This window comes from Clostridium disporicum (genome assembly GCF_001405015.1).
Taxonomy (GTDB): Bacteria; Bacillota; Clostridia; order Clostridiales; family Clostridiaceae; genus Clostridium; species Clostridium disporicum_B.
Map to the genome: position 1 here is coordinate 1 of NZ_CYZX01000006.1, position 115343 is coordinate 115343.

Here is a 115343-nt window from a genome sequence, read left to right on the forward strand (position 1 = left end):
GAATCATCTTCACTTGGTATAAAAGGAACCTGTAATGCAAATCCTATTTGTTGCATAGGAATCACATTTTTTGTGAAGTTTTTCATATTATTACTATGCGCAAAAAAGGAAGTTCAAATTCGAACTTCCTTTTCTTTATCGGCAAATATCAATTTTTTTTTGATACAGCCCCTTTTTTGATTATATAAAGTTATTAAAGCATAAGAAAAATGACATGAATTAGAAATTATTATATAATTTCTTTAAGAATAAGGTTGATAAATAGAAGCCTAAAAAGGAGTATTATATGAAAAGTTATTCACAAGAAGAGCTAGAGAATGCATTAAAAATTATATCTTCAACAATCAGTACATGTGAAAAGATACAACCAAAATTTAGAGAAGGTACGTCGCAGTTCTCCCTTTTGAGAAATAGAATTAAAGCATTGAAAATCTCTAAATGCTTAATAGAAAATGACGGAAGCATAAAGGAATATATCGTAGATGATTTAGAAAAAGCATTACCACCGGTGATTTCAATTATTAATAAAACAGAGAAGGCTCAAAGTAAGTATGATGAAGGAAGTACCCAGTTTAAGAAATTTTCACCACTTATAGAAGCAATGTATATTGCAAGAGCATTAATAACAAATGAAATTATTAAAAGAGAGTAATTTCAGTTTAAAGATGAGATTAAGAGTTTAACTAAGTTAAATAAAGTATAAGTTATAGAGCAGAGTTAAATACAAAAGTATATAAAAAAAGGAGTTATTATGAGTAAAGTACGAAAAATGTTAGGCAAAGCTGATTCACCATATATTATTTCTCTTATGAGATTAATAGAAACACAAAGCAAAAATACAATTGTAAAATGGTGTAATAAATATGCAAGGGAGCATATTTTACCTATTTATGAAAAGGATTATCCTGAAGATTATAGGTTGAAAAATGCATTGAATGCAGTTGATGAATGGTTAGAAAGAAATATAAAATTAGCAGAAGCAAAGAAAATTATCAAAGAAGTTCAAATAGCTGCTAGAGAGGTAGAGGGGAATCCAGCTGCACAGGCTGCGGCAAGAGCAATTGGAGCAACAACGACAACAATTAATACTATAACAAGTTCATTAGGACTTGCGTTTTATGGTTCTGCGGCCATAGCATATTCATCTATTGGAACAAGTGAGAATATAGAAGTTTATGATGAAATTGCAGCAAGAGAGTGCAAAAAGATGGAAGAGGATTTGCGTAAAATTTCTATAAAGGATGAGCCTAATCCAGCTAAGATAAATTGGAAATGCTAAATTATAGAAGAATTACATGATACAATAAATATAATGATAATTATCTTAAATAATAGGAAAACTAGGCATTTACAGGGTGTCAAATACTTTTGACATGCGAAAAATAGGTAATATCAAACACTTTTGATGGTGAAAATTCATTTAAGGTTATAGATTAATAGTGCAGGAGGACATTGTATGGAGATTGGAAAACAAATAAAAAAATATAGATCAGAAATGAAGCTTTCACAGGATGAGTTAGCTGAAAAGATATTTGTATCTCGTCAAACTATATCAAATTGGGAAAATAATAAGAGCTATCCTGATGTGAAAAGTTTATTATTACTAAGCTCTCTTTTTAATGTCTCTCTTGACATATTAATTAAAGGAGACCTTGAAGAAATGAAAGAAAAAATTAAAACAGAAGACATTGATGGATTTAAACATGATAGTAATATATTTAGTATATTGTTATTGAGTACTATTTTATTACCTGTTCCACTTCTACGATTCATGGGATATGTTGGAGCTGGAATTTGGGGGTTGATTGCAATAGGTGCAATATATTATGCAATCCGAGTTGAAAAGTATAAAAAGAATTTTAATATCCAAACATATCGAGAAATTCTTGCCTTTTTTGAAGGAAAGGATATGAATGAGCTTGAAAAGAATCAGGAGTATGGGAAAAGACCATATCAGAAATTTTTATTAGCAATAGGTGCAGGTTTATTGACGATATTAGTAGCAGTTATCATGAGATATATATTATTTATATAATAAATAAAGAAACATATAATTATATGTATAAATTACCAATTAGTTTAGGTAAATGAAAGTTTAATCGGTGATGATACTAGCAATTAAATGAGAATTTATTGGGGGATTATAAATGCGTAATGAAAAAGAGATGTATGAGCTACTATTAAGTGTTGCTGAAAAAGATGAGAGAATACACGCTGTATATATGAATGGTTCTAGAACTAATAAAAATGTTCCAAGAGATATTTTTCAAGATTATGATATTGTATATGTAGTAGATGAAACTAGGGGTTTTATTGAAGATAAAAATTGGATTAAAAATTTTGGGGAAATACTGTATATGCAATACCCAGATGAATCTCCGTATTATCCTAGTGATAAGGAAAAATCCTATGGCTGGCTTATGCAGTTTGATGATGGAAATAGAATTGATTTACACGTGGAAACCATCGAAAGTGCTAGAGAAAATATTTTAAGTGATAAGCTATGTAAGATATTGTTGGATAAGGATAATATTTTGCCACAAATTCCTGAAGCTACTGATGAAGACTATTATGTAAAAAAGCCAACTGAAGAAGAATACATTGCTACATGTAATGAATTTTGGTGGTGTTCAAATAATATTGCTAAAGGATTATGGAGGCAAGAGATTCCATATGTACAGGACATGGCTAATCTTATTGTAAGAAAAGAATTAGAGAAGATGCTTTCTTGGAAGGTTGGTATTATTACAGATTTTTCAGTTAGTGTTGGAAAATCAGCAAAGTATATGTATAAGTGGTTGGATAAAAGTGACTGGGAATCATATCTTGCAACGTATTTTGGTGGAAATATTGAAGAGGCTTGGGACAGTGTAATGAGAATGTGCGATTTATTTAAAGAGACTGCAATTTTTGTAGGTAAGGAATTAGGATATGAATATAATTCTTTAGAAGGAAGAAATGCTAGAGCGTTTTTAGAGCATGTACGACAATTACCAAAGGATGCTATTGAAATAAACTTATTTTAACTTTAATCAATACTTATAGTGAATTTTAAATCTTTATAATTTCTACATATTTTTTAGAATGAAGCACATCATACGTAGGAAAGTTCAATTAAACTTATAAAATAAATTTGAAAATCTTAAGTTGTATTACTTGGGGGCTATTTTTTATGTGAGTATTTTTGTTATGTTGAACATAAACAATGCAGGTTTATTTAAGAAACTATAAGAATAAAGTAAATAAGTTATTGAACTTATACCTTCAAAGAAAATGTTAAATGAAGTTGAGGGTATGAAGGATAAATTACGTAGATTAATTATTTTATTAAATTAAGCCAATATAGGAAATGATAGTAAATAAATATAGAAAAATAAACGCAAATGCACTATTTTATGGAAAATATTGTTTGAATTTAAAATATTTATAAAAAATAAATAAAAAAGGTTGCAACTGAATGAGTACTATGTTATTATAAATGAGTAGCAAAGTTGCTAACAAAAAAGTTTCATTTAGGTAAATAGTTTCTCGGAGATTAGAGATTATTATATCAATTTAGAATCTTTAATTTTAGGAGGAATATTTATGACAGATAAAACATTAAAATGTAGAGATTGTGGAAGTGAATTCGTATTTTCAGTAGGAGAACAAGAATTCTACAAAGAAAAAGGATTTACAAATGAGCCAACAAGATGTATATCTTGTAGAAGAGCTAAAAAAGAACAAAATAGAAGATAATTTTAGATTATTATAGGTTGTAGTTTAAACTACAACCTTTTTTATTTATATAAAGTGATTAAAAGTATAAGAAAAATGACATGAATTAGAAATTATTATATAATTCCTTTAAGAATCAGGTTGATAAATGGAATTAAACATAAATGAAATTAATGAAATAAGTTCAGAAGAGCTTTACAAGAGTTTTTATGAACATAAACAATATAACTGATGAACAGATATGGACTACTATAACTTATATTAATAAAGCTTATATAAAAAGAGCGTTATTTTTAACTGGAGAAGATAAAATAGCTATAAAAGAGATGGTAGGGAAGTTAGTAGCTAAGAATAATATCAAATATGTAAATCAAGTAAAGAGCATGGAAAAGTTAATGAGTGCTTTAGGCGTAAGAGTAATAAACGTAGATGGAAAGTTTAAAATAAAGTAAGATATGAAATACCTCAGTGGATTATATTTTAAAACCACTGAGGTATTATTTGTTTTTTATTTAAGAAATCTATCTATTGCAGTATTTAATTTTTCAATAGCTTCTTCATCATCATTTTTAGCAGCATCAATTATACAATGATTTATATGGTCTTGTAATAATATCTTTCCTACATTATTTAATGCGGATTTAACTGCTGCTATTTGAATTAATATTTCAGTGCAATCTTTTTCTTCAATACACATTCTTTTTATAGCTTCAGTATGACCTATTATTCTGGACATTCTATTTATTATTTGTTTTTGATTTGGATGCTTGTGGTCATGAGTATTCATATTGCAACTCCTTTCATTTTAGGAAATTTTAATTTCATCCCACTTTCCTTTTAAAAATCTACTTAATAGTATTATACTTCGAACTACTATATCAAGGGAATATGCTAACCATATACCAACTAATCCTAAATTAAATTTAACGGCAAATATATATCCAAATAATACTCTTATTCCCCATATACCTATTAATGTTGAGTACATAGGTAATTTAGTGTCACCAGCTCCTTGAAGTGCACTGCTAATTACTAATGTAATAGATAAAAATGGTTGAAATATGGCGATTATTCTTAATACTGTTACAACTAAGTTTTGAACTTCCAAATCGTCAGTAAACATTTTTGCTAATGAAGGAGCTGCTATAAAAAATATACTGCCTATTATGATCATTACTATAGTTGAAAGAAGGTTACATAAAAGACCATATCTCTTAGCAAATTTAGGATTATCAGCACCTAATTGACTTCCTATTAAAGTAGTTGCAGCAACTCCAAACCCCATAGCTGGAAGGTATGAATAACTTTCAATAGTTCCAGCTATATTATGTGCTACATATGAAGAAGTTCCTAGTGATATAATTAATGAACCATAGGCAAGTTGTCCAAATCTCATTATTAGTTTTTCAATTCCTGCAGGAACACCAATTTTACTTATTGATAGTATTAAACCTTTATCAATGATCCATTTATCAAATAGCTTTAATTTTAAAGTCGTTTTACCTTTACAAAGACTAAATAGAAGTATACTAACTGTTATCACACGAGATATAGTTGTTGCTAATCCAGCTCCAATTATTCCTAGTCCTTTAAAATCAAATATCCCAAAAATTAAAATATAATTCAAAATAATATTTATAACATTGGCTACTATTGATGCTATCATAGGTGTTTTAGTATTACCAGCTGCCCTTAGTGAACTTGATAATATTAATGATAGACTTAAAAATATACATGGAACTGCCACAACTATAAAATATGGCAATGCATATTCAAGGATATCGGAAGTTGCTCCTAAGGTTATTAAAATAGGTTTAGCAAATAAGAAGCTTATAAGCCCTATAATTAAACTAATTCCTGTAGTAAGGATAATAGCTTGTTTAACAGTTTCAATTGCTTTTTCTTTATTTTTTAATCCTATATTTCTTGAAACTATTGCGGTAGTTCCAACACCTATAGCTGTAAAGAAGGCAATATAAATATTATTTATCAGGTTAGTAGCTCCTATTCCAGCTATAGCATTAGGATGAAGCTTACCGGCAAACAAGGTATCAGTAGTACCAAGGAGCACTTGAAGTATATTTTCTATTATAACTGGTATAGCTAGAATTAATATGGATTTTATTTCATTCAGATATGATGGTTTATATAATATTTTCCTTGGATTTAATTCAATCATAGTATAGCCTCTCTTTTTAAAATCCCTTATAGGGGGATATTGAAATTGAAAAATAACCCCCTAGGGGGGATAATTTGATTTTATAATACAACTTATGGAATATCAAGGAAAATGATACAAATTGGAAGAAGAGAATAACTTTTGATTTACACTTTTTTATTTGGATATACTTACAATAGAGGAGCTGATATTATGGAGACAAAATCACAGAGGTTTTTATATGAACTCTTTATGATGATTTTAGCTTTAGTAGTTGTAACTATAACTATAATACAATTAACTATGACGTTATCTAGTGAGATGGATAGGATTATAACAATCATAGACAACGGAATATATATACTTTTTCTTTTAGATTATTTTACAAGATTAATAAAAAGTGAAAATAAGTGGAGTTTTATTAAAAATAATAAGATAGATTTGATAACCATAATACCTTTTAATTCATTATTTATGGCTCTTAGAATATTTAGATTTTTAAGAGTTACTGAATTTTTAAAGGCGCTTAAGGCTTTAAAGGCAACGGTCTTTATAAATAATATTGTCAAAAAAGTAAGAGTTGTTCTTAGGACTAATTATTTTAATTATGTACTTTTAATAACTATTACTTTGATTTTTTCTTGTGCAGCATTTATATCTATCTTTGAAAATATAAGATTTAAGGATGCTCTTTGGTGGAGCTTTGTAACTACAACTACTGTAGGATATGGGGATATTGCCCCTACTTCAGATTTAGGAAGGATAGTAGCAGTTATTCTTATGATTACAGGAGTAACTTTTATGGGTGTATTGACAGGAACTATATCTACATATTTTTTAAGAAAAGATAGAGAGAGAAATAAAGGCGATTACAAATATGAAGCTATTGAAGAGATTAAAGAAAGATTAGATGATTTTGATAATCTTTCTAGGGGAGAGCTTGAAATTATTACAAAGGTATTATTGTCCTTGAAGGAAGAGAATGATGGTGATAAAGTGTGAGATATGCTCACACTTTATTTAAATTGGAAGTACGACTTTTATTATTGTACCTTTGTTTGGATGACTTTTTACATCTATATTACCATTATGAAGCTCTACTATTTTCTTTACCATAGTCAAACCTAAGCCGTTGCCTTCAGTTGTATGGGATGTATCACCTTGATAAAATTTATCGAAAATATGAGCTTTTACATCTTGAGTCATGCCTATACCTGTGTCTTTAACTTTAAAGATAACACTATCTTCAAAAGACATTAATTCAATTTTTACATCGCCATTGTTTGGAGTAAATTTTATAGCATTATCAATTAAGTTAACCCATACCTGCTTTAGAAGTTCTTCATTTCCATAGTAACTAGTTTCATCTAAATCTATATTCATATTAATATTTTTATCTGACCATTTTGATTCAAGCATAAGTATTGAATGTCTTATTTGTTCAGCTAGGTCAAAGTCATGCTGATCAGATATTATATTTGTATTTTCAATATTTGATAGGTTTAATATATTAGTAGCAAGAGTTGCAAGCCTATCTGATTCACTTATTATTATATCTAAATATTCATCACGAACTTCTTTTGGAAGATTATCGTTTTTAAGAAGCTTTGCAAAGCCTCTAAGAGATACTATTGGTGTTTTAAATTCATGAGAAAAATTATTTACAAAGTCATTTCTTAATATTTTAGCACTTCCAAGCTCCGAGGCCATATTATTAAAGCTTATAGAGAGATTATTCAAAACTTTAGGATAATCAAAGTTAATTCTTACATCAAAGTTTCCATTAGATAATTCTTCAGTGGCATCAATCAATTTATTTATTGGCTTTAATGGAATTTCTCCAAATATTAATGTTAATGTACACCCTATTATTGTACTTAAAAGCGCTATAAATAATAAAATACGAAGAAATGGTGGATGTTGAGGTTCTCTAAATAGTTGATTATTATATAAAAAGCTTCCAATCAACGCAACTATACACATAGTGCTTACTATTATTATAAAAACTACGCCTGTCAGCAGGATAGTAAGCCCGTTAAATCTCTTATTACAGTGTTTTTTATTTCTCTTCATGCTTTACCGCCTTATATCCTAATCCTCTTACAGCAACAAGCTCAAATTCAGGATAGTCTTCAAATTTTTTACGAAGTCTATTTATATGTACATTTAATGTATTTGCACAGGTTTCTGATTCTAAGCCCCATATTTCATCCATAAGCTGAAGTCTAGTGAAAATTTTATTTGGATAAGAAAGCAGCTTATATAATAATTGAAATTCCTTTTTAGGCAATATTTTAATATCATCATTACGGCTTACTGTAAGGGTATCATAATCTAAAACTACATTGCCAACTCTAAGCTTTCTCTCATTTATTATCATTGAACGTCTTAAGAGAGCTTTAATTCTAAGTAGCATTTCTTCTTCATCAATAGGCTTGGTCATATAATCATCAGTTCCAACTAAGAAGCCTTTCTTTTTATCTTCAGGAAGCTGTTTAGCTGATACCATAAGTATCGGAATATTATTGTTACATGAACGTAATGTATCAGTAAGTTCGTATCCATCCATCTCTGGCATCATAATGTCTAAAACTACTAAATCGATATGTTCTTTATCAAAAACCTCAAGAGCTTCTCTGCCATTTTCAGCAGTATAAGTTTTATAACCATCATTGGAAATAATAGCATCCATAAGCTTTCTTGTATTTTTATCATCTTCAACAATTAATATATGAAACATAAAATCCTCCTAAGAATATTTCTCAATTTTATAATAACTATAAAATTATACCATAAAAAAATAAATCGAGGATAAACAGAATAAGAGTATAAAAAAGTGGTAAATAATACTTAAGAATAACAAAAAAAGTTAAATTAGTTTATTTTCAGTTTATTTTGGAGGCTTAATATAAGCTTATTGAAAGAACAATAGCAGGAGGAGTAGTAATATATGTTGCAGTTAAAGAACATTTATAAGGTTTATAAAACTGGAGATTTAACGCAGACCGCCTTAGATGGTGTAAGCTTAAATTTCAGAAAAAGTGAATTTGTTGCTATCTTAGGACAAAGTGGTTCAGGTAAAACAACTATGCTTAATATTATTGGTGGTCTTGATCAATATGATAAAGGTGATTTAATAATTAATGGAAAGTCTACAAAGAAATTTAATGATAGGGATTGGGATACTTATAGAAATCACTCAATAGGTTTTGTATTTCAAAGCTATAACTTAATTCCACACCAAACTGTATTATCTAATGTTGAATTAGCACTTACTTTATCAGGTGTTTCTAAAACAGAAAGAAGACAGAGAGCAAAGGAAGCTCTTGAAAAAGTAGGACTTGGAAAGCAGTTACACAAGAAGCCAAGCCAAATGTCTGGTGGACAGATGCAGAGAGTTGCTATAGCAAGAGCACTTATAAATGACCCAGATATATTATTAGCAGACGAGCCTACAGGAGCATTAGACTCTGAAACAAGCGTTCAAATTATGGAACTGTTAAAGGAGATATCTAAGGACAGGCTTATAATAATGGTTACTCATAACCCTGAGCTTGCTGAAGAATATGCAAACAGAATAGTAAGAGTTAGAGATGGTAATATAATTGATGACACAAACCCATGCAGTGATGAAGAAATTAAAATTTCTACAGAAAAAAGTGAAAGAGAAGCAAAGAAAACTTCAATGTCATTTGGAACTGCATTATCTTTAAGTTTAAATAACTTGAAGACTAAAAAAGGAAGAACTATTTTAACTGCTTTTGCAGGAAGTATTGGTATTATAGGTATAGCTTTAATATTATCACTATCAAGCGGAGTTAAGGACTATATAAATAAGGTTCAGGAAGATACACTTTCATCTTACCCAATATCTATAGAAAGTCAGACTGTAGATATGAGTAGCATGATGGAAAGTATGATGAATAAGAATAAAGCTGATGAAGAGCGTGAAGAAGGCAAGGTTTATTCCAATAATATAATGAGTGGAATGATGGAGTCTATGAGTGCTCAAGTTACTAAAAATGATTTAAAATCATTTAGAGAGTATTTAGAGAATGGAAATTCTAATATAGACGAGTATGCTAATGTCATTCAGTATGGATATGATTTAGACCTTCATATTTATAAATCTGATACATCTAATGGTATTGTTGAGGTTAGTCCAACAACTGTTTATGATAAGCTTGGCTTTGGTGGTGGAGCATCTCAAATGCCTATGGCATCAAGCTTTAATGTATGGACAGAACTTTTAGGAAATCAGACTCTTTTAGAATCACAATATGATGTGGTTGCAGGAAAATGGCCAGAAAATTATGATGAAATAATATTAGTAGTAGATAAAAATAATGAAATCAGTGACGTAAATCTTTATTCTATAGGCTTATTAGATTCTTCTGAATTAGAAGCTAAGATGAAAAAGATACAGGCTGGTGAAGAGGTTGAAGAAAATCAAGAAGTAGTAAGCTATACTTTTGATGAGTTATTAAATTTAACTTATAAGCTTGTTTTAAATACAGATTACTATGAAAAAGAGGGTAACACTTGGGTAGATAAAAGTGAAAATGCAGTTTATATGAAAAAGCTTGTTGAAGATGCCCTCGAGTTAAAGGTTGTTGGTATAGTAAGACCATCAGAAGAGGCAGTAGCAACTTCTATAAGCTCAGCAGTAGGTTATACAAGTGACTTAACTGAATATGTTATTAATAGTATAAATGACAGCGAGATAGTAAAAGAGCAAAAAGAAAATCCAGATACAGATGTATTTACAGGAAAAGCTTTTGTAGTAGAAGATGGCGAAGATAATGATATGACAGCTATAGATATGTCTACCTTAACTGATGAAGAGAAGGCTTATTTAGCATCACTTTCACAAGAAGAACTACAAGCTCTTATGAAACAGCAAGCAGAAGCAACTGATGCAACATATGAAGGAAACCTATCTTTATTAGGATGTGTTGATTTAGATAATCCTTCAACTATAAATATTTATGCTAAAGACTTTGAAGCAAAAGAATCTATTGAAGATATAATTACAGCATATAATAATGAAAAAACAGATGCAGGTGAAGAAGAGTACGTTGTTACTTATAATGATATGGTAGGACTTATGATGTCTTCAGTAACTTCAATAATAGATATAATAAGCTATGTACTTATTGCATTCGTAGCAATTTCTTTAGTTGTATCATCAATTATGATAGGTATTATTACTTATATCTCAGTTCTTGAAAGAACTAAGGAAATAGGTATTCTTAGAAGTATCGGTGCATCTAAGAAGGATATTTCAAGAGTATTTAATGCAGAAACAGTAATAGTTGGATTTGGAGCAGGTGCAATAGGAATAATAGTAACGATATTATTAAATATTCCTATAAATGCTATAATAAAGGCAGTATCAGGCATTTCAGGAGTATCAAAACTTCCAGTAGCAGGTGCTATTATATTAATTGCTATAAGCATGTTATTAACTGTTATAGCAGGATTAATACCAGCAAAAGTGGCATCTAAGAAAGATCCGGTAGAAGCTTTAAGAACAGAGTAGAAGAAAGCCTACGGCAGATATAAGATTCATGTCGTAGGCTTTTATTTATTTTGTATAGGCAAATGTTTTTTCGGTTTACTAAAAATTTATTTTGTCTACAGAAGCTCTTTTTTTATGAGGTGGTAGAATAACTTATTCCCTTATGTAAATTAATTTTGAAATTTTAAAAAACTTATTGTTTATTTATATGAAGTTAGTATAAAATGGAAGGTATATGAAGTATGGAGGTGTGGGGTAAGTTGGATTCACAAGAAACAAAGGATAGTAATAGAAGAAAGAAAAGAAAGTTAAGTAAGAAAAAGAAGATTATAATAAGCGCTTTTTCAGTACTATTATTATTAATAGTATTTATAGCTTCGGGATATTTTTACGTGAGAAGTAAGATATATAGGCCTACTAAGCAGATTGAAAAACCTACTGTTACTCAAAATACTGAAAGCGAGGAAACAGTTGAATATAGGACAGTTGAAGGTATTACCAATGTTTTATTATTAGGTGTTGATGGAATAGATTTTGATGCAGCGGATCAAAGATCTGATTCAATGATAATAGCAACATTGGATAGTAATAATAAAAAGATTAAGTTAACCTCACTGTATAGAGATGCGTTAGTATATATACCAGGTTATGGAGAAAATAAGATGAATGCATCATTTTCTTTAGGTGGACCTGAATTAGTAATGGAGACTATAAAATATAATTATGATATTAATATAGAAAAATATGTAATGATAAATTTTGTAGGATTTGAGGCTATTATAGATCAAATAGGTGGAATAGAAATTGATGTTCAGGAATATCAATTGAATGAATTAAATAAGTATATTGGTGAAGCAACAGGAGGAAATGATTGTCCTGTAGAAGAGCCTGGACTTCAAACGCTCAATGGTAAACAAGCTTTATCTTATGCAAGAATAAGAAAAGGTGTTGGAGATGACTACGAAAGAACAGAAAGACAAAGAGAAGTCCTTTTTAAAGTTGCTGAAAAATTACAGAAGACTAAGCCTATTAAGTATCTTGGTATAGCAACTAAGATGCTAGATTATCTTAGAACAAATATAGATCTTTATGAGTGTCTTGACTTAGCATATACTGTATTTAAATTCCCTAGTCTAGTTACAGAACAGTTAAGTATACCAGTTCCTGAACTCTCAGAAGATGTTAAGATTGATGGTATAGGTTGGGTTATAAGTATGGACAGATATGAGAATGCAGAAATATTAAATGATTTTATATTTAATGATTATTTGCCAGATTTTATACTTAATAGATCTACAGAAAAAGATCCAAGTATTTATTTTGAATATGATGGATTTGGAAGTAGTTATGATGAAAGTTATTATTACGAAGAATATTACTATGAGGAAGATTATTATACACCAGAGATATATGAACCTATTGAAGAAGAGGTAATACATCCTGAAGAACCTTCTGAAGATATTGTACCTCCAGTTAATGAAAGTAATACAGGAGATGGAACAATAACTGATGATGGAAGTAATCAAGGAGAAGATTTAGGCAATAGTGACAATTTTGATAATAATCAAATGTCACCTGAAGGGGAAGCTCCATAAGAAAAATAATATGATAGATAATATAGAGACAGATTAGCTGATGTAGAAAAGCTAATCTGTTTTTTTATTATTCGTCATTATCTGTGATTATAGAAAAAGTATGAAAAAAATTATACTTTTCACTTTTGACGAAGTCAAACTTTTCACCAAAGTGATTCGCACTTTTATTCTGTAATTTCCTAATATATTAACAATAAAACCTAATATTATGCAATTTTAAAAATAGTAAATATATTAAAATATAATTGGATGAGTTTGAATTGAGAATTTATTAGTAGAAGAGAGGAGGGATAAAATGTTAAAGAGGTTAATAAGTATTTTTACATCTTTTTTTAAGATTGGTGTAATTGGTTTTGGTGGTGGAAGTGCTTTAATACCGATAGTTGAAAAAGAGATAGTTGAAGATAAGGAATGGTTTAATGAAGATGATTATTTAAAACATACAGTAATAGCTAATATCACGCCAGGAGCACTTCCAGTAAAGCTTGGTGCAGTTGCTGGATATGAAAGAGGTGGGGGACTAGGAAGTATATTAGGAGCATATGCAGTTACACTTCCAGGAGTAATATTAACTTTAGTACTTCTAACACTTTTTTCAATTGCAGGTGAAAAGATTGCTCATTATATAGAATTTGCATCAGTTGGAATATCTGTATTTATAATTAACTTACTTCTAAGTTACATATTAAAAGTAATTGAATCAGGTGAAAAAGAAGGTATAAAGAAGTACTATATAATGATTTGCATAGTAGCATTTGCTTTAACTGGTGGGAAAGAGATAAGACATTTAATCTCATCATTTTTAGAACGAGATTTAGGTGTATTAAGTTTTATAGTATTTGATATATCAACTATAAATTTGATGATAATATCATTTTTTATGATACTTTTTATAGGGTTAATAAGAACTAAAGAATCGATGATAATTGGAACTAGCATTTCTTTAATTTTTGCCTTTATAAATGGGAAAAATGAACTTGTTACTAGTGGTGGAATAATATCAAAGATACTTATGGTAGCTATTGCTATTTTAGCTTGTTATGCCATAGTAAGAGATAATAAGAAAAGACTAAAAAAAGAAAAGTCAAGGTTTAAAATAAGCAAACAAGCATATATTTCAATTGGGTTATTTATAGCAATACCAGTTGTATTATTTATTTTATTGATGATTTTAGCTCCAGAAGGTGGTAATATGGGAACTTTTGCAGGAGATGTTGCTATATCAACAGTTACATCTTTTGGTGGTGGTGAAGCTTACGTTTCAGTAGCAGATGGAATCTTTGTACAAAGTGGAATGGTGAATGCAGGAGATTTTTATAATAAGATTGTAGCCATAGCAAATGCACTTCCAGGACCAATATTAGTTAAGATAGCAGCAGGTGTAGGTTTTATTTTAGGTGGAAGCTTAAGTGGAGTATTATATGGATGGCTTTTAGCAATATTTGCAATGTCAGTAGCTGTAGGAGCTTGCTGCATAGTAGCAATAGTAGTGTTACTTGGTTATGATGCATTAAAAGATTCAAGGGCATTAATTATGGTAAAACAATTTATATTACCTGTAGTATGTGGAATGCTTATATCAACATCGTTAAGCATGATGATAGAAGGTATGAAGGTAACTGCAGGATTAGGAATAGCAGGATTTACAGCATTACCTCTTATGATTTTAGCTATAGCAATGCTTTATTTTGTTCATAAGAGATATCATTTAAGTGATATTATATTACTTTGTGGAAGTGCTGTAATAAGTCTTTCTATGCTACAAATGATTTAGTTAACTTTATTGATTAAAAATTAAAGAAGATTAGTATTGACATATGGTAATATCAGGTTTAAAATTAATATGTAAGCATAATGCTTGCAAGATAGAAAGTTAATAGAAGTAGGTAAATGTCTTAACCACGAAGGTTTAGCGATATAAATCGTTTAAAGCTTTGTGGTTTTTAAATTTTTATTATTAATAATAATTTTACTGCAAATGTTTAAGAATAGTATTATATAAGAAAGATATTAAAAAGAAGTTGTCAGAAAAAGACAACTTCTAATTTTTTATGCAATTGTAATTTGAACTTTATCAATTCTCTTATTATCTAGGGATAAAATTTTAAATATTATAGAGTTTATGGTTATTTCTTTATTTATATAACCATTAGGAATTACACCTAGATTCTCAAGAACTAGTCCACCAACTGTGTCTATAATTTCAGATTCTAAATTAAGAGATAAATATTTATTTACATCAGATATGGTAACAAGTCCGTCAACTATATAATTTTTATCATCAAGCTTCTTAATTTTTGAAGAGTTATCATCATATTCGTCTGAAATTTCACCTATAACTTCTTCTATTAAGTCTTCTAAAGTAACAATTCCAGAAAAACCACCATATTCATCAATTAATATAGCCATATGATTTTTTGTTGATTTTAATTCTTTAAGCAAATCATCTATATTTTTTGTTTCAGGCACCATATAAGGTTTTCTCATTATAGATTCTATAGATAAATTTTCAATTCCCTTATTAACTACATTAGAAAAGATATCTTTCATATATAATATACCAACTATATTGTCAATATCATCGTCATATATAGGAATTCTAGAGTAGCTTTCTTCTAAAATAGTATTTATATTATCTTTAATACTTGACTTAACTTCAAGACAGAATGTTTCTGTTCTTGGTGTCATAACTTCTTTTGCTAATATATCATCAAATTGAATTATTCCATCAATCATATTTCTTTCAGTTTCATTTAAAGCCCCTTGCTCCTCGCCAAGCTCAATTAAACTCTTGATTTCTTCTCTTGATACATTTTCTTCAATGCCATCAGTTTTAATACCTAAAATTTTTAAAAGTAAATTAGTTGATGCAGATAAGAACCATACGAATGGTTTCGTAAGCTTTGAAATAAAGATAATAGGTTTTACCGTAAACATAGCAACTTTTTCAGCATTTTGCAGAGCTATTCGTTTAGGTAACAATTCACCGAGAACTAATGTTATATAAGAAATCAATAGAGTAATTAATAATACTGCTATATTTGAGCTATAAGGCACACCTAGACTAGATAAAAAATAAGCAAGTCCAGATGATATTGAAGTTGCAGCAGATGCAGATGCGAAGAAACCTGCAAAAGTAATACCAACTTGAATTGTAGCTAAAAAATTACTAGGTTCTTTTAATAAACCCAATAAAAGCTTGGCTTTTTTATCGCCATCTTCAGCTAATAAAGTTATTTTGGTTTTGTTGATAGATACGATTGCCATTTCAGCAGATGCGAAAAATGCATTAACCATAACTAAGATAAAAATAAGAATAAAGTTCCCACTCGGGCTACCGTCCATTTAATAATATTCCCCCTCAAAAATAAATTAACTTATTATAACATAGTAAAATTTCACTTACAAACAGCAAAAGGAACATTAAAAACATAATAGATGGAGATACATGAAACTATAAATCCATAATTAAATAAAATACTTTTTATTAATAAAATATACTCAAAAACAAAGAAATTTGTTAACAAATAAATTGTAATAATTCTGTAACGTTAAAAGCGGTTATTTTAATATATAATAGTAAATAAGGATAATTATAGTAAATGGAGGTGGAGAATATGGGATTTAATTTAAAGATAAAAAGTATTATAAAATATTTTATAATTATAATTGTATTTATCATACTTGTCGGGATAGTAGTTGCATTAGATTTTTTTAATTTATTACCACAACAAAGTTATACAGCGGATGATTTTGATATAGAAACTATATTAAGTGATACTGATTATAACGGAAATGGAATAGATGATTATACAGATATAGTTATTGGTGCTAGAATTGATGCTAAAAATAAGCCTAAATATCATAGTGCTTATTATGATGGAGGATATCCACCTAATGAAGAAGGTGTATGTACTGATGTTATATGGAGAGCATTTAGAAATGCAGGTTATTCTTTAAAAGATATGGTAGATAAAGATATTGAAGAGAATGTTGACTTGTATCCAAGAGTTGAAGTTACACCTGACAAGAATATAGATTTTAGAAGAGTACCTAACTTAAAGGTGTTTTTTGATAGGTATGCAGAAGCTTTAACTTTAGATCCTTATGACATAGAGGAATGGCAACCAGGAGATATAGTTATTTTTGGAGAACAATATGTTCATATAGCTATAATTTCTGATAAGAGAAACAAAGATGGGGTACCATACATAATTCATAATGGAGGACAACCAGTTAGAGAAGAAAATATGCTTGTAAAATACACAATTTGGCAACCAATAACAGGACATTATAGATTTAAAGGGAAAGTTGATTAGAATCAAATAGTACAATATTCTTAAATATTTAATGAAACAATAAATCAGGGATAGAGTGAAAATATTAGGTACATTATTTTAGTATTAAAGTCAAAAAATATTCTAATAATATTTAGTATAAATAATTTTATTTACTTCTTTTATAGTATTTAATTTTAAAGGAGTTTTGGAGGAAAAAAATGAAATTAAATGATAATATTTATGTACTAAAATTAAAAGCTACAATGAATCCTAATGAATATATATATCCAGCATTAATAGCTAAGGAGAATAGATTACTTTTAATAGATACTGGAAATCCAGGACAGATTGATGATATAAAAAAAGCTATTGAAGAGGAAGGGCTTTGCTTTCAAGATTTATCAGCAGTAGTTATAACTCATCAAGATATAGATCATGTAGGATGTGTTAAGGATATTTTAAAGGAGTTACCAAATGTAAAGGTATTTGCATCTGAAAATGAAGCTAGATATATAAATGGAACTAAAATGCCTACTAAAGTAGCAAATTTAGAAAGAAATCTTAACTATTTACCCAATGAAGCTAAAGTTTTATATGAAAAAATGAAAAATTTTTATTCTTGTAATAAAGTTGAGATAGATGAGATTTTAAATGATGGCGATTTGATTCCAGGATTTAATGAGGTGAGTGTTATTTATACACCAGGCCATACACCAGGTCATTTAAGCTTATATATAGAGGAGGAAAAAGTATTAATTGCTGGAGATGCATTTATAATTAAGGATGGGAATATAAGAACTACGGATAGTGATTTAAACTTTAATGATGAAGAATATTATAGCTCTTTAAGGAAATTACATAATTATGATATAAGAGAAGCTATCTGTTATCATGGAGGAATATACAAGAAAAATATAAATAAAGCTATTGAAGATATAATGAATATATAGTTAAGGGAAAGAAAAGGGTTAGAGATTTATATAAAAAAAGCTCTAACTTTTTTTAGTTTAAGCATTATTTATAGATACTTTGTATAGAATTAAGTAAAAGTGGACAATAATTAAACTGAAGAAAAAAATGTTATATATAAGGAGAAGTATTTATGGATAAGGTTATATGCCCAAAATGTAATGAAATAGTAACTGAGGGAGCTGGAGTTAAGTCAGAAGGAATAATAACTTGTGAAAAGTGTAAATATCAACTACATTGGGAATGTGATGGAGAAAAGACTATTAGCAAATAATATTTTATATAAAAATATGCCTTTAGCATGGAGCAAATTATCTATGCTAAAGGCATATTTATTTTATTAATAAAAAACCTTTGTAGTGAAGAGATAATTAATATATTAAATTAAGTTTTTTAATTTAATAATAGGAAATATTTGGAACTATACTGAATAATAATACTAAAAAGGGGGCTTGTTAATGGAATATGCGGATGTTTATAACAAAGATAGAAGAAAGTTAGGAAAAACCGTACTAAAAGGAGATAAGCTTACCCCAGGAGAATATTATTTAGCAGTACATGTATGGATTATGAATAGTAAAGAACAGTTTTTGATTCAAAAAAGAGCTAGTACAGTCTTATATAATCCTAATAAGTGGTCTTTAACTAGCGGAGCAGCAATAGTAGGTGAAGATAGTTACGGAACATGCATAAGAGAAGTTAATGAAGAGCTTGGGATAGAACCTAATATGGATTGTGCTAAAGTTATGTTCACTCTAGAGAGAGGTGATAATTTTTGTGATATTTGGTTAGTTCAACAAGATATAAATTTGAATGAATGTGTACTTCAAGTTGAAGAAGTTAGCGAAATTAGATGGGCTACCAAAAAAGAAATTTTTAAAATGATAGCAAATGGAGAGTTTGTACCATATCCATATATAAAAAGGTTTTTTGAAAAGATTAGTTAGTGCTTATAGCAAGAGAAATATTTACTGATATAAGAAATACTTATCTGGTTATAGAAAGTATTTTCATCTCATTCAAAGCTAAATATTTCTCTTGTGAAAAAGCAAATTTAAATTATACATATTAAAAACTCTTAATTAATAAGGAGGAAAATCTAATGCGAAAAACTAAGGTATATTATAGAGGATGTTTAGTTGGAGGGGCTATAGGCGATGCTTTAGGCTGGCCAGTTGAATTTATGTCCTTGGAAGAAATAAAAAGTAAGTATGGAAAAAATGGAATAAATAACATTATTATAGGGAGACGAGGAAGAGCAGAAATAACAGACGATACACAAATGACGTTATTCACTGCAGAAGGATTATTAAGAGGAGAGACTAGAGGATATAACAAGGGAGTAAGCGATAGTAATAAATGTATATATAATGCTTATTTAAGATGGCTATATACACAAGGTGATCCAGCAGATGATGATTTAAATATATATGATGGGTATTTAATTAAGCAAAAAGAATTATATGTAAAAAGAGCGCCAGGAATGACTTGTTTGACATCGTTAAGAAATAGAGAGTTAGGAACTATTGATAATCCTGTGAATGATAGCAAAGGGTGTGGATGTGTGATGAGAGTAGCTCCAGTGGGACTATTTTATAGACCTAACTTTGCTTTTAATAAAGGCATGGAATGTGCCGCTATAACACATGGTCATATTACAGGACATCTATCAGCAGGAGCTTTTGCCTATATTATTTCTAGTATAATATCTGGAATGGATATAGTTCACTCTGTGGAAGATGCTTTAATTGAACTTTCTAAATATTATAATAGTGAAGATGTTATAGATATATTAAAAAAGGCTATTAATTTATCTATAAGTAAAAAGAGTAATGAGATATGTATAAAAGAAATAGGACAAGGATGGATTGCGGAAGAAGCACTTGCTATAGCAGTTTTTTGCGCGTTGAGATATAAGGATGATTTTGAAGGAGCAATAATAGCTGCGGTTAATCATAGTGGAGATAGCGACAGTACAGGAGCTATGACAGGAAATATTTTAGGTGCACATCTAGGTTTAAATAAAATTCCTAGAAAATGGACTAGTAAGTTAGAGTTATATGATGTAATAACTAAAGTTGCAGATGATTTATTAACAGGCTATTCTGATGAGGGAGATTGGTGGATGAAATATCCGGGATATTAAAGGATTATAGTTAAATCAAATGTAAATGTTATCATCGAAAGAATAAATAGAATAAGGTAGTAAGTGTGATATAATTATGTTAACAAATGAAAGAAGTATAAGGAGAGCGTATGGGAAAATCAAATGTTAATATAATTAAGAAAGAAAAAAGTATTATAAAAAACTTAGCAAAATGTGCTTGGATAATATATTCAAGTATTGCAGCTATATGTATAGCTGCAGTAACAATTATAAATTCTACATGGATATATAAGTTAGTAGTTAAAAAGTATGATTTAACAACTATAACAGGATTAAGTGAACAAGCTTTGATGATGGAATATGGAGGATTGATTAATTATCTTCAAAACCCATTTATAGACAAGCTTGAATTTGATAATTTTGTTATGAGTACTTATGGAGAAGTTCATTTTTACGAGGTTAAGAAGATATTTATAGCCTTGATGGTAATTATTGCTGTTTTTATAATGGCATTAGCTGGATGGTTCATTTTTAATAAATATAAAAAGGGTTCGATAAATATTAGAGGATTACTAAGAAATTTTAATAATAGTGCAAACCTATTAATAATATTCTTTATAGGAATAGTAGTTCTTTATTTTATAGATTTTTCGTGGGCATTTACAATGTTTCACAAGTTATTTTTTAGAAATGACTATTGGATTTTTGATCCAAGGATAGACCCAATTATAATTGCTCTTCCAGAGGAATTATTTATGATATGTGGGGGAGCAATTTTAATTTTATTAGTTATTATGATTATAGCTGTTAAATGGGGATATTATAGAAACAGAAATAATATTAAGTCATACTCAGAAAACAGTGCTATAGAGGTATAAATAGCATAATACGATTATGAGAGAAAATGGGAATAAAACAATTTATGCAAATTGTAAAAATTATAGTGAGATAATGTTCATGTTAAGAACATATTGTTTAGTACCAATAAAAGAGGAGTTAAGTAGCGATAAGATAGAGATTTAAATAAGGGGATTTATTTATTATAGGAATAAATGTATCAATAGTATTTTATAAGAATATGATGTAATGACAATAAATTTTAATTAGGATTTAAAATGAGTAAAACTAAGTCTGAAGTAAAAAAGATTAGAAAAAAGATATCATATACCTTAAAGCATGAAAGAGAATCTAAGAATCAACCATCATTTACTAAGGAGGATGCATTACTTATAGCTAGAGCCTTGAAAATTGATTTCGCTAAAGAAAAGTTTGATTTAGACGAGTTTACGGCTGGGGTTAATGTTGAACTTGAACATGGAACAAAGTGTCCCGAATGTAATGTAACTAAAAATGATCCAATACTTACAGGAAAAATAGCTTTAGCGCATTTGAAGGAGTTCCCGGATTATTACACAAGGTTAAAGAAGTTGGAGGAAGAAGCTACAAAATATTGGAGTGAAAATGTTTAGTTAATTTCCATGATTTTAGAGGCATAACTAGTAGAGATAAGATTAGTTGAGAAACTACTAGATGAATTTGATAATATAAGACAATTGCCTTCGGAATAGAGTTATGACACTCTGCCGAAGGCACATTTTTTTAAAATTAAGTTTTTATTAGTTATGCAGTAACGCTAACTATCCAGTCTTTACATTGTGGAATTGTGCAAGCTACGTCTTGAGGATCTACCTTTGTTACAAATATTATATCTCTAGTATCTACAGTTGGTCTAAGTTTTTCTAATATTTCATCAGAATTTAAATCAGATACTACTAAGAAACCGGTAGGGGTAAATTGTGCCCATTTTCCTAGTGTTTCTATTGTACAAACTAAATCATAATCTGGATCCCCTCCGCATCCACAATCTTCACCGTGTTCGTGGTCTTCTCCACAACCACAGCTATCACTATGTTCGTGATGATGATCTTCTCCACATCCACAGTTATCATTATGCTCGTGGTGATGCTCATCTCCACATCCACAACTTTCACTATGAGCATGTGTTCTTTGTTGCATAAAATATGTAATTAAATGTACTGCCATAATAACACTCCCTTTTTATTTATTTTTTACTTAAGTTCATTTAAGAAATTAGAACTTTAAAGATTTACTTAACTGTATACTATACTACTTGGGATTAAAAAGCAAATAATCAAAAATAACGTATATAAGATATATTTATAAATTTTAAATGTAAAGCGATTATAAAGTTGAAAAATAACTATATATGAATTAAATTCGAGATTTTATTTGCAATTAGATTAAAATTAAATATTTATACAAAAATTAATGGAAGAGACTTAAAGAAGATTCTAGATTGATTTAAAAGTTAAATAATATTTATAAAAGTCAGCATAGGAATAGTCTATGTTAACTTTTATATTAACGAATAATTAATAAAAATATAGAAAAAAAATCAATAAAAAGTGGTAAAATTTTACAGTAAAGGGTATAATAATTATATATAGATATTAAAAGTTACTAAGGGATAAATAAAAATAATCTTGAGAATATATTTATCTCTTGTTAACGTTTAAATGGGTGGTAAAAGGGAGATGTAGCTATGAAAGAAAGAGTAAAAATAATTTTTCAACGTATACTATGGAACCACAAAAAAAGAGTGATGTATAGAAAGCGTAATAAGATAAAGAATGAAAAAATAAAAAAAGCTATATAGTAAAAGAATTATTTAAGATACAATATATAAATTTCATATAAACTTTAGTATATTAAAAAATATTATATACATTAGAGATAGTTAGATAATATAAAAAGTAGAGCTTCGGCTCTATTTTTTATTGTAGTTATATATATGGTGAAATCCTTAGACCCGTGGAATCACAAATATATCAGCATAGTAATAGTATAGTAGTGAAAATTTTTATTAATGGAGAAATATAAAGTGGGATATTATGTTGGAGTTAGTGGCAATACAAAAATTTATGTAGAGGACATTAATATAGAATGTAAGGACGTTATAGTATTTCTACATGGATGGCCAGGAAACCATAACTTATTTGAATATCAATTTGATTACTTTTCACAAAAGGGATATAGATGTATAGGGTTAGACCAAAGGGGATTTGGAAAATCTGATAAACCATCATATGGGTATGATTATAATACATTGGCTGATGATGTAAAATCCGTTGTTGATCAGCTTAAGTTGAAAGATTTCACATTAGTGGGACATTCTACTGGGGGAGCTATTGCGATAAGATATATGGCAAGACATAATGGCTGTGGAGTATCAAAACTTGTATTATGTGCAGCTGCAGCACCTAGTCTTATAAAACGACCTGACTTTCCTTATGGGTTAGATAAATCAGCGGTTGATAATATAATAATGGGAACTTATATGGATAGGCCTAAGATGTTAGAAGACTTTGGGAAAAGTTTTTTCTATAGGAAGGTAAGCAGACCGTTTTCAGAATGGTTTTTACAATTAGGTTTCCAAGCAGCAGGATGGGCTACAGCAGCAGTTGCTCGTACATGGATTAATGAGTGTCTTTTTGAAGATATGAAAGAAATAAATGTTCCTACACTAATCATGCATGGAATCCACGATAAAGTAATTTTACCTCCACTTGGAGAGGTGCAAAATAAACTTATTAAGAACTCTAAACTAGTAAAGTTTAAGAAAAGTGGACATGGACTATTTTATGATGAGAAAGATAAATTTAATGAAGAACTGATGGGCTTTGTTGAGAAGGATAATTAAATTTAATAATTTATTATAATGCAAAATTAAAAGGACACGGTATTGTGTCCTTTTTTACTCTATGCATTTAGATTATGAAGTTTGCATTAGATGAAATTAAATCATAAGATATTTCTTGAAGCTAGTAGGGGATTTTTCAGTAGTTTCAAAACTAAAGGCACATTTACAGGAATTTAATTAATTATTCCAGTCTTTACATATGATTTGCTAATTTGAAATAATACAGATATTAACTTATGTTATAACTGTAAATAAAACTATGATATAATATGAAATAACAGTAATAGAAAAAGAGGCGATAATAATGCAACTATCAAAATTTACAGATTATGCTTTTAGAGTATTAATATATTTAGCAAATAATAGAGATAAACTTTCTACTGTAGAAGAGCTGGCAGTAGAGTTAAATGCATCAGAGCATCATATAAAAAAAGTAGTTCATAAGCTTGCAAAAACAGATTTTATAATATCTATAAAGGGAAGAACTGGTGGACTTAAGCTGGGACTAGAGCCTGAAGAGATAAATTTAGGAGATGTTCTTAAGTTAACAGAGGATAATCTTAATCTAATTGAATGTTTCAATAAGCCAGATAGTTGTCCATTTATGGCTCCTGGCTGTAAGCTTAAAGGCATATCAGCAGGTGCACTTAATCGATTTATTGATGAATTTTCAAAATATACACTAAAAGATATTTTATAAAAAATAGTATTAATGGGAATTATAATGATAGATATAGCAAAAGGTGAGTGTTTAGTATGTTATATAATGCATTATTATTTCCATTATTTTTTTCTATGTCATTATTTATGAACAGGGGACAGGTAGAGAGTAGTCCTGATATTAAGAGAGCAGTAGAGGAGTGTATAGATAATTATAGTGAAAATGTAGCTGTATATTATTATAGATTAGATGGAAAAAAAGAATATTATTTAAATGAAGACAAGGTATTTAGAGCAGCTAGTTTAAGTAAGGTTCCTCAGGCAATGGAGGTGTTAGATAAAGTAAGTAATGGTGAGTTATCTTTGGATACAATAATAGAATATAGTGAAGAGGATTATGAAGAAGGCACAGGAATACTTAAATTAAAAGAAAACATAGGAAGTGTGACTGTAAAAGAAGCTTTAGAATTATCACTACTTTACTCAGATAATATTGCCAATAATATGTTGAACAGGATATGTGGCTATGATTTAAATTATTATATATCAAAATTAAGTGGTGAAGATATAACAGTGGGAAATATTACAACAGCAAAAGAGCAGGTTGAAATTTATCGGAAGCTTTATTCAGATGAGAAATATTCTTTAATATTAGACTTGCTAAAAAAGACATGCTGTCATGATAGATTAGACAAGTATATTGAAAATGATAAAGTAGCCCATAAATTTGGGAACTATTATCGATATTATCATGATGCAGGTATTATATATGACGAAAATCCATATATATTGGTGGTTCTAACTAAGGATATAGGAGCATTATCAGAAGTTCTTGAAGATGGAGCAATAGAAGATGAAAGAAGGTTAATTGATGATGGAGAAAAATCCTGTGAACTTATAGCTGAAATATCTATTAAAATATATCAATGCAATTAAAATAATGAGCTTCTTAATATACAATATATTAAAGTATTAGTAATAACTTTAATATAAAATAATTGTTATATTTTCACATATTATTAGAAATATGATAAAATATATGTGAAATTATATTGATTAATTGGGGGGATTATATGAAGAAGTTTTTTATTGGACTAATTGGACTAATATTGTCGATAGCTATTATATCCGTTGCTATGATTGCAGCTTCAGGACATACCAAGTATAAGGAAGCCATAGATACTATTAGTTTAAGTGACAAGATTAATGAGATAAGAAGCTCTGATACTTATGTTGAGATTGATGATATTAGTGAAACATTTAGAGATGCTATAGTAGCAATAGAGGATATGAGATTTTATGATCATGGAGCTATTGAGCTTAAGTCATTATTAAGAGCTATTTTAGTAAATCTTAGGGAAAAAGAAGTGCTTCAAGGTGGAAGTACCATAACTCAGCAGGTTGCAAAGAACCTATACTTTGATAATGATCAGAATTTTATAAAAAAGATAGCTGAGATGTTTGTAGCATTCGATTTAGAGAAAAATTATAGTAAAGATGACATATTAGAGCTTTATGTAAATATAATTTATTACGGAGATAATAATTATGGAATAAAGGAAGCTAGTAATAACTATTTTGGGGTAGAACCTATAGATTTAGATTATGACCAAAGTACATTACTTGCAGGTCTTCCTCAAGCACCAAGTGCATATTCTTTAGGGGAAAACTATGAGCTTGCTAAAGAAAGACAAGAAGAAGTAATAGAAGCACTTGAAAAGTTTAAAAAATTAAAAAATAAATAATAGTTAAAGTTAGGAAAATCTTAACTGAGCAAAACACAATAAATAAGTTAGGTATACAAAAAATATGCCTAACTTATTTTTAAATTGTAAAAAATATTGCAAAAGAATATAATGATAAAATGTTAATTTATTATGAGTAAAGAAAAAGGAGATTTTAATGAAATTCAAAGAAATTACATTGTCTGATATAGATATCATTTCTAATATTTATACAGAAACATTTAGTTCTGAGCCATGGAATGAACCATGGACAAAGGAAATATCAAATAAAAGATTAAAACAAATGATTAATTGTGAAGGCTTTTTTGGCCTTATTGCTTATGAAGGAGATTCTCCTGTAGGTATGATACTTGGAAATGAAGAATATTCTTTCAGAGGTTTAGAATTTTATATAAAAGAATTTTGTACTAGTAATACCGTTAGGGGGAAAGGTGTAGGAACCTTTATTTTAAATGAATTTCAAGAACGTCTAAAATCTAGAGGAGTATCAGAAGTTTGGCTGTTAACATCTAAAGAGGAAACAACAGAAGGATTTTATAACAGAAGAGGGTATACGTCTTGCAATGATTGGGTTCTTATGAGAAAAAAACTTTAGAATATTACTAAAAAAGGTTGTACATGAAAATAAATAGATGTTTTCGTGTACAACTTTTTAGTTATCATAACATATCAGCAGCATAGATATTCCTTAATTTATGGAGGTTAATCAAATTTATACAGTCTATTAAAACAAAGCCATTATATTATTCAAAATTTCGAATTTGAAAAAATAATAACCCCAGGGGGAGGATTGTTAAGCAAAACTTCTGTTGATATACTTTATTGAAGAATAATGTTTTAAGAGGTGGAAAATGTCAAATTTATTAAACGATATAGAAAAATACTGGACAAATAGAGCTGATGGATATTCTAGTGTTAATAAAGGCGAGTTAGCTACAGTACAAAAGGATAAATGGCTAGATGAAATTGAGAAAAATTTAAATGAGCTATCTAATAAGCCTAAAGAGAATATAAAAGTTTTAGATATTGGGTGTGGACCTGGCTTTTTTTCAATAATTTTGGCAAGGGCAGGATATAAAGTTACTGCAGTTGATTATACTAGCAAAATGATTGAAAAAGCAAAAGAGAATTGTGGAGATATTGCAGATAAAATAACTTTTATAAAGATGGATGCGCAAAACCTAAAGTTTGATGATGAAAGTTTTGATGTTGTAATTTCTAGAAATTTAACATGGAATTTAGAAAAGCCTGATATGGCATATAAAGAATGGATACGAGTATTGAAGAAGAATGGAATTCTATTAAATTTTGATGCTAATTGGTATCATCATTTATTTGATGATGAGAAGAGAAAAGAATATGAGGAAGATAGAAATAGAGTTGCTAATAGCAATTTAGAAGATCATTATACTTGTACTGATATCGAGTCTATGGAGGAAATAGCTAAAAAGGTTCCGTTAAGTAGAATAATACGTCCACAATGGGATATTTTAACCTTAAATAAGCTTGGAGTAACATCGGTTAATGTAGATTTAGATATTTGGAAAAGCTTATGGTCTGAAGAGGAAAAAGCTAATTATGCATCTACTCCAATGTTTTTAGTTAAAACTATTAAGTAATTAATTTAGTTATTATTAAATTATATTATTTTCTTTAAAGATAAATAAAACTAAGAAGGGAGAAAGCTTGTGATAAAGTACATATGCAAAAGGTTTCTTCAGCTTATACCGATTTTATTTGGAATAACATTCATTACCTTTGCAATGATGAATACTACAAATGTAGATACAGTAGATAAACTACTAGAGAATACTGGGGGAGTAGTTTCGCAGCAGGTAGAAGATGATATGAGAAGTGAGTTGGGATTGGACAAACCTTTTTTAGTTCAGTATGGAAATTGGATGCTAGGAATATTTAAAGGGGACATGGGTGAATCTTATGTTTCTGGAAAGTCAGTATTTAGCACAATAATATCAAAGTTGCCAAATACATTTCTTTTAATGGCTTCATCTATACTATTAACTATTTTAATAGCAATTCCTTTAGGTATTATTGCAGCTGTTTTTCAAAATAGGTTTATTGATTATATTATAAGATTTTTAAGTTTTATAGGTAATTCACTGCCGGGATTCTTTTTAGCATTACTATTAATTCTTTTATTTTCTGTAAAATTAAAGTGGTTACCTATTATAGGTTCATCAAGTGGTACTAATTTGAAGAGCTTAATTATGCCAACACTTACACTTTCTGTGGCAATGATATGTAAATATATTAGACAAGTAAGAGCTGTAGTATTAGAGGAATTAAATAAAGATTATGTTAAAGCTGCTTATGCGAGGGGAATAGGAGTAAAAAGTGTTTTACTTAAAAGTGTACTTAGATGTTCATTAATGACTATTATTACACTATTAACGCTATCAATTGCATCTCTACTTGGTGGAACAGCTATAGTTGAAACTATTTTTATGTGGGACGGAGTAGGAAAATTAGCAGTTGATTCAATTAATATGTATGATTACCCTATGATACAGGCATATGTAATTTGGATGGCATTTATATATGTAGCTATAAATCTTATATCTGATATAGTACATCATTATTTAGATCCGCGTATAAGATTAGGAAAGGAATAGGGAGTAATGGTTATGAGTAAAAAGAAAAAAACAAAGATAAAATTAATTATCTTTGCTAGTATATGTGCGATTATATGTTTAATAGCATTAATGTCAGAACACATTGCTCCATATGATCCTTATGCTCAAAATTTAAGTGAAGCACTTAAAGCACCGTCTTTAGCACATGTTTTTGGTACAGATAGATATGGAAGAGATGTATTTTCAAGAGTATTAGTAGGTGGAAGAAGTAGTATTTTTTCTACTCTAGCATTGATATTAATAATTACGATAGTAGGAACAGTAGTTGGATTATATTGTGGTGTATATGGAGGAGCTAGAGACATTATACTTATGAGAATAGCAGATATGTTTTTAGCGTTTCCAGGTATGGTATTTGCTATTGCAGTAGCAGCTGTTTTAGGCGGAGGAATGCAAAATGCTGTAATTGCATTAGCTGTAATTAGTTGGCCAAAGTATGCAAGAATAGCTAGAACTCAGGCAATGACTCTAAAAAACCAGCCATTTGTTGATGCAGCAAGGCTTAATGGATTGAGTAATGGCAAAATAATAATTAAGCATATATTACCTAATGCTATAGGGACAATAATTGTAATGTCGGCGGTAGATATAGGAACAATGATGATGGAGCTTGCAGGGCTTTCTTTTTTAGGGTTAGGAGCTATAGCTCCAGCAGCAGAATGGGGAAGTATGATGAATGATGGAAGAAGTATGATTCAAACTTCACCATGGATGATTTTAGCACCTGGAATAGCTATTTTTATAACTATAATGTGTTTTAATTTATTAGGAGATACAATTAGAGATTATTTTGATACTAAATAATTCATGAGGAGTAGGGAAAGTGAACAGGAGAAAAAATAAGTTAATAAGTTTATTAATGGTAGGATGTATATTTACATCAATATTAACTGGATGTGGAAGCAGTACGGAAAAAGATGCTAGTGATAAAGTAGAAGGAAATAATACTATAACAAGTTCAAATGAAAAAGTATTTACTTATGGAACAACAGCATATGGTCCAGAGATGGGTAATGCAGGCTTAAATCCACATGATAATTATTCAGGGTGGTCAGCAGTGCGTTATGGCGTTGGGGAAACTTTATTTAAGTTTAATGAGAATATGGAGTTAGAACCATGGTTAGCAACTGGTTATGAACAAATTGATGATAATACTATGAAAATTTCTTTACGGGATGATGTTTATTTCAGTAGTGGAAGAAAAATGGATGGGGAAGCTGTTAAAGAGTGCTTAGAAGACCTTATTAATGTCCATGATAGAGCTCCTGGTGATTTAGATATAAATAAGATAGAAGCAGATGGACAAAGTATAACAATAACTTGTAATAAGAAGGTTGTAGATTTATTAAATTATTTAAGTGACCCATATGGAGCAATAATTGATATGGAGTATGGTGTTACTGAAGATAGAAACGTAGCAGGAACAGGACCATTTATAGCTGAAAAAATATCAGATTCAGAAATAGAGTTAGTTAAAAATGATAATTATTGGAATGGAGAAGTGAAGACTGACCGTGTAATAGTTAAGAGAATTACAGATGGAGACACTCTTACTATGGCACTTCAAAGTGGAGAAATAGATGCAACGCAAGGGCTTCCATATGCAAGTTTACAATTATTCGAAAATAATGATGATTTTAAGATAAGCTCTACAGATACATCTCGTACATTTTTTGCAGCTATGAATTATGATAATGAAAACTTACAAGATATAAATGTTAGAAAGGCAATAGCATCTGCCATAGATAAAGAAGGTTTTACAAGTGTATTGTTAAATGGCAATGGAACTCCAGCAGTAGGACCATTTCCAGAAAACTTTGCATTTGGTGATAAGACTGTAACGGCATCTGAATATAATCTTGATACAGCAAAGGAATTATTAAAGAAATCAGGCTGGGAAGATACAAATGGTGATGGATATGTAGATAAAAATGGAGAAAATTTAACCATAAGATGGTTAACATATCCAGGTAGACAAGAGTTACCTCTTCTTGCAGAGTCTGTTCAGTCAACATTAAAAGAAATAGGAATTGATGTGAAAGTTAACTCTACAGCAAATCATTCAGATGTTTTAAAAAGTGGAGACTGGGATATTTATGCTAGTGCATTTGTAACAGCACCTACAGGAGACCCAGCATATTTCTTTACAACACATGCATTAAAAGATTCCACTAAAAATAGAGGAAAATATTATAATGAAGAATTAGAAAATTTATATGCTGAAATGAGTAATACATTTGATATTGAAGAAAGAGGAAAATTAGCAACAAGAATGCAACAAATTATTTTAGATGATGCTTCATTTATTTTTGCTTCTCATTTAAAAATGTCCTTTGTAATGAAGTCAAATATTTCAGGCTTTGAAGCTCATCCTTCAGATTATTATGAGATTACAGCTGAACTTTCAGTAGAATAGATAGGAGGATATATGAAAAAGCCTTTACTACAACTTAAAAATATATCTATAAAATATGATGATAAACTTGTAGTTAATAATATTTCTATGTCTGTATATGAAGGAGAAATACTTGGAATAGTAGGAGAGTCGGGAAGTGGAAAAAGTACTCTTATAAAATCTATAATTGGTATTTTAGGCGATGGAGGCCGTATTGTAGAGGGAAGCATAATATATGAAGGAAAAGATATTACTAATTTAAATAAAAAAGAGTTAATGGCAATTAGAGGACAAGCTATAGGAATGATATTTCAAGACTGTAAGTCTTCTTTTTGTCCAATTAGAACAATAGGAAATCAATTGTATGACTCAATGAGAGCTCATATGAAAATTACGAAAAAAGAAGCATTAATTAGGGGAGAGGAAATATTAAGAGAACTTAATATTAAAGATCCTAAAAAATTTCTTAATAGCTATCCTTTTGAATTATCAGGCGGTATGAATCAAAGAGCTGGAATTATGATGGCGATGGCATCTAATCCTAAAATATTATTAGCAGATGAACCTACTAGTGCATTAGATGTGACAGTTCAGCGTAAGGTTATTGATGAGCTTATGAATTTAAGAAATAAGTTTGGAACTACTATAATTATTGTAAGTCATAATATGGGAGTAATTTCTTTGATTTCAGATAATGCTTTAGTAATGAAGAATGGAGAATGCATAGAGTATGATTCAACAGAGAAGATATTTAATCATCCAACAAAAAGATATACTAAAGAGTTAATTAATGCAATGCCTAAATTAAGAAATGAAGTAGTTTAAAGTGAGGTGATATGTAGTGCAAGAAGTACTAAGAGTTTCATCTATAAAAAAGACATTTTCAAAAGGTGGCAAAAGTAATACTGTAATTAATGAAGTTAGTTTTACAGTTAATAAGGGGCAATGTGTTGGAATTGTTGGAGAAAGTGGATGTGGGAAAAGTACAACAGCCAGAATTATATCAGGGCTACTTGATTGTGATGAAGGTGAAATTAGTTTAAGTGGAAATATATTAAGTAAAAATAGTAAGGTTAGACTTAAAGAAGTACAAGGAAAGATTCAAATGGTATTTCAAATGCCTACAGAATCTTTTAATCCAAGAATTAAATTAGGAAAATCTATTAAAGAAGCCATGAGTAAAACCTTAACTTCTGTAGAAAAAGAAGAAAAGTTAAAAAATCTCTTTGATGAGTGCTTATTACAATATGAATTAGCTGATAGATATCCTAAGGAAGTAAGTGGAGGACAATGTCAAAGAGCTGCAATAGCAAGGGCGTTAGCAAGTGATCCAGAATTACTTATTTGTGATGAAGCAACAAGTGCATTAGATGTAACAGTTCAACTTAACATAATAAAGCTATTAAAGAATATACAAAAAAATAGAGATATGGCAATACTTTTTATTTGTCATGATATAGCATTAGTACAACAATTTTGTGATTACATATTGGTTATGGATGAAGGAAAAATTATTGAAGAAGGTACTGCAAATGAGATAATTCTTAATCCTAAGGAAGTTTTTACGAAAAAGCTTATTAGTTCTGTTATTTAGATTTGATATTATAATATAGTAGGGAATTAAACGGAGGAAAAAATGAGTTATTTAGAGGATATAAAATCTTATTGGAATAAAAGGGCAGAGGGTTATTCAATAAGTAATAGAGAAAGTTTAAATAGTGATGAAAAGGAAGAATACGAAGAAGTTTTAAAAAAGTACATAAATAAAGATGAAAAGTGTAAAGCCATAGATATGGGATGTGGACCAGGATTTTTAGCAATATTATTAGCAAATCTAGGTTGTGAATCATATGGCTTTGATTGTACTGAAAATATGTTATTAGAGGCAGAGGAAAACTCAAAGCAAGTAGGCGTTAAAATACATACGATTAAAGGTGATGCACAAAATCCTCATATCGAAGACAACACTTTTGATTTATTAGTAAGTAGAAACCTTATTTGGAATTTAGAAAATCCAGAAAAAGCATATAAAGAATGGATTAGAATATTAAAACCAGGTGGGAAAATTATAATTTTTGATGGAAATCATTATTGCTATATGTTTGATGAAAGATATATGGAAGAAAGAGAAAGTGTTACTCATGTAAATGATCATAAAAATATGATGGGAGTAAGTACAGAGGCAATTGATAAAATAGCTTACAATTTACCATTAAGTAGAGAAATACGACCACAGTGGGATAAAGAAGTATTAGAATCTTTAGGTGCTAGAATTATTGATATAGAGATAAATGAGGTATCATATAAAAATAAGCAAAATGAAGATATAAAATTAATTAAAAGTTTTAAAATTGTATGTGAAGTACAAAAATAAAATGTTTAATAGTTAAAAATCAAATGATGTTTGGAAAAGTTACTATGGCTATTGCAGTATTGCAATAGCCATTTTAGTATTTATAGCTTTTTTAAATTTTCACTATATACTTTATTAAATTACTAACTTAGAGTACTTTCATTTTCTATTATTGTATGTACCCATTTCCAGCTCCAGTCATAGCTTTTATTTGATGAAGATTAAGTTTCATACCAGCAGTATTTAATAGTTCATTAATTTTTTTACTTTTGTGATTATAGCTATTTGTAATACAAGTATTATTAATATCTGATGATTTTATTGTATTTTGAGCTGCATATCCGTTTCCAACCCCAGTCATAGATTTGATTTCATGTAGGTTTAATGCTCTTCCGTTTGCCTTAATCACTTCATAAATTTTTTCTATCTTATTGTTTCTCATTTTAAATTCCTCCTAAAGTTTAAAAATATTTTTATTAATTCGATTTTTATATCGTTGATTTCTTTATTATATTAACTATCCTATTGTATATATCCATTTCCAGCTCCAGTCATAGCTTTTATTTGATGAAGATTAAGTTTCATACCAGCAGTATTTAATAGTTCATTAATCTTTTTGCTTTTGTGGTTACAGCTCTCTGTAATATAACTATTATTAATATCTGATGATTTTATTGTATTTTGAGCTGCATATCCATTTCCAGCACCAGTCATAGCTTTGATTTCATGTAGGTTTAATGCTCTTCCGTTTGTCTTAATCACTTCATAAATTTTTTCTATCTTATTGTTTCTCATTTTAAATTCCTCCTAAAGTTTAAAAATTTCTATTAATTCGATTTTTTATATCGTTGATTTCCTTGTTACATTATTAAATACAAGATTCAAATTTTATTTAGGGACCTTTTTAGGTGAAAGTCCAAATTTTATATTTGGTTACTTGAACCTACTCCTACGAATGTATATGAGTAGTGAGTTTCCCATAAAGTTCAAATTTTATATTTGGTTACTTGAACTTTACTCTTAATTGCTTTGTCATTATTAAATACAAAGGTTAATTTTGTTTTAGGGACTATTTATAAAAAATATAAAAATTTTTTTAATTAGTAGTAAATGTGTTTGTTGTTTGCTGCTATTTGATAGCATGTATATAAATAGGAATTTGTAGATATATTAAGAAAGTGGAAATTATAAGGTGAAAGATTTATGTTATACAATTTTTATAATATAAAGCTTTTGCTACGATACGTTGCATTAAGGAAAACAACAGTTTCTTGTACTTTTGAGATCCATAGGCTACTGTGAAATTACTACAATAAGTTTATGTAGAAATTAGAATATGGAGGTAAGAATTATGACCTTAGGAGAAAAATTAAAAGAAGCAAGAAAAAGGGGAGGATTGTCCCAAGAACAATTAGCAGAAAAATTATCTGTATCTAGACAAGCAGTTAGTAAGTGGGAATCTGATAAGGGTATGCCCGATATAGGAAATCTAAAAGCAATAGCAACCTTACTTAATATAAGTATTGATTATTTGCTAGATAATGATAGTAATATAGATAAGCTAGTAATAAAAGAGTCAATCAATTTAGATGACTTTGTAAAAAGTGGACGCTGTAGATGTAAACAAGATGCAGTGGTATTAAAGAAATTTAATGACGCAGACTTTATTTATCCACTTATGCGTAAAAAGAAGTTAACTCCTATTGAGAACGTCTTGGACTTTATTACTCAACCTGGAATTTTTAATATAGCGTATCAGCTTAAAGACAGAAATGAGTATTATTTAATTGAAAAAGAAAATCAGCAATATTTTGTATCTGTATCAAAAGAATTTATTGAGACAAGGCAGTTAAGTAATAGGGTGAATCCAAAGAAATTTGTTATTGGAGATATTGAATATAAAAAAGCACCATACAAATTTTAAAGGAATAGTAGTGTATGAATTCCAATTTGTATAGTGGATTTAATAAATAATGAACTAAAAGGACCAACAATTATCGGCCCTTTTTAAATACTTTATTTTCAACATTATTCTTGAACATAGTGTTTTATTTAAATATGGAGTGAATTGTAATCTAATATTGTGTTTAAAAATTTATTAGAATTTGTTGCATTATTAAATTAATACAATTAAAACTTAATAACTACATTTAAAGAGTTTTTAGTGTCGCCGGCAGTTTGGATTGCTTGTTCTATTTTATCTAATGAAAATTCATGGGTAATCATTGATTCAATATTCCATTGACCACTTTTCATTATCTGCATAACATCTTTTACATCTTCAGGCATATATCCGCCAGAACCGATAATACTTTTTTGTGAAAATGTTAAATGCAATAAATCAATGCTTTGTAAAGCGTTATTAACAGCTACTGATACAAATTTACTTTCAATTTTTCCATATTCCATAAAAAGATTTAGGATATCTTCTGATCCCGCTGCATCAATAAAACAGTCGATATCAGCTACAGTTCCATTAAGAGAGCTTGCTTCACCAAAATATTTTTTAGCCGTTTCATTAAAATTTTCATTTTGGGTATTACATGTGTAAAAGCCCATATTCTTAGCAATTTTCAACCTAAAATCAGATACATCACAAACCATAACCTTATCAATGCCAAAATATTTAAGGGCTATTGCAGCTGATAGTCCTATTGTTCCACAACCAAAAACTACAGCTTTTTGACCTTGTTTTAGCTGACCTCGTCTTGCTGCTCTACAACCAACAGTAAATGGCTCAATTAAACAAGCTATTTTATCAGAAATAGTATCATCTACTGGATATAAAGAAATATTTCTTTTGGCATTAGGAATCAGGATATATTCTGAAAAACCACCGATAGTACCTGCACGTTTTGTATTACCTTTAGCATATCTAGGATATGGATAAACACGCTCACCAACTTTAAAGTCAGAAACTTTTTCTCCAATAGCTACAATACGAGAGATAGTTTCATGCCCAAATTCTTCTCCAACTGTAATACGATGTCCTGTGTTTGGTCCGTGATTATAGACTGCAACATCTGTACCACAAATGCTAGAGTAAATATTTTGTATTAATACATCATAATCACCAGGTTTCTCCAAAGGTAAATCTTGAATTTCTATATTGCCTTTGCCCATATAAATTGCTGCTTTCATATTATTTTCCATTACTTTATTCCTTTACATATTGGGATTAAACAAAGTAGTATAATAATTCCTATAAGCCCAACGATTATTCCCTGAACCATGAGCCCCTGCCAAACCATAGTCATGCACATTCCAACACCTAATAGCAATGCCCCCACAATTCCTAATAGCACTATTCCAATAGCTTTTTTATTTAATTCGATTGCAGGCTTTCCCTCCATTTTTCTACGAACAATAAGCATAATAATCAATATAATAAATCCAATTGTACCTACTACAATATCTTGATTAAAAGTATTCCATTCAGTAATCATTGCCATGCACATTCCTAATGCAAATAGAACTAAACCAACTGTACCTATAATAAGTGAAACAAAATTTTCTTTTTTCATAAATTTATCCTCCTACTCTAAATTTGATTTTTATATATTTTTTATATTTTCTTTAATTCTATCTTTTGCCTGTGATGTAGTTTCACCATCTTCTGCCAAGAAAGTATCAATAAACTTATCTTCAATTTTTTGATATTTAGAAACAACGGCATTTTCAATTTTCTTGTACTTCGTTACAACAGTATTTTCAATTTTTTTATTCACATTTGTAAGCTTTGACATATCTACACCTCCCTTTATTCCAACACTTATTTGTTTTTTCACTTTATAGTATAATGACTACCAAATACTGTAACAGCCATCAATATTCCAATTTGTGTTGGAATAATGAAAATTGGAGGTTTTATGAATACAAAAAATAATAAAAGATTTCATGACACAGAGATTCGTATGGAAGCTGCTATGTTAGAGATTATGAAAAATACAGAGTTTGAAAAAATTACAGTAAAAAAGATATGTGAGAAGGCTGAGGTAAATCGTTCTACGTTTTATGCTCATTTTATAGATATATATGATATGATTGATAAAATGGAAAAGGAGCTTAGTAAAGAGTTATTAAATCAATATTCAGCATATAGTGAATTGCAAGTTTTCTCTGAAGAGTCTTTTATTCCATTTCTAAGACATATCAAAAAGCATAAATATTTTTATAAAATCAATCTACAAACAAGAAAAGATTTCCCTCTAAAACAAGGCTTTGAGCGATTATGGGAAGTTATAAAAAATATTTGTATTCAAAATGGAATAACATCTGATGAAGAAATTATGTATTATTTAATTTACTTTCAAGCAGGATTTACAATGACATTAAAGCATTGGGTAGATACATACTGTAAAGAAGATGAAGCTAAATTAGCAAAAATTATAAGAAAGTGTATACCGAGTACGTTAAGCTCATAAAAATAATAAGAACAAAGAAAAAATGGAACGTCAATATTGACGTTCCATTTCTAGCATTCAAATAAATTGTGCTAATTATCCTATTGTCTATATCCATTACCTGCACCAGTCATAGCTTTTATTGTGTGAAGGTTAATTTTACCTGATATATTTGTTACTACATCATATATTTTTTGACTTTTGTGTGAAGGAACAGCTACTGCACAAGTAGTATTATTGTTTGAGTAGTTATATCCGTTTCCAACTTCTGTCATAGATTTGATTTCATCTAGATTTAATGTTCTTCCATTTTCCTTAATTACTTCGTAAATTTTTTCTATCTTATTGTTTCTCATTTTAAATTCCTCCTAAAGTTTAAAAATTTTTATTAATTCGATTTTTTATATCGTTGATTTTCTTGTTACATTTTTCGATAAAAAATAAAAAAATTATCCACTAGTAAATGTTATCATTGGCTTAGTTTGGAAGTGTTCAAAAATAGTTAACATTTTAGTTGTAACATTACTAATTGACTTTAATAATATAGAGATTATAATATACATAGTATGCTATGTATTTAGGGAGGGTACTATGAAGAAGTGCAAGAGAAGAAATGACATAGGTCTTCTTATTAAATTAGTTGATAATAGGATCAAAAAGGCTATTAATAAAAATTTGATTAGATTTAATTTAACTGCAACTCAAGAAAAAGTGATGTGGAGTATATTTAGGATGCAGGAACATTCAAAGGATGTTTTTCAAAAAGATATTGAGAGAGAACTAGATTTAAGTAATCCCACAGTTACAGGTATACTTAAGAGATTGGAAGAGAAGGAAATGATAAAGAGGATTCCAAGTTCTGAGGATGCTAGATATAAGTGTCTTACATTAACTGATAAAGGTCTGGATGTAATTCATGAATGTATGGATTTTGGAGTTAATTATATTGAAAAGAAATTAACTAAGGATATGACTGAAGAGGAATTGAATACTTTAAGAACCTTATTAAATAAAGTTATTGATAATATGGATGAATAGTTCTTTTATAAGCTTATATATAGCTTGCTATATAAGAAATTTTAGTGTTAATTTATTGTTATAAAGGTTTTATATGAATATATAGAACTTACTATAAAAGGGCTTCACTGTTAGAGAAATTTAGTGAGAAATAGAAAAAGTTTAAAAGTAGCATTATTATAATCAGCAAATATATTTAAAAGTGAAGTTCAAAATTAGTTAAAAAGAGGTGAATTAGATGGTTAAGAAATTACTTCCGTATATGAAGAAGTACAAAACTCCTTTAATTTTAGGGGTAATGTGTGCAGCATTAGAAGCTATATTTGAATTATTAATCCCATTAGTAATGGCAAATATAGTTGATATCGGTATAACTACTGGTAATAGCTGGTACACGATTAAGATGGGATTACTTATGGTAGGGATGGCATTAATATCACTATCATTCGGGCTTGGATTATCTAAGTTTGCAGCAGAAGCTGGACAAGGCTTCGGAGCTGAGTTAAGAGAAGCTGAGTATGTAAAGATTCAAGGATATTCATTTAAGAATATTGAAAAGTTTAGTACAGCATCACTTATTACTCGTTTAACAACTGATGTAACTACTATACAAAACTCAGTTACAATGGGAATTAAGTTACTTGTAAGAGCACCTATGATGCTTATATGTGCTTGTATATTATCAGTTACAATAAGTCCACAGCTTGCAATGATATTCTTAGTATCTATGCCGATTTTAGTTATTTCAATCGGACTTATTATAAAAGCAGTTAGACCAAGATTTGAAGCTATGCAAAAGAAGATTGATAACATGAATACTATAGTTCAAGAAAACTTAATTGGTATCAGAGTTGTTAAATCATTTGTTAGAGCTAAGAAGGAAAAAGAAAAGTTTAAGACTGCTAATGATGATTTAGTTAAGTCAGCTGAAGGAGCATTTGGACTTGTAGTTTTAAATATGCCAATAATGCAAGGTGTTGTATTTGCTAGTATTATAGGTATACTTTGGTTTGGTGGTCATATGGTTAATGCAGGTACATTAACAGTAGGTAAGCTTACAAGCTTTATGACATATTCATTCCAAATATTAATGTCTCTTATGATGATTGCAATGGTTCTTATGATGATTTCTAGATCAGTTGCATCAGCAGAGCGTATAATAGAAGTTTTAGAAGAAGAATCAGATATTAAGAATCCAGAAAATCCAGTAATGGAAGTTAAAAATGGAGATATCGAATTTAGAAATGTAAACTTCAAGTATGAAGATGATAGTGAAGAAAACAACTTAGATAATATAAACATCACTATTAAGTCAGGTGAAACTGTTGGTATCATTGGTTCTACAGGTTCAGGTAAGACAAGCTTAGTTCAACTTATACCAAGACTTTATGATGTTACAGAAGGTGAAGTTTATTTAGGTGGAGTTAATGTTAAGGATTATGACATAGAAACTTTAAGAAATGAAGTTGCTATGGTTCTTCAAAAGAACACTTTATTCTCTGGAAGTATAAATGAAAACTTAAGATGGGGTAATGCAGAAGCTACAGAAGCTGAAATTGAAGCAGCAGCTACAGCATCTTGTGTAAGTGAGTTTATAGATAGATTACCAGGAAGATATGATATGCATATCGAACAAGGTGGAGTTAACGTATCTGGTGGACAAAAGCAAAGACTTTGTATTGCTAGAGCACTTCTTAAAAATCCTAAGGTTATTATATTAGATGATAGTACAAGTGCAGTAGATACAGCAACAGATGCTAAGATTAGAAAAGCATTTGCTGAAGATTTAAAGGATACTACAAAGATTATAATTGCTCAAAGAGTTGTATCTGTATGTGAAGCAGATAAGATTATAGTTTTAGATGATGGTAAGATAAGTGCTATCGGAACTCATGATGAGTTAATGGAAAGTAGTGAAATTTATAAAGATGTATACAAATCCCAACAGGAAGGGGTGGGTTTACGTGAGTAAGGAAAAAATGCCTAAAGGCGGTCCAGGAATGATGGGACCAGGTGGTAAAAGAGGACCAGGTGGTCCAAAGCCAAAGAATATGAAAAAGACCATAAAAACTTTATTAAAATATGTAGGTAAGCATAAGGGATTATTATTTTTAGTAATGGTTCTTGTAGTTCTAAACTCTGTTGCTATGGTATCAGGTTCATATTTCTTAAAGCCATTAGTTAATAATTATATATTACCAGGTGATTTTACAGGACTTGCTAAGATGCTTGTATTACTAGGAAGTATTTTCTTACTTGGTGCATGTGCAGCTTATGGATATGCAAGAATTATGGTTCATATATCACAAAAGACTGTAAGTGAAATAAGAAGAGACTTATTTAATAAGATGCAAGATCTTCCACTTAAATATTTCGATAGAAATACTCATGGAGACTTAATGAGTCTTTATACTAACGATATTGATAGTGTAAATGAAGCTTTAAATAACAGTTTTACTAATATTTTAGCTTCAGGACTTACTTTTATAGGAACTATTATAATGATGATAGTTTTAAGTCCTGTAATGTGCATAATAACAGTTTCATTCTTAGCTTTAATGATGTTCTTAGTTAAGAAGGTTGGGTCAAAGAGTGGATATTACTTTGGATTACAACAAAAGAATATAGGTAAATTAAATGGTTATGTTGAAGAAATGATAGAAGGACAAAAGGTTATTAAGGTATTCTGTCATGAAGACAAAGCTATTGAAGACTTTAAGAAGCATAATGAAGAGTTAAGAAAAGCTTCAACAGGAGCTCAAACTTTTGCTGGATTTATGATGCCTATGCTTGGTAACCTTTCTCATATAAATTATGCGGTTACTTGCTGTGCAGGTGGATTACTTACTATTGCAGGAATGTTTGATATAGGTTCACTTGTATCTTATCTTCAATATACAAAGCAGGTATCTAACCCAATAGCTCAAGTTTCACAACAAGTAAATATGATTTTAGCAGCTCTTGCTGGTGCTGAAAGAATATTTGCAGCTTTAGATGAAGAAGTTGAAGTTGATAATGGGCAAGTTACTTTAGCTAGAGTAAGAATTGATGCTAATGGAAACTTAGAAGAAACTGAAGAATATACAGGTCACTGGGCATGGAAGATTCCAGTTAATGAAGTTGCAGCTGATATTGATGGAAACTTAGCAGGAATTTATAGAACTACTATAGTTGACGGATTTGAGCTTAGAGAACTTACTGGAGATGTTAGATTTAAGGACGTAGTCTTTGGATACAATGAAGAAAAGACAGTATTAAAGAACATCAGCCTATTTGCAAAACCAGGTCAAAAGATTGCCTTCGTAGGATCAACTGGTGCTGGTAAGACAACAATAACTAACTTAATAAATAGATTCTATGAAATTAATTCAGGAACTATTACTTATGATGGAATAGACGTTAAGGACATCAAGAAGGATGATTTAAGAAGATCTCTTGGAATAGTTCTTCAAGATACACATCTATTCACAGGAACTATTGCAGACAATATAAGATACGGTAACTTAAAGGCTACAGATGAAGAAGTTAAGGCTGCAGCTAAGCTTGCAAATGCTCATACTTTCATCAAGCATTTACCACACGGATATGACACAGTTATAACTGGTGACGGAGAAGGTTTATCTCAAGGTCAAAGACAATTACTTGCAATAGCTAGAGCAGCGGTTGCAAACCCACCAGTTCTTATAATGGACGAAGCTACAAGTTCAATAGATACAAGAACAGAAAAGCTTATTGCAGAAGGTATGGATAAGTTAATGGAAGGAAGAACTGTATTTGTTATAGCACACAGACTTTCAACTATTAGGAACTCTAAGGCAATAATGGTTCTTGAACAAGGTGAAATAATTGAAAGAGGAAACCACGACTCTTTATTAGAAGAAAAGGGTAGATACTATCAATTATATACTGGTAAAGCAGAACTTGATGTTGATACAGATGAATCAGTTGTAGAAAAAACTTCTGATAAAGAAGAGAAATATGCTTAATGCCTTTAATAGGTGAAAAGCTAATATAAAGTAAAGTTTAGTGCAATCTCTTTATGAGGTTGCACTTTTTCTATGTATTTATTAAAGGATAAATTTTAATATGATGGCATTTAATTTTATAATAAAAATAGACATTTTTTAATAGTCCAAATTTATTAAAAGCTTTCTAGATATCATAAGTAGATTCATAAAAGCATTATTCTAAAGTATCATACTCAAAAACTACTTCTCCATTACCAATAACAATAATAACATCATCTTTACCTATTAGTTTAGTAGATGTTACAGCATTAGTCCTTAAGTCAGTATATAATCTTAAATATTCGCCTGGGACGAGTACTATTACAGTCATAGTAGTTGAAGAAATGTTTCTAAAATCAGCATTAATACTCTTGAAAGTTTCCTGTTTATAGATACCTTCTTTAAGTATTTTAGTTTTAGGCTCTGCATATGCAGTTGTTGTAAAAATGGAAAGTGCAACTAACAAAGTAAATATAAATTTTTTGATTTTAATCAACTCCTTTCCATAATTAGTATACTTAAAATTTATAAAAATACACTGAAAGATAATAGTTAGATGTTAAAAAATTTTTTAAAAGTCTTAGTTAAAAAAGATAACCACTGAGGAGAGTGTTATAATATAAATTGATAGAGAAATAAGAATAATTATAAAATATTGAAGTAAGTATATTAAACTATTATATAAGGAGAAGTTATGTCAGAATTAAAGGTGTTTACTAAAGAGATGGTAACAGGTGGAGATACTTATGAAATAGCATATGCTCATTCTTATCCTGAAAGGCATTGGTCAGAGGATTCATTGTATTTTAATGATGATGAAGATGGAATTAAGATACTAAGTCCATATTTTGATAAGGTATTTCCTGAATATGCGTATTATGGACCTCAAAAGGTTAGAATATATCAGTGGAATGAAATTGAGAGGCTTTGCAGGGAAGAGAATAATGAAAATATTTCTATAGAAGAATTTTTTGAAAAGGTAAGAAGCTGGATTAATAAAGGGAACAAAGGTGAGGACTATTTCTGGATTTTAGGATTATAAAGTAGTGAAAATTGAGAAACATTAAATTATTATATAGATGAAACAAAGGAGAATAAAAATGATATTAAGAAAATCAGATATAAATGATATAAATAGTATAATGAATATTATCAAACAAGCACAAGAATACTTTAAATTAGAGGGAATTGATCAATGGCAGAATAATTATCCTAACGCTGATACAATACATAATGATATAGAGAATGGTGAGAGTTATGTTTTAGTAAAGGATAATAATATCATTGCTACAACAGCACTTTCTTTTAATGGTGAACCTACATATAATTCTATTTATGAAGGAAGCTGGATTAACAATGGTAAATATGCAACTATTCATAGAATAGCAGTTGATAATAATTATAAAGGATTAGGAGTAGCACGTGAAATTATAAAGCAAGTTGAGGAGCTTTCTGCTAAGGAAGATGTACACAGTATAAAGGCTGATACACATGAAGATAATCTTTCTATGCAGAAGATGCTTAAGAAAAATGGTTTTCAGTATTGTGGAGTGATTTATTTAGAAGATGGAAGCAAGAGAGTAGCTTTTGAGAAAATTTTATAGTTAATAAAAGGTTTGTTTTTATACCATAGAAACAAGCCTTTTCTATTTAATATAATAAATTGAAAATAAAGATTATTTAACAAAAATATAGAAGAATTGGAAAGGAATTGTTAACTAATAATTATTCTTGACTAGGAAGAATTACAAACTTATAATTAACATGTAGATATAAAATATAATTTAATTTATTTTAGGGGGTTTACAGATGAAAGCAAAAAAGATAATTGGATTATGTTTAGCTGCTGCTTTAGTAGTTGGAATGGTAGGATGTCAAAGTGCTACTTCTAATGGAGGAAACAATACTCAACAAGAAGCATCAGCAGAAAAAGTAACATTAAAAATTGGACAAACTAACTTTGCTGCTCACGGAACAAAAGCATTTGCTATGGTTACTGCAGTAGTTAACGGAGATGAAATTGTTGATGCATACATCGATGAATTCCAATACATGAGTGCTGATTCAGCAACTGGAATTGTAAACAGCGAAGGTATGGCTGACAACATAGCTGAAGGTAAAGTTTTAGCTTCAAAGCGTGAAAACAATGAAACATACTCAGCATCTCTAGCTGAAAAAGCAGGGTCAACTGTTAAGTACACAGACAACCTTGTAGCTATCCAAGACTTCGTAAAAGGTAAGAAGATTTCTGAATTAGAAGACTTAGTTAACAATAAGTCAGCAGAAGAAGTTACAGATGCTGTAACAGGAGCAACTCTTGCAGATACTGCAGGATACATCAAAGCTGTATTAGAAGCTGCTAAGCAAGCAGAAGGAACTACAGGTGTAGAATTTGCTGGAAACCTTGAAGATTTAAAATTATCTCAAGTTTACGCAGCAGCTCACGGAACAAAAGCTTTTGCAGTAGTTTCAGCATTAACTGACAATGATAAGGTTGTTTTATCATACATAGATGAATACCAATTCATGGCTGCTGATGGAACTACAGGTGTTGCAAACAGCACTGAAGGATTAGCAGATAACGTAGTTGAAGGAAAAGTTTTAGCTTCAAAACGTCAAAACAGTGATGCATACTCAGCAACTATGGCTGAAAAAGCAGGATCAACTGTTAAGTTTGCTGATAACTTAAATGCTATCCAAGAATTCGTTGATGGAAAGACAGTATCAGAATTAGAAGAAGTTACTGCTAAAACAAACGAAGAAGTTACAGATGCTGTAACAGGAGCAACTCTTGCAGATACTGCTGGATACATCAATGGAGTAATCCAAGCTGCAAAATCAGCTCAATAGCAATTAAAAATGTATTTAAAAAATGAGGATGTTAAAATTACATCCTCATTTTTGTATTTATTGAATGAATCTATTTTTTTAGAACTAATCCTTTACTTCTAATACAAGTACATTCTTTTGCCTCTTCTGTATGTAGGCATTGGTATTTAATTTTTTGAGGTGCTTGAATCTCAACAGTTTCTTTTTTATCTTTTAATTCTTTTGTTTCCATATATATAAATCCTTTCAGTAAAAATATTTAATAATATTATATATTTAATAATAACTATTATCAAATAGAATATTATTGAAATAATAAATAATTTTAAAAAAGAGTAATATAAAAATTTATTAAAAGGAAATTATTTACAAATAATAGTAATTGAATTACAATATCATTAGATGAAAAAAAGGAGCATAATAGGTATGGGAGTAATATTTGCTTTTGGTTTGACTTTACTTGCAGGATTGTCTACTGGTATAGGAAGTTTAATTGCTTTACTTACGAAGAAAACTAATAATAAATTTTTAGCAATTTCATTAGGATTCTCTGGAGGAGTAATGATTTATGTATCGTTGGTTGAGATATATCAAGATGCTAGAATTTCATTAGTAAGTTTTTATGGAGATACACTAGGAAAATGGATTACCGTATTAGCTTTTTTTGGAGGAATGTTACTTATAGGTATAATAGATAAGATAATACCTTCACCAGAAAATCCTCATGAAATAAAGAAAGTTGAAGATATGGATAAAAATTCTGAAAGTTGTAATACAAGCAGGTCAAACTTAATGAGAATGGGATTATTTACAGCAGTTGCATTAGCACTGCATAATTTTCCAGAGGGAATTGCAAATTTTATGTCTGCAATGCAAGATACTACAATAGCTATTCCTATAGCATTTGCAATAGCCATTCATAATATTCCAGAAGGAATTGCAGTATCAGTACCAATATTTTATGCTACAGGAAGTAGAAAAAAAGCTTTTGTATATTCTTTTGCTTCTGGATTAACTGAGCCTTTAGGAGCAATTATTGGATATACACTTTTACGACCATTTATGAGTGAGGGAGTTCTTGGAATTGTATTTTCAATGGTTGCAGGAATAATGATATTTATATCTTTAGATGAATTATTACCAGCAGCTAGAGAGTATGGGGAACATCATTTATCTATATATGGAATGGTAGCTGGTATGGCAGTTATGGCAATAAGCTTATTGCTTTTTTAATTATATATTGAGTTAGTGTAATTGCCATATTATTTTTGATTGAGTCATAATAAAATAGTTAATGGTAAAAATTACATTTAAAATAGGTATTGACCATTTGGCTAAAATAATATATTATACTATTTGTGCTTAGGAAAAGTACAAATAGTTATGATGCGTGTTTAGCTCAGCTGGATAGAGCAACGCCCTTCTAAGGCGTGGGCCAGGAGTTCGAATCTCTTAACACGCACCACTGTGATTCACTAGCTCAGTCGGTAGAGCACTTGACTTTTAATCAAGGTGTCCGGGGTTCGATTCCCCGGTGAGTCACCAACTGGGAAGCATAGCTCAGCTGGGAGAGCATCTGCCTTACAAGCAGAGGGTCACAGGTTCGATCCCTGTTGTTTCCACCATAATTTGCGGGTATCGTATATCGGTAATACTCCAGCCTTCCAAGCTGGAAAGGTGGGTTCGATTCCCACTACCCGCTCCAAATAAAAGGTAACTGTGAATTCAGTTATCTTTTTTTATTTTAAATATTATTTGTATAAACGAAGAAAAAACCTTAGGCACAAGTTTTATAACTCAATGCCTAAGGCTTTTTTTATCCTAATAAGGACAGATTAATTTAGTTAAGTTATTATTAAATTTTTTATAGAGCTAAATATTTATTTTATAGAAAGAAGCATTTCTATAAAAAGCTAAGCATTATATTACCAGAACCCAAATAAAAGTATTAGTGGGATTAAACCCCAACCGCCACCGAAACCGCAACCGAAGCCGTTACCCCAGCCACCACAGCCGTAGCAGTTATTACCCCAGCCACCACATCTATTGCCACAACCACCGCAACAGTTATTACGTCCATAATTACAACAACCTCTGTTATACATAACGTCATCTCCTATCATTTGTTTTTACAATATATACTATTCAAGAGATCAACTTATGTTGTCTAATAAAGTAAAATTATTATTTATTATGTATGATTAAAGAATAATAAAACTGATATTTAACATTTGGTGTTGGTATAAACTTAATATTGTAATAAACAGTTCTTAATTTAAAGCTAGTCCACAATTTATACAGCTTTACTTAAGCTTATTATAGGTAGCTTTAAGCCAAGGTTTAGTAATTTTTGAACAACTTTATTAAATAAATAGATAATCTTAGTAGGGATTATTGATACTTTTATGATAGGCATCAATATCCATATAGGTATAAGTAAAAGTATTAATAATAAAATAAAGTGAGAAGATACAGCTAACATATCTTTTAATAGAGTTCTTACTTTTGAGCTTAAATCTCTACATAATTCAAAGCTATACAGAATCATTCCAATTAACATAGGTATCAAATAATAGCTTATTCTATATAGAAGTATTAATAAAAGTACTTGTTCTGAAGGAACACCATAATTACCAAGTCCAAGTAATAAAGCTAAATCAAATGTTCCTATACCGCCAGGAGTCATACTAATCACAGCAACTATAATTGCTGATACATAAACTGATAAGAAATCTAAAGGATTGATAGATATATTAAGTATAAACATTAACCCGTATATAAGTATAATGGTAGTTATCCATTCAGAGACAGATATTAAACATATATTAATTGAAAATAAGAATTCGCCAGAATCCTTTGTTTTTAAGTATTTACGAATTAATATAGTTAAAACAACTGGAATATAAAGCGATATTATAAAAGCCGCAATATTTGTAAAACCTGAAAAGTTACCTTTTAATATATTTGAAATAGAAAAAACAAAACATACCATAGCAAAGCCGCTAAGGTTAAATAGTACTATCTTTGATAATATTTTTGTAAGCTTCTTTTTATCATCAGTATATTTTGAGTAAAAATGACTCTTAAGTATTAAAGCTGTACTACCACCAAGACCAACGACATTGGCTATAGAGCTGGCAATCCACGAGTATTTGTATAGTTGAGTTAACTTAAGATTTATATTCACTCGTTTTCTTAATAATAAATCATAAAAAGATAATGGTAGGTAGGAAATTAAGCCTAGAACTAAAACTATTAATAATTTACTAAGAGTTAACTCGTCTGCATAAATATAAAATAAGTTCATATCAATTGTTGTTAACATTGAATAGAATTCTTTTAAAGCTATAAATAAAATTATAGATATTAGTAAAATTTGAAATATCTTTTTGTAAGATGATTTTATTTTCACAATATCCCCTCCTTGTAAATAACATAAAATTATGTTTTTATTCATAATAATACCATACCATTAAAGAAAAGTTAACAAAAAATTTAAAATTAGTAGTTAAATGTAATAGCAAAATTGATTACAATATGAGCAATAAAAGATAAATATAATTCTATATTTCTTTATATTCACATTTTTGTTACACTTAGTAATATAAAAGTTTTTAGAGATATGTGATAAGGAGATATATATGAAAATAGTTAATAAATTAAGAACCATTATGAAAAATAATAATATAGATCATTATATTATAACTAGTAATGATCCACATCAAAGTGAGTATGTAGCAGATTATTATAAGGGAAGAGCTTATATTTCAGGATTTACAGGTTCAGCTGGAACTCTTTTAGTATCTTCTGATAAGGCTAAATTATGGACAGATGGTAGATACTTTATTCAAGCTGAAAATGAACTTAAAGGTTCAGGAATAGAATTAATGAAGATTGCCACAGCGGGATATCCTACTTTAGAAGAATATATCAAGGAAAATGTTAAAGAAAATGAAACTTTAGGTATTTGCGGAAATTGTTATGCAGCAAGTGCATATAAGAAGTTATTAGAGATAGCAGAAGAGAATAATTTTAAAATAAACTTAGAACATGATTTATTAAATCATGTATGGAATGACAGACCAGAATTACCTAAGGAGAAGATATTTTTACATAATGTAATGTTCAGTGGGGAAAGTGCAAGAGAAAAAATATTAAGAATAAGAAAGAGGATGTCTGAGTTAAAAGCTGATAACTTTATTTTATCATCTCTTGATGATATAGCATGGACTTTTAACATAAGAGGAAATGATGTGAAGTTTAATCCTGTTGCTCTAGCTTATGCTTTAATATCTCAAGATGCAGCTACATTATATATTGATAAGAAAAAGGTTACAGATGAAATAATCCGTAATTTAAATTATGAAGGTGTGAAGATTAAGAATTATGACGATATATTCGAAGATGTTAGAAATATAAAAACATCAGTATTTATTGACTTATTAAAGACAAATGCAGAGATATATAATGCTATTTCTAAAGAGGTTAAAGTAATAGAAGGAACAAATATAACTACAGAATTAAAAGCTATAAAAAATTACGTAGAGCTAGCAAGCTTAGATAACTGTCAGGTTAGAGATGGTGTTGCTATGGTTAGATTCATAAAATGGCTAAAAGAGAGTGTAGGTAAAATAGAGGTTACAGAACTAAGTGCTACTGAAAAATTATCTAACCTTAGAGCAGAAGGAATAAATGCAAAAGGAGACAGCTTTGGAACTATAGCTGGATATAAAGACCATGCAGCTATGATGCATTACTCAGCCAATGAGGAAAGTGATTATGAAATAAAAGAAGAAGGATTATTCCTTGTAGATTCAGGTGGACAATACTTAGATGGAACTACAGATATAACAAGAACTTTTGTTATGGGAGACTTAACAGAAGAGGAAAAGATAGATTATACATTAGTGCTAAAAGGTCATATAGACTTAAGTATGGCTAAATTCTTAAAAGGCACAACAGGGATGCATTTAGATATTTTAGCTAGGGCAGCACTATGGAAACATGGAATAGATTATAAGTGCGGAACAGGCCATGGGGTAGGATTCTTCCTTAGTGTACACGAAGGACCACAAGGAATCAGACCTTCAGGAAATACAGTAGTCCTTGAACCAGGAATGATATTAACTAATGAACCTGGAGTTTACAAGGAAGGGAAGCATGGAATAAGAATTGAAAATACATTAGTAGTAATTAAAGATGAAGCCAATGAGTTTGGAGATTTTTATAGCTTTAAAACAATATCATACTGTCCAATAGATTTAGGAGCTGTTATCAAAGATATGCTTACTAAGGATGAGATAAATTGGCTTAATAATTATCACGAAACAGTTTATATAAAATTAGCACCATTTTTAAATGATGAAGAAAAAGCATTCTTAAAGGAAATAACTAGAGAGATATAATAAAAAGTAATACTAATTATAAAAAAGTTCTACCATTGAAGGTAGAACTTTTTCTTTCCCTTGGCTCAATAAATTGATTATTGATAATTAAATTAAGAATTTTTCTTAATATAAATTTTAAAAGCTTTTATTATAAGTATTAAAATGTATATGCCTAAACCTGCAATAGCTAAATACAAAGCAATATTAAAATACCCCAAAAAGATTACTGGTACTAATGGCTCCATAAAATCTCCCCCTTTTAGTTTATAAATTTAATGAACTTAAGTTTAACATTGCTTATTAAATTGCTTATTGATTTTATAATTTGACTTTATAATAAACCAAAGTACTCCTGTTGGTATTATATTTACTAATAAAGTTAACCATGTATTAAATGGAGAGTTGGTTATTAAATTATATAGGTATGGTAAAATTGCTAATAAAAAATATAAACTAGCTATTACTATGATGTCTTTAAATTTACTCTTCATTTTAGGATAATATTTTGAAATAAAAAATGTAGATATTACGGCTATAAACATAACTCCGAAAGCACCTATATCACCTATTGAAGACTCAATACTTATCCCTCTAATTAATGCTAATACTATCCCAGATAATGAGAATAACACCATACAAACTATTGTAGAAACAAATTCATGTTTGTTCTCTTCTATTAATTTTATCTTTTTCTTTTTAGATGGTTTTGCTAATAGATATGAAAATAATAATGTTTGAATAAGGATTTCTGGTGCTCCTTTTAAATGAAACTCTAATGGCAACTTAGTATACACTATACCTTCTATTGAAAATGGCGCAGGCCCCGGTGTGTTTATTATTCCTATTATACTTAATATAGCCCATAATTTTAACCAACCATATTTTTTACCAATAAAGGTATCTTTAAATAATAGTAATACTGCTCCAAATAATATTCCTCGAATAACTTGCACTAAAGGTCCTAATAAGGTACTTAAACCTCCAACCTCTCTCATAAATCCATTTACTCCATCCATAGTAAATAAACTATTATAATTAAATACTACAGAAAATATTATTCCGCATAAAATATAAGTTAGAATATGTATACCTGTTGCTTTTAGGATAAACTTTAGATTGTTGTTCATACATTCTCCCCCTTTTTTGATGTTATATTTTAATACATAAAATAATACAAATATGAACTTAGTAGTTAATATTATATTAACATAATTATCCAATATGTTGCACTGTAAATTCTATATTTTGGGTATTGGATATAAAAATAGCGCTATAATGAGTAAAAATCATTATAACGCTATAATTAAGCTAGTCTTTAGATAATATTATTTCTTCTTTAGCCACTTTAAGGCATTCTTTAATTTGATTGGGTTTCCGTATCTTAAAGTTGCAAGTCTGTAGATTTTAATTGCTCCCCATGCAACTGTTATAGTAGATAATACTAATATAACAAATGAAATTATTATTTCTATAGTAGATACAGTACCCATAGCTATACGTATAAGCATAGTCATAGATGAACTAAATGGAACGAAGGAAGCTATTTTTACGATTAAGCTGTCAGCATTACCCATCATTCCGAACATACTTATAAAGAATACTATAACAAATATCATAGTAATAGATCCGATACTTGAGCTTATATCTTCTGTTTTAGAAACTAAAGCACCTAAAGCACCAAAGATAAAGCAGTAGAATAGGTAACCAACTCCGCCGAAGAATGCAAATGCAAGTAGGATATCGCTAGGCATCTTAAGCACGCCATCTAGCATACCGTTCCAAGCATCTCTATTTATAGCATAAGTTACAACCCCTGCTGATAACATTACTCCAACTTGTATAACACTAGCAAGTGTTGCTGCAATTACTTTACCTAATATAAGGCTAGTAGTACTTGTGCTTGTAACTAATACTTCAATAGCTCTAGAGCTTTTTTCTGATGTAACAGAAACTGCTACAAGCTGACCATAAAGAATTGTCATCATATAAATTACAAATACAAGGATATAAACATATCCAAAGTTTCCTGCACCATCTTTACCTAAAACAGTAGTTTCTGATGTTATTGGCAGATTAACTATTGTTTCAAGTTCAAGGTAATCTATACCTTCCTTTTCTGCATACTCTTTACGATTTATAGCAGCAAGAGCAGAGTGGAAAGTCATTTGGCTCATGTCAGCAAAGTTTGAGTTTTCAACTAAGTAATAATATTTAACTGCGCTTTCTACAACGAAACCAGCTTTTGCAGAACCATCTTTAACAAGTTTTTCAGCATCCTCTTCACTAGTTACTTTTTCAAAATTTGCATTAGGGAAGTAGCTTTTAATAAGCTCAAAGTTATCATCAGCTATAAGTCCGCTTTTATCAAATATTACGTAATTAACATTTTCCTCATCACTATCTGAGTCAATAACACCTGAATCTCCACCTTGGTTTTCTTCTACAGTAGCATTATTTTTAGAAAGTCCAGGTATAAGGCCTGATAAATCAAATAAAGAAGGCAGTGATAATCCAATAATTAATATTGCAGAAATAAGTATAGTTGTTATCATATAACCTTTATTTTTAAAGTAGTTAGTTAATTCAAAGCTTAAAACATTAAGAAATTTTTTCATTATTCATCACCTGCCTTTAATACGAATATGTCTGTTAATGTAGGCTCATATTCTGCAAATTTTTCAATATCTATATCAGTAGTTAGTATTTTTTCAAGTAGGTCATTTTTACTCTTGCCATCACATAATTCAAGTACTATAAAGCTTTTCTTAGTTTCATATACTTTAACTATGTCAGCAAAGTTTTCAGCAGCAAAATTGCTAAGCTCTTCTAAAGACATATTATTAGCACTTAATATAAGTCTGTTTTTACCAAAATCCTTTTTAATATTTTTTAGATTACCACTTAAAACAATTTCTCCTTTATTGATAATAGCAATCTCATCACAGAATTCTTCAACATAGCTCATTTGGTGGCTTGAGAATATTACAAGTTTATTTTCTGCAATAAGCTCATTTACAACATCCTTAAGAATTTGAGAATTAACAGGGTCAAGACCGCTAAATGGCTCGTCTAATATTACTATGTCTGGATTACATACAAGAGTCTGAGCAAGTTGAACCTTTTGCTGATTACCTTTAGATAAGGTTTCAAGCTTTCTATTTTCATATTCAGAAACCCCAAGTCTATTAAGCCATTTTCGAGTACTTTCCTTTGCTTCCTTCTTAGTCATGCCACGTAAAGTAGCAAGGTACACTATTTGTTCCATAACTTTTTTCTTTGGATATAGGCCTCTTTCTTCTGGCAGATAACCAATTTGAAAATCTTTTGGGTTGAAGTTTCTACCATCCATAAGTATTTCACCAGAGTTTGCTTTAAATACATCCATTAAAATACGTATAGTGGTAGTTTTACCTGCTCCATTTCTTCCTAAGAGTCCTAGTGCTTTTCCACTTTCTACTGAAAATGAAATTCCGTGAAGAACTTCATTCTCTTCAAAAGTTTTTCGTAGTTCTTTTACTTCTAGTTTCATTATTAACCCCCTGAAACATTTTATAATGTTTTAATTTAAAATATAATATAGTAAATTATAACCTATTATAATGGTATTAAATACTATTTGCAATATATTTTAGAAAATTTTGTTACAATTATTTTACCAAATAAATACAAAAAATTAAATTAAGAAAAGATTAAGTTTGATAAATGAACAAAAAAAATCAAATAAATGCATATAAAAATTCTTTATAATACGAAATTTATCAACATAATGTTATAATTAATAAAAGTATAAGCAATAATTATAAGTAGTCGGATATTGGAGGAACTAATGATGGATAAGAAAAAAGTTATTGTAGTGGGAGCAGGGCCTGCAGGAATAATGGCAGCGTTAAATGCAGCTAAGAATAATGATGTTATATTAATAGAAAGAAATAATGAAATAGGTAAAAAGCTTAAGTTAACTGGTGGAGGAAGATGTAATATCACAAATAAAAGAGATATTGAAGAGTTCTTTAATAGAGTAGTAAATAACAGTAAGTTTTTATATAGTTCATTTTATAACTTTACTAATGAAGATCTTTTAGCTTATCTTGATGAATGTAACTTTGAATATAAGGTAGAGTACGATAATCATAATAAAGTATATACAAGTAGTGATAAGGCAGAGGATTTTATAGAATTATTAAAAAATAACTTAGCTAAAGCTAAAGTAAAGATTTTATACAATAAACAGGTTACCGATTTAATAGTAGAGGACAGCATTATTAAAGGTGTAGTAACTGATGATAATAATAAAATATATGGAGATAAAGTAATAATAACTACAGGTGGAAAGAGCTTTCCAGTGACAGGGTCAGATGGAAGCATGTTTGAGGTTTTAGAAAGACATGGACATAAGATTAATCAATTATATCCAGCTTTAGTTCCTCTTGTAATAAAAGAGGAATTTGTAAAAAGACTTCAAGGTATTTCAATGAAAGATGTAGTATTTAGAGCTAAGGTTAAGAAGAAAAAGATTGAAGTAACAGGGGATATGATATTTACTCATTTTGGTATATCAGGACCAGGAGTATTAATACTTTCATCATATATAAATAAAGCTTTAGAAAATGGAGAAATAGAAGTTACATTAGATTTCTTAAGAGATAAGAGTAAGGAAGAGATATCAGCCTTAATAAGAAGTAACCCTAATAAGACAGTATTAAATAATATGAAAGGTTTATTAACTCAAAGCTTCTTAAAGGAGATTATAGAAAACTTAGGCTTAACTACTACTAAAGCAGCAGAGCTTAAAAAAGCAGATGAAATGAAACTTATAGAATTTATAAAAGAAATGAAGCTTACAGTGAGAGAAACTTTATCAATAAAGGCTGCACAAGTAACTTCAGGAGGGGTAGCAGTTAAGGAAATAGATGCTTCAACTATGGAATCTAAGCTTATTCAAGGCTTATACTTTGCAGGAGAAGTAATAGACGTTGATGCAGAAACAGGTGGATTTAATCTTCAGATTGCATTTTCAACTGGAACTTTAGCAGGAAGTGATTATTAAGAGTTAATCGGTAGAGGAGGGAGCTGAAATAAACAGCCCCCTTATTTTTTTGAGCTATCTGTCTTTATATAATTTAATTTATAATTTTATAGATATAAAATACGGATATTTATTAGAGAAAATTATAACCTATTAAAACTAACAAATTATAGGTTATTTATATTAACATATATCATTTTTAGGGTAATATACTTTAGAACCGTTTTGTGTTATATGGTCTTGAACATTCATTAAAGCCTCCCCAAATCTTTGGAAGTGAACAATTTCCCTTTGTCTTAGAAATCTTAAAATTTCTTTAATTTCTTCTTCATCAGTTAAATTAATTAACCATTCATAAGTTGCTCTTGCTTTTTGCTCAGCAGCCATATCTTCATGAAGGTCTGCTACTACATCATCCTTGGCTTGAATATAAGTTGCAGTCCAAGGGTTACCTTGAGCATCAGCATAATATAAAGCTCTTCCATGGTCTACATAGTGTCCACCAAGTCCAGCATCTTCTAGTTCAGCTAGTGTAGCATTAGACATTAATTGATAAATCATAGTAGCAATCATTTCAACGTGAGCCATTTCTTCAGTACCTATATCAGTTAGTAGTGCTTTAGATTTATTAGTAGGCATTGTATAACGTTGATTTAAATATCTAAGGGCTGCACTTAACTCTCCATCAGGACCACCGTATTGAGACATAAGATATTTAGCCATTTTTAAGTCTTTAGACTGTAGGTTTATTGGATATTCTAAAGTTTTTACATAATACCACATTCAATTATTCCTCCTTTGTTAATTTTCCCATGGCCATTGGCAGTTTACCCAAGCTTTAGGATTTTCATATGAAGCTGAGCCAAAGTTGGTTAATGGACCGTATTGTTTCTCATATTTGCGAACTAGTTCATCTAATTTTGCAGATATATTTCTATAGTCTTCTGTAGCTTCTGTGTTATTTGGAAAATTATCTAAATATAAATTTAGTTCAACAGCATAAAAGATATATTTCATAATTTCAACTAATAATGGATTTTCACTCATAATTAATCACCTCACTTTTTATTCAGTTTCAGTATATGGACGGATAAGGTCCCTGAAAATTGTTCCTGATTTTATAGCAGCAGTAAGTGAAAGTAGATTTTCATATTTTTGAGGCACGATATAAGCTCTTCCATATTCAAGTCTCTTTAGTGGATTGGCTTTTTTTTCTTCAGTATTCATAAAAATCAATCTCCTTTTGTAAAATTTATAATATATAATATGAAAAAAGAAAAAATGTGTTACATAAGGATATAAAAAGGAGCTGACTTAGCAGCTCCTTTTTGCATATATTAACAATTATCTTATATAGTCGTCTGCAGTTACTATAGTTCTTTTTTCGCAGCAGTAATTTGGATTTGATGAGAAGTGATCTTGTACATTCATTAAGGCTTCACCAAATCTTTGGAAGTGCACAACTTCCCTTTCTCTTAAAAATCTTAATATCTCTTTAATCTCTTGGTCATCAGTTAAGTTAATCAGCCACTCATATGTTGCTCTTGCCTTTTGTTCAGCAGCCATATCCTCGTATAAATCAGCAACTACATCATCTTTAGCTTGAATATAAGTTGCAGTCCAAGGGTTACCAGTTGCATCAGTATAGAATAAAGCTCTTCCATGGTCTGTATAATGACCACCAAGACCAGCCTCTACTAATTCATCTAGTGTAGCATTTGACATTAATTGATATACCATAGTTCCTATCATTTCAACGTGAGCCATTTCTTCTGTACCAATGTCAGTTAATAAGGCTTTTGCTTTACAAGTTGGCATTGTAAAACGTTGATTTAAATATCTAAGGGCAGCGCTTAATTCACCATCAGGTCCACCATATTGAGAAACAAGAAATTTAGCCATTTTAAGATCTTTTGATTTTAAATTTATTGGATATTCCAATGTTTTAACGTAATACCACATTAATATATTCTCCTCCTATTTATTTTCCCAAGGCCAAGGACATGATGTCCATTTTTCAGGGTCTTCTATAGAAGAAGAACCAAAGTTAGTCAATGGCCCATAAGTTTCTTCGTATTGACGAATTAAACAATCAAGTTTTTCAGAAATCATTTTATAATCTTTTGTGGCTTTTGAGTTTTCAGGGAAGTTATCTAAATATAAATTAAGATCTACAGCATAAAACATGTATTTCATAATATCTATTACTAATGGATTGTCGTACATAATATTCACCTCTCTATTTCTTTACTGTTTCAGTTTCTTCATATGAGCTACGAAGATCTCTAAATATTGTACCTAGCTTAAAAGCTTCAGTAGTTGAGAGTAAATTTTCATATTTTTGAAGTGCTATACATGCTTTTGCATATTCATTATTAGTTAAATTTGGGTCTTTAATTTTCATTTTTTTACTAAACCTTCCTTAATGAATTTATATATACTATATCTTATACAAAATATGAGAAAGTGTGGCATAAATGGAGGAAAAATATCGAAAATATATAATTTTTTAGAGTTTTTTAGTAAAAGCAATATATATTCTTGTAACTGAATGAAAATAAATAGAGATACTTGCTAATAATAGTTAATATAAAATGTTTTAAATTATATCAAGTTAACTTATGAGGAGAAAAAGATATGTTTAAAGGGATTAATACGTATAGTATGTTGAAAAATGGAACAATAGCAGTACTTACTATGTTTGGAGTTGGAATTCTTTTTGGTGAAAAGAATATAATGCTTGCTTTTCCTATAGCTTTAACATCAGCGGTACTTGGGAGACAAAATTTTAAGGTAAAGACTTTTAATAAAACAATTAGGATAATATTAATGGATTTAATTATTGTAACATTAGCTTATATTTCAAGATTAAATATATTTATAGGAATTTTTATAAATTTTATAAGTATATTTTTAATTATGTACACTATAACAAGTCCATATGACCCAACATTTTATAAGCCTTTTATTATGTTGTATGCATTTACACAATATGCATGGGTACCTCTAAATAAAATGCCAGCAAGATATTTATCAGTAATATTTGGAGTTTTGGTTATAGTAATATGTAATAAAATAGTTAATGAAATAAATGAAAAAAGCCTTTTAGGAAAGAGCATATATAAGGCGCTAAGCTTAATATCAGAAGGCTTAAAAGATATATTAGAAGGTAACTATACTAAAAAGAAAGAGCTAGAGTGTACAAATATTATGAGAGCTTTAGCGTATAAAGTTTATGTATCTAGATATAAAGATTATCTTACAACTAATTTAGGGCAAATTCAGTTTAAGATATTTATGGATATAGAACATCTTAATCTTTTTCTAAGAAAGATTGAAGAAGGTTATTCACATAAGGATATAACTAAGAGAGAGATTGAAGAGTTAATTAGCTTGTTAGAACAAATCAAGAAATTTTCTAATGGAAATATAAACGTAGAACAAGTAGTTAACGAAACAAATAGATATGTAAATAAATATATTAAAGAAGCAAAGTATGGATATGAAATATCAGTTATTTTAATTAATTTAAGCAAAAATATTAATTCATTAAATGCAGTAGATAGAAGAGAAATAAATAAGGTATATGAAAAATGGCAAAGAAGTTATCTAGATAAAACTAGATATACTTTTAAAGAATACTTTAGAAAGGATAGTATAAGATTTAAGTTTGCCATGAGAATGGCTATAACATTAACTTTATCACTTTTCATAGGAGAAATTTTAGGATTTTATAAAATAATATGGGCAATAATCACTATTATGTCAGTGATACAACCGTATTACGAGGATACATTAAAGAAGACAAAAGATAGAGTAGTAGGAAATACAATAGCTATAATATTTACAGGTGTAGCTATAAATCTGATAGATAATAAATTTGTAACAATAGCAATTTTAATAGCATCATTATATTTACTTTATGCCTTTAAGGAATATCATAAGATATCACTTTTTGCTGCCATTGCATCTATATCGGTTTCTTCATTAAGTAATAATATAAATGAACTTTTACTTTATAGAATTGCATATGTAATAGTTGGAGTTTTAATAGTAATAATAGCAAATAAATATATATTTCCTTATAAATTACAAGATGGTATCAGACAACTTGAAGAAAAGGTAAAAAGGTATAATGAGATGTTACTCAAAGAAGGAAAATTATATTTGCAAGATGAAGGAGATATACATATTGTAAGAGATATAATTATTCATTTAACACTTATGAATCAAAAGCTATATCTTAGAAATATACAATATGGAGATGAAAATGTAGATATATTTATTGATGATAATACATATTTTGCTATTGAAGTAGGATATTCCATTCTTATGTCTTATGGAAAAAGTAAAGAATTTAAGGAAAAAAAGCTTGAAGAGATAAGTAAATTGAAGTTAAACTAACAATGTACTTGTTCAATTTAGGAAAAGTAGCATTACTTTAAAGAGTGGGAGATACACATATTATGGAAAGAAAAAACAAAGCGTTTAGGGCTGCTATGATGATAAAGGAATTATACTCGAAAACTACTAATATAATTAGTGATAATCTTAGGGAGAGCGGCTTAACTCATCAACAATGTATGGTTATTCAATTAATTGCTCACAAAAAAGAAATGACTATTACAGAGCTTTGTAAAGAAATGTCTTTAGCGAAAGGTACTGTTTCGGGAATAGTACAAAGACTAGAAAAACTAGGTTACTTAGAAAAAGAAAAAAGAGAAGATGATAAGAGAAATACTTATATAAAATTCTCTAAAAATGGATTAGATTTTGCTAATACATTTAAGAGTAATATGAGTAGTAGCTTTGAAAATATATTTAGTAATTGTAGTGAAGAAGATATGGATGAAATGATAGTAGATTTAAGAAAGATATTAAACAAAATTGAAGGAAAATAGAAATAAATTGTTCGCGAAGCTCACAGGTGAAAGGTCGACTTCATCGAAGTGAAAAGGCTACTAACGTAGCGGGGAAAAGTTAACTTAAGTTAAAGTGAAAGGTACTAATGTAGACACTTTTCACTATTGCTATAGGCATTATTTTCACTGTCACGCCAGTGACATTTTCCCCTTTGACGAAGTCAAACTTTTCACCAAAGTGCTTTAAACTTTATTTAAAATGTTCTATGAAGTATTGATATTTTATCATCGTCTTCAAAGTCTTTTAGAGAGTTTATGCCTAATTCTCCTAATACATCATCTAGAGTTGAGCTATGAGCAGCAATCTTTATAGGGGAATAAAAAGCAAAGTTATTTGTTGCCATTGTACCTTCTTCTTTAGGAATAAGTACTTTAGGTCCACCAACACAACCGCCGATACAACCCATGCCTTCTATAAAGTTACCATCTATTTCACCCTTCATAGCTTTATCCAATAGCTCTTTGCAAGCTTTTACACCATCAGCTTTAACAGCTTTAAGGTGCTCACTTTTATTAGGATATAATTCTTCAACCATTTCGTTTATAGCAACTGAAACTCCCCCAGCTCTTCCGTATAATCGGCCTCCTTTAGATGCGTACTCAACACTTGGAATACCTTGGAGTTCTTCAGGATGTATATCTAAAATTTGAAATATTGAATCTAGTTCTTGATATGTTAATACAAAATCTATAGCACCGGCTATATCTTTTTCTTTAGCTTCAGCTTTTTTAGCTATGCAAGGGCCAATAAAGACTACCTTTGCATCTTTGTTTAGTTTTTTTATGACTCTTCCTGCAGCAACCATAGGTGATACTGAAGGAGAAAGGTCAGGAACTAATTCTTTATAAACTTTCTTTAGCATTCCAACCCACATTGGACAACAACATGAAGTAATCATTAAGTCATTAGGGCCATTAACATGCTTATTAAATTCAACAGCTTCTTTTATTGTAAGCATATCAGCTGCAAAAGCGACCTCAAGCATATCTGTAAAACCAACTTTCATTAAAGCTGCTCTTAATTGATCCATTGTTACGTTAGGACCAAATTGACCAATTATTGATGGTGCTACGGCAGCTACTACTGTTTTATTATGATTTATAAGATCTTTAATAGGTATAAATTCAACTCTATCTAATATTTTACCATCCTTACATGCATCTACACATAATCCACATTCAACGCAAGTATTTTGATCTATATAAGTGGTGTGTTTTTTATCATCATATTTAATAGCGTCAAAAGGGCAAGTAGCTTGACATCTAAATTTATGATTTTCATCTTGAGTACAGTTAGTAGTACATTCTTCAAGCTTAGATACGATACGTTTATTTACTGCATAGTTAGTTATAGCTTTTTTTAAGTTATATACAAAGTTATTATCAAAAGGAATATCTACACCACAAAGAGAAGTGATAATTTTAAATGTCTCTTGTGGAGATTTATCATGACAAGTCATTATCATATTAAGTGTCTCATCAAAATTTCCTGTATAATATGATTTAACTAAATCATCAAATAAATCACTATATTTACTATTCATATTTTCCTCCTATAAATAAAGATTTAAAAGTGAGAGCTCGTTCAAACTAACAGTAGATATTGTTAGTATATATTTTAGGAAAAGATTTTATGTACTTATAAGAAAAAACTTTAACAAAGGTTTCCCAATGTTAAAGTTTTTTAAGTAATGGAATAATTTAATTTTCAATATTTAATATAGAATCATCACTATTAAATGTATTAGAATTATATAAGAACAAGACATCTGTTATTTCTTTATTTTCAATTAATTTGTCTAAGTCATCATAATAATATCTTAAATCAACTACATTAATTTCTCCGTAGTGAGATGTTAAAAAAGGTAGAAAGCAATTTGCATAGGAATCTTTAATGATTAACAATTTCTTATTTGGATCACCTAAGGTTTTTATATTTATTAATGCATGATTTCCACCACTAAACACACAATACTTATCTTTTTTATCTAAGTATTCACTATCAAAGAGGCTTGTACTTTTGATTTGTTCACTTACATAATTAACAACAAAATCAGATTCTTTAGGAATATATACATCAATACTATCTGACACTTTGCCTTTTGTACCTATTTTAGAGGATAGGCTACCATAAAATGAATTAGTAACATTAACAATATCAAAATCATCAATAGACTTTGGTGTTAAGCCTAATTTTTCACACATTACTGTGTAAGCGATATATGCTCCTTTACTTGTCCAGTGATGATCTGTTTTATAGAAGAGGTAGTCATCTTTATTTTGATTTAAAGCTTCATATGGGTTTATGGTAATAATATTATCATTTAATCCAGAAAAACCTTATTTATATAATCTAGCTCATCATCATTAGGAGCATATTTAGGTAGTTTTTCTTCAAGAACTTTAGTTGCTGTAGGTGTCAGAATAAAGCTCATATTCAAATTGCTATATCTTTCATAAAAGGAGTTTATTGCAGCTATTTTGGCATCAGTTTCTTCCTGTGATGCCTCTATAAATTTTTCAAATAGCTGTCCATCCTTACCAATAAAAATAGAGTTACTTTCATCTTTACCTTCTAGTTTTTCTAAATTAGACTTAATGCTGACAAAGCCTTTCTTTCCAGCAAAATTATCTTCTACATAGTTTGTATATTCTTTTGTGAAATCACCACTTAAGAAGCTTTTTATTGTAAATTTAGGCATTGTAGCAAGGGTTCTATTTTCTTCTTCAGAGAAGGTTTCATCTACTTTAAGGATATTAAAAATAATTACAATAGAAATAAAACCTATGAACATTAAAGAAGTAAGTATATTTAGTGCTCTGTTATTACGCTTTACTTTTCTTTTCTTTTTTTCTTTTACTTTTAGTTTATAGTCAATTTTTTGATTTTCCATAAAAACACCTTCTTTTTAGAACCTAAAATATAAGAAAGGATTATAGCTTGCCCCTACTAAATATGCAGTAGAGATTATTAGAATTATTAAATTCATTGATGCTATTAAAAATACATCCTTTTCTTTTAAGGTATATTTAATTTTATTAATATAATTGCGGATTAATTTTGTACTACAGATTAATCCTAAAGTTAGAATAATAAAATTATTACTTAATATGTATTTAGCCATTGTATCAATAAATATGTTGTTACCAAAACCAAACATTATTTTAATATAATGAATTGCAGATGGAAGTGTATTCATATCAAAAATAACCCATCCTATAATTACAATTAGTAAAGTATATATATGTGAAAATATAGAAGGGATTCTTTTTAATAAATTCTTTAAGTATAGCTTTTCTATAAACAAAATTGTTCAGAAATATAATCCCCATACTATAAAATTAACGCTTGCCCCATGCCATAATCATGTTGAAAACCATACAATAAATAAATTTCTAACTTGAATAAGGGCACCTTTTTTATTTCCACCTAATGGGATATAAATATATTCTCTGAACCATCCACCTAAGGACATATGCCAGCGTCTCCAAAATTCAGTTATACTTTTTGAGATATATGGATAATCAAAGTTTTCTAGAAAATCAAAGCCAAACATTTTAGCAAGACCTATTGCCATATCTGAATACCCACTAAAGTCAAAGTATATTTGAAGGGTAAAAGCAATTATACCTATCCAAGATAAGACAACAGATAAATCATTTAAGGGAATCTCCTTAACTTGTGACCAAATTAGTCCTATATTATTTGCAAGTATTACTTTTTTACCTAACCCAACAATAAATCTTTGAACTCCTTCTCCAAACTCATTTATACTTTCTTTTCTATTATCAAGCTGCTTATATACATCATTATATTTGACAATTGGTCCTGCAATAAGCTGTGGAAACATTGTAATATAGGCTGCAAAGTCTATTAAGTTTCTTTGAGGTTTTGTCTTTTGCATATAAACGTCAGCTATATAAGATACTTGTTGGAATGTATAAAATGATATTCCAAGGGGAAGAGCAATATTTTTAATTTGTAGGTTTAAGCCCAAAATAGAACCTAAGCTTTCTATAGCAAATCCATAATATTTAAAGAAGAAGAGTATACTTATATCTATAAGCAGTAAAGTTATAAAAATGAATTTAGACTTCTCCTTGTCACTGATATATTTTCCAATTAATAAGGCTCCAATATAATTTATCAGGATTGATACCATAATAAGTAGTATATATACAGGCTCTCCCCAGGCATAGAATATTAAACTAGCTAAAAGTATAATAGTATTTCTTAATCTTTTAGGTGCAATATAATAACTTACCAAAACTAATGGTAAAAATATAAATATAAAAATTAAACTACTAAAAACCATAGTAACTCACTCCAATTATTTCTTTATTTAAAGTTATCTTTAATTATTTTCTTTATAGCTGAAGCATTTTCGGACACAATAAAAATCAAATATTGTCCTTCTTCTTCTAAAACAGCATTTTCAATAATATTATATTTTTCGGGCCTATAGTTTTTAAAGCTTTCTCCTTGCTTCTCTAGTCTTTTATTAATTTTTGATTTTATTTCAGATATATCAGTACCTTCCTTAGTTTTTAAGACCAATATTTCTTCAACTTCCATATTGCTTTTAGGCGCATAAGATATGAAGTCTTCAATATCATTTTTATTGATATAATAAAGATTTTTTAAGGTTTTTTCATCTCCAACATTTACACAATCTAGGTTTATAGTTTTCTCTAAATCGCTTTTAATCTTAGCCATATCAGCGGTTTTAACACCTAACATAGGGTATAAACCTATAAATAAAGCAATAATTATGGCAATTTCAATTAAATAATAATTTCTGTATTTATTTCGTTTATGTAAATTTATTTTTTTATGTTTATGCATAATATGTAGTCCTCAATTTAAATTTAATATATAACTATAATAGGTATAACAATTATAGTTATCTTGTGAAAGTTTAAAGCCATATAACAAGAAGGGTATACCTAAGAAATTTTGTTATATAGCAAGTTTATGTTCTACTTTATATAATTAGTAAGATAATTTAGCCATATCTGATAAAAGTCATATTTATAGTGAATTCCATCTTGCTCATGTAGATAATCTTTTCCCTCTACCATGCTGGCTAAATCTATATAAGTGCATCCTGTAGCATTAGCAACTTCACTAACTTTCAATCTGAATTCATTTAAATTCTCATTAGTTAATCTATAATTTGTATCTACTGCATTAGCCATTACAGATAATGGAGAAACTAAATAAATGTTTGTTCTTGGTAGTACTTCCTTTATTGAATTAATAAGTTCAATATACTTTTCTTTAAAAGTATTAGAGTCTTGTCCAGAAAGATTGCTATCAAATTCAATAACATCATTCATCCCATATAATAAAACTAAGTTTTTAGGATTAATTCCTTGAAGCTTTTCTATATTTTGCATAGCTTTTACTACAGTATCACCTTTATTACAAATTACATTATAGTCATCTAGCAGAGCAAATTCAGACAATGCTTCAGTTATCGAATCACCCATGAAAACAGTATTTTCATAGTATTTAGCGTAATTAATATCACCTATATCAGTACTTTCATTTTCTTTAGTATTAGAAGCAGCTAAGATTTCATTTCGATATGACTCTATTTTATCTTCCACTTCATCTAAAGATTTATTTTCTAGTTGTATAAGATAATCTTTGCCATAAGAGCTTTTATCTTTAAAAACACCACTAAGCATACCTGTAATAAAGGTAGCCATAAGATAAAAAGCTGCTATTAAAGTTAATATACTTAATATTTTTCTTCTCATTATTTTTTCCTCATATAAATAAATTTCAGATTTATTATAGAATATATATTTTTTTAGTTTGTTACAAAAGGGTTACAGTTTAGTAACACAAAAAAGAAAATGAATGTAAGTAGTAAAGTTGAATACTTTATTTTGGTGGAATATGAAGGATTTATATTATTTTTGATGGAGTATTAAGGGATTGTATTATAAAATATGTAATGTAAAGCAGCAATTGGTTTTAAAGGTGAATGTAAATGAATGAAAATGACTGCAAATGAATGAAAATGACTGAAAGTGATTGACTGATGAATTTTTAAATAGTATTATAAATTACAAGGAAACTCCTTCTCCTAAAGTCGAATGAGTACACTCATAGTGTAAGTTTAAGTAGCCAAATCAAAGATTTGGACTTTCACTTAACTTCATCTGACCAAATCGGAGATTTGGAGATTCAGTTAAGGAAGGGATGTAAATGTTAACTCAAGAAAGACATGCATTGATATTAGAAAAATTAGAAAAGGAATCCGTTGTATATTTGAGCGATTTAATCAATCTGCTTGATGCATCTGAGTCAACTATAAGGAGAGATTTAAATTATCTTGATAAAGCAGGACTTCTTAAGAAAGTTCATGGTGGAGCTACTTCATTAAATAGTAAGCTTATTAACACTACTGAATTTGAAGTTGAGGTAAGACAAGGCATTAATAAAGAAGATAAGATTGCAATTGCAAAATATGCAGCAAGCCTAATAAAGAATGACGACCTTATATATATTGATTCAGGAACAACTACTGAACTTATGATAGATTTTATAGAGGCAAAGGGAGCAACTTTTGTAACTAACGGGATAGGACATGCTAAAAAGCTTATCCATAAAAATCTTACTACATATATTCTTGGTGGGGAGTTAAAACTAACTACTGAAGCAATAATTGGCATTGAGGCTATTAATTCTTTAAGAAAGTATAATTTTACTAAAGGTTTTTTTGGAGCAAATGGCATAGACATTGAAAGAGGCTTTACAACACCTGATATTAGAGAAGCCATGGTTAAAGAAGAAGCATTAAAGAAGAGTAAGTTATCATTTGTGCTAGCGGATAACTCAAAATTTAATGAAGTAAGTTCAATAACTTTTGGCGAAATAAGCAATACTAGTATTATTACAACAAAATTAGAAGATATTAGATTTAAGAAGGTTACAAAGATTGTGGAGGTGGATGAGTAATGATTTATACAATTACTTTTAATCCTGCTTTAGATTACATTGTTAAGATGGATGAGTTTAATCTAGGGCATGTAAATAGAACTACTAGAGAAGATGTTTATGCTGGTGGTAAGGGAATAAATGTTTCTATAGTTTTAAACAACTTAGGAGTAGATAATAAAGCTCTTGGTTTTATAGCTGGTTTTACTGGTGATGAAATCGAAAGAAGAGTAAAAGAGTTTGGATGCTCTACTGACTTTGTTAAGTTAAAGAGTGGTATGTCTAGAATTAATGTAAAGATGAAGGCTGATGTTGAAAGTGAAATAAATGGTGGAGGACCAGATATTTCTGAAGAGGCATTAGAAGAACTTTACTCAAAATTAGAAAAGTTACAAAGTGGAGATATCTTAGTTCTTGCAGGAAGTATTCCAAAGACTTTACCTGTAGATATATATGAAAGAATTATGGACCACTTCGGTAACAGAGGAATTAAGTTTATAGTTGATACAACAGGTGAATCATTACTTAAGGTATTAAAGTATAAACCATTCTTAATAAAGCCAAATCATCATGAATTAGCTGAACTTTTTAATGTAAAGCTTAATGGACAAGATGATATTATTGCTTACGGAAAGAAACTTCAAGAAATGGGAGCAGAAAATGTTCTTATATCAATGGCTGGAGATGGAGCAATATTAATTAAGTCTAATGGAGAAGCTGTTTACAGCAATGTTCCAAAGGGAGTTCTTAAAAACTCAGTTGGAGCTGGAGACTCAATGGTAGCTGGATTTATAGCTGGTTATATTAAAAATGAAAAATTAGAAGACGGATTTAAAATGGGAGTTGCTACAGGAAGTGCATCAGCATTCTCAGAAGGATTAGCAACTAAAGACAAAGTAGAAGAATTATTAGCACAATTAAAATAATAGGGGAGGAAGCAAAAATGAAAATAACTGATTTATTAAAGAAAAACGGTATTGCTATCAATCCTGAAGTTAAAACTAAGGAAGAAGCAATAAACAAGCTAGTAGACTTAATGGATGCTACTGGTAGATTAAGTGATAAAGAAGAATATAAAAAAGCAGTACTTGCTAGAGAAAGCTTAAGCACTACTGGTATAGGTGATAACATAGCTATACCTCATGCTAAGACTACTGCGGTTAAAGAACCAGGTCTTGCTGCAATGATATTAACTGATGGGATTGATTATGATTCACTAGATGGAGAACCAGCAAAGCTATTCTTCTTAATAGCAGCACCAGAAGGTGAAAACAACCTTCACTTAGATGTACTTGCTAGATTATCAATGATGTTAATGGATCCTGAATTTAAGGATATGTTAGTTAACGCTAAATCAGTTGATGAATTCTTAAATCTTATAGATTCAAAAGAAAATGATAAGCTAGAAGCTGAAAACAAAAAAGAAGAAGAAGCAAAAGCTAATAAGACAGGATACAGAGTTTTAGCAGTAACAGCTTGCCCAACAGGTATAGCTCACACATTCATGGCTGCTGAAAGCTTAGAAAATAAAGCAAAAGATATGGGAATATCTATAAAGGTTGAAACTAACGGTTCAGGTGGAGCTAAGAACGTTTTAACTAAAGAAGAAATAGAAAATGCTGAATGCATAATAGTTGCAGCTGATAAGAAAGTTGATATGGCTAGATTCGAAGGTAAGAGAGTTATTCAAACTAAGGTTGCTAACGGAATACACAAAGCAGAAGAATTATTAAATAAAGCTACAAGCGGAAATGCTCCTGTATACCATCATGCAGGTGGAAGCGATGAGTCTGCTGATTCAGGAGAAAAAGAAAGTATTGGAAGACAAATATACAAACACTTAATGAACGGTGTTTCTCACATGTTACCATTCGTAATAGGTGGAGGTATATTAATAGCTTTAGCATTTTTATTTGATGATTACTCAATAGACCCAGCAAACTTCGGTATGAATACACCATTTGCAGCATTCTTAAAGACAACAGGTGGAGCTGCCTTTGGATTTATGTTACCAGTTCTTGCAGGATATATTGCTATGAGTATTGGTGATAGACCAGCTTTAGCAGTTGGTTTCGTTGGTGGTATGCTTGCTAACGAAGGTGGTTCAGGATTCCTTGGAGCATTAGCAGCAGGTTTCATAGCTGGTTACTTAATGCTTGGCTTAAAGAAATTATTCAGTAAATTACCACAAAGCTTAGAAGGTTTAAAACCAGTTTTACTATATCCATTCTTAGGAATATTACTAATTGGTGCGATAATTGTATTTATAATTAACCCTCCAGTAGGAGCTTTAAATAATGGTATTACTAACCTATTAAATAGCATGGGTTCAAGCAGTAAGGTATTACTTGGTGCAGTATTAGGTGGAATGATGGCAATCGATATGGGTGGTCCTTTCAACAAGGCAGCTTACGTATTCGGAACAGCATCATTAGCTACAGGACAATTTGATATAATGGCAGCTGTTATGGCTGGTGGTATGGTACCTCCTCTTGCAATAGCTTTATGTACAACATTCTTCAAGAATAAGTTCACAGCAAGAGAAAGACAATCAGGATTAACTAACTATGTAATGGGATTATCATTCATAACAGAAGGAGCTATTCCATTCGCAGCAGCAGATCCATTAAAGGTTATACCTGCATGTGTAATAGGTTCAGCTACAGCTGGTGCATTATCAATGGCATTTGGATGTGGATTAAGAGCACCTCACGGTGGTGTATTCGTAACTCCAATAGTTTCAAACCCACTTATGTACTTAGCAGCAGTTGCTATAGGTGCAGTTGTTGGTATGATAGTACTAGCAGTATTAAAAAAGAAAATTGAAGCTTAAGAGGAAGTTCATTTAGCCTCGTCACTATAACCTAATTTGTAGGAAATAGTTTGATATAAAAAAGGAAGTTGTTTTATACAACTTCCTTTTTATTTAACTTCATAATCCATACATACTCTATTTGATACAACACTTCTTACAAAAGTAGCAACCTTAATATGTTCTTCGTGCTTTTGATATACATCAAGAGCTTCTAAATTTTCGAAGGTACTATCTAACATTAAAGATGCATTGCTTCCAGCGATAGGTTCAATGTTTACTTTTATTTCTACTATTCCAGGAATCTTTGAAATTAAAGCTTCTAATCCATTTTTAATTTTAAGTTTAGTTTCAAGATTATCATGTTCTTCTTTTAAATTCCATAAAATTATGTGCTTAATCATAATAACAACTCCTTTATAAAACCAGATACCTTTATAATAACATAAAAGAAATAGTTAGAATATAAGTTATTAATTATTAATATGTTAAACTAGATATTTTAAAATCCCTCTTTTTCTCCTGTTACTGGCATGTTTGAATAATGGACATGAAATAATCTCCATTTATTATCTTCCGTTTTGATATAAACTTGTGTTTCTCTACCTTTAGTTTCATGAGATTCTTTAGTGTTTTTAAATTGGGCAACAAAATGCCAATAAAATTCTGCTATAACAGTGTCTTTAAAAATTTGCATATTTACATCGAAAATATTAAGGTTTCTCTTAGAAAAATTATTCCTCATTGTTTTAATATAAAAATTTTCTTTTATTTGTTCAAAACCATGTTCATGGCCTCTAGGATGAATAAAAGTAGATTCATCAGAATCCATCCATACCTTTGATGCTAAATTTAAGTCAGTTTCATCTACAGATTTTGCATATTGTGAAATTTTGAATAGAATTTCTTTTTGTATTTCTTCTTTTCTCATTTTAATTCTCCTAGATATAATTTGTATACAATGTAGATATCAATATCAACTTAATAATTGAGATATATTAAAGCATATATGTTACAGGTGGATTTCCACTAAAATCTGCAATGGTTGCTTTGGCATCTTCAAGGTAGAATGCTTCAAAGATTGGATTTTCAGCATTTTGATATAGAGACTTAACAAGTGGACTATGCTCTATTATAGATTTTTTTATATCTAAATCCTTAGTAAATTTAGCCTTACCACTTAATCTAATCCAAGCAAAATTTGGAGTAGATGTACATATTTCTACGTAAGGATTATTTTGAATTTGAGAATAAACGTCTTTTTCATTATTTGTGCAGAAATATAATTTACCTTCTTTTTCAAGCATGAATTGGAATGGACGAACCTTAGGTCTGCCATCTAAACCTACTGTTGAAAAATATTGAACTGGATTATCATTTAAAAATTTTATTACTTCATTCATTGTGAATGCCCCCTTATTTTTGATTTATTGAAAATTTTTTTTGACAAGATTATAATAGTTCTAATGATATCAATTGTATAGTAAGCACTTTAAAGTGCTATAGTATCCTTTATGATACTAATGTGAAAGGATGGGGTTTTAGCATGAATAAAAATTTACCTCCATGTCCAGTTGAAGTAACTTTAAGCCTTATTGGTGACCGTTGGAAGGTATTAATAATTCGCGATTTATTAGAAGGAACTAAGAGATTTGGGGAATTAAAAAAGTCTCTTGGAACTATAACTCAAAAAGTTCTTACTTCAAATTTGAGAGCTATGGAAAACAGTGGACTACTTACGAGAAAGGTTTATGCTGAGGTTCCTCCAAGGGTAGAATATACTTTAACAGAAACAGGTTATAGCTTGAAGCCGATTCTAGACTCTATGGTAGAATGGGGAGAAAATTATAAGAAGATATGTGAAGGACAATAGTAAAAATTAAAGCTATAGTTTCTGAAACATTTACGATAACACTTGTAGAAATTAAAAGAAGTTGTTTAGGCAACTTCTTTTTTTATTTTTTAGTAGTTGTATTAATAAAAAGTATTTAAGAAATATATAAAGGAGGCTATATAGTAACATAAGTATTAGTAAGTGAATAAAATATAACATAGGTGAAGTCTGAATTTAAACTAAGGAGGAAAAAGTGATATGCCTAATGATAAAAAAATAGAAACAGAAGTTGTATTATGTTAGGGTGAAGCTGAGATATTTAAAGAAGTTCTATTTAGCTTTTCTAGTCCTTATCCTTTTTATATAGAAGATGTTAATGTAAAGCTTCAAAATACTGATTTAACTATAGCTAAAGGAAAGTGCGACTCAGTGATATTTAACGGAGATTTATTTATAAATGTAATTTTTAAAACTATTGAGGGGGGAGCATTGCCAGGTGATGGTACTGTAACTATTTTTGGATCAATGAGACATCAAACTCAGATAGTTCCAATAGGTGGATGTATTGATATTGATTGTGAAAATTTTAAAAAATGTGATAAAGATATCTATGCTAAATTAGTAGATGTATGTATATTAGAAAATCATATTTTACAGAATCCTTCACTTACTCCTGCTGGAATCCCGGTTTATAGTGAGTTAAGAGAACAAGTATGTATTAAAATTAAAGCTAAAGTTGTAAGTGATGAAATAGTTAATATTAATTTAGATGTTAAAGAAGATAAATGCTGTGAATGTTAATATGAAATTAGGATTATGAGATATAAAATAATCCATAAATAATATATTAAATCTGGCCATAGTAATGTGTTTGCTAATAAAAACTTTACTATGGTTTTTTATTATTAATTCATGAGAAATTAAAAAAATAATTAAAAAAGATAGAAATATTAATAACATAATTGATAGTAAGTGAATAGAATATATCATAAGTCAGATTTAATTATAAACAAAGGAGGAAAATTTGATATGACTAAAGAGAAAAGATTAGAAACAGAAGTTGTATTATGTGAAGGTAAGACTGATATATTTAAAGAGGTGCTATTTTCATTCGCAGATGCAGCAGCTACTGCTCTTCCATTTTTTATAGAAGATGTTAATGTAAAGCTTCAAAATGTTGTTCTAGATGTAGTTGATGGAAAATGTTGTGATGCAATAATATTTAGTGCAGAGTTATTTGTAAATGTAATTTATAAGACCCGTGGAGATGTAGCTGCTGATGGTACAGTTACTGGAACTGTAAATCATAGAACTACAGTAGTTCCAATTTCAGGATGCATTCCTGTAAACTGTGAAAAAATTAAGAAATGTGATAAAAATGTTAAAGCTAAATTAATAGATGTATGTATAGCAGAAAGTCATGTTCTAAGAAATATTCTTGCAGGTGATGCTACATCTGCTTTCCCACGTTATAGAACTATAGCAGAACAAGTATGTATTAAAATTAAAGCAAAAGTTGTAACTGATGAAATAGTTACTCTTAAATTTGAAGATGAAGATGATAAAGATAGAAAATGCAAATGGTAGTAATTTAGATTATTAAAATTGTATTATTTTCAGTACGGTAAACTATAATAATGAATAAAATTATGTTTTAAACTAAGACGTAGTATTATATTTTTAAGCAAGTATAATACTATGTTTTTTTATTGTGAAATTAAATTGTATTTATAAATATAAAAAAATATTTTTTAAATATTAATGACATAAGTGATAGGAAGTGAATAGAATATAGCATAACTAAACTTAAAAAGATGTACTAAGGAGGAAAAATTCTTATGCCTAAGGAGAAGAAATTAGAAACAGAAGTTGTATTGTGTACAGGTAAGGCTGATATATTTAAAGAGGTAATATTAACTTTTCCAGGACCAACATTACCATTTTTTGTAGAAGATGTAGATGTAAAGCTTCAAAATGTTGATTTACAAGTAGTTAATGAAAAATGTTGTAATTCAGTAATATTTAGTGGACAATTATTTATAAATGTAATCTATAAGATAAGCTCAGGGTCAGCAACAGCAGGTACTGACGGTAGTTATACAGTAAGTGGCGCAGTAAATCATATTACTCAAGTAGTTCCAGTTTCAGGATGTATTCCAATAGATTGTGAATGCATTTCAAAATGTGATAAAAATATTAGAGCTAAGTTATTAGACGTATGTGTAATGGAAAATCATAAGCTAGTAGGAATTAATCACCCTGAGATTCCTTTCCCAACTTATAGTAGATTAAGCGAACAAGTATGTATTAAAATTAAAGTTAAAGTTGTAACTGATGAAATAATTACTATAAATCTTGAAGATGAAGACGATAAGAAATGTGAATGTTAGTTAGATAACTAATATAATAAAAAAGTAAGATATAAAAAAGGTATTGTGTTTTTTGAAGCACAATACTTTTTTTATTTGAATTCCGAGTATATTTAAATAAAATTATTTTTTCAATTATATAAAGCATAAAATTTGTAAAATAGATAGTTAATAACTAGAAAATAGTAACAATTAGTAGATATTTAGGCATACAATGTAGTAAATAATGTTTGAAAAACAATAAATATATAACAAGGAGAAAGATAGTGGGATCAGATAAAAATAGGATACAAGAATCTAAAGGTTACGGAAGAGAATGTGATGAAGAATACTATATGAAAGAGTGTTATCATCAAGACTATGATTGTAAATGTGATGATAAAGAATATGATAGAGACTGCTATGATTATGATAAGAAGTATGACCATAAGGAATATGATAAGAAGTGCGATGATCATGATTATGACAAAAAGTGCGAACATGATTACGATGATAGAAAGTGTGAACACCATGACTATGATAAAAAGCATGATGTAAAAGTAATTCAAACAAAAGTAATAAAAGGAACAGGTTGTAAGGACTTCTTTTTAGAAGCTGATTTTGATTTTCCACAAGGAACACCATTGTATTTAATTGAATCTATAGACACCTGGGTAGATGTATATGATACTAAAGTAATTTGTGAAGATAAGGTTATATTTAATGCATGGGTATATAAAAATATTATTTATAAGGTTGTAAGCGGAAGTCCAGTACAAGATGATGGAGTAACTGTAACAGGAGGCGTAGATCATATTACTAAAGCCATTCCATTAGCAGGATGTATTAATATAGATACAAAAAAATGTGGAAAGCTTGATCCATGTAGAGATTTTGCGGAAGTAATAAAAGCTAAAGTTATAGGACATGTAGAAGATAAGCTAGAGAAAGTAGAAATTAAGCAAGGTAATGGTGAATCATTTAACCCACCAGTATTTGTTTATGGAAGTCTTCATGAAAAAATGTGTGTAAGAATTGATTTAAAGGTTGTAAGATGGGAACACGTATCTGTTGAAATTGAAGATAAATGTTAGTACCATTTAATAAGGGGGGAATTGATTATTCCCCCCTTGAATTATATATAAATATTTACAGTTCTTGTAACTAAAACAGTAACTTGTACGATAAATTGTCCTTTAAACTCATTATAAATAGTTTCATTATCAAGAGTAGTAGGCCTACTTAAGTTATGAACTTCAGATACATAAATGCTGCTTACTTTACAGTCATCAGAGTCTTTAATTTTATCATTATACTCTGTAACTAAGTCGATACATAGTGAAAATGGAATTGATAAGTGAATATATTGAATAGTTCCATTAATAGCATCCATATCTAATGAAAGATAAGTTTTATAATTAATATCTATATAAACAAATCCATTGGCAAAGGCTTTTTCACCACTTATGTCTATTTTAGTAATATCAGCTTTAGCTATTACTTTAGTAATCTTCCAAATTGGTTTTATTGGATCTGATAAATCTATGATTTTTTCTAAGAAAAGTTCAGAATGACCTTTTCCTAAAATAACGTCTGTTTCTATTAATTTTCTCATAGGAAGCTTACTTATATTATGATAAAGATTAATAGATGATGATGGATGGTCTTCAGCATTATTATTTATAATTAATGGATTACCTTTAGGTACAAATATATTATTATCTAAATAGTTATGGTTATTTGATGGAGATGAAGTTATGTTTAAGCATTTATCATAGTTTGAAGATGAATTATCACTGTTTAAATTTATATTATTATTATTATTATTATTATTATTATTAGCACTTGAGTAATCATTAGCGATATTAGAATTAATATCATTATAATTGAAAAGATGGTTATCATTATATGTTGATATTGAAATAGATAGAAATAATGTTACTTCACATAAGTTAACGTCTAAGAAAAGAGGACAAGGAAATTTTTTAAGAGAGTATATTGGAAGCGGCCTAGACAATAAATTTATTTTAGTATTTAAGGAGTTAACTAAACCTAATTTAGAAATATTACAATATAATGGTTTATGGAAAAATACTTTCTTATATTTAATTAATTGTTTACTAGTATAGTGGCTATATATTATATTTTTATAATTTATAACTATATCATAATTCCCATAGACTAAAATATTATTTTTAGATATAATTTTTGAAAATATCTTTAAGTTAGTGATTTTAATGCCATTAATAATTGAGTATTTAGGATATTTAAAACTATTAACATCATATATCTTAAATTTAATTTCTTTTAAAGAACTTTCAGACAAAAGGTGTACCTCCAATGGAAGGATTAGTATTAATACTAGTTTATGATTTTAAATGTTAAGAGTTACAATTTAGAAAATTTAATAGATATTATATAGATAGAGTACAACTTATTATTAAATAAAGTTTCTGTAGAAATTGTTAAATAAAAAAGCTTGTTTTATATAATACTAATGTTATACAAAAGACAAAATAGTATAACTGGAGGTTAAGTTATGGAAGAGCGCATTAATAATCAAGAAGAGCATAACAATAAAAAGAAGAAGAGCATTGTACACTCCGAAGCATTTCCGGGAATTCTTTTAGTTATTGCAACGGTACTAGCTTTAATTTTAGCAAATACTCCATTAGATAAATATTATGAATACATTTTAAAGGATATAGGATTTGGTGAGTTTAATCTTCATGTATTGATTAATGATTTTCTTATGGCGATATTCTTCTTAGTTGTAGGTTGCGAGATTAAGAGAGAGGCTGTATTTGGAAAGTTATCAAATATAAAAGCGGCATCTTTTCCTATTATTGCAGCTATAGGAGGAATGGTTGCACCGGCTATAATATTTACTTTATTTAATTATAATAGTGGATTTGAAATTGGTGCAGGAATACCATTATCTACAGATATAGCTTTTGCTATAGGTATCTTTACAATTTTAAGTAAGAGGTTGAATCCATCATTAAAAGTATTTTTACTTACTTTAGCAGTTGTAGATGACCTGCTTTCTATAGTTATTATAGGTATATTTTACTCTTCAAAGTTTAATATAACAGCAATTATTGCAGCTATAGTTCTTATAGTAATATTATTTTTAATAAAGCCTTTAAATAAGAAAAATAGACTTTGGCCATATATGATAGTAGGTTTTTGTTTATGGCTAGCAACATACTTTAGTGGAATACATGCAACTATAGCAGGAGTTATCCTAGCTTTAAGCTTACCATTAACTAAAGATGGTAATAAATCAAATGATTTAAGTCTTAGAGTACAGCATGGACTTGAACCTTTAACAAATTACTTTATATTACCTTTATTTGCATTTGCTAATACAGGTGTAAATTTAAGCGGTTCAATAAACCTATTTAAGGAATATCCTCTTATGACAGGCATAGTTTTAGGATTAGTTATAGGAAAGCCTATTGGTATTATGACATTTACATATATAGCAAGTTTGTTTGGAATAACTAAAAAACCAAACAATGCTAGCTGGTTTGATGTATTTGCAGTCTCTGTTCTTGCAGGTATAGGATTTACAATGTCTATATTTGTGTCAGAGCTTGCTTTTAAAGGATCTTTAGAAGAGTTAAATGCATCAAAGGTATCTATTTTATCAGCATCTGTTATATCTATAATCTTTGCTTTTATAGTATCGCTTTTTAATAAGAAAAAGGTAAAATAGACTATATTAAATAATAATTATTATTGATTAACTTATCAAATGAATATATAATGTATTTAAATAAGATAGTTGAGAGGAGTTGGGGATACTTGACTAAACCAATTAAGAAAAAAGATTTGATAATCATTGGTGGTGGACCCGCAGGATTAACAGCGGCTATTTATGCAGCAAGAGCTAATTTAGATATGCTGCTTTTAGAAGATAAAATCCTAGGAGGACAGGTGCGTAACAGCTATACTATAGAAAATTATCCAGGGTTTAAGAAGATAAGTGGAGCTGAACTTGCAGATTTCATGCAAAGCCAAGCAGAAGAAGTAGGCGCTGTTATAGACGAGTTTGATGTAATTGAAAGAGTTGACTTTAGTGGAGAAGATAAAATAATTGAAACTGGAGATTATATTTATCATGCTGATGCAGTAATTATAGCTACAGGAGCAAATCCAAAGAAGCTACCTATTCCTAATGAGAAAAAATTTGAAGGCAAAGGCGTGCATTATTGTGCTGTATGTGATGGCGCAATGTATAAGGATAAAGTTGTAGCTGTAGTTGGTGGAGGAAATGCTGCTTTAGAAGAGGCAACATTCTTAAGCAGATTCGCTGAAAAAGTATATATTATAAGAAGATACGATTACTTTAAAGGTGAAAAAGCTACTCTTGATGATGTTATGAACAATCCTAAGATAGAAGTATTATTTAATGAAGACTTAGTTAATGTAGAAGGTAGCAATTTTGTTGAAAAAGCTATAATAAGAAATACTAAGGATAATACAGAAAGAGAAATAGCGATTGAGGCTGTATTTGGATATATAGGAACTGAACCTAAGACAGATTTAGTTAGAGATTTTATTAAGATGACTAGAACTGGATATATTGTTACAGATGAAAGTATGATGACTAATATCAAAGGTGTATTTGCTGCAGGAGATGTAAGAGAAAAAGAATTCAGACAAATAACTACTGCAGTAGCTGATGGAACAATAGCTGCATTAGCGGCAGAAAAGTATATAGTAGATAAGAGGAGAGAAAAATAATGATAAAAATATATTCAACATCATGGTGCCCATCTTGTGTAAAGGCAAAGAGATTCTTTGAGATGAAGGGTTGGGAGTACGAAGAAATAAATGTTGCTGATAAACATGAAGATAGAGAAGAAGTAATGAGAGTTTCAGGACAAAGAACAGTTCCAGTTATAGATATTGATGGAGAAATAATTGTAGGTTTCGATAAGAAAAAGATTGAAGAAGCAATGGAATAATAATCTTTGCTGAATGAAAAGATAAGGGATTTAGTTAGATTTATAAATCTGACTAAATCTTTTTTATTCTTTAGGAAATTATATATTTAGAGATATAATATACGGAATAATTTTAATATTAGGTGAGTTAAATTATAGACTAATAAAAATAGGAATTTTTAATAGAATTTAATAAAGATAATAGTTTGTAAAATAAGTATGGTAGTTACTTGATATATAGAAGACACTTTATAAGATATTTAAGGAAAGGCTAGTTTATGGAGATAATAAAAGTTAATTAGAAAGGGGTTAAAGTTATTAATTTATTAGGTAAAGGAAAAGGTGGGTATTCATATTTAGTAACTGATGATAAAGAAAAATACGTTGTAAAACAAATTCATCATGAGCCTTGTGAATATTATCAATTTGGAAATAAAATAGAAATAGAGTTAATTGATTGTTATAACCAAAATAAATGATAATACTTAGTACAATTTTTTTACTGAGATTGTACTTTTTCTATGTAAAAATTAATAATTATATAGGAACATTACATACAAAAAGTTAATAAGAGAATAAGATTATAAGTTTAATTAAAAAGAGCATCTAAAAAGAGAGATGCTCCTTTTTTATGTGAATTATATTTAAGTAAGTATATCGTTAATTAGTAGCTAGAGTATCATAAGTCTTCCAAAGCTGATAGCCCTTTTTACCTTCAAGCTTTACGTAGATAGTATCTGTGTCATCTTTATTATAGTAAGCTGTTGTTGAATTTGTGAATTTATATATGTCGCTTTCACCTATAAGCTTTTCACTGTTTCCGCTGAAAAAAGAGATTCTAGCCTTTTTATAACCGTTAGGTAGAGCGGTTTCAACCTCTTCATAATCGAAGTAATAAGGAGTATTTTTAACTATTATTAACGGCATTAAAACTCCATCATCAGTTAATAGAGGCTTATAAGTACTGTTATAAGCTGCAAGGAACTTTTGACCTTCTGAGTCAACCATAAGAGCATCACCGCTTTTAGTATATTCCTGCAATGTAGCACCTTTTTCTAGATATTCATCAATAGGATATTTATTAGGGATATTATCTTGATTAACTTCTGTAGTACCACAAGAAACCAATGATGATACTGATATTCCTAATATGCAGATTATTAAAAATTTCTTCATACCTTTTCCATCCCCTTTATTATTGTGAACAAATATATATATATCTTAATATGATTATATGACAGTTATTTAGTAAATATCTTTGTTAAATTTTAAAAACTAATTATATGATGAAAAGTTTTAGGAGATATTACTTTACTCTTAAAAATAGAAAAAATAGCATATGTATGTAATTAAATGGTATAATTAACGAAGTTGTTAAAATAATTAGCTGAAGGGGGCAAAGGCTATGAATGAAAAAACATTAACTAAAAATAAACTATGGACAAGGGATTTCACCATTATTACTATTGGATCAATTATATCAATGCTAGGGAATGCAGTATCAGGATTTGCTATTGGTTTAGTAGTTCTTGACTACACAAATTCTACTTTCTTATACGCATTATTTATGGTTGTATATAATCTACCTAAAATTGTAGTACCGTTATTTGCAGGACCATATTTAGATAGATTTTCTAGGAAAAAGGTGATTTATACTTTAGATTTTTTATCTGCAGCAATTTATACGGGAATATTTTTCTTTATTAATAGTGGTAATTTCAGCTATGGAATATTAATAATTGTAAGTCTTTTTATAGGTTTAATAGATGGAATTTATATGGTGGCTTATGACAGTTTTTATCCTAATTTAATTTCTGAAGGAAATTTCTCAAAGGCATATTCTATTTCAAGTATGATTTATCCATTATCAGCATTTATGGTTCCAGTTGCGTCATTTATATATAATTCTATGGGTACAGCAGCATACCTTTTCTTATTTAATGCTATATCATTTTTTATTGCAGCATGCTTTGAGGCTACTATCAAATATAAAGAAACTCATATGTCAAAAGAAGAGCAAAAAGGCTTCGATTTTAAAGGATATAGGGATGACTTTAAGGAAGGTTTATCTTATATATGGGCCGAAAAAGGGCTTCTTGTTATAACTGTCTATTTCTGTTTAACAATGTTTGCAGGCAATGCAACACAAACAGTTTTATTACCTTTCTTTAAGAATAACTCTCAGTTGTTTACAAAAAGTACTATAGATGTTGTTACTTTATTTACTTTTGTAACAGGTTGTGGGGTAATAGGTAGGCTTATTGGAGGAATGATACATTATAAGTTTAAATATCCTACAAGTAAAAAGTTTATGATAGCTATTACAGTATATATGTCTATTTCTATAATCGAAGCAATTCAGTTATTCTTACCAGTAAAGATTATGATGTTATGTTTCTTTATAACTGGAATAATGGGAGTTACTTCATATAATATAAGAATTTCAGCAACACAAAGTTATGTTCCAGATGACAAGAGAGGAAGATTTAATGGAATATTTAATATGATATGTGCAGCTGGAGGAATATTAGGACAACTTTTAGGTGGAGGAATGGCAGAGTTTATTAGTGAAAGATCTGTAACTGTAATTTTTTCTATATTCAACATATTTGCAGTAATTTTTGTAATGTATAGAGGAAGAGAGTACGTTAAGAAGATATATAATCGTAAGGTATAAGATAGTAATATCACTGATGTAGTGGTCAAAAGGTGTTTTTATGGGATAAGTAAAGAGGGGATAGAAGATGAGATTAATAGATAATATATATATAGCAGAAATGATATTAATGCTTAGCAGCACTGTGATTAATGTTTTATTTCTGGCAGGTTTTATATCAGATGCATACGTTCAATATGGATTTATCTTAGTAATTTTATGCGGGATAGGAATAAACTATTTACTTATGAAAGAGAAAAATAATAAGAAAGAGAAGGTAGTTAAGCTAAGGACTAAGAAAAATATTTTATCAATTATTATTGTAGTAGTAATTTGTTTAAGTTGGATAACAACTTATTATTTAGCAATATTTAATAGGTGATTATAGTTGAATTTAAATCTTAATTAATAATTAAGATTATGTAATTTTACTATTATAAATTGAAAAATTAATATATAATAGTTAAGGGGTTAATTAGATATTTCTTATTTGGAGGTAATTAAATGGAATTTTTAGAAATTATAAAAGCCATAATACTAGGAATTGTAGAAGGTATTACAGAATGGCTACCTGTTAGTAGTACAGGACATATGATATTAGTAGATGAGTTTTTAAAACTAAATGTATCACCAGAGTTTATGGAGATGTTTTTAGTAGTTATCCAGCTTGGTGCTATTATGGCAGTTGTTATTTTATATTGGAAGAAGATTTTCCCGTTTACATTTGATAAAAAGGGGATGCATATAGAAAAAGAAACTTTCTCTATGTGGTTTAAAATAATAGTTGCTTGTTTACCAGCTGCAGTAGTTGGACTTTTATTTGATGACTACCTTAATGCATTATTCTATAATCCAACAACAGTTGCAATAATGTTAATTTTATTTGGTATTTTATTTATAGTTGTTGAAAACTATAATAAAGGTAAGAGACCAACAATTAACAGTTTAGCAGATATTACGTATACTACAGCTATAATTATTGGAATATGGCAACTTATAGCGGCAGTATTTCCAGGAACTTCACGTTCAGGAGCAACTATAGTAGGAGCATTATTAATTGGGGTATCTAGAACTGTAGCAGCTGAATTTACATTCTTCCTTGCTATACCAGTTATGTTTGGTGCAAGTGCATTAAAGCTACTTAAGTTTGGATTTAGCTTCACAGGAAATGAACTTATGTTATTAGTTGTAGGGTTAGTTGTTGCTTTTGTAGTATCAGTATTAGCAATTAAATTCTTAATGACATATATCAAGAAGCATGATTTTAAAGTATTTGGATGGTATAGAATCGTACTTGGTATAATAGTTCTTGCATATTTCTACATAATTAAATAATTGTATTTAAAGGATTGTCTATTAGTGACAATCCTTTTTTTATAGAGATTTTTAGATAGTTTCAAAAATATTCATATAAAGCTTGGATTATATTAGATATAATTATAGAGAGATTTAATTAAAAGGTAGAATATTGTATAGTAATTTACACTGTATTTTTGTATTGGCGGTGTATAAACAATTTTAGACTACTTTAAGGAGAGGGAAGTATAGATATGGTAGAATTTTTAAGGGCTAGTGAGAAAGATTTAGACAAGCTTTATAAGGTTATAAGGAATGCTTTTGATGAGGATAAGAAAAATTACGGCAGTGGACCTGAATATTATGAAGATAAAAATAAATTAAAATATTATTTAAGCAATTTAACATGTTACAAGGCTGTTATTGATAATGAGATAATTGGTGGAATGATTATATTTAATCTAGGTGGAGGACGATATAGACTTGGAGCTATTTTTATTGATACAGAGCATCAAAATAAGGGGATAGGCACAAAGGCCATAGAGTTTTTAGAGGAAACTCATAAGGATGCAGAAGTATGGGAATTAGATACTCCCTATAAAAATTATAGAGATCAGCATTTTTATGAAAAATTAGGTTATAAAAAGGTAGCAGAAACAGTTGCTGAGAAAAATGGTTTTTACCTTTTTATATATGAAAAGATAATTCGTAGAAGTGTATTTAAGTAAAGATGGGATAAACTCTTTATTTCTTTATTAACGTATCATTAATATATATATATTATACCAATTGAGGCATTAATTGTAGCGTATTATGTTCCTGAATTTCCATAAGATAAAGGTATCATATAATTAAGGAGAAAAATTTATGAACAAATATGCAAATCAAAGTAAACAACAAGGACAACAAAATTCTATGCAGAGCAATGCTATGGGAAATCAAAACCAAGGACAAATGCAAAGCAGTGCACAAATAGACCAAAATATTGAAAATTACAAAAAACAACAACAAAAAAATTCACTTCAATAGTGAAAAGCTAAAGCTTAACCTAAATGTCACGGGTTATTTAGTGATTTAGATAAAAGAGTTCATTAAAAAAATAGGCTGTATCTAAAATTGCACAGCCTATTTTTATTGCTTATTATTTAGAAAAGTTATCTATGAAAGAAATCATATTCTATTATGGAAAACTTATTTCTTTTGAGAAAAGAAATAAAATTACTAGTTAAGATAATTTACAAATTCCTTATGAAGGTCACCTTTAAGGTTGAATTCTAGCTCTTTAAGAACTGTATTTATAGCTTTTAGAGTTATATAAAGCTTTTCTTCATAGCAATTTTCACCCATATGACCTATTCTAAAGATTTTATCTTGTAAGAAGTCAAATCCTCCAGCAATTATAATGTTATGTTCAGAATATAATTTATTAAATAAATCTTTATAGTTAATTCCTTCAGGAACTAATACTGTAGAAACTGTATTAGAGTGACAGTCTTTAGATAATAATTCTAAGCCACATTCTTTAACAGCATATCTACAAGCTTCAGCATAACGTTTATGTCTTTGAAGTACATCTTTATCTCCTAGGAAATTATCTAGTGCTTTATCAAAGGCATAAATATCGCTTATAGGTTGAGTATATGGAAACCATTTATTTTCATACCAATCATTCCAAATTGTAAGGTTAGCATAGAAACTTCTTATAGGTGTTTCACGGCTATTCATAGCCTCTATAGCATCTTCGCTAATGCTTAGGAAAGTTAATCCAGGAGGAGCTGAAAGACATTTTTGAGAGCCTCCTAGAGCTATATCGATATTCCATTCATCAACTTGTATTTCTTCTCCGCCGATACTTGAAACTGAATCAACTATTGATAATATATTATATTTCTTTAATAGAGGACAGATATCTTTTATTGGATTTGTTATACCAGATGGAGTCTCACAGTGAACTACAGTTGCAACTTTAAAGTCATGATTTTCTTTTAAGAATTCTTCTAATTTTCCTATGTCTATTCCACGATCTCTTTCACCACTGAAAAATGTTACTGTTCCACCATACATTTCTGCAAAATCTTTAAAACCATATCCAAAGATACCATTTTCAATACAAAGGACTTTATCACCTTCTTCTATTAGTGAAGCACAAGCAGCTTCAAGGCCAAGTATTCCTTCACCATCTAAGATTAGAACTTGGTTTTTTGTATGCATTATATTTTGAAGTTTTTCACAGGTGTTTTTATAAAAATCATAAAATTCAATATCTAAGTCAGGATTTGTTATCGGTTTTCCCATAGCTTCTCTGACATTTTCTCTTATAAACGTTGGTCCTGGTGTCATTATTAATTTATCCATAGCTTTTAACCTCCCTAAATCTCTGTTTTGATATGTCTTACTTTAAATCCAGCTTTAAGAGCGACTGAAACTGGCACTGCAATTACTGTTCCTACGATACATTGCATTGTATTGCCCCATATTGATTGAAGAGGAACTATCCAGTTACCATATAAGATTCCTTCAGTTATATAGTAACCTAAAATCATAGTAATAAAGGCTAGTGCTAGTCCTATACCAGTGTAAAAAATACTTTGTTTTTTGCTATTAGCTTCTTTAAAAGACCAAGTACCAATAGCGTACCCCATAATAAATCTAATAATTAATGTAAATGGTGCCCAAACTACCCAAGCACTTGTTAAATCAAATAATGCCATTCCTATACCACCAGAAATTGCCCCGGCCTTTTTACCAAAAACCATTGCTATAGTAAAGAACATAACATTTCCTAAATGAAATAAACCTCCACTTGTAGGTCCAGGAATATTAATAAATCTAGTAGCTACATAAACCAAGGCGATAAACAATCCGTACATAGCTATTTCTTTTGCATTAAATTTTTGTTTAGAATTAGTAGTCATAAAATTAAATCCCCCTTATTTATTACGTATAATTTAAATCATAATACTATCATAGGATAAAGATGGAATAATGCAAGTGTATCGATACAATGTTAGTTTAATTATATGTAAAGATGAAAGATATGCTTAGGTGAAATTAAAAATTGACTTTGTAAATGGGAAGAAGTAATTAGAGGATAAATAGCTGGAAAAGTGTTTTTATTTTATAGGTAAAATGCATAACAAATTTTTATGAAAATACTTGACAAAAATGATATTTTAATGTCGTAAAATCATAGGAAGTTTAATAAATGACTGTAAGTTAGTGAAATAGAGCGTTTATCTATATGTTGTATATCTGATGATAAAAAAACATATATATAGTGTATAAAACGAAGATTTTAGATAGGAAATTAAAGATTTTTAATGAAAAATTCGTTGAAATTGGGATTGGACAAATATGCAGAAATTTAGTAGTTGGAGTATAATAATTTAAGTGATAATTATTAAATTTTTAAAAAGTAAGAAGATGAGAAAATGGGTTTAGGGGGATACATAAAGCATGGATATAATGAAAAGAGATGGTAGCATCGTTGAGTTCGATAAATCTAAGATTCGTGAAGCTATAATGAAATCTATGAAAAATGGTAGTGGTATTGTTATGCCAGATATAGCTAGACTAATAGCAAATGATGCAGAGAAGCACTTTAGCAAAGAAAAGGAAATGGCTACTATTTATAAGATAGAAACTTATGTTTATGATAGATTAGTACATTATGGACAATCAGTAACTGCTAGAGCTTATGAAGGATATAGAGCAGTTCAGGAATTTAAGAGAAATACAAATACTACAGATGAAAGTATTTTAAATCTTCTAGATAGAAACAATGAAGATGTAATGAAGGAGAATTCAAATAAAAATCCTGTTGTAGCAGCTACACAAAGAGATTTAATAGCTGGTGAGGTATCTAAAGATATTTCAAGAAGAAAGCTTATACCAGCACATTTAGTTCAAGCGCATGATGAAGGGGCAATTCACTGGCATGATATGGACTATACATTATCTCCTATATTTAACTGTTGTTTAGTCAATTTAGAGGATATGTTTGAAAATGGTACTGTAATAAATGATAAGTTAGTTGAAACGCCAAAATCTTTTGGAACAGCTTGTACAGTAGCTACACAAATAATAGCTCAAGTTTCATCTAATCAATATGGTGGTCAAAGTATTACAATAAAGCATTTAGCTAAGTATTTAAAAGTTACAGAAGATAAAGCTTATAAGTTTTATATAGATAAATATAAAAATGAAGAGTTAGCAAAATCTCTTGCTAAAGATATGAAGATGAAGGATTTAAGAGATGGTGTTCAAACAATAAGATATCAATTAAGTACACTTCAAACTACTAATGGGCAAGCACCGTTTAGTACAATTTATTTAGAGATCGAAGTAGGTCATCCATATGAAGAGGAAATGGCTTTAATATGCGAAGAAATGATAAAACAAAGATTAGAAGGGATGAAGAATTACAAAGGTCAAGTAATTGGAGAAGCATTCCCTAAGTTAGTTTATCTTCTAGATGATCATAATTGTCTTGAAGGTGGTAAATATGATTACATAACAAAGCTTGCAGCGGAATGTACTGCTAAAAGATTAGTTCCAGATTATCAATCTGCAAAGATAATGAGAGAGAACTATGAAGGGAATACTTTCCCACCAATGGGTTGTAGATCACATTTAAGTCCATGGAAAGATGAGAATGGAAATTACAAATGGTATGGCAGATTTAACCAAGGTGTTATTTCTTTAAATTTACCACAAATAGCTATAGTTGCTGAAAAAGATATGGAGTTATTCTGGGAGATGTTAGATCAAAGATTAGAGATGTGTAAAGAAGCTCTAATGATTAGACATAATATGTTACTTGGAACTTCGTCTGATACATCACCTATCCACTGGCAACATGGAGCTATTGGAAGACTTGAAAAAGGGGAAAAAATAGACAAGCTTCTTAAAAATGGCTATTCAACATTATCATTAGGTTATGTTGGAATTCATGAAATGGTTCAAGCAATGATAGGAGTTTCTCATACTACACCAGAAGGTGAAAAGTTTGCCCTTGAGGTTATGACTCACATGAAGAATAAGTGTGATGAATGGAAGAAAGAAACAGGACTAGGATTTGGGTTATATGGAACTCCAGCAGAAAGTTTAATTTATAGATTCTGTAGATTAGATAGAGCGAGATATGGAGAAATTCCTAATGTAACTGATAGATTATATTATACAAACTCATATCATGTTCATGTTTGTGAGAATATAGATGCATTTAGTAAATTAAAATTTGAATCTCAATTCCATTCAATAAGTAATGGTGGATGTATTTCATATGTTGAAGTACCAGATATGAGTAAGAATTTAGAAGCAGTTGAGGCTGTAATTAATTTTATTTATCATAATATTCAATATGCTGAAATAAATACTAAACCTGATGTATGCTATGAATGTGGATATACTGGTGAAATTCAATTAGATAAAGAAAGCTTAACTTGGTTCTGTCCTTCTTGTGGAAACAAGGATGAAGAAAAAATGCAAGTTATGAGAAGAACTTGTGGATATATAGGAACAAATTTCTGGAATAAGGGAAGAACGGCAGAAATTGGAGATAGAGTTCTTCATTTATAATAGTTAAAATTTAATAATTAAAAGTTAATAATTAATGAAAAAAGCCAGCATAAAGCTGGCTTTTAAACAATTTTTTTGAGGAGTGATACAGGTGAATTATTCTCAAATTAGAAAATTTGATGTTACAAATGGTCCTGGAATTCGTACAACTCTTTTTGTAAGTGGATGTACTAATAACTGTCCAGAATGTTTTAATAAAGAGCAACAAGATTTTAATTATGGTCAAAAGTGGGATAGAGAAACTGAAGAAAGTTTTTTATCTTATGTAAAAAGTCCCAATGTTGTTGGGGTAAGCATATTAGGTGGTGAGCCTATGGAGCAGACAATGGATTCTTCCTTAGTAGATTTATTAAGAAGAATTAAAAAAGAAACAGGAAAGAGTATTTGGCTTTGGTCTGGTTTTACATATGAAAGTATAATTCAAGATGAAAAAAAGAAAGAGATTTTAGAATGTATCGATGTGCTTGTAGATGGTAGATTTATAGTAGCTCAGAGAAATCTTAATCTTAAATATAGAGGTTCAGAAAATCAAAGAGTTATTAATGTACCTAAGTCTTTAGAAGAGGGAAAAGTAATAAGTGAAATTTAATCGAAAATAATTTATCGTTTTTAGAATAAATCCATAAATATTCCAAACAATACTAAGTGAAAATAAAAGTTTGCTAACTTGAATTGATACAGGGTATATAAATTTGAGAGCATATGAAGAAATTTTACTAGGAGAGATATTTATGGATTTATTATTATATTTTTTATTTAATTTTTTTATTTATGGTTTTATTGGATGGATACTAGAAAATGGATTTTGTTACTTTAAAACTGGTCATGTACAAAAGGATGGGTTTTTATATAGTCCTTTTAAACCTATGTACGCAATAGCTATGTCAGTTTTAGTTTTATGTTCAAAGTCTAAAAGTATTGATACTTATACTCTTGCTACCTTATGTTTGATAATTCCAACATTTGTAGAATTTGTTACTGGTCTTATAATGAGAGAATATTTTAAAAAGGATTATTGGGATTATTCAGAGGTGAAGTATAATTATAAAGGAATAATCTGTTTAGAATTTTCTCTTATTTGGACAGTTTTATCATTTATAGCAGTTAGATATATTCAAATTGGAATAGTAGATAGGGTGTATAGTTCTATAAAGGGTTATTGGGGCAATACGTGGTATTTATTTGTTATTGCATTAGTTCTAGATGCTATTAAGACTATAAAAGTGATGCAGATAAAAAATAAAGCTGTAAATTAGAAGTTTTTAATGAAAATAAATTCTGTTATACTATAAATTACATTTTACAAAGATATTTAAAAAAAGTATAATAGCATAGAAAGATGTGAAGCATATTATTTAATTATTGTTGTGAAATGAATATAACATAATGATTAAATTAATTGTTGACAAGATAAGTAATAAATGATAGAATAACTTGTGTCAAGAAGAAACCGCCGTTTCTCACCTTACGGCAAAGCTTAGTAGGGTTAGATTATTCGAATTATATCTAGATTTGCATATCTAGAATGTGATAGATAATAGAGGACGGCATTATGCCGTCCTTTTATTATATGTGTTTTTTTCATCGAAACTTATTGGAGGTGAATGATATAAGTAAAAACTACATTTGTAACGAAAGCATAAGAGAGAAAGAAGTTAGAGTTATCGCCGCTGATGGAAGTCAGTTAGGAGTTATCTCAACTCAAGAAGCTCAAAGAATCGCAGACGAGAAGGAATTAGATTTAGTAATGATTTCTCCTACTGCTAACCCACCGGTTTGTAAGATAATGGACTTAGGGAAATACATCTATGAGCAATCTAAAAAAGAAAAAGAAGCTAAGAAAAAGCAAAAGGTTACTGTTTTAAAGGAAGTAAGATGTAGTCTTACAATAGAAGACAATGACATTGCAATAAAAGCTAAAAATGCTAGAAAATTCTTATTAGATGGGGACAAAGTTAAAATTACTATCAGATTCAAAGGTAGAGAAGCAACACTTGCTCATTTAGGAAATAGAATCCTTGATAAGTTTGTTGCATTACTTGAAGATGTTTGTGTGGTTGAAAAGCCAGCTAAAAACGAAGGTAGAAATATGACTATGGTTTTAGCCCCAAAAAAAGCATAGACTGAGAGGAGTATTTGTTATGCCAAAAATGAAAACGCACAAAGGTGCAGCTAAGAGATTCAGAAAGACTGGAACAGGAAAATTAAAAAGAGCTAAGGCTTTCAAGAGCCATATATTAACTAAGAAGAGCGCTAAGAGAAAGAGAAACTTAAGAAAAGCTTCTTATGTTTCAACTACTCAAGAAAAAGCAATGAAGAAATTATTACCATACCTATAAGATAGAGGTTTAGGAGGATTTAAACAATGGCTAGAGTTAAAAGAGCGGTAAATTCGCGTAAAAATCATAAAAAAGTATTAAAGCTTGCTAAAGGTTACTACGGTGGAAAGAGCAGATTATTCAAGACTGCTAACGAATCAGTAATCAGAGCATTAAGAAATGCTTACGTTGGAAGAAGATTAAAGAAGAGAGATTACAGAAGACTTTGGATCGTAAGAATCAATGCAGCTGCTAGAATGAACGGAATGTCTTATTCTAGATTCATGAACGGATTAAAAGTTGCTGGTGTTGATATGAACAGAAAGATGTTATCTGAAATAGCTATCAACGATGCAAAAGCATTCGCTGATTTAGTAGTATTATCTAAGAACGCTTTAAACGCATAATATACATAAAAGAGTTGTCTAGCAGACAACTCTTTTTTGTATACTATTAAAATTAAATTTGAAAGAAATAAGATAATTAATAAATAATATTAGTAAAAGAAGAGCATTTAATAAGAAATTAGAGGGAAATTTCAAAAATATATTGTTAAATTAAAAACAATGTGTTAATATTTAATTAGCTAATAATTTAACAAAATAAATATTGATTTATTTTATAATAACTTTAAAAAGTATATTATAAGGTAAATTAATATCCCCTAAAAGGAGATACAGAAATAGTTTGATATTTCTGTATCTTTATTTTATATATAAATTTTATAAGAAAGAAATTTAAACACACAAGTTGTATATAAATTAACAAAAATAAGTGGGAATAATATAAAAATCACATGTGGATTTACAAAAGTTACACATGTGATTTTTATAAATTAATGTTTAGTTAACTATAAATTCATTTGAAGAACTTAAACTGGTGCCACCTTTTGTAACTTGATGAACTGTTACAGAATCATTGGATTCTAAAGATAAATCATCTACTCTAAGAAGAGTTGGGCTGATATAGATAGTTTCATATTTACGATCATTTATATATACTTTACTAAATGTAGTAAAATTTTCTCCACTTACAAAAACTTGTTCATTTTCGTCAAAAACGTTGCTAACTGAGATTGTATCTATACCCATTTTAAGCTCAGTTGCTATAAATGGATTATTACCATTGTAGATGTATTTTTCACCATATAGCATGTCGTATTGAAGTAATTCAAGATCTTCCATATAATTTGATAAATTACTAGAATTGTTATGATATCTATTTAAAATTCCATTATCTATACCAACTCTATTTAATACAGATGAAGTTAATTGGAAGGCTTCTAATGTTTTATCTTCTTTTGCCATATTGAAATTATCCCATATTACATATTCAGTTTGAAATACTGAATTATTTAGTAAATCTTCATCTTCAAGACCTAATGTTGGAAGATGATCCCCGTACATTACTAAAACAACCTTTTCGTCTAGCTTTGATAATTCATCTATTAAATTCTGTATAAAATTGTCCATTTCATAAAGTTGATTTACATAGTAAGTAAAAGCATTTGTATCTTCTTCACTTTCAAGTCCAGTTACAGTAATTTTAGGATTTTCTAGTAAAGGTTCACTTGGATAGTGACCATGACCTTGAACAGATATTGTGTAGATGAAATCCTTATTATCTGTAGAGTTTAAGGTCTTTAATATTTCATTAGTTAAAACATAATCTTTAGACCAACCGGTAGGGGTAGTATCTAATTTCTCCATATACTCTAAAGAGGTAAAGGTATCGAATCCTAGTTGTGAAAAAACAAAGTCTCTATCGTAAAATGTACCAGTATTATTATGAATAGCATGAGTACTATAGTTGTTGTCTTTTAAGGTATAATTAACGCTTTCGCAAGTTGTATCTTTTAAAATAGTTTTATAAGGATATTCACCAGGTCCAAAGAAATCTAAACTCATACCTGAAATTACTTCAAATTCAGTATTTGCAGTTCCAGCCCCTACAGAGGGTACATTTAAATAACCTGAGGAATAATTGTTACTTAACTCTCTAAAATAAGGAATAGGATCTTGTGAAAAATTCAAGCCTTTTACTAATGTTGGATCAAAAAAAGATTCTAATTGTATCATTATAATATTAGGTAAATCTACATTAGATTTAGGAGTAAGTACAGTGTTATTTGATGCTAATAAAATTGAATCTTTTTCTGTTATTTCTGTATTTAGAATATTAGCTATAGTTTCTTTAGAGTAATTAGTGGGTTTCTTTATGCCTGTATTTAACAAAGTATTTGAGAAGCAATAAGGAAAACCATAGTCTAAATAAGCAAAGGCTATATTACCAAAATAGTCAGCTAGTATATTAGTGGAAATTAGTGTTTTAGTACTTATAAAAAGTAATAAGCCAAGACTAATTACAGCTAGTACATTTTTTTTGTAGTTAATTGATGATTTTATTTTTTGTCCACGAATGTATATCAATGTTAATGCTATGGCTAAAGCCATTAAACCAATACCGATTACTACCATAAAAAATGGAGATATATATGACGAAGCAATTTCTAGCCCATTTTTTATCATTCTAAAATCGGTAGCAGTAAAAGGGGTGACTCTACAATTTAATATAATTCCATTTGTAATACCGAAACCAAGCCAAACTACTGATATTATTAAAAATACAAATTTACGCCTTCTAAATAGAAAACTAAAAGACAGGGTAAACATTATAATTAAAGCGTTATAAAGAAATACTATAGGAGTTTTAAATACATAGCTAAAAAAATCTGAAAAAGTTTTCCTACTTAAAATTTCAATTATGAGGTTAATAAATATTGCAGTAAAAATACAACTATAAATTGGGTGCGAAAATATTTTTTTAAATAAATCCTTCATATTAACATCTCCATGACAATTATTAGAAATTCTATAAAATATTATACAGTTATTGTAAAAAAATTCAATCAAAAAATAATATATGATTTTAATTAAATTTTGATATAAGCAAAATAGGTATAAGTTAAAAATTAGAGCATTACTTATTTGGGGCAAATAACTATATATAATATATTAATAAATAATTATGATTTATAACTTATTATCCATGTAAATTTTGAGAAAAGTTTACAAAAACTATACAATTAAATACATAAAAATAGAACATATTAATTAATACGTTCTATTTTTTATTATTTAGAAAAGTTATATAAAAACGGTCTGATATATATTTTACAATTTACAGTTATAAAATCATTTGTCGCTTGGCAATTGAAAATTGTAATTGTTCCTACCAATTTCCGGAGGAACCACCACCATTAGAAGAACCACCACCAAAGTTACCAAAACCACCACCGCCTGATGAACCACCACCGCCTGATGAACCACCACCAAAGCCACCTGGGCCACCACGACCATTTCCATTAAAAAAGTTATTCCAAAATAGTAAATGTAAAATAGAAGAAGATACTCTACCTCTATTAAGAAAAATATCTGCAAAGATTAAAATTAAAAATAGACTTACAGCTATTTTTACCTCTTTTTCTCCAGATTGTGTACCTTCATTGGGTAAGGTAATATTTAAAGATTTTTCTAATGTAACGTCGTATTCTGAAGCGATATAGTCAGAAAAAATACTATAAGAATTTAGTAAACCTTCACTATAATTACCATTAATAAAGCAAGGTTTTGCAGTGGTCTGCATAATTCTGTTAGTTAAAGCATCTGGTATAGCACCTTCTAGACCTCGTCCAACTTCGATACGCCAAGATTTATCATTAATAGCTAAAAGGATTAAAAGACCATTATCTTTAGTTTTTTTACCAATTCCCCAAGTTCTAAATAGTTTGTTTGCATAATCTTCTATAGGAGCACCATTTGTAGAATTGATAACTACTATAATGGCTTGCGCAGAAGTTTTATCTTCTAGCTCTTTTCCTATAGAAACTATTTGTTTAGCTGTAGAATAATCTATTGTATTTGTATAGTCATTAAAATACTTTAGGTTAGTGGGATCAGGAAAAGTCTCACTACAAAATACATTAAGACTAAATAATAAGCTAAATATTAAAAGAGAAAAAGTAAATTTAATAAAAAAATTTAATTTTCTATTCATATTAACTAGAGAAATCTACTGAAGGGACTTCTTGGGCACCTTCACTAGCCTTATAAAGAGATTTTTCTTGAAATCCAAATATGGAAGCTACTATATTAGCAGGAAAGCTCTTTCTCTTTGTATTATATGTCGTTGCAGCAGTATTATAATCTTGTCTAGCTATAGCAATTCTATTTTCTGTTCCTTCTAGTTGGATAGAAAGATCCTGAAAATTTTGATTAGATTTTAAATCAGGATAGTTTTCAACAACTACTAATAATCTAGAAAGTGCACTTGATAATTCATTATCAGCATTAGCTTGTTCAGTTACATTGGTAGCACCTGCAAGCTTGCTTCTTGCATTAGCAATATCAGAAAAAATATCTTTTTCTTGAGAAGCATATCCCTTAACTGTATTTACTAAATTAGGAATTAAATCAGATCTTCTTTGGAGCTGTGTATCGATATTGGATTCAGCAATATTTACATTTTGCTCTAAGGAAACTAGATCATTATAGGTAGTTACTATAGGTACAATAAGTATTGCTAATACAACAACTATAGCAATGACAATGGTCCAAGTTTTTTTCATAAAATCGCTCCTTTCATATTCTCTTAGGGAATTGATTTTTATTAATCAATACCTCTTATTTATTATTAACTTAATTTAAATTTTTAATCTTTATAGTTTATTTGTAGTTGGATAAATGGGAAAAGGTTGGGCAAATTAAGTATAAATAAAAAAAGAATTTCTAATTAAAAAATAGAGAGTTTTGAATACTTAGACTTGATGTGATTTTATTAGATAAATTCTTAACTTTAATTTGTAAAGGGTGTATTTATGGAAAATAAGAATTTGAAAAAGGATATAGGATTATTTATGGCCACAATGTTGGTATGTGGTAATATGATAGGTTCAGGGGTATTTATGATACCAGCTACATTAGCTGAGGTTTCAGGTCCTCTTGCAACAATTTTAGCATGGATATTGACTACTATAGGATCTATATTAGTAGCTATATCTTTTGCAAATTTAGGTTCAAAGTTTCCTGAAACAGGAGGTGCATATCAATATGTGAAAGAAGCATTTGGAGAGTTTGCAGGATTTTTAAGTGCATGGTTATATTGGAATGGATCATGGATTGGAAATACAGCTATTTTAGTAACACTAACAAGCTATTCAGCGGCTATATTTCCAGTTTTAAATAAGCCTCTTTATTCAATAATTTATTCTAGTTTAGTACTTTGGGCAGTTACTATATTAAATATAGTTGGCGTAAAGCAAGCAGGGAAAATCCAAAGCTTTACAACCGTATTTAAAATAGTTTTTTTTGCTTTATTTATAATAATTGCTTTTTTAAATTTTGATAAAAATAATTTGCTTCCGTTACTACCTAAAAATAAAGGGTTAGAAACAATATCGTTAGCAGCTACTACTACGCTTTGGGCATTTATAGGTTTAGAGAGTGCTACGGTAGCAGCTGGAGAGATAAGAAATCCTGAAAAGAATGTAAAAAGAAGCACTATATATGGGTTAATAATTTCGGCAGTAATTTATTTATTAATTAGTATTGCAAGTATGGGAGCTATGCCAAATGAAGTATTGGCAAAAAGCACAGCACCATTAACAGATATCTTAACTAGATATTTAGGAAATTCAGTAGGCATAATTATATCAGCTATAGTAGTAGTATCAATTTTAGGAACAACTATAGGATGGATTTTAGCTACAGCAAGAGTGGCTTATGCAGCAGGACAGGATGGAGTATTTCCTAAAATATTTGGTAAGGTAAGTAGTAAATACAATACGCCTGTTTACTCATTAATTATAAGTGGTATTTTAGTAAATATTTTGTTATTAACAAACTATCAAAAAAGTATGGTTTCAGCATTTTCTTTTATAACAATATTAGCAACTCTTTCATATTTACCTGTATATTTATTATCTGTATCTGCTGAGATTATGATAATGTTTAGAGATGAAAAGGAGATAAGTATAGGAAAGTTTATAGGTAAGTCCATAATACCTTTATTAGCATTTATATACACTCTTTGGACTATATATGGATCAGGTGCAGAAACCGTTATGTGGGGATTTATTTTAATGCTATTAGGAATTCCTTTTTATATATATAATTACCACAAGAATGGAACTAAATAGAAGAAATATAAAATTTATGTTGCTTGTATTTGCATATATATAATGATAAAATTATATTTAGTGTAAAAAAAAGTATAATTTTAAATTCAAGAATTAACAATTAAGCATATAATTACAAAATAGTGCCTTAGTTGTTAATTCTTAATTATTAAAGGAAGAGAAATATGAGAAAGAATAGATTACTGAAGACGGCTTTCTTAATAATTACCATTAATTTGATATTATTAAATTATAATTATGAAGTAAAAGCAAAAGAACAGATGAATTTTAAGAATATAACCATAGAAGAAGGGTTAACACAAGGGACAGTAGAAGCACTATTTCAAGACAGTAAAGGATATATATGGATTGGTACCAACGATGGACTAAATAGATATAATGGATATCAATTTAAAGTTTATAGAGTAGAAGAAGATAATAAAAATAGTTTGGTAAACAATTATATTTTAGATATAAAAGAGGACAAGTACGGAAACATATGGGTAGCTACTGCAAATGGATTGAGTAAAATACATAATGATGGACAAAAGATAACTAATTATTTAGATGATGCAGAAAAAGGGAATTTATCGCATGCAAATGTTGCATCAATACTTATAACTAGTGATGATAAAATATTAATAGGAACTGCAGATGGATTAAATATATATGATGAAGATACAGATAGCTTTAAAAGAATATTTGAAGGTGATAAGTTAACTGAACAGTATATAAATTCATTAGTTGAAGATAGTCAAAAGAATATATGGATAGCTACAGAAAATGGTATAAGTAAAATTAATTTAGAAACTGGTAGCTCAAAGAATTTTCTATATGACAGTAATGATGAAAATACTATAAGTGAAAATAATATATATAAAGTTTACTATGATACTGATGGATATATATGGGCAGGAACATATGATAGTGGGGCATGTAAGATAGATATTAATACTGATGAAATAACTAGATATTATTGTAAACAAGATGATAAATCAATAGGTGGGAATTTTGTTAAAAACTTTTTGAAGGATTCTAAAGGCCATATATGGGTATGTACTGATGGAGGCTTATCAAAGTTAAATAATGATGGAAGTTTTACTACATATAAGAATAAACTATACGACAAAGACTCTTTAATAGATGATAATATATTTTCTATAATACAAGATAGGACAGGCCTTATATGGTTAGGTACTTATTCAGGAATTAGTATTTTTAACCCTGATAGAAAGATATCACATTATAAGAATGATCCTTTTGATAGTAAAACTATAAGTGATAATATGGTTACTGCTCTTTATGAGGATGAACAAGGATTATTATGGATTGGAAGCAAAAATAAGGGGATAGACTTACTTAACAGGGAAACTGATAGAATTGATAATTTAAGAAAAAATGATCTTATTGATATAATACCAAGTGATTGTATATACGATATAACTGGGAATGGAAATAAAATATGCATAGCTACTGATAAAGGAGTTGCTATAATTGATAAAGAATCTAAAACTAGTAAGATGTATGACGAAAATAATGGGTTGACTAATAATGTAGTAAAAAGCATTTATTATGATAGTTTAGGATATCTTTGGATAGGAACACCAACAGGCCTATCTATTTTAAATTTAGAGACAGATGAGATAATAGATATTACAGAAATTATAAAAGAATATTCTCCATCAGACCAGTATATTGGAGATATATATAAAGATAGTGATGGTGAGTATTTTATAGCAACTTTTGTTCAAGGTGGATTAATTAGAATAAACCCTAGAACAAAAGAAATAAAGGCTTATAGGAATGAAGAAAAAAATAAGAACTCTTTAAGCAATAACTCAGTGAGAACAATAGCAGAAGGGTTTAGAGGAGAAATTTGGATAGGAACTAGCTTAGGGCTAAATAAATTTAATAAGGATACTGAGGAATTTGAGAGATACACAACTAAAGATGGTATAGCAAATGCTAATATTTATGGTATATTAGTTGATAAATATGGTAACCCTTGGGTGAGTACTAATATGGGAATATCCAAGATAAATAGAAGCAATGGAAAAGTTATTAACTTAGACATAACTGATGGACTTCAAAGTAATGAATTTAACGGAAAAGCTTATTTTAAAAATAAAAAAGATGAATTTATTTTTGGGGGAATAAATGGATTTAATATATTTAATCCAGAAGATATTAAAGAAACTCAATATACATATGGTATAACATTTGATGAATTTAAGGTAAATGGAGTAAATATAGATAGCCTTGATTCAAAAAAATTAAAATATGATGAAAATAATATATTTATAGAAGCATTTTTACCTAATTACATAAATCCAAAGGCAATACAATATTATTATTTATTAGAAGGTGCTAATGATGACTGGACAGCGATGGAAACAAATTCAATTACTTTAAGTAATCTTTCTCCTGGCGATTATGTATTTAATATTAGAGCAAGAAATAATAATGGAGTTATTAGTGAAAGTACAAGTGTAGCATTTACAATATCGCCACCATTTTGGGCTAGCAAATACTCTGTGTTTCTGTACATTTTTATAGTAATAATTACTTTTTTAAATCATAAATATAAAGTTAAAAAACTAGATGAACTAGTAGACCAAAGAACTAATGCTTTAAGCGAAGAAATGAAAAGAAATAATGACTTATTTAAGAAGGTAATTGATTTAGAAAAAAGCAAAAATAATTATTTGATAAATATGTCTCATGAACTAAGAACACCATTAAATGTTATTTATTCAACGGAACAATTAATAAGAGAGTTAAACAAAGGTGATTTAGGGATAGAAAAAGATAAGTTAAATAAGTATATGGGAATTATGAGAAATAATACTAAGAGATTATTGAAAATAATTAATGATTTAATAGACTCTTCAAAGATTGAACATGGAAGCTATAGAATAGACATAAAAGAAGTGGATATAGTTTATTTAGTAGAAGAAGCAGCACTTTCTTTAAGGGAGTATATTGAAGATAAAGGTATTAATTTAATTATAGATCCTGAAATAGAAGAAAAGATAATTGAAGTAGATGAGAATGAGATAGAACGCTGTATAGTTAATATAGTGAGCAATGCAGCAAAGTTTACTAATATAGGGGGGAATATTGAGGTCACTATAAAGGATCTTAATAACCATGTAAAAATAGAAATTATAGATGATGGAATAGGAATAGATAAAGATCATCATGAGTTAATATTTAATAGATTTAATCAAGTTGTAGATAAAAATGCTGAAGTTAAAGGTGGAAGCGGATTAGGCTTAACTATAACTAAAAAGATTATAGAACTTCATGAAGGTGAAATATATGTAGAAAGCGAAGTAGGTAAGGGAAGTAAGTTTGTTATCATATTACCTATAAAACAAAAAAGAAATAAAATTGATTAATAATAAAAAAATTCCCAGTTAGAATAATCTATCTGAGAATTTTTTTTATATTTTCTGATTATATATTACCATAAAATTACGAAAATTTCAAGTCTTGTACTGCTCTGAGGTAAGGAGTAAAGTGTATTGAGAGGTGATCGAAATGAATGAAAAATTTAGTTTAGTTCTTCAGGATATGCAGAAAAAACAAGCTATAGCAGAGATTAAAAAGTGTAATGAGCTTACAATTAAATATGGTTTGCATTTAAATGATGATGAAGTTAAGGCATTAGTTGAAAGACGTTTTGATGCGTTGAAAAATACAGGAAGAATAGAATTTTCTGAAGGTATTTTAACAAAGATAATTGAAGCCTTTTGTGATTCACCTTATATTATGCAGCAAAATTATGAAGATACCTTATTAGAGCTTCAAGATGCATTTTACTTTTTTAAAAGTGAAGCTATGGATCAAATTTCAGATGATGAGCTAATTGAGTTTATGAAAAGACATTTTGATGGGAAATGCCAAGGCTCTTTAGAGTATTTAAGTGGAACAACTTTAGAGGAGCTTTGTAGAAATACAAGATACGGATTTAAAGTTGATGATACTGATATATATGGACATCAATTTTAGGAGGTATTATGGAGAATAACAACAGTTTGTTGAAGTTTTCAGATGAGATACAATTAGAGAATAATATTAGTAATGAAAATAGAGAGCTAATTGAAATTAAGATGTGGAACCTATTAGGAAAGTGGACTGAACGATATACAATGGGGGATAGTACTTCTGTTCCTATTGAAATAGCAGAAGAGTTACTTAAGTCGATTTCTTTTTCGATAGGTATAGAGTTAAGGGATTCTAGTGATTTTGTAGAAAGATTAATAAATGATGATATGATGAAGCTACTTAAAGAATCATGGGCTAAAATAGAGGCTATGATAGATGAAGGAAAAGTTTTGTTAAAGGAAGTAATAGAAACATCAATTCATATAGGAAATATCTCTTATGAAGATACTATTAGGGAAATAGAACAATTCTTTAAGAGGTATGATTATAGATTTTTTGCACATCAGATAGACTGTAGTATAGATTATCAGCTTTCAAATCCAATATCAGAAGAATTGCAAGGAATAGAGTATATTAATAAGTATTTAAAGACAATTTTAATTGAAAATAAGTTTTGTAGTAAATTTAGTAGAGAAAATATAATTAATATTTTAAATAGCCATTGTTCTGATTATAAAGGTTTATTAATTAATATATTTGAGCCAGTTGTTATTAATACTTTAGGACTTTCTATTTTAGAAGAAGATATATTAGGATTAGATATTTCAAAATTTCAGAGAGAAAGGTTATTACTCTTTTTCAAAGGGTTATCAAAAAAGCAGACTAAAGAAGCACTTGCTGATGGAGCAAAAAAAGTTTGTGATAAATTAAATATAAAGAGTAATGAAGTGATAGAGTATATTAAAAAAACTTGTATAGATATATATCCTAGGCTTGAAGAGGCATTAGCAGAAGGAAATATAGAAAATATATTTTTAAGTTTTGAAATACAGGATGATTTTATAGAAAATGTATTTATAGATAATGAGCCAATGAATGATGAAAAATTAAGAGATTTGATAGATGAAATAAAAAGCTGTAGATTTATTTCAGATAAAATAGCTATAGTAAAACAAGAAATACACAGCTTAGAAGATTTGATAGAAGTTTTAGGACAATGTTTCTGGGGAGATGAGCCTATAGAATTATTTAAGGCGCTTTCCAAAGATGAGATTGAATTAATAAGATATTATCTAGAAAATAATCCAGAGTATTATTCAGACTCAGGATGGGAAAAAAAGTGTGAGCAATAGCTCACACTTTATATATTTGGTGTTAATTCATATAAAACTTTCTCTGCAGAATCTTTTGAAACAGTTGTTAGCAATGAATCATTAGTATCTAATGCTTTTTCTAATAATTCAATAGCTTTTTCAGTTTCACCTTTTTGTTTAAGTATTAATGCGTAGAAGTAGTAAGGTTCAATAAATAAAATATTCTCTTCTAATAATGAGGCAAAAGTTTCTTCAGCAACTTCAGTATTTCCAAGCTTAAAGTTAGCTTCACCAAAATTTGATTTTAATATATTATTGCTGTCATCATACTCTAGGCCTTCTTTTAGTAATTCAAGAGATTCCTCAACACGGCCAGCTATAAGTAATAAAGACGTTAAAGTCTCGTAAATATAAGAACTTTTTTCTTTTGATAATAAATCTTTAAGCTTATTAATAGCAACTTCAAGATTACCAGTTTTCCAGAGTATTAAAGCTTTAGATACATTTAAATTAAGCATTTCATGGTCTTTGAATTTTCTTTCTGCTAAAAGTTTATCTAAAACTTCTTTAGCTCTATCAGGATTCCCATGTTTTAGCTCGATTAAGATGTAGCCTCTAATAATTCCTGCATTTGCATACTTAGAAGAAACAGCTTTTTTATATTCCTCAATTGCTGTAGCGTAATCCTTAGCTGTATAAGCTCTATTACCTTTTATAACATTAATAAGGTATTTTTGCTTTAAAATATTAAATAGTATTATTGCAGTAATTAATACTATTCCAACAGCTTTGCTTACAGTCATAATAAAAAAAGAAATAATTATTAAAATAATACTTATCGATGGAATTTTATTTTTTTCTTTACTCATAAATTTTCTCCGTTCACCTAATTAAATTTATATTACTTATTATGTAAAATATTATATAACGAAAGAGAATAAAAGTTAAGGTTAATAGATTAAATTTAATTTATATTAACAATTAATATTTGACTATGAAAATGTTTAGATGATAGGATAGAAGTAGTACTATAGAAATGATGTAAAAATATCATGTTAGGAAATGATAAAATGTTTGACTAGGATAAATGTGAAACACTTGTAGTACGTAAGAAAGAGTTAATAAAAAATAGGGAGTAGAAAGTGAGAGGAAAATATTATGAAAAATATAATTTTAGGTACAACTGATATTAAAGCTTCTAGCATAGGCTTAGGATGTATGAGAATTGCAGATATGGAAAAGGAAGATGTAAATAAGTTAATTAATATAGCGTTAGAGGAAGGGATTAATTTCTTTGATCATGCAGATATTTATGGCAAAGGAAGATCAGAGGAGATTTTTTCAGAAGCTATAGGAATGAATTCAAGCTTAAGAGAAAAAATGATAATTCAAAGTAAGTGTTCAATAAGACCAGGATTTTACGATTACTCAAAAGAGCATATAATAAGTTCTGTTGATGGAATATTAAAGAGGTTAAAAACAGATTATCTTGATATATTATTATTACACCGTCCAGATACTTTGATGGAACCTGAAGAAGTTTCAGAAGCATTTGAAGAATTATTTAAAGCAGGAAAGGTAAGAGAGTTTGGTGTAAGCAATCATAATCCAATGCAGATTGAGCTTTTAAATAAGTATTTGAAAAATAAGATAATGATAAATCAATTACAATTTAGCTTAATGCATACTGGAATAATAGATTCCGGAATAAACGTAAATATGAAGGTAGAGCCTTCAATAGATAGAGATGGAAGTATATTAGAATATTGCAGACTTAAGGATATAACTATCCAGGCTTGGTCTCCATTCCAATATGGATTCTTTGAAGGTGTATTCTTAAATAATGATAAGTTCCCAGAGTTAAATGCAAAGATAAATGAAATTGCAGAAAAGAAAAATGTGACAAATTCAGCTATAGCTACTGCTTGGATATTAAGACATCCAGCAAAAATACAAACAATAGTTGGTACTACTAATACTGAACGTTTAAGAGATATATGTAAAGCCTCAGAAGTTGAATTAACAAGACAAGAATGGTATGAATTATATAGAGCAGCAGGTAATCAACTGCCATAATATTAAGATTAAATTTGAAATAGAAATTTTACATTAATAGATAGCGACTTGCTATCTATTTTTTTTTGTAATAAGAACTCTTGAGTATTTTTATTGCTGAGATGGAAAAACTAATATAATGACTGTGCAAATTTAATGAATTTATTTTGTTAGATTTATAATATGAATAAAAATTTGCGAATAAAAATAATTATTACACGAAGAAAATAGATTAATTTATTTAAGATACTTTATCATAGATTAAGCGAAAATGTAAAAAAACATAAATTTATGACGGATGTATTTTAAATTAATATCAATGATATAGAAAAATTTTATTTTTAACTGAAGGGGTCTGGTATGATAAAATTTGCAATTTGTGAAGATGAAATAATTCAGGCAGAGATTAATCAAGATTATATAAAAAGATGGGCAGATAAGAATAATATTGAATATAAAATAGATATATTTGAATCTGCAGAAAAATTTCTATTTAGTTGGCAATATGAAGAGGTATACGATGTTATCATTCTAGATATTCGAATGAAAAGTATGTCTGGCATGGAGTTAGCTAGAAATATAAGATTAAAGGATAGTGATGTAATAATTATTTTTATTAGTGGAATAGATGATTATGTGTTTGATGGATATAACGTAGCAGCATTTAACTATCTACTAAAACCAATTAATGATGAGAAAATTTTTAATGTTTTAGATAGAGTAAAAGAAAAATTAGAAAAAGATAAAAATGCTAAACAATTTTTACTTTTATCAAAAGGTAAAAATATATTTAAGATAGACTATGATGATATATTCTATATTATCGCTTTTGATCATTACATTGATATTCATAGTAAGAATGAAATATATACTTTTAATAGGAAAATTAGTCAATTAGAGGAGCTATTGCCTAAAGAAAATTTTGTTAGATGTCATAGGTCTTATATTGTAAATATTAAGTATGTTAAAAATATAAACAAGAACAGCTTGCTATTAGAGGATGATATTAAAATTCCTATAAGTAAAACAAGAATGGATAATACATATAATACCTTTATTAATTACTTTGCAAAAACTGAGTGATTGGTTTTAAAGGAGAAATTGCAATGACGTTTAATAGTAATTATGCTTCGGATTTATTCAAATTATTAATTTATTCAATCGTAATGAATTGGTTTTTAGGAAGAAAATTAGAGTTTAAGAAAAAAATTAGTAAAATAAACATAATTATAGGAACTTTAATAGTTATTATACTAACTACAGTTCTAATGTCAGTATGGCTAGAAAAATATAACACAATAATGGTCACTGAACTGATTACTTTAGTACCAAGTATTATTTATTTGTTTATTTATAAAAAAGGCTCAATTTGGGAGAAGTTATACTTAGTATCTACATATATAATCTTAATAGCAACTATGAATATATTATTTTTTTATATATATTTAACAGTGAAAGGTATACCTACTACATTAGCGATAAATATAGATTTTGTTAAAAAATATATCGTAACTGCAAAAATTATTATATATCTTATTAGTTTAATCATTTTCTCTAGAATATTTAAATATATAAAGCTTAAGGACAATAGTGTGTTACCTGTAATAACAATAAGTAATATTATTATGGCTAGCGCGGATAACATATTAATGAACAGATTTATCTATGTTGGGAAAAGTATAGGGAATGAAAGTGCTTTTGTAGCAATAGCAATATTAATTTCTCATTTTTTATTAATAAGAATTTTAAATTTATCTTACGAAAAATCTAAAAAGCTAATTATTACTGAATGCAACTTGAATAAGCTTGAAGCTGATAGTAAATATAACAAAGAAATCAGAACAATATATAACGAAATGACTCAATGGAAGCATGATTGGCAGAATCATATAAATGTAGCTATGTATATGTTAAAAGAAAAAAGATACGAGGAAGCAGGCAAATACTTAGGTGAAATATCAAATAGTATTAATTATGATAGAAAATACAAGAGCTTTATAACAACTAATAATAATGTTTTAAATGCAATAATTAATTCTAAAATAATTGTTGCAGTTGATAAAAATATAGATGTAAAAACAAGTGTTAACATAACAGAGCCTATACATATAGATGATATAGATTTATGTGGATTATTAGGTAATCTTTTAGATAATGCTATTGAAGCTTGTGAGAGAACTAAATCAAATAGGTTTATAAATATAAAAATTATTACTGTAAAAAAAAATTTAATAATATTAATTAAAAATTCTATGAGTGGAAATATAGAGTTAATAGATAACGAATATTTTAGTAGTAAAAGAAAAGGATTGTTAGGCAGAGGTATTGCACAGATAAATAAAATTGTTGATGAATATAATGGTGTAGTTACTAGAAAGCATGATAATTATATATTTGAAACAAAGATAGTAATGGAAAATACTGAAAAAACCATTAAGTAAGATTTAAAACTATTTAGCAATGTAAGTAGTAATCATAATATTTGAAGGTGGCGATTTAATGAATAATTTAAGTGAAATTAAAATTGTACAAATTATTAAGACTGCTATAAGAAATAATAGTTTTACGTTTGTATATCAGCCAATTTATAATATAGAAACAGGAATAATGGAAAAGATAGAATTATTAATAAGATTAAAAGATAATAAATTTGGAATAATACAGCCCAATATATTTATTCCAATAGCAGAAGAGTATAATTTATTATATAGGATTAGTGATATAGTCTTTGAAGAAGCTTGTAAAGCTGTGAAAATGTTGACTGATGATAATATTAACTTTGGGAAAGTATGCATTAATGTATCTTTACTGCACTTAAAAAGATGTAACTTTGTAAAAAATACAAAGGCGATATTAGATAAATATAATATTTCACCTAATAGGATATGTATAGAGGTTATAGAAAACTCAAATGTTAAAGATTTAGAAGAATCAAAGAAAGTATTAAATGAATTATCTAAGATAGGAATAGAAATAGCTATTGACGACTTTGGAAGAGAATATTCAAATATAGATAGAATAATTGAATTTAATGCAGATTGTGTAAAAATTGATAGATGTATAACATCACAATTAGAGGATAGCAGCAGAGCGAGAGTTATTCTTAAACATATATTGAATTTATCAAAAGAACTAAATATTGGTATAGTAGTAGAAGGCGTAGAAAATAAAAGCCAGTTAGATATGTTAAAAGAATATGGGTATAAGCTTATACAAGGATTTTATTTAAGTGAACCGGTTGAACTTGAATATTTAAAGAATAGAGATATGACTAGTTTAAATTTAGACAAATCAAATATAGTATAGAAAAGTATAAAAAATTTAAAAACTCATTACATAGTAATTTCTAATAAAAATAGAAATGCTAAGTAATGAGTTTTTTATATTAGTATTAAGAACTAGTTAAAGTACCCTTTAATAATTAAATTATTGTTCTACCATTTTTCGGCCAACAAAATCAGCATATTGAGGAGTTCCTAAATGATATCCCCCTGAAACTTCCATTATATGACCTGTAACATATGATGACATATCACTTGCAAAGAATAATACAGCATTAGCCATATCTTCAGGAGTTCCCATTCTGTTTAAAGGAACATGTGATAAGAATGATTTTCTAAAGTCTTCAGGCATATTGTCTATGGCAGCATCTGTAGCCGTTAATCCAGGTAATACAGCATTACATCTTATATTATTTCTTGCGTATTGCATAGCTATTTGTTGAGTTATATTGTTTACAGCAGCTTTAGATACACCATAACCTATTCTAGAAATATCAGGAACACTTCCTCCAATAGAAGATATATTAACAATACTTCCACCACCAGTATTAATCATATGAGGTACTACTAATTTAGATATTCTATAAACACTTCCTAGGTTACTTTCGATTATTTCAAAGAAGGCATCCTCGTCACCATTAACAAGATCGAAATCTTTTTCAGGTCTTCCAGTTCCAAAGTTATTTACTAATATATCAATTTTACCTTCTTTTTCAATAACGGTTTGAACCATTTCTTTATAGCTTTCAACTTTATAAGCATCAAAGAATACAGGAATCATTTTAAGATTAGGGTATTTATCTACAATCTCTTGAGTTGCTTCTAATCTTCTTACTCCCATATAAACTGTAGCACCATTTTCAGCTAGTTTTAAAGCACTTGCAAAACCTATACCTCTCGTTGCAGAAGTAACTAAAGCTACTTTATCATTTAAATTCATATTAATACATCCTTTCATTAATTAAGTTTTCTTATGTTTATTTAATTATAGATAAATAAAATGTTTTTGTCTTTAGTTAAATTTATAATTTAAATTAGAAATGTGTAGTAATGGAGGTAAATATATTTTGTTGATAAAACCTACGTGAATAATGCTTTGATTTTATCTAGATTTTCAATAGCCATATTATAACCATGGTTATAAGCAGCGCGAAGTTTAGTTGTATCTTTTTCAAAGCTATCTATTGCACCTTCAGCAGTGGGTCTTATTATTATAGCTTTTCCTTGATGTTCTAATTCTTCACAGAATCTAACTGTCTCATTATATAAATCATGTCTAGTCAGTAGAATATGTTCAAGGTTAGGATATTTTTTACGCAACATTCGTGCAACTATTCTATTATTTTTACTAAGCTTCTTAATATATCCTTTTGGTCTTGTAAGAATAATTAGATGTTTCTCATTACCATCTTCAATAGCTTTTTTAATAGGAATAGGGTCACAGAGACCGCCATCATAATATTCCTTATCATTAATTTTTATTACAGGAAAGAATATTGGAATAGCACAAGTGGCTCTAAGCATTTGAGCTGTATTATCAAGTTCTTTACCATCTAAATATTCCGCTTTACCTGTTTTAGCATTAGTAACTCCTACTAGGACTTTACCTTCATAACTTTTGTATGTATCCATATCAAAAATATTAAGTTTATTAGGAACTTCGTCAAAGGTGAAATCTAATCCAAATATACTTTTGCATTTAAAAAAGTTACTTACTCCAAAATACCTTTTATCATTACGATAATTTTCTATTACTTCTAAATTTCTTCCTTTTTGTTTGGAGATATAAGAAACACCATTAGTAATTCCAGCAGAAACACCAATGCAATAAGGAAACATAATATCGTTATCTAAAAGAGCATCCATAACTCCAGCACTAAAAATTGGTCTAAAGGTACCACCCTCTAAAACTAAACTAGGCATAAGAATCTCCTTTCATATTAAATCTTAATAGAAATTATAGACTAAGAAAGTCTAAATTTCAATATTTAGCCAAAGATATAAATTATTTGATAATAATAGAATATAGTTAAATTTATTAAGAAAGCTTTCTGAGGTGTTTTTTGAAAAAAGTGATTGTGGGAGCTTTAGACGAGATTTAAAAAAGTGCGAAGGAGGCTTCGCACTTTATTTTAGGGTATCGAATTCATAACCATTATCTTTAAAAATTTTAATAATTTCAGGCAACGCTTGAACTGTAGTTTTTTTAGTTAGACAATCATGCATAAGCACTATTGCGGGGTTTTTGAAATTTCCTTCCTTATCTTTCATTTCTTTTAAAATGTTATTGCAAATAGTACCTACAGGAACGCTACTCGCATGAGAGTCACCTGAATCAACATTCCAATCATAACAGTGAAAACCTTCTTGTTCTAATTTAATAATTATATTTTTTGTAAAGTCTTTTCCATGAGCATTTCTAACTAATATGTTTTTAGAACCGCCTGGAAATCTGAAGATTCTACATTCAGAACCAGTTAATGATTTTATAAATTCTTGTTGTTTATTAAAACTTTTCATAAAAGCTTCTTCAGAAGTATATATTTTATTAAATTCATGATCAGCAGTATGATTACCTAAAGAGTGACCTTCATCATAAATCCTTTTAACTATTTCATTATGACTAGGTATATAAGGTGATATTATAAAAAATGTAGCTTTAACATCATTTTCCTTTAATATGTCTAATATTTTAGTTGTATTTTCACTAGGACCATCATCAAAAGTTAAATATACAATTTTTTTGGTGGAATCTTCTGTAATATCTGGGGGATTGTCCATAGATGCAGAAGCAAAAATAGATGCAGTAAAAAATAGTGATATAGCTAATAATGTTATTTTTAAAATATATTTTCTAGTTAAATTGTTCAAAATGATTACCTCCAAACATATTGATATAATAGTATTTTTATCATAACTGTTTTAATTATTCGCTTAAGTTTAGTTAACTAAATAAAAGAGTTAGAAACTTTTAAAGGAAATTCAATACTCACCTAGGTTCGTAGGAGTAAATTCAGATAACTAAATCAAAGATTTAGAGCTTCACTTACTATACATAATAAAATTATTGATATATAATATAGATGAAAAATTAAGATAAGAATTAACAAGGAGTTATTATGAGAAAAGTTTATAGAAATCCTAGAGAATTAGCTACATGTTTAAAGGATATAGTTGATGTATATTTAGAGGATCTTATGACATATGAAACTATGGAAAGCAAGATACTTGCAATAGTTGAAGCTAATAGAGATAGAGTATATAAAGAAAAAAATATGAATGTTAATATATCTAAATATTTAGGTGATGAAAGAGTAGAGATTATAGATAAAATAGTTAAAAATGATATGAAATAGTAGAGCTGATATATCAGCTCTTATTTTTTTATTAAGTAACTTAATTTTTTGTAAATATTAATGTAATTATAGAATATCATGCTATAATTAAAGAAAAGTACTAAAGTCGGGGGTTAAAATGAAAGTAGAATGGAATAAAAGATATACGACTATAGCAATATATTCTTTTGTTGTTATAGCCTGTAGCATACTTCTATACATGATTATGTCTAATATAGACGAGTTTTCAAGTAAGGTTGATGGGATGATAGTAACGCTTAGACCGTTTATAATAGGTGGGGCTATTGCTTACTTACTAAACTTTATGTTAAAGTTTTATGAAAATCTCTTATCTAAATGGGATAAATTTAATAAGCAGTCAAAAAAGGTTAAAAGATCAGTTGGATTAATACTTACATATTTATCTGCAATGATTATGGTATACTTATTTTTACAATTTGTATTGCCGCAATTAGTTGATAGTATATTAGGATTGGCAAATAGTATTCCTCAATATGTAAAAGATCTTAGCAATTTTACTAATGATTTACTAAGTAAAGTAGACTTAGAGCCACAGTTTATAGAGTTATTAATGAAGCAGTGGAATGACTTAATAAATGCTATAATTGCGTTTATAACTAACATGGTGCCTGTTATAGGAAATATGCTATTAGGACTTAGCTCAAGTTTATTCTCAATATTCATTGGAGTTATCGTATCTATCTATATGCTAATTGATAAAGAAAAACTTTTGGCTTTATCTAGAAAAATAATTTTTGCATTTTCTCCAAATGAAAGAGCTAAATTTATTTTAAGAATCGCTAGAATAAGTAATGATACTTTTGGTAAATTTCTTGTAGGGAAAATTATAGATTCTCTTATAATAGGAGTATTAACTTTCTGTATTTTATCTATATGTAAAATGCCGTATACATTACTGATATCAGTAATTATAGGGATAACTAATATAATACCATTTTTCGGACCGTTTTTTGGAGCGATACCATCAGTAATTATAGTATTATTTGTGTCACCAACTAAAGCTTTATGGCTTATACTTATAGTATTTATAATTCAACAAATTGATGGAAATATTATAGGACCAAAGATACTTGGAGACTCAATAGGAATATCAGCATTTTGGATACTATTCTCACTTTTAATATTCTCAAAATTATTAGGTTTTGTAGGAATGATAGTAGGAGTACCAATATTTGCAGTAGTATATTCGCTAATTAAAGAAACTGTAGAATTAAGATTGAAGAGTAAGGGATTACCAACTTCTACTGATGAGTACAAATAATTAATTAAATATGGTAAAATTTAATTGTATTTAAAATTTATAAAAGTATATAATGTATTTATATACTTTTTTTCTATAAGGAGGATTTTATGAGAATTTATGGGTGTGATTCTGAAAAAGATGAAAAAAACGAAAAAACAAAGGAAACTCCTAATGTAGTTATGGAGAAATTACTAAAATCTAGAACTATAATTATTTCAGGAGAGATAAATCAAGCTTTAGCTGAAAGAGTTATTGCACAATTATTAATTCTCGAAGAAATGGGAGATGAACCAATTAAGATATTCATAAATAGTCAAGGTGGTCATGTTGAAGCAGGTGATACAATACATGATATGATAAAGTTTGTAAAGCCAAAGGTTATAATAATAGGAACAGGATGGGTAGCAAGTGCTGGTATAACAATTTATCTTGCTGCTGATAAAGAAAATAGATATTCTCTTCCAAATACTAGATATATGATCCACCAACCATTAGGAGGATTTAATGGGCAGGCTACAGATATAGGAATAGAAGCAGAAGAAATATTAAGAATGCGTAAAAGAATTAATACAATAATTAGTGAAGCTACTGGTCAAAGTTTAGAAAAGGTTGAAAGAGATACAGATAGAAACTATTGGCTAAGTGCTAATGATGCTATTAATTATGGAATAGTTAATAAGATAATAACTGAAAGTTCTGAATTAGCTAACTAGCAAAAAATAAGTCGTAAACAATTGGAGTTACGACTTATTTTTATTATTGAGTAAATAAGTTAGCCGTATCTTGATACTTTATTAAACTTAGCTGTATATTCATATGCATCAATCCAGTAAGAGAGTAAATCAGGTTTATAGGATGTTAGATCCTCTAAAAATTTATCAAATAGGTGAAGCTTAAGAAATATTTTAACTATATCTTTTGGGTAGGGTGTGTTTTTGGAAAAAGATTTTCTAGGATCAATAACCATTAGTTCTTCTTTTTCATTTATAAAAATATGTGCATTTCTAATATTTAATCTTTTAAATTTAAGTATTTTTAAATCTTCTATGAAATCAATAATTTCTGTAGAAACTTTATAAGATAAGCCATGGACTGATAGATACTCGTAAAGATTTTCTCCACCGACATAATCTCTAATTATTAATGTACTTACTTGAAGGATTACATTAGGAAAAAATCTACTGTTTTTAGCACAGTTAAGTATAAAAGCTTCTTTATCAGCTGCTTTTTTACTTTTAAAGCTTTTAAGTACATAGCCTTCAGGACTTAAGTATACGGAACCTTCAGCACCACTTCCAAGAAGTTTACAACTTTCTAATTCAATATATATTCGCATATCATCACTTTAAATAATACTATATATAATAGTATATTAATCTAACTTAGAATTTGACAATAATTAATGAGATAATTATTGATTTATCTGTGTCATAAAATACTTTCTAAAATCATTAATAATATTAAGGGAATATTATTAGGGGGAGTAGTTATGATTAAGGTTTTTGGTTTGGGAGATGTACATCTTTGTGATGAAGGAATAGGAATTAGAGTGGCAGAAGTTCTAAAGGAGAAGATAGAAGCTTTAGGAGATAATATAGAAGTAATCATTGGAGAAACAGATTTATCATATTGTATAAGTAAAATAGAAGATAATGATGAGGTTATAATAATAGATTCAACATATTTCATGACCAGGCCAGGCACAATAACTATTAAAAAATTAGATGAATGTGATGAGTATATAACTTATGATAATTTGCCACAGGAGGAAAGTTTATTAAGTCTAGTAAG

Annotated in this window: 124 protein-coding genes and 4 tRNA genes (1 of these 128 running past the window's edge); 80 read left to right on the top strand and 48 right to left on the bottom strand. The window is 28.8% G+C overall.

Annotated features, from left to right (window positions below):
• The first annotated feature begins 286 nt into the window (after positions 1–286).
• From ARA56_RS04965 to ARA56_RS04990, 6 genes are all read left to right on the top strand, one after another.
• Positions 287–652 (top strand): hypothetical protein, encoded by a 366-nt coding sequence (locus tag ARA56_RS04965; RefSeq protein WP_055264557.1) that lies wholly within the window; start codon positions 287–289, stop codon positions 650–652.
• Positions 653–751: 99 nt separating this feature from the next.
• Complete coding sequence (locus tag ARA56_RS04970) at positions 752–1279, top strand: putative immunity protein (protein WP_055264558.1); 528 nt, start codon at positions 752–754, stop codon at positions 1277–1279.
• Between the two features lie 177 nt (positions 1280–1456).
• Positions 1457–2035, top strand: a complete 579-nt coding sequence (locus tag ARA56_RS04975; RefSeq protein ID WP_055264559.1) for a helix-turn-helix domain-containing protein — start codon at positions 1457–1459, stop codon at positions 2033–2035.
• Between the two features lie 112 nt (positions 2036–2147).
• Positions 2148–3026, top strand: coding sequence for an aminoglycoside 6-adenylyltransferase (locus ARA56_RS04980; RefSeq protein ID WP_055264560.1), 879 nt, complete (start codon positions 2148–2150; stop codon positions 3024–3026).
• A gap of 559 nt (positions 3027–3585) precedes the next feature.
• Positions 3586–3738, top strand: coding sequence for a zinc-ribbon domain-containing protein (locus ARA56_RS04985; RefSeq protein WP_055264561.1), 153 nt, complete (start codon positions 3586–3588; stop codon positions 3736–3738).
• Between the two features lie 188 nt (positions 3739–3926).
• Complete coding sequence (locus tag ARA56_RS04990; RefSeq protein WP_055264562.1) at positions 3927–4169, top strand: hypothetical protein; 243 nt, start codon at positions 3927–3929, stop codon at positions 4167–4169.
• A 56-nt stretch (positions 4170–4225) separates the two neighbouring features.
• Here ARA56_RS04990 and ARA56_RS04995 read toward each other — a convergent pair whose 3' ends face one another.
• Together ARA56_RS04995 and ARA56_RS05000 are read right to left on the bottom strand one after the other, a co-directional pair.
• A complete protein-coding gene (locus tag ARA56_RS04995) occupies positions 4226–4504 on the bottom strand; it encodes a metal-sensing transcriptional repressor (protein ID WP_055264563.1) in 279 nt (92 codons plus the stop codon).
• An 18-nt stretch (positions 4505–4522) separates the two neighbouring features.
• The gene (locus ARA56_RS05000) at positions 4523–5896 is read right to left on the bottom strand and encodes an MATE family efflux transporter (protein ID WP_084758963.1); all 1374 of its coding nucleotides are present in this window, start codon (positions 5894–5896) and stop codon (positions 4523–4525) included.
• 192 nt (positions 5897–6088) lie between these two features.
• On the opposite strand from ARA56_RS05000, the gene ARA56_RS05005 reads away from it, so the two are divergent.
• Positions 6089–6877, top strand: coding sequence for a potassium channel family protein (locus tag ARA56_RS05005; protein ID WP_055264564.1), 789 nt, complete (start codon positions 6089–6091; stop codon positions 6875–6877).
• Positions 6878–6895: 18 nt separating this feature from the next.
• Here the strand turns inward: ARA56_RS05005 and ARA56_RS05010 are convergent, their stop codons facing one another.
• Complete coding sequence (locus ARA56_RS05010; protein WP_055264565.1) at positions 6896–7948, bottom strand: sensor histidine kinase; 1053 nt, start codon at positions 7946–7948, stop codon at positions 6896–6898.
• Complete coding sequence (locus ARA56_RS05015; protein WP_055264566.1) at positions 7935–8615, bottom strand: response regulator transcription factor; 681 nt, start codon at positions 8613–8615, stop codon at positions 7935–7937. The genes ARA56_RS05010 and ARA56_RS05015 overlap by 14 nt, the downstream gene beginning before the upstream one ends.
• Before the next feature lie 210 nt (positions 8616–8825).
• On the opposite strand from ARA56_RS05015, the gene ARA56_RS05020 reads away from it, so the two are divergent.
• The 3 genes from ARA56_RS05020 to ARA56_RS05030 all read left to right on the top strand — a co-directional run bounded on the left by ARA56_RS05020 (position 8826) and on the right by ARA56_RS05030 (position 14765).
• Positions 8826–11417, top strand: a complete 2592-nt coding sequence (locus ARA56_RS05020; protein ID WP_055264567.1) for an ABC transporter ATP-binding protein/permease — start codon at positions 8826–8828, stop codon at positions 11415–11417.
• A gap of 239 nt (positions 11418–11656) precedes the next feature.
• Positions 11657–12991 carry an LCP family protein gene (locus ARA56_RS05025; protein WP_231073272.1) on the top strand — a complete coding sequence of 445 codons (1335 nt, stop codon included), beginning with the start codon at positions 11657–11659 and terminating at the stop codon, positions 12989–12991.
• A gap of 295 nt (positions 12992–13286) precedes the next feature.
• Positions 13287–14765: a chromate transporter gene (locus ARA56_RS05030; protein WP_055264569.1), complete on the top strand. Its 1479-nt coding sequence runs from the start codon at positions 13287–13289 to the stop codon at positions 14763–14765.
• A 275-nt stretch (positions 14766–15040) separates the two neighbouring features.
• Here the strand turns inward: ARA56_RS05030 and ARA56_RS05035 are convergent, their stop codons facing one another.
• Positions 15041–16336, bottom strand: a complete 1296-nt coding sequence (locus ARA56_RS05035; RefSeq protein ID WP_055264570.1) for a hemolysin family protein — start codon at positions 16334–16336, stop codon at positions 15041–15043.
• A 272-nt stretch (positions 16337–16608) separates the two neighbouring features.
• Here ARA56_RS05035 and ARA56_RS05040 point away from each other — a divergent pair, with 272 nt between their 5' ends.
• The 7 genes from ARA56_RS05040 (at position 16609) to ARA56_RS05065 (ending at position 21816) form a co-directional block, all read left to right on the top strand.
• Positions 16609–17310 (top strand): DUF1287 domain-containing protein, encoded by a 702-nt coding sequence (locus ARA56_RS05040; protein ID WP_055264571.1) that lies wholly within the window; start codon positions 16609–16611, stop codon positions 17308–17310.
• Between the two features lie 179 nt (positions 17311–17489).
• Positions 17490–18221, top strand: coding sequence for an MBL fold metallo-hydrolase (locus ARA56_RS05045; RefSeq protein ID WP_055264572.1), 732 nt, complete (start codon positions 17490–17492; stop codon positions 18219–18221).
• A gap of 152 nt (positions 18222–18373) precedes the next feature.
• Positions 18374–18514 (top strand): hypothetical protein, encoded by a 141-nt coding sequence (locus tag ARA56_RS16600; protein ID WP_156334254.1) that lies wholly within the window; start codon positions 18374–18376, stop codon positions 18512–18514.
• Positions 18515–18698: 184 nt separating this feature from the next.
• Positions 18699–19187, top strand: coding sequence for an NUDIX hydrolase (locus ARA56_RS05050; RefSeq protein ID WP_055264573.1), 489 nt, complete (start codon positions 18699–18701; stop codon positions 19185–19187).
• A 155-nt stretch (positions 19188–19342) separates the two neighbouring features.
• Entirely contained in the window at positions 19343–20386 is a 1044-nt protein-coding gene (locus ARA56_RS05055) for an ADP-ribosylglycohydrolase family protein (RefSeq protein ID WP_055264574.1), read from the top strand.
• A gap of 110 nt (positions 20387–20496) precedes the next feature.
• Positions 20497–21225 carry a TIGR01906 family membrane protein gene (locus ARA56_RS05060; RefSeq protein WP_055264575.1) on the top strand — a complete coding sequence of 243 codons (729 nt, stop codon included), beginning with the start codon at positions 20497–20499 and terminating at the stop codon, positions 21223–21225.
• A 237-nt stretch (positions 21226–21462) separates the two neighbouring features.
• A complete protein-coding gene (locus ARA56_RS05065) occupies positions 21463–21816 on the top strand; it encodes a DUF5661 family protein (RefSeq protein ID WP_055264576.1) in 354 nt (117 codons plus the stop codon).
• Positions 21817–21967: 151 nt separating this feature from the next.
• Here ARA56_RS05065 and ARA56_RS05070 read toward each other — a convergent pair whose 3' ends face one another.
• Positions 21968–22390: an FKBP-type peptidyl-prolyl cis-trans isomerase gene (locus ARA56_RS05070; RefSeq protein WP_055264577.1), complete on the bottom strand. Its 423-nt coding sequence runs from the start codon at positions 22388–22390 to the stop codon at positions 21968–21970.
• 859 nt (positions 22391–23249) lie between these two features.
• Here ARA56_RS05070 and ARA56_RS05075 point away from each other — a divergent pair.
• The 12 genes from ARA56_RS05075 (at position 23250) to ARA56_RS05130 (ending at position 33896) form a co-directional block, all read left to right on the top strand.
• Positions 23250–24068, top strand: coding sequence for an alpha/beta fold hydrolase (locus ARA56_RS05075; RefSeq protein WP_055264578.1), 819 nt, complete (start codon positions 23250–23252; stop codon positions 24066–24068).
• A gap of 304 nt (positions 24069–24372) precedes the next feature.
• Positions 24373–24768: an RrF2 family transcriptional regulator gene (locus tag ARA56_RS05080; protein ID WP_055264579.1), complete on the top strand. Its 396-nt coding sequence runs from the start codon at positions 24373–24375 to the stop codon at positions 24766–24768.
• 56 nt (positions 24769–24824) lie between these two features.
• The gene (locus tag ARA56_RS05085; RefSeq protein WP_055264580.1) at positions 24825–25664 is read left to right on the top strand and encodes a serine hydrolase; all 840 of its coding nucleotides are present in this window, start codon (positions 24825–24827) and stop codon (positions 25662–25664) included.
• Positions 25665–25801: 137 nt separating this feature from the next.
• Positions 25802–26473 (top strand): biosynthetic peptidoglycan transglycosylase, encoded by a 672-nt coding sequence (locus ARA56_RS05090; protein ID WP_055264581.1) that lies wholly within the window; start codon positions 25802–25804, stop codon positions 26471–26473.
• Positions 26474–26630: 157 nt separating this feature from the next.
• Positions 26631–27068: a GNAT family N-acetyltransferase gene (locus ARA56_RS05095; protein ID WP_055264582.1), complete on the top strand. Its 438-nt coding sequence runs from the start codon at positions 26631–26633 to the stop codon at positions 27066–27068.
• Positions 27069–27324: 256 nt separating this feature from the next.
• The gene (locus ARA56_RS05100; protein ID WP_055264583.1) at positions 27325–28092 is read left to right on the top strand and encodes a class I SAM-dependent methyltransferase; all 768 of its coding nucleotides are present in this window, start codon (positions 27325–27327) and stop codon (positions 28090–28092) included.
• A 69-nt stretch (positions 28093–28161) separates the two neighbouring features.
• Entirely contained in the window at positions 28162–29106 is a 945-nt protein-coding gene (gene nikB, locus ARA56_RS05105; protein WP_055264584.1) for a nickel ABC transporter permease, read from the top strand.
• Between the two features lie 12 nt (positions 29107–29118).
• Positions 29119–29931 carry a nickel transporter permease gene (gene nikC / locus ARA56_RS05110; RefSeq protein WP_084758964.1) on the top strand — a complete coding sequence of 271 codons (813 nt, stop codon included), beginning with the start codon at positions 29119–29121 and terminating at the stop codon, positions 29929–29931.
• A gap of 19 nt (positions 29932–29950) precedes the next feature.
• The gene (locus ARA56_RS05115) at positions 29951–31543 is read left to right on the top strand and encodes an ABC transporter substrate-binding protein (protein ID WP_341380073.1); all 1593 of its coding nucleotides are present in this window, start codon (positions 29951–29953) and stop codon (positions 31541–31543) included.
• Positions 31544–31555: 12 nt separating this feature from the next.
• A complete protein-coding gene (locus ARA56_RS05120) occupies positions 31556–32347 on the top strand; it encodes an ABC transporter ATP-binding protein (RefSeq protein WP_055264586.1) in 792 nt (263 codons plus the stop codon).
• 16 nt (positions 32348–32363) lie between these two features.
• Positions 32364–33116, top strand: coding sequence for an ABC transporter ATP-binding protein (locus ARA56_RS05125; RefSeq protein WP_055264587.1), 753 nt, complete (start codon positions 32364–32366; stop codon positions 33114–33116).
• Between the two features lie 42 nt (positions 33117–33158).
• Positions 33159–33896: a class I SAM-dependent methyltransferase gene (locus ARA56_RS05130; RefSeq protein WP_055264588.1), complete on the top strand. Its 738-nt coding sequence runs from the start codon at positions 33159–33161 to the stop codon at positions 33894–33896.
• A 148-nt stretch (positions 33897–34044) separates the two neighbouring features.
• Here ARA56_RS05130 and ARA56_RS05135 read toward each other — a convergent pair whose 3' ends face one another.
• A complete protein-coding gene (locus ARA56_RS05135) occupies positions 34045–34317 on the bottom strand; it encodes a hypothetical protein (protein ID WP_055264589.1) in 273 nt (90 codons plus the stop codon).
• An 80-nt stretch (positions 34318–34397) separates the two neighbouring features.
• Positions 34398–34670 carry a hypothetical protein gene (locus ARA56_RS05140; protein WP_055264590.1) on the bottom strand — a complete coding sequence of 91 codons (273 nt, stop codon included), beginning with the start codon at positions 34668–34670 and terminating at the stop codon, positions 34398–34400.
• 556 nt (positions 34671–35226) lie between these two features.
• Here ARA56_RS05140 and ARA56_RS05145 point away from each other — a divergent pair.
• A complete protein-coding gene (locus ARA56_RS05145; protein ID WP_055264591.1) occupies positions 35227–35799 on the top strand; it encodes a helix-turn-helix domain-containing protein in 573 nt (190 codons plus the stop codon).
• Between the two features lie 206 nt (positions 35800–36005).
• Here the strand turns inward: ARA56_RS05145 and ARA56_RS05150 are convergent, their stop codons facing one another.
• Genes ARA56_RS05150 through ARA56_RS05160 form a run of 3 tightly spaced genes read right to left on the bottom strand, consistent with a single transcriptional unit; the run spans position 36006 to position 37621 of the window.
• Positions 36006–36998, bottom strand: a complete 993-nt coding sequence (locus tag ARA56_RS05150; protein WP_242855879.1) for a zinc-dependent alcohol dehydrogenase — start codon at positions 36996–36998, stop codon at positions 36006–36008.
• Between the two features lie 29 nt (positions 36999–37027).
• Positions 37028–37399, bottom strand: a complete 372-nt coding sequence (locus ARA56_RS05155; protein WP_055264592.1) for a hypothetical protein — start codon at positions 37397–37399, stop codon at positions 37028–37030.
• 30 nt (positions 37400–37429) lie between these two features.
• On the bottom strand, positions 37430–37621 hold the full coding sequence (locus ARA56_RS05160) for a hypothetical protein (protein WP_055264593.1): 192 nt from the start codon (positions 37619–37621) through the stop codon (positions 37430–37432).
• Positions 37622–37744: 123 nt separating this feature from the next.
• Here ARA56_RS05160 and ARA56_RS05165 point away from each other — a divergent pair, with 123 nt between their 5' ends.
• On the top strand, positions 37745–38299 hold the full coding sequence (locus ARA56_RS05165; protein WP_055264594.1) for a TetR/AcrR family transcriptional regulator: 555 nt from the start codon (positions 37745–37747) through the stop codon (positions 38297–38299).
• An 80-nt stretch (positions 38300–38379) separates the two neighbouring features.
• Here ARA56_RS05165 and ARA56_RS05170 read toward each other — a convergent pair whose 3' ends face one another.
• The gene (locus tag ARA56_RS05170) at positions 38380–38634 is read right to left on the bottom strand and encodes a hypothetical protein (protein ID WP_055264595.1); all 255 of its coding nucleotides are present in this window, start codon (positions 38632–38634) and stop codon (positions 38380–38382) included.
• Positions 38635–38869: 235 nt separating this feature from the next.
• Between ARA56_RS05170 and ARA56_RS05175 the strand changes: the two genes are divergently transcribed.
• The 3 genes from ARA56_RS05175 (at position 38870) to ARA56_RS05185 (ending at position 43281) form a co-directional block, all read left to right on the top strand.
• A complete protein-coding gene (locus ARA56_RS05175; RefSeq protein ID WP_055264596.1) occupies positions 38870–39316 on the top strand; it encodes a MarR family winged helix-turn-helix transcriptional regulator in 447 nt (148 codons plus the stop codon).
• A gap of 217 nt (positions 39317–39533) precedes the next feature.
• Complete coding sequence (locus ARA56_RS05180) at positions 39534–41267, top strand: ABC transporter ATP-binding protein (protein ID WP_055264597.1); 1734 nt, start codon at positions 39534–39536, stop codon at positions 41265–41267.
• Between the two features lie 28 nt (positions 41268–41295).
• Positions 41296–43281 carry an ABC transporter ATP-binding protein gene (locus tag ARA56_RS05185; protein ID WP_172675747.1) on the top strand — a complete coding sequence of 662 codons (1986 nt, stop codon included), beginning with the start codon at positions 41296–41298 and terminating at the stop codon, positions 43279–43281.
• 196 nt (positions 43282–43477) lie between these two features.
• Here the strand turns inward: ARA56_RS05185 and ARA56_RS05190 are convergent, their stop codons facing one another.
• Positions 43478–43798 (bottom strand): hypothetical protein, encoded by a 321-nt coding sequence (locus ARA56_RS05190; protein ID WP_172675744.1) that lies wholly within the window; start codon positions 43796–43798, stop codon positions 43478–43480.
• A gap of 198 nt (positions 43799–43996) precedes the next feature.
• Here ARA56_RS05190 and ARA56_RS05195 point away from each other — a divergent pair, with 198 nt between their 5' ends.
• From ARA56_RS05195 to ARA56_RS05205, 3 genes are all read left to right on the top strand, one after another.
• Entirely contained in the window at positions 43997–44344 is a 348-nt protein-coding gene (locus ARA56_RS05195) for a hypothetical protein (RefSeq protein ID WP_055264599.1), read from the top strand.
• 58 nt (positions 44345–44402) lie between these two features.
• Positions 44403–44906 carry a GNAT family N-acetyltransferase gene (locus ARA56_RS05200; RefSeq protein WP_055264600.1) on the top strand — a complete coding sequence of 168 codons (504 nt, stop codon included), beginning with the start codon at positions 44403–44405 and terminating at the stop codon, positions 44904–44906.
• 205 nt (positions 44907–45111) lie between these two features.
• A complete protein-coding gene (locus ARA56_RS05205; protein WP_055264601.1) occupies positions 45112–46152 on the top strand; it encodes a hypothetical protein in 1041 nt (346 codons plus the stop codon).
• A gap of 70 nt (positions 46153–46222) precedes the next feature.
• On the opposite strand, the gene ARA56_RS16780 is transcribed toward ARA56_RS05205, so the two are convergent.
• Complete coding sequence (locus ARA56_RS16780; protein WP_172675745.1) at positions 46223–46363, bottom strand: hypothetical protein; 141 nt, start codon at positions 46361–46363, stop codon at positions 46223–46225.
• 194 nt (positions 46364–46557) lie between these two features.
• On the opposite strand from ARA56_RS16780, the gene zupT reads away from it, so the two are divergent.
• The 5 genes from zupT (at position 46558) to ARA56_RS05230 (ending at position 47836) form a co-directional block, all read left to right on the top strand.
• Complete coding sequence (zupT, locus tag ARA56_RS05210; protein WP_055264602.1) at positions 46558–47364, top strand: zinc transporter ZupT; 807 nt, start codon at positions 46558–46560, stop codon at positions 47362–47364.
• A gap of 155 nt (positions 47365–47519) precedes the next feature.
• Positions 47520–47596 (top strand) — tRNA-Arg (locus ARA56_RS05215).
• 4 nt (positions 47597–47600) lie between these two features.
• A tRNA-Lys gene (locus ARA56_RS05220) sits at positions 47601–47676 on the top strand.
• Between the two features lie 4 nt (positions 47677–47680).
• Positions 47681–47756 (top strand) — tRNA-Val (locus tag ARA56_RS05225).
• A gap of 6 nt (positions 47757–47762) precedes the next feature.
• Positions 47763–47836: transfer RNA gene (locus ARA56_RS05230), tRNA-Gly, on the top strand.
• Between the two features lie 220 nt (positions 47837–48056).
• Here the strand turns inward: ARA56_RS05230 and ARA56_RS16390 are convergent.
• Positions 48057–48236: a hypothetical protein gene (locus ARA56_RS16390; RefSeq protein WP_148315744.1), complete on the bottom strand. Its 180-nt coding sequence runs from the start codon at positions 48234–48236 to the stop codon at positions 48057–48059.
• A 188-nt stretch (positions 48237–48424) separates the two neighbouring features.
• Positions 48425–49543 carry a lysylphosphatidylglycerol synthase domain-containing protein gene (locus ARA56_RS05235; RefSeq protein ID WP_055264603.1) on the bottom strand — a complete coding sequence of 373 codons (1119 nt, stop codon included), beginning with the start codon at positions 49541–49543 and terminating at the stop codon, positions 48425–48427.
• Positions 49544–49772: 229 nt separating this feature from the next.
• On the opposite strand from ARA56_RS05235, the gene ARA56_RS05240 reads away from it, so the two are divergent.
• Positions 49773–51536, top strand: coding sequence for an aminopeptidase P family protein (locus tag ARA56_RS05240; protein WP_055264604.1), 1764 nt, complete (start codon positions 49773–49775; stop codon positions 51534–51536).
• A gap of 92 nt (positions 51537–51628) precedes the next feature.
• On the opposite strand, the gene ARA56_RS17015 is transcribed toward ARA56_RS05240, so the two are convergent.
• The 4 genes from ARA56_RS17015 to ARA56_RS05255 form a co-directional block, all read right to left on the bottom strand.
• A complete protein-coding gene (locus ARA56_RS17015) occupies positions 51629–51763 on the bottom strand; it encodes a hypothetical protein (RefSeq protein ID WP_278336511.1) in 135 nt (44 codons plus the stop codon).
• Between the two features lie 42 nt (positions 51764–51805).
• Positions 51806–52645, bottom strand: a complete 840-nt coding sequence (locus tag ARA56_RS05245) for a hypothetical protein (protein WP_055264605.1) — start codon at positions 52643–52645, stop codon at positions 51806–51808.
• A 198-nt stretch (positions 52646–52843) separates the two neighbouring features.
• Positions 52844–54133: an ABC transporter permease gene (locus ARA56_RS05250; protein WP_055264606.1), complete on the bottom strand. Its 1290-nt coding sequence runs from the start codon at positions 54131–54133 to the stop codon at positions 52844–52846.
• On the bottom strand, positions 54133–55047 hold the full coding sequence (locus tag ARA56_RS05255) for an ABC transporter ATP-binding protein (protein ID WP_055264607.1): 915 nt from the start codon (positions 55045–55047) through the stop codon (positions 54133–54135). Before ARA56_RS05255 ends, ARA56_RS05250 begins: the two co-directional genes overlap by 1 nt.
• Before the next feature lie 300 nt (positions 55048–55347).
• On the opposite strand from ARA56_RS05255, the gene ARA56_RS05260 reads away from it, so the two are divergent.
• Entirely contained in the window at positions 55348–56565 is a 1218-nt protein-coding gene (locus tag ARA56_RS05260) for a BaiN/RdsA family NAD(P)/FAD-dependent oxidoreductase (protein WP_055264608.1), read from the top strand.
• Between the two features lie 162 nt (positions 56566–56727).
• Here the strand turns inward: ARA56_RS05260 and ARA56_RS05265 are convergent, their stop codons facing one another.
• From ARA56_RS05265 to ARA56_RS16605, 6 genes are all read right to left on the bottom strand, one after another.
• Positions 56728–57327 (bottom strand): manganese catalase family protein, encoded by a 600-nt coding sequence (locus ARA56_RS05265; RefSeq protein ID WP_055264609.1) that lies wholly within the window; start codon positions 57325–57327, stop codon positions 56728–56730.
• 18 nt (positions 57328–57345) lie between these two features.
• Complete coding sequence (locus tag ARA56_RS05270) at positions 57346–57591, bottom strand: spore coat protein CotJB (RefSeq protein WP_055264610.1); 246 nt, start codon at positions 57589–57591, stop codon at positions 57346–57348.
• Positions 57592–57609: 18 nt separating this feature from the next.
• A complete protein-coding gene (locus tag ARA56_RS16395; protein ID WP_084758968.1) occupies positions 57610–57771 on the bottom strand; it encodes a spore coat associated protein CotJA in 162 nt (53 codons plus the stop codon).
• Positions 57772–57888: 117 nt separating this feature from the next.
• Positions 57889–58506, bottom strand: a complete 618-nt coding sequence (locus ARA56_RS05275; protein WP_055264611.1) for a manganese catalase family protein — start codon at positions 58504–58506, stop codon at positions 57889–57891.
• 15 nt (positions 58507–58521) lie between these two features.
• A complete protein-coding gene (locus ARA56_RS05280) occupies positions 58522–58770 on the bottom strand; it encodes a spore coat protein CotJB (RefSeq protein ID WP_055264612.1) in 249 nt (82 codons plus the stop codon).
• Positions 58771–58783: 13 nt separating this feature from the next.
• A complete protein-coding gene (locus ARA56_RS16605) occupies positions 58784–58948 on the bottom strand; it encodes a spore coat associated protein CotJA (protein WP_148315745.1) in 165 nt (54 codons plus the stop codon).
• 233 nt (positions 58949–59181) lie between these two features.
• Here ARA56_RS16605 and ARA56_RS05285 point away from each other — a divergent pair, with 233 nt between their 5' ends.
• Together ARA56_RS05285 and ARA56_RS05290 are read left to right on the top strand one after the other, a co-directional pair.
• Positions 59182–60948, top strand: a complete 1767-nt coding sequence (locus tag ARA56_RS05285; RefSeq protein WP_070205658.1) for an FUSC family protein — start codon at positions 59182–59184, stop codon at positions 60946–60948.
• A 62-nt stretch (positions 60949–61010) separates the two neighbouring features.
• The gene (locus ARA56_RS05290; RefSeq protein ID WP_055264613.1) at positions 61011–61445 is read left to right on the top strand and encodes a MarR family winged helix-turn-helix transcriptional regulator; all 435 of its coding nucleotides are present in this window, start codon (positions 61011–61013) and stop codon (positions 61443–61445) included.
• A gap of 215 nt (positions 61446–61660) precedes the next feature.
• Here ARA56_RS05290 and ARA56_RS05295 read toward each other — a convergent pair whose 3' ends face one another.
• The 7 genes from ARA56_RS05295 to ARA56_RS05320 all read right to left on the bottom strand — a co-directional run bounded on the left by ARA56_RS05295 (position 61661) and on the right by ARA56_RS05320 (position 67232).
• Complete coding sequence (locus ARA56_RS05295; RefSeq protein WP_055264614.1) at positions 61661–63010, bottom strand: [Fe-Fe] hydrogenase large subunit C-terminal domain-containing protein; 1350 nt, start codon at positions 63008–63010, stop codon at positions 61661–61663.
• Between the two features lie 157 nt (positions 63011–63167).
• Positions 63168–63782, bottom strand: a complete 615-nt coding sequence (locus ARA56_RS16930; RefSeq protein WP_341380172.1) for a DHHW family protein — start codon at positions 63780–63782, stop codon at positions 63168–63170.
• An 8-nt stretch (positions 63783–63790) separates the two neighbouring features.
• A complete protein-coding gene (locus tag ARA56_RS16935) occupies positions 63791–64360 on the bottom strand; it encodes a hypothetical protein (protein WP_055264616.1) in 570 nt (189 codons plus the stop codon).
• Between the two features lie 15 nt (positions 64361–64375).
• Positions 64376–64666 (bottom strand): hypothetical protein, encoded by a 291-nt coding sequence (locus ARA56_RS17080; protein ID WP_341380092.1) that lies wholly within the window; start codon positions 64664–64666, stop codon positions 64376–64378.
• Positions 64667–64831: 165 nt separating this feature from the next.
• Positions 64832–65782: an MBOAT family O-acyltransferase gene (locus ARA56_RS05310; protein ID WP_341380094.1), complete on the bottom strand. Its 951-nt coding sequence runs from the start codon at positions 65780–65782 to the stop codon at positions 64832–64834.
• A gap of 23 nt (positions 65783–65805) precedes the next feature.
• The gene (locus ARA56_RS05315; protein ID WP_055264617.1) at positions 65806–66312 is read right to left on the bottom strand and encodes a DUF4358 domain-containing protein; all 507 of its coding nucleotides are present in this window, start codon (positions 66310–66312) and stop codon (positions 65806–65808) included.
• 134 nt (positions 66313–66446) lie between these two features.
• Positions 66447–67232 (bottom strand): GDSL-type esterase/lipase family protein, encoded by a 786-nt coding sequence (locus ARA56_RS05320; protein ID WP_055264618.1) that lies wholly within the window; start codon positions 67230–67232, stop codon positions 66447–66449.
• A 454-nt stretch (positions 67233–67686) separates the two neighbouring features.
• Here ARA56_RS05320 and ARA56_RS05325 point away from each other — a divergent pair, with 454 nt between their 5' ends.
• Genes ARA56_RS05325 through ARA56_RS05335 form a run of 3 tightly spaced genes read left to right on the top strand, consistent with a single transcriptional unit; the run spans position 67687 to position 71251 of the window.
• Positions 67687–68439 (top strand): DeoR/GlpR family DNA-binding transcription regulator, encoded by a 753-nt coding sequence (locus ARA56_RS05325; RefSeq protein WP_055264619.1) that lies wholly within the window; start codon positions 67687–67689, stop codon positions 68437–68439.
• Entirely contained in the window at positions 68439–69344 is a 906-nt protein-coding gene (gene pfkB, locus ARA56_RS05330; protein ID WP_055264620.1) for a 1-phosphofructokinase, read from the top strand. Before ARA56_RS05325 ends, pfkB begins: the two co-directional genes overlap by 1 nt.
• Positions 69345–69361: 17 nt before the next feature.
• The gene (locus ARA56_RS05335) at positions 69362–71251 is read left to right on the top strand and encodes a PTS fructose transporter subunit IIABC (protein WP_055264621.1); all 1890 of its coding nucleotides are present in this window, start codon (positions 69362–69364) and stop codon (positions 71249–71251) included.
• Between the two features lie 89 nt (positions 71252–71340).
• Here ARA56_RS05335 and ARA56_RS05340 read toward each other — a convergent pair whose 3' ends face one another.
• The 3 genes from ARA56_RS05340 to ARA56_RS05350 form a co-directional block, all read right to left on the bottom strand.
• Positions 71341–71634, bottom strand: a complete 294-nt coding sequence (locus ARA56_RS05340; protein WP_055264622.1) for a Dabb family protein — start codon at positions 71632–71634, stop codon at positions 71341–71343.
• Positions 71635–71732: 98 nt separating this feature from the next.
• Complete coding sequence (locus tag ARA56_RS05345) at positions 71733–72161, bottom strand: YybH family protein (protein ID WP_055264623.1); 429 nt, start codon at positions 72159–72161, stop codon at positions 71733–71735.
• A 67-nt stretch (positions 72162–72228) separates the two neighbouring features.
• Positions 72229–72633 carry a pyridoxamine 5'-phosphate oxidase family protein gene (locus ARA56_RS05350; protein WP_055264624.1) on the bottom strand — a complete coding sequence of 135 codons (405 nt, stop codon included), beginning with the start codon at positions 72631–72633 and terminating at the stop codon, positions 72229–72231.
• A gap of 143 nt (positions 72634–72776) precedes the next feature.
• On the opposite strand from ARA56_RS05350, the gene ARA56_RS05355 reads away from it, so the two are divergent.
• The 5 genes from ARA56_RS05355 to ARA56_RS16610 all read left to right on the top strand — a co-directional run bounded on the left by ARA56_RS05355 (position 72777) and on the right by ARA56_RS16610 (position 76506).
• Positions 72777–73103, top strand: coding sequence for a winged helix-turn-helix transcriptional regulator (locus ARA56_RS05355; protein WP_055264625.1), 327 nt, complete (start codon positions 72777–72779; stop codon positions 73101–73103).
• Positions 73104–73493: 390 nt separating this feature from the next.
• The gene (locus ARA56_RS05360) at positions 73494–73865 is read left to right on the top strand and encodes a hypothetical protein (RefSeq protein WP_055264626.1); all 372 of its coding nucleotides are present in this window, start codon (positions 73494–73496) and stop codon (positions 73863–73865) included.
• 228 nt (positions 73866–74093) lie between these two features.
• A complete protein-coding gene (locus ARA56_RS05365) occupies positions 74094–74651 on the top strand; it encodes a hypothetical protein (protein ID WP_055264627.1) in 558 nt (185 codons plus the stop codon).
• A gap of 251 nt (positions 74652–74902) precedes the next feature.
• The gene (locus tag ARA56_RS05370) at positions 74903–75454 is read left to right on the top strand and encodes a DUF3794 domain-containing protein (protein ID WP_055264628.1); all 552 of its coding nucleotides are present in this window, start codon (positions 74903–74905) and stop codon (positions 75452–75454) included.
• Positions 75455–75699: 245 nt separating this feature from the next.
• Positions 75700–76506, top strand: coding sequence for a hypothetical protein (locus ARA56_RS16610; RefSeq protein ID WP_055264629.1), 807 nt, complete (start codon positions 75700–75702; stop codon positions 76504–76506).
• Between the two features lie 41 nt (positions 76507–76547).
• On the opposite strand, the gene ARA56_RS05380 is transcribed toward ARA56_RS16610, so the two are convergent.
• Positions 76548–77738, bottom strand: coding sequence for an SPOCS domain-containing protein (locus ARA56_RS05380; protein WP_055264630.1), 1191 nt, complete (start codon positions 77736–77738; stop codon positions 76548–76550).
• 213 nt (positions 77739–77951) lie between these two features.
• On the opposite strand from ARA56_RS05380, the gene nhaA reads away from it, so the two are divergent.
• The 3 genes from nhaA to ARA56_RS05395 all read left to right on the top strand — a co-directional run bounded on the left by nhaA (position 77952) and on the right by ARA56_RS05395 (position 80388).
• Positions 77952–79133 carry a Na+/H+ antiporter NhaA gene (gene nhaA, locus ARA56_RS05385; RefSeq protein ID WP_055264631.1) on the top strand — a complete coding sequence of 394 codons (1182 nt, stop codon included), beginning with the start codon at positions 77952–77954 and terminating at the stop codon, positions 79131–79133.
• A gap of 89 nt (positions 79134–79222) precedes the next feature.
• The gene (gene trxB / locus ARA56_RS05390) at positions 79223–80164 is read left to right on the top strand and encodes a thioredoxin-disulfide reductase (RefSeq protein ID WP_055264632.1); all 942 of its coding nucleotides are present in this window, start codon (positions 79223–79225) and stop codon (positions 80162–80164) included.
• Positions 80164–80388, top strand: coding sequence for a glutaredoxin domain-containing protein (locus ARA56_RS05395; RefSeq protein WP_055264633.1), 225 nt, complete (start codon positions 80164–80166; stop codon positions 80386–80388). Before trxB ends, ARA56_RS05395 begins: the two co-directional genes overlap by 1 nt.
• 639 nt (positions 80389–81027) lie before the next feature.
• On the opposite strand, the gene ARA56_RS05400 is transcribed toward ARA56_RS05395, so the two are convergent.
• Positions 81028–81543 carry a hypothetical protein gene (locus ARA56_RS05400; protein WP_055264634.1) on the bottom strand — a complete coding sequence of 172 codons (516 nt, stop codon included), beginning with the start codon at positions 81541–81543 and terminating at the stop codon, positions 81028–81030.
• Positions 81544–81772: 229 nt separating this feature from the next.
• Between ARA56_RS05400 and ARA56_RS05405 the strand changes: the two genes are divergently transcribed.
• The 5 genes from ARA56_RS05405 (at position 81773) to ARA56_RS16615 (ending at position 85348) form a co-directional block, all read left to right on the top strand.
• A complete protein-coding gene (locus ARA56_RS05405; RefSeq protein WP_055264635.1) occupies positions 81773–83044 on the top strand; it encodes an MFS transporter in 1272 nt (423 codons plus the stop codon).
• A gap of 67 nt (positions 83045–83111) precedes the next feature.
• Positions 83112–83405 carry a hypothetical protein gene (locus tag ARA56_RS05410; RefSeq protein WP_055264636.1) on the top strand — a complete coding sequence of 98 codons (294 nt, stop codon included), beginning with the start codon at positions 83112–83114 and terminating at the stop codon, positions 83403–83405.
• Positions 83406–83527: 122 nt separating this feature from the next.
• The gene (locus ARA56_RS05415) at positions 83528–84358 is read left to right on the top strand and encodes an undecaprenyl-diphosphate phosphatase (protein WP_055264637.1); all 831 of its coding nucleotides are present in this window, start codon (positions 83528–83530) and stop codon (positions 84356–84358) included.
• A 215-nt stretch (positions 84359–84573) separates the two neighbouring features.
• The gene (locus ARA56_RS05420; RefSeq protein WP_055264638.1) at positions 84574–85047 is read left to right on the top strand and encodes a GNAT family N-acetyltransferase; all 474 of its coding nucleotides are present in this window, start codon (positions 84574–84576) and stop codon (positions 85045–85047) included.
• Positions 85048–85186: 139 nt separating this feature from the next.
• Positions 85187–85348: a hypothetical protein gene (locus ARA56_RS16615; protein ID WP_156334255.1), complete on the top strand. Its 162-nt coding sequence runs from the start codon at positions 85187–85189 to the stop codon at positions 85346–85348.
• Between the two features lie 192 nt (positions 85349–85540).
• Here the strand turns inward: ARA56_RS16615 and ARA56_RS05425 are convergent, their stop codons facing one another.
• Positions 85541–86674: a pyridoxal-phosphate-dependent aminotransferase family protein gene (locus ARA56_RS05425; RefSeq protein ID WP_055264639.1), complete on the bottom strand. Its 1134-nt coding sequence runs from the start codon at positions 86672–86674 to the stop codon at positions 85541–85543.
• A gap of 14 nt (positions 86675–86688) precedes the next feature.
• Positions 86689–87234: an ECF transporter S component gene (locus ARA56_RS05430; protein WP_055264640.1), complete on the bottom strand. Its 546-nt coding sequence runs from the start codon at positions 87232–87234 to the stop codon at positions 86689–86691.
• A gap of 541 nt (positions 87235–87775) precedes the next feature.
• On the opposite strand from ARA56_RS05430, the gene nrdD reads away from it, so the two are divergent.
• From nrdD to rplT, 6 genes are all read left to right on the top strand, one after another.
• A complete protein-coding gene (gene nrdD / locus ARA56_RS05435; RefSeq protein ID WP_055264641.1) occupies positions 87776–89899 on the top strand; it encodes an anaerobic ribonucleoside-triphosphate reductase in 2124 nt (707 codons plus the stop codon).
• Between the two features lie 91 nt (positions 89900–89990).
• The gene (nrdG, locus tag ARA56_RS05440; RefSeq protein ID WP_055264642.1) at positions 89991–90488 is read left to right on the top strand and encodes an anaerobic ribonucleoside-triphosphate reductase activating protein; all 498 of its coding nucleotides are present in this window, start codon (positions 89991–89993) and stop codon (positions 90486–90488) included.
• Between the two features lie 142 nt (positions 90489–90630).
• Positions 90631–91155 carry a putative ABC transporter permease gene (locus tag ARA56_RS05445; protein ID WP_055264643.1) on the top strand — a complete coding sequence of 175 codons (525 nt, stop codon included), beginning with the start codon at positions 90631–90633 and terminating at the stop codon, positions 91153–91155.
• Between the two features lie 314 nt (positions 91156–91469).
• Positions 91470–92021: a translation initiation factor IF-3 gene (gene infC / locus ARA56_RS05450; RefSeq protein WP_084758974.1), complete on the top strand. Its 552-nt coding sequence runs from the start codon at positions 91470–91472 to the stop codon at positions 92019–92021.
• A 19-nt stretch (positions 92022–92040) separates the two neighbouring features.
• Positions 92041–92238, top strand: a complete 198-nt coding sequence (gene rpmI / locus ARA56_RS05455; protein WP_055264645.1) for a 50S ribosomal protein L35 — start codon at positions 92041–92043, stop codon at positions 92236–92238.
• Between the two features lie 26 nt (positions 92239–92264).
• The gene (gene rplT / locus ARA56_RS05460; protein ID WP_055264646.1) at positions 92265–92624 is read left to right on the top strand and encodes a 50S ribosomal protein L20; all 360 of its coding nucleotides are present in this window, start codon (positions 92265–92267) and stop codon (positions 92622–92624) included.
• A 435-nt stretch (positions 92625–93059) separates the two neighbouring features.
• Here the strand turns inward: rplT and ARA56_RS05465 are convergent, their stop codons facing one another.
• The 3 genes from ARA56_RS05465 to ARA56_RS05475 all read right to left on the bottom strand — a co-directional run bounded on the left by ARA56_RS05465 (position 93060) and on the right by ARA56_RS05475 (position 96844).
• Positions 93060–95057, bottom strand: coding sequence for an LTA synthase family protein (locus tag ARA56_RS05465; protein ID WP_055264647.1), 1998 nt, complete (start codon positions 95055–95057; stop codon positions 93060–93062).
• A gap of 391 nt (positions 95058–95448) precedes the next feature.
• Positions 95449–96273 (bottom strand): TPM domain-containing protein, encoded by an 825-nt coding sequence (locus tag ARA56_RS05470; RefSeq protein WP_055264648.1) that lies wholly within the window; start codon positions 96271–96273, stop codon positions 95449–95451.
• Position 96274: 1 nt separating this feature from the next.
• Positions 96275–96844: a LemA family protein gene (locus tag ARA56_RS05475; RefSeq protein WP_055264649.1), complete on the bottom strand. Its 570-nt coding sequence runs from the start codon at positions 96842–96844 to the stop codon at positions 96275–96277.
• Positions 96845–97093: 249 nt separating this feature from the next.
• Here ARA56_RS05475 and ARA56_RS05480 point away from each other — a divergent pair, with 249 nt between their 5' ends.
• From ARA56_RS05480 to ARA56_RS05495, 4 genes are all read left to right on the top strand, one after another.
• A complete protein-coding gene (locus ARA56_RS05480; protein ID WP_055264650.1) occupies positions 97094–98413 on the top strand; it encodes an APC family permease in 1320 nt (439 codons plus the stop codon).
• A gap of 164 nt (positions 98414–98577) precedes the next feature.
• Complete coding sequence (locus ARA56_RS05485) at positions 98578–101793, top strand: ligand-binding sensor domain-containing protein (protein WP_055264651.1); 3216 nt, start codon at positions 98578–98580, stop codon at positions 101791–101793.
• 142 nt (positions 101794–101935) lie between these two features.
• Entirely contained in the window at positions 101936–102406 is a 471-nt protein-coding gene (locus tag ARA56_RS05490; RefSeq protein WP_055264652.1) for a DUF6323 family protein, read from the top strand.
• An 8-nt stretch (positions 102407–102414) separates the two neighbouring features.
• Complete coding sequence (locus ARA56_RS05495) at positions 102415–103635, top strand: DUF6179 domain-containing protein (protein ID WP_231071835.1); 1221 nt, start codon at positions 102415–102417, stop codon at positions 103633–103635.
• 8 nt (positions 103636–103643) lie between these two features.
• On the opposite strand, the gene ARA56_RS05500 is transcribed toward ARA56_RS05495, so the two are convergent.
• Positions 103644–104465 (bottom strand): tetratricopeptide repeat protein, encoded by an 822-nt coding sequence (locus ARA56_RS05500; RefSeq protein ID WP_055264654.1) that lies wholly within the window; start codon positions 104463–104465, stop codon positions 103644–103646.
• Between the two features lie 289 nt (positions 104466–104754).
• Here ARA56_RS05500 and ARA56_RS05505 point away from each other — a divergent pair, with 289 nt between their 5' ends.
• The 4 genes from ARA56_RS05505 (at position 104755) to ARA56_RS05520 (ending at position 108957) form a co-directional block, all read left to right on the top strand.
• Positions 104755–105672: an aldo/keto reductase gene (locus ARA56_RS05505; RefSeq protein WP_055264655.1), complete on the top strand. Its 918-nt coding sequence runs from the start codon at positions 104755–104757 to the stop codon at positions 105670–105672.
• 339 nt (positions 105673–106011) lie between these two features.
• Positions 106012–106734 carry a LytR/AlgR family response regulator transcription factor gene (locus ARA56_RS05510; protein WP_055264656.1) on the top strand — a complete coding sequence of 241 codons (723 nt, stop codon included), beginning with the start codon at positions 106012–106014 and terminating at the stop codon, positions 106732–106734.
• A gap of 23 nt (positions 106735–106757) precedes the next feature.
• Positions 106758–108092 (top strand): sensor histidine kinase, encoded by a 1335-nt coding sequence (locus tag ARA56_RS05515; RefSeq protein ID WP_055264657.1) that lies wholly within the window; start codon positions 106758–106760, stop codon positions 108090–108092.
• A 58-nt stretch (positions 108093–108150) separates the two neighbouring features.
• Entirely contained in the window at positions 108151–108957 is an 807-nt protein-coding gene (locus ARA56_RS05520) for an EAL domain-containing protein (protein WP_055264658.1), read from the top strand.
• 120 nt (positions 108958–109077) lie between these two features.
• On the opposite strand, the gene hdhA is transcribed toward ARA56_RS05520, so the two are convergent.
• From hdhA to ARA56_RS05535, 3 genes are all read right to left on the bottom strand, one after another.
• The gene (gene hdhA, locus ARA56_RS05525; RefSeq protein ID WP_055264659.1) at positions 109078–109872 is read right to left on the bottom strand and encodes a 7alpha-hydroxysteroid dehydrogenase; all 795 of its coding nucleotides are present in this window, start codon (positions 109870–109872) and stop codon (positions 109078–109080) included.
• 140 nt (positions 109873–110012) lie between these two features.
• Positions 110013–110855, bottom strand: coding sequence for a patatin-like phospholipase family protein (locus ARA56_RS05530; protein ID WP_055264660.1), 843 nt, complete (start codon positions 110853–110855; stop codon positions 110013–110015).
• Positions 110856–111059: 204 nt separating this feature from the next.
• Positions 111060–111803 carry a polysaccharide deacetylase family protein gene (locus ARA56_RS05535; protein ID WP_084758969.1) on the bottom strand — a complete coding sequence of 248 codons (744 nt, stop codon included), beginning with the start codon at positions 111801–111803 and terminating at the stop codon, positions 111060–111062.
• A 248-nt stretch (positions 111804–112051) separates the two neighbouring features.
• Between ARA56_RS05535 and ARA56_RS05540 the strand changes: the two genes are divergently transcribed.
• The 3 genes from ARA56_RS05540 to ARA56_RS05550 all read left to right on the top strand — a co-directional run bounded on the left by ARA56_RS05540 (position 112052) and on the right by ARA56_RS05550 (position 114265).
• Positions 112052–112288: a TIGR04540 family protein gene (locus ARA56_RS05540; RefSeq protein ID WP_055264661.1), complete on the top strand. Its 237-nt coding sequence runs from the start codon at positions 112052–112054 to the stop codon at positions 112286–112288.
• Positions 112289–112406: 118 nt separating this feature from the next.
• Positions 112407–113570: an AI-2E family transporter gene (locus tag ARA56_RS05545; RefSeq protein ID WP_055264662.1), complete on the top strand. Its 1164-nt coding sequence runs from the start codon at positions 112407–112409 to the stop codon at positions 113568–113570.
• A gap of 89 nt (positions 113571–113659) precedes the next feature.
• Complete coding sequence (locus tag ARA56_RS05550; protein ID WP_055264663.1) at positions 113660–114265, top strand: ATP-dependent Clp protease proteolytic subunit; 606 nt, start codon at positions 113660–113662, stop codon at positions 114263–114265.
• 59 nt (positions 114266–114324) lie between these two features.
• Here the strand turns inward: ARA56_RS05550 and ARA56_RS05555 are convergent, their stop codons facing one another.
• On the bottom strand, positions 114325–114888 hold the full coding sequence (locus tag ARA56_RS05555; RefSeq protein ID WP_055264664.1) for an RIO2 family protein: 564 nt from the start codon (positions 114886–114888) through the stop codon (positions 114325–114327).
• A gap of 153 nt (positions 114889–115041) precedes the next feature.
• Here ARA56_RS05555 and ARA56_RS05560 point away from each other — a divergent pair, with 153 nt between their 5' ends.
• Positions 115042–115343, top strand: the 5' portion of a protein-coding gene (locus ARA56_RS05560) for a hydrogenase maturation protease (RefSeq protein WP_055264665.1). The gene runs 148 nt beyond the window's last position; the window shows 302 of its 450 coding nt (coding positions 1–302); its start codon is at positions 115042–115044; the stop codon falls past the right edge of the window.

What these genes read in the sequence shown, in the direction of transcription:
- ARA56_RS04965 (WP_055264557.1), top strand. Translation starts at nt 287, where the DNA reads ATGAAAAGTTATTCACAAGAAGAGCTAGAGAATGCATTAAAAATTATA.
- ARA56_RS04970 (WP_055264558.1), top strand. Translation starts at nt 752, where the DNA reads ATGAGTAAAGTACGAAAAATGTTAGGCAAAGCTGATTCACCATATATT.
- ARA56_RS04975 (WP_055264559.1), top strand. Translation starts at nt 1,457, where the DNA reads ATGGAGATTGGAAAACAAATAAAAAAATATAGATCAGAAATGAAGCTT.
- ARA56_RS04980 (WP_055264560.1), top strand. Translation starts at nt 2,148, where the DNA reads ATGCGTAATGAAAAAGAGATGTATGAGCTACTATTAAGTGTTGCTGAA.
- ARA56_RS04985 (WP_055264561.1), top strand. Translation starts at nt 3,586, where the DNA reads ATGACAGATAAAACATTAAAATGTAGAGATTGTGGAAGTGAATTCGTA.
- ARA56_RS04990 (WP_055264562.1), top strand. Translation starts at nt 3,927, where the DNA reads ATGAACATAAACAATATAACTGATGAACAGATATGGACTACTATAACT.
- ARA56_RS04995 (WP_055264563.1), bottom strand. Translation starts at nt 4,504, where the DNA reads ATGAATACTCATGACCACAAGCATCCAAATCAAAAACAAATAATAAAT.
- ARA56_RS05000 (WP_084758963.1), bottom strand. Translation starts at nt 5,896, where the DNA reads ATGATTGAATTAAATCCAAGGAAAATATTATATAAACCATCATATCTG.
- ARA56_RS05005 (WP_055264564.1), top strand. Translation starts at nt 6,089, where the DNA reads ATGGAGACAAAATCACAGAGGTTTTTATATGAACTCTTTATGATGATT.
- ARA56_RS05010 (WP_055264565.1), bottom strand. Translation starts at nt 7,948, where the DNA reads ATGAAGAGAAATAAAAAACACTGTAATAAGAGATTTAACGGGCTTACT.
- ARA56_RS05015 (WP_055264566.1), bottom strand. Translation starts at nt 8,615, where the DNA reads ATGTTTCATATATTAATTGTTGAAGATGATAAAAATACAAGAAAGCTT.
- ARA56_RS05020 (WP_055264567.1), top strand. Translation starts at nt 8,826, where the DNA reads ATGTTGCAGTTAAAGAACATTTATAAGGTTTATAAAACTGGAGATTTA.
- ARA56_RS05030 (WP_055264569.1), top strand. Translation starts at nt 13,287, where the DNA reads ATGTTAAAGAGGTTAATAAGTATTTTTACATCTTTTTTTAAGATTGGT.
- ARA56_RS05035 (WP_055264570.1), bottom strand. Translation starts at nt 16,336, where the DNA reads ATGGACGGTAGCCCGAGTGGGAACTTTATTCTTATTTTTATCTTAGTT.
- ARA56_RS05040 (WP_055264571.1), top strand. Translation starts at nt 16,609, where the DNA reads ATGGGATTTAATTTAAAGATAAAAAGTATTATAAAATATTTTATAATT.
- ARA56_RS05045 (WP_055264572.1), top strand. Translation starts at nt 17,490, where the DNA reads ATGAAATTAAATGATAATATTTATGTACTAAAATTAAAAGCTACAATG.
- ARA56_RS16600 (WP_156334254.1), top strand. Translation starts at nt 18,374, where the DNA reads ATGGATAAGGTTATATGCCCAAAATGTAATGAAATAGTAACTGAGGGA.
- ARA56_RS05050 (WP_055264573.1), top strand. Translation starts at nt 18,699, where the DNA reads ATGGAATATGCGGATGTTTATAACAAAGATAGAAGAAAGTTAGGAAAA.
- ARA56_RS05055 (WP_055264574.1), top strand. Translation starts at nt 19,343, where the DNA reads ATGCGAAAAACTAAGGTATATTATAGAGGATGTTTAGTTGGAGGGGCT.
- ARA56_RS05060 (WP_055264575.1), top strand. Translation starts at nt 20,497, where the DNA reads ATGGGAAAATCAAATGTTAATATAATTAAGAAAGAAAAAAGTATTATA.
- ARA56_RS05065 (WP_055264576.1), top strand. Translation starts at nt 21,463, where the DNA reads ATGAGTAAAACTAAGTCTGAAGTAAAAAAGATTAGAAAAAAGATATCA.
- ARA56_RS05070 (WP_055264577.1), bottom strand. Translation starts at nt 22,390, where the DNA reads ATGGCAGTACATTTAATTACATATTTTATGCAACAAAGAACACATGCT.
- ARA56_RS05080 (WP_055264579.1), top strand. Translation starts at nt 24,373, where the DNA reads ATGCAACTATCAAAATTTACAGATTATGCTTTTAGAGTATTAATATAT.
- ARA56_RS05085 (WP_055264580.1), top strand. Translation starts at nt 24,825, where the DNA reads ATGTTATATAATGCATTATTATTTCCATTATTTTTTTCTATGTCATTA.
- ARA56_RS05090 (WP_055264581.1), top strand. Translation starts at nt 25,802, where the DNA reads ATGAAGAAGTTTTTTATTGGACTAATTGGACTAATATTGTCGATAGCT.
- ARA56_RS05095 (WP_055264582.1), top strand. Translation starts at nt 26,631, where the DNA reads ATGAAATTCAAAGAAATTACATTGTCTGATATAGATATCATTTCTAAT.
- ARA56_RS05100 (WP_055264583.1), top strand. Translation starts at nt 27,325, where the DNA reads ATGTCAAATTTATTAAACGATATAGAAAAATACTGGACAAATAGAGCT.
- nikC (WP_084758964.1), top strand. Translation starts at nt 29,119, where the DNA reads ATGAGTAAAAAGAAAAAAACAAAGATAAAATTAATTATCTTTGCTAGT.
- ARA56_RS05120 (WP_055264586.1), top strand. Translation starts at nt 31,556, where the DNA reads ATGAAAAAGCCTTTACTACAACTTAAAAATATATCTATAAAATATGAT.
- ARA56_RS05130 (WP_055264588.1), top strand. Translation starts at nt 33,159, where the DNA reads ATGAGTTATTTAGAGGATATAAAATCTTATTGGAATAAAAGGGCAGAG.
- ARA56_RS05135 (WP_055264589.1), bottom strand. Translation starts at nt 34,317, where the DNA reads ATGAGAAACAATAAGATAGAAAAAATTTATGAAGTGATTAAGGCAAAC.
- ARA56_RS05140 (WP_055264590.1), bottom strand. Translation starts at nt 34,670, where the DNA reads ATGAGAAACAATAAGATAGAAAAAATTTATGAAGTGATTAAGACAAAC.
- ARA56_RS05145 (WP_055264591.1), top strand. Translation starts at nt 35,227, where the DNA reads ATGACCTTAGGAGAAAAATTAAAAGAAGCAAGAAAAAGGGGAGGATTG.
- ARA56_RS05150 (WP_242855879.1), bottom strand. Translation starts at nt 36,998, where the DNA reads ATGGGCAAAGGCAATATAGAAATTCAAGATTTACCTTTGGAGAAACCT.
- ARA56_RS05155 (WP_055264592.1), bottom strand. Translation starts at nt 37,399, where the DNA reads ATGAAAAAAGAAAATTTTGTTTCACTTATTATAGGTACAGTTGGTTTA.
- ARA56_RS05160 (WP_055264593.1), bottom strand. Translation starts at nt 37,621, where the DNA reads ATGTCAAAGCTTACAAATGTGAATAAAAAAATTGAAAATACTGTTGTA.
- ARA56_RS05165 (WP_055264594.1), top strand. Translation starts at nt 37,745, where the DNA reads ATGAATACAAAAAATAATAAAAGATTTCATGACACAGAGATTCGTATG.
- ARA56_RS05170 (WP_055264595.1), bottom strand. Translation starts at nt 38,634, where the DNA reads ATGAGAAACAATAAGATAGAAAAAATTTACGAAGTAATTAAGGAAAAT.
- ARA56_RS05175 (WP_055264596.1), top strand. Translation starts at nt 38,870, where the DNA reads ATGAAGAAGTGCAAGAGAAGAAATGACATAGGTCTTCTTATTAAATTA.
- ARA56_RS05180 (WP_055264597.1), top strand. Translation starts at nt 39,534, where the DNA reads ATGGTTAAGAAATTACTTCCGTATATGAAGAAGTACAAAACTCCTTTA.
- ARA56_RS05185 (WP_172675747.1), top strand. Translation starts at nt 41,296, where the DNA reads ATGATGGGACCAGGTGGTAAAAGAGGACCAGGTGGTCCAAAGCCAAAG.
- ARA56_RS05195 (WP_055264599.1), top strand. Translation starts at nt 43,997, where the DNA reads ATGTCAGAATTAAAGGTGTTTACTAAAGAGATGGTAACAGGTGGAGAT.
- ARA56_RS05200 (WP_055264600.1), top strand. Translation starts at nt 44,403, where the DNA reads ATGATATTAAGAAAATCAGATATAAATGATATAAATAGTATAATGAAT.
- ARA56_RS05205 (WP_055264601.1), top strand. Translation starts at nt 45,112, where the DNA reads ATGAAAGCAAAAAAGATAATTGGATTATGTTTAGCTGCTGCTTTAGTA.
- ARA56_RS16780 (WP_172675745.1), bottom strand. Translation starts at nt 46,363, where the DNA reads ATGGAAACAAAAGAATTAAAAGATAAAAAAGAAACTGTTGAGATTCAA.
- zupT (WP_055264602.1), top strand. Translation starts at nt 46,558, where the DNA reads ATGGGAGTAATATTTGCTTTTGGTTTGACTTTACTTGCAGGATTGTCT.
- ARA56_RS16390 (WP_148315744.1), bottom strand. Translation starts at nt 48,236, where the DNA reads ATGTATAACAGAGGTTGTTGTAATTATGGACGTAATAACTGTTGCGGT.
- ARA56_RS05240 (WP_055264604.1), top strand. Translation starts at nt 49,773, where the DNA reads ATGAAAATAGTTAATAAATTAAGAACCATTATGAAAAATAATAATATA.
- ARA56_RS17015 (WP_278336511.1), bottom strand. Translation starts at nt 51,763, where the DNA reads ATGGAGCCATTAGTACCAGTAATCTTTTTGGGGTATTTTAATATTGCT.
- ARA56_RS05245 (WP_055264605.1), bottom strand. Translation starts at nt 52,645, where the DNA reads ATGAACAACAATCTAAAGTTTATCCTAAAAGCAACAGGTATACATATT.
- ARA56_RS05250 (WP_055264606.1), bottom strand. Translation starts at nt 54,133, where the DNA reads ATGAAAAAATTTCTTAATGTTTTAAGCTTTGAATTAACTAACTACTTT.
- ARA56_RS05255 (WP_055264607.1), bottom strand. Translation starts at nt 55,047, where the DNA reads ATGAAACTAGAAGTAAAAGAACTACGAAAAACTTTTGAAGAGAATGAA.
- ARA56_RS05260 (WP_055264608.1), top strand. Translation starts at nt 55,348, where the DNA reads ATGGATAAGAAAAAAGTTATTGTAGTGGGAGCAGGGCCTGCAGGAATA.
- ARA56_RS05265 (WP_055264609.1), bottom strand. Translation starts at nt 57,327, where the DNA reads ATGTGGTATTATGTAAAAACTTTAGAATATCCAATAAACCTACAGTCT.
- ARA56_RS05270 (WP_055264610.1), bottom strand. Translation starts at nt 57,591, where the DNA reads ATGAGTGAAAATCCATTATTAGTTGAAATTATGAAATATATCTTTTAT.
- ARA56_RS16395 (WP_084758968.1), bottom strand. Translation starts at nt 57,771, where the DNA reads ATGAATACTGAAGAAAAAAAAGCCAATCCACTAAAGAGACTTGAATAT.
- ARA56_RS05275 (WP_055264611.1), bottom strand. Translation starts at nt 58,506, where the DNA reads ATGTGGTATTACGTTAAAACATTGGAATATCCAATAAATTTAAAATCA.
- ARA56_RS05280 (WP_055264612.1), bottom strand. Translation starts at nt 58,770, where the DNA reads ATGTACGACAATCCATTAGTAATAGATATTATGAAATACATGTTTTAT.
- ARA56_RS16605 (WP_148315745.1), bottom strand. Translation starts at nt 58,948, where the DNA reads ATGAAAATTAAAGACCCAAATTTAACTAATAATGAATATGCAAAAGCA.
- ARA56_RS05285 (WP_070205658.1), top strand. Translation starts at nt 59,182, where the DNA reads ATGTTTAAAGGGATTAATACGTATAGTATGTTGAAAAATGGAACAATA.
- ARA56_RS05290 (WP_055264613.1), top strand. Translation starts at nt 61,011, where the DNA reads ATGGAAAGAAAAAACAAAGCGTTTAGGGCTGCTATGATGATAAAGGAA.
- ARA56_RS05295 (WP_055264614.1), bottom strand. Translation starts at nt 63,010, where the DNA reads ATGAATAGTAAATATAGTGATTTATTTGATGATTTAGTTAAATCATAT.
- ARA56_RS16935 (WP_055264616.1), bottom strand. Translation starts at nt 64,360, where the DNA reads ATGGAAAATCAAAAAATTGACTATAAACTAAAAGTAAAAGAAAAAAAG.
- ARA56_RS17080 (WP_341380092.1), bottom strand. Translation starts at nt 64,666, where the DNA reads ATGAATACACTTCCATCTGCAATTCATTATATTAAAATAATGTTTGGT.
- ARA56_RS05310 (WP_341380094.1), bottom strand. Translation starts at nt 65,782, where the DNA reads ATGGTTTTTAGTAGTTTAATTTTTATATTTATATTTTTACCATTAGTT.
- ARA56_RS05315 (WP_055264617.1), bottom strand. Translation starts at nt 66,312, where the DNA reads ATGCATAAACATAAAAAAATAAATTTACATAAACGAAATAAATACAGA.
- ARA56_RS05320 (WP_055264618.1), bottom strand. Translation starts at nt 67,232, where the DNA reads ATGAGAAGAAAAATATTAAGTATATTAACTTTAATAGCAGCTTTTTAT.
- ARA56_RS05325 (WP_055264619.1), top strand. Translation starts at nt 67,687, where the DNA reads ATGTTAACTCAAGAAAGACATGCATTGATATTAGAAAAATTAGAAAAG.
- pfkB (WP_055264620.1), top strand. Translation starts at nt 68,439, where the DNA reads ATGATTTATACAATTACTTTTAATCCTGCTTTAGATTACATTGTTAAG.
- ARA56_RS05335 (WP_055264621.1), top strand. Translation starts at nt 69,362, where the DNA reads ATGAAAATAACTGATTTATTAAAGAAAAACGGTATTGCTATCAATCCT.
- ARA56_RS05340 (WP_055264622.1), bottom strand. Translation starts at nt 71,634, where the DNA reads ATGATTAAGCACATAATTTTATGGAATTTAAAAGAAGAACATGATAAT.
- ARA56_RS05345 (WP_055264623.1), bottom strand. Translation starts at nt 72,161, where the DNA reads ATGAGAAAAGAAGAAATACAAAAAGAAATTCTATTCAAAATTTCACAA.
- ARA56_RS05350 (WP_055264624.1), bottom strand. Translation starts at nt 72,633, where the DNA reads ATGAATGAAGTAATAAAATTTTTAAATGATAATCCAGTTCAATATTTT.
- ARA56_RS05355 (WP_055264625.1), top strand. Translation starts at nt 72,777, where the DNA reads ATGAATAAAAATTTACCTCCATGTCCAGTTGAAGTAACTTTAAGCCTT.
- ARA56_RS05365 (WP_055264627.1), top strand. Translation starts at nt 74,094, where the DNA reads ATGACTAAAGAGAAAAGATTAGAAACAGAAGTTGTATTATGTGAAGGT.
- ARA56_RS05370 (WP_055264628.1), top strand. Translation starts at nt 74,903, where the DNA reads ATGCCTAAGGAGAAGAAATTAGAAACAGAAGTTGTATTGTGTACAGGT.
- nhaA (WP_055264631.1), top strand. Translation starts at nt 77,952, where the DNA reads ATGGAAGAGCGCATTAATAATCAAGAAGAGCATAACAATAAAAAGAAG.
- ARA56_RS05395 (WP_055264633.1), top strand. Translation starts at nt 80,164, where the DNA reads ATGATAAAAATATATTCAACATCATGGTGCCCATCTTGTGTAAAGGCA.
- ARA56_RS05400 (WP_055264634.1), bottom strand. Translation starts at nt 81,543, where the DNA reads ATGAAGAAATTTTTAATAATCTGCATATTAGGAATATCAGTATCATCA.
- ARA56_RS05405 (WP_055264635.1), top strand. Translation starts at nt 81,773, where the DNA reads ATGAATGAAAAAACATTAACTAAAAATAAACTATGGACAAGGGATTTC.
- ARA56_RS05410 (WP_055264636.1), top strand. Translation starts at nt 83,112, where the DNA reads ATGAGATTAATAGATAATATATATATAGCAGAAATGATATTAATGCTT.
- ARA56_RS05415 (WP_055264637.1), top strand. Translation starts at nt 83,528, where the DNA reads ATGGAATTTTTAGAAATTATAAAAGCCATAATACTAGGAATTGTAGAA.
- ARA56_RS05420 (WP_055264638.1), top strand. Translation starts at nt 84,574, where the DNA reads ATGGTAGAATTTTTAAGGGCTAGTGAGAAAGATTTAGACAAGCTTTAT.
- ARA56_RS16615 (WP_156334255.1), top strand. Translation starts at nt 85,187, where the DNA reads ATGAACAAATATGCAAATCAAAGTAAACAACAAGGACAACAAAATTCT.
- ARA56_RS05425 (WP_055264639.1), bottom strand. Translation starts at nt 86,674, where the DNA reads ATGGATAAATTAATAATGACACCAGGACCAACGTTTATAAGAGAAAAT.
- ARA56_RS05430 (WP_055264640.1), bottom strand. Translation starts at nt 87,234, where the DNA reads ATGACTACTAATTCTAAACAAAAATTTAATGCAAAAGAAATAGCTATG.
- nrdD (WP_055264641.1), top strand. Translation starts at nt 87,776, where the DNA reads ATGGATATAATGAAAAGAGATGGTAGCATCGTTGAGTTCGATAAATCT.
- ARA56_RS05445 (WP_055264643.1), top strand. Translation starts at nt 90,631, where the DNA reads ATGGATTTATTATTATATTTTTTATTTAATTTTTTTATTTATGGTTTT.
- infC (WP_084758974.1), top strand. Translation starts at nt 91,470, where the DNA reads ATGTGTTTTTTTCATCGAAACTTATTGGAGGTGAATGATATAAGTAAA.
- rpmI (WP_055264645.1), top strand. Translation starts at nt 92,041, where the DNA reads ATGCCAAAAATGAAAACGCACAAAGGTGCAGCTAAGAGATTCAGAAAG.
- rplT (WP_055264646.1), top strand. Translation starts at nt 92,265, where the DNA reads ATGGCTAGAGTTAAAAGAGCGGTAAATTCGCGTAAAAATCATAAAAAA.
- ARA56_RS05465 (WP_055264647.1), bottom strand. Translation starts at nt 95,057, where the DNA reads ATGAAGGATTTATTTAAAAAAATATTTTCGCACCCAATTTATAGTTGT.
- ARA56_RS05470 (WP_055264648.1), bottom strand. Translation starts at nt 96,273, where the DNA reads ATGAATAGAAAATTAAATTTTTTTATTAAATTTACTTTTTCTCTTTTA.
- ARA56_RS05475 (WP_055264649.1), bottom strand. Translation starts at nt 96,844, where the DNA reads ATGAAAAAAACTTGGACCATTGTCATTGCTATAGTTGTTGTATTAGCA.
- ARA56_RS05480 (WP_055264650.1), top strand. Translation starts at nt 97,094, where the DNA reads ATGGAAAATAAGAATTTGAAAAAGGATATAGGATTATTTATGGCCACA.
- ARA56_RS05485 (WP_055264651.1), top strand. Translation starts at nt 98,578, where the DNA reads ATGAGAAAGAATAGATTACTGAAGACGGCTTTCTTAATAATTACCATT.
- ARA56_RS05490 (WP_055264652.1), top strand. Translation starts at nt 101,936, where the DNA reads ATGAATGAAAAATTTAGTTTAGTTCTTCAGGATATGCAGAAAAAACAA.
- ARA56_RS05495 (WP_231071835.1), top strand. Translation starts at nt 102,415, where the DNA reads ATGGAGAATAACAACAGTTTGTTGAAGTTTTCAGATGAGATACAATTA.
- ARA56_RS05500 (WP_055264654.1), bottom strand. Translation starts at nt 104,465, where the DNA reads ATGAGTAAAGAAAAAAATAAAATTCCATCGATAAGTATTATTTTAATA.
- ARA56_RS05505 (WP_055264655.1), top strand. Translation starts at nt 104,755, where the DNA reads ATGAAAAATATAATTTTAGGTACAACTGATATTAAAGCTTCTAGCATA.
- ARA56_RS05510 (WP_055264656.1), top strand. Translation starts at nt 106,012, where the DNA reads ATGATAAAATTTGCAATTTGTGAAGATGAAATAATTCAGGCAGAGATT.
- ARA56_RS05515 (WP_055264657.1), top strand. Translation starts at nt 106,758, where the DNA reads ATGACGTTTAATAGTAATTATGCTTCGGATTTATTCAAATTATTAATT.
- ARA56_RS05520 (WP_055264658.1), top strand. Translation starts at nt 108,151, where the DNA reads ATGAATAATTTAAGTGAAATTAAAATTGTACAAATTATTAAGACTGCT.
- hdhA (WP_055264659.1), bottom strand. Translation starts at nt 109,872, where the DNA reads ATGAATTTAAATGATAAAGTAGCTTTAGTTACTTCTGCAACGAGAGGT.
- ARA56_RS05530 (WP_055264660.1), bottom strand. Translation starts at nt 110,855, where the DNA reads ATGCCTAGTTTAGTTTTAGAGGGTGGTACCTTTAGACCAATTTTTAGT.
- ARA56_RS05540 (WP_055264661.1), top strand. Translation starts at nt 112,052, where the DNA reads ATGAGAAAAGTTTATAGAAATCCTAGAGAATTAGCTACATGTTTAAAG.
- ARA56_RS05545 (WP_055264662.1), top strand. Translation starts at nt 112,407, where the DNA reads ATGAAAGTAGAATGGAATAAAAGATATACGACTATAGCAATATATTCT.
- ARA56_RS05550 (WP_055264663.1), top strand. Translation starts at nt 113,660, where the DNA reads ATGAGAATTTATGGGTGTGATTCTGAAAAAGATGAAAAAAACGAAAAA.
- ARA56_RS05555 (WP_055264664.1), bottom strand. Translation starts at nt 114,888, where the DNA reads ATGCGAATATATATTGAATTAGAAAGTTGTAAACTTCTTGGAAGTGGT.